The 115,343-nt window shown below is 55.3% G+C and carries 106 protein-coding genes, 1 tRNA gene, 1 other RNA gene and 5 pseudogenes (2 of these 113 running past the window's edge); 53 read left to right on the top strand and 60 right to left on the bottom strand.

Annotation, left to right across the window (positions count from 1 at the left end; translation table 11 throughout):
* From recR to M3A44_08045, 5 genes are all read right to left on the bottom strand, one after another.
* On the bottom strand, positions 1 to 424 hold the 5' portion of the coding sequence (recR, locus tag M3A44_08065; GenBank protein MEQ6341597.1) for a recombination mediator RecR. Its footprint begins 173 nt before the window's first position; the window shows 424 of its 597 coding nt (coding positions 1–424); the start codon lies at positions 422 to 424; its stop codon lies beyond the left edge, outside the window.
* Positions 424 to 750: a YbaB/EbfC family nucleoid-associated protein gene (locus M3A44_08060; GenBank protein MEQ6341596.1), complete on the bottom strand. Its 327-nt coding sequence runs from the start codon at positions 748 to 750 to the stop codon at positions 424 to 426. Before M3A44_08060 ends, recR begins: the two co-directional genes overlap by 1 nt.
* Before the next feature lie 112 nt (positions 751 to 862).
* Positions 863 to 2,554, bottom strand: a complete 1,692-nt coding sequence (gene dnaX / locus M3A44_08055; GenBank protein MEQ6341595.1) for a DNA polymerase III subunit gamma/tau — start codon at positions 2,552 to 2,554, stop codon at positions 863 to 865.
* Between the two features lie 153 nt (positions 2,555 to 2,707).
* An RNA gene (ffs, locus tag M3A44_08050) (signal recognition particle sRNA small type) lies at positions 2,708 to 2,804 on the bottom strand.
* A gap of 145 nt (positions 2,805 to 2,949) precedes the next feature.
* Positions 2,950 to 3,324, bottom strand: a complete 375-nt coding sequence (locus tag M3A44_08045) for a nitrogen fixation protein NifQ (GenBank protein MEQ6341594.1) — start codon at positions 3,322 to 3,324, stop codon at positions 2,950 to 2,952.
* 84 nt (positions 3,325 to 3,408) lie between these two features.
* Here M3A44_08045 and M3A44_08040 point away from each other — a divergent pair.
* From M3A44_08040 to M3A44_08010, 7 genes and pseudogenes are all read left to right on the top strand, one after another.
* Positions 3,409 to 3,522 (top strand): annotated as a pseudogene (locus M3A44_08040) (IS630 family transposase).
* A 23-nt stretch (positions 3,523 to 3,545) separates the two neighbouring features.
* Entirely contained in the window at positions 3,546 to 3,821 is a 276-nt protein-coding gene (tnpB, locus tag M3A44_08035; protein ID MEQ6341593.1) for an IS66 family insertion sequence element accessory protein TnpB, read from the top strand.
* A 21-nt stretch (positions 3,822 to 3,842) separates the two neighbouring features.
* Positions 3,843 to 4,295, top strand: coding sequence for a hypothetical protein (locus M3A44_08030; protein ID MEQ6341592.1), 453 nt, complete (start codon positions 3,843 to 3,845; stop codon positions 4,293 to 4,295).
* A gap of 35 nt (positions 4,296 to 4,330) precedes the next feature.
* Positions 4,331 to 4,759 (top strand): IS66 family transposase zinc-finger binding domain-containing protein, encoded by a 429-nt coding sequence (locus tag M3A44_08025; protein MEQ6341591.1) that lies wholly within the window; start codon positions 4,331 to 4,333, stop codon positions 4,757 to 4,759.
* Entirely contained in the window at positions 4,654 to 5,181 is a 528-nt protein-coding gene (locus tag M3A44_08020) for an IS66 family transposase (GenBank protein MEQ6341590.1), read from the top strand. Before M3A44_08025 ends, M3A44_08020 begins: the two co-directional genes overlap by 106 nt.
* Entirely contained in the window at positions 5,157 to 5,501 is a 345-nt protein-coding gene (locus M3A44_08015; GenBank protein MEQ6341589.1) for a transposase domain-containing protein, read from the top strand. Before M3A44_08020 ends, M3A44_08015 begins: the two co-directional genes overlap by 25 nt.
* Before the next feature lie 30 nt (positions 5,502 to 5,531).
* Positions 5,532 to 5,776 (top strand): annotated as a pseudogene (locus M3A44_08010) (ISNCY family transposase).
* Between the two features lie 98 nt (positions 5,777 to 5,874).
* Here M3A44_08010 and icmH read toward each other — a convergent pair.
* The 3 genes from icmH to tssJ are packed head-to-tail and all read right to left on the bottom strand — an operon-like array spanning position 5,875 to position 8,653.
* Complete coding sequence (icmH, locus tag M3A44_08005) at positions 5,875 to 6,642, bottom strand: type IVB secretion system protein IcmH/DotU (GenBank protein MEQ6341588.1); 768 nt, start codon at positions 6,640 to 6,642, stop codon at positions 5,875 to 5,877.
* Between the two features lie 5 nt (positions 6,643 to 6,647).
* Complete coding sequence (gene tssK / locus M3A44_08000) at positions 6,648 to 7,997, bottom strand: type VI secretion system baseplate subunit TssK (protein ID MEQ6341587.1); 1,350 nt, start codon at positions 7,995 to 7,997, stop codon at positions 6,648 to 6,650.
* Positions 7,998 to 8,035: 38 nt separating this feature from the next.
* A complete protein-coding gene (tssJ, locus tag M3A44_07995; GenBank protein ID MEQ6341586.1) occupies positions 8,036 to 8,653 on the bottom strand; it encodes a type VI secretion system lipoprotein TssJ in 618 nt (205 codons plus the stop codon).
* Positions 8,654 to 9,010: 357 nt separating this feature from the next.
* Here tssJ and M3A44_07990 point away from each other — a divergent pair, with 357 nt between their 5' ends.
* The 6 genes from M3A44_07990 to tssF all read left to right on the top strand — a co-directional run bounded on the left by M3A44_07990 (position 9,011) and on the right by tssF (position 14,555).
* A complete protein-coding gene (locus tag M3A44_07990) occupies positions 9,011 to 9,514 on the top strand; it encodes a hypothetical protein (GenBank protein ID MEQ6341585.1) in 504 nt (167 codons plus the stop codon).
* 95 nt (positions 9,515 to 9,609) lie between these two features.
* Positions 9,610 to 10,119, top strand: coding sequence for a type VI secretion system contractile sheath small subunit (gene tssB, locus M3A44_07985; GenBank protein ID MEQ6341584.1), 510 nt, complete (start codon positions 9,610 to 9,612; stop codon positions 10,117 to 10,119).
* A 3-nt stretch (positions 10,120 to 10,122) separates the two neighbouring features.
* Entirely contained in the window at positions 10,123 to 11,607 is a 1,485-nt protein-coding gene (gene tssC, locus M3A44_07980) for a type VI secretion system contractile sheath large subunit (protein ID MEQ6341583.1), read from the top strand.
* 52 nt (positions 11,608 to 11,659) lie between these two features.
* Positions 11,660 to 12,151, top strand: coding sequence for a type VI secretion system tube protein Hcp (locus M3A44_07975; GenBank protein ID MEQ6341582.1), 492 nt, complete (start codon positions 11,660 to 11,662; stop codon positions 12,149 to 12,151).
* Positions 12,152 to 12,223: 72 nt separating this feature from the next.
* Positions 12,224 to 12,715, top strand: coding sequence for a type VI secretion system baseplate subunit TssE (gene tssE, locus M3A44_07970; GenBank protein ID MEQ6341581.1), 492 nt, complete (start codon positions 12,224 to 12,226; stop codon positions 12,713 to 12,715).
* Between the two features lies 1 nt (position 12,716).
* Positions 12,717 to 14,555, top strand: coding sequence for a type VI secretion system baseplate subunit TssF (gene tssF / locus M3A44_07965; protein ID MEQ6341580.1), 1,839 nt, complete (start codon positions 12,717 to 12,719; stop codon positions 14,553 to 14,555).
* Here the strand turns inward: tssF and M3A44_07960 are convergent.
* Positions 14,536 to 15,822 carry an ISL3 family transposase gene (locus M3A44_07960; GenBank protein MEQ6341579.1) on the bottom strand — a complete coding sequence of 429 codons (1,287 nt, stop codon included), beginning with the start codon at positions 15,820 to 15,822 and terminating at the stop codon, positions 14,536 to 14,538. The genes tssF and M3A44_07960 overlap by 20 nt on opposite strands.
* Before the next feature lie 88 nt (positions 15,823 to 15,910).
* Here M3A44_07960 and tssG point away from each other — a divergent pair, with 88 nt between their 5' ends.
* The 3 genes from tssG to M3A44_07945 all read left to right on the top strand — a co-directional run bounded on the left by tssG (position 15,911) and on the right by M3A44_07945 (position 21,046).
* Positions 15,911 to 16,993 (top strand): type VI secretion system baseplate subunit TssG, encoded by a 1,083-nt coding sequence (gene tssG / locus M3A44_07955; GenBank protein ID MEQ6341578.1) that lies wholly within the window; start codon positions 15,911 to 15,913, stop codon positions 16,991 to 16,993.
* Positions 16,994 to 17,158: 165 nt separating this feature from the next.
* Entirely contained in the window at positions 17,159 to 19,882 is a 2,724-nt protein-coding gene (gene tssH, locus M3A44_07950; GenBank protein MEQ6341577.1) for a type VI secretion system ATPase TssH, read from the top strand.
* Positions 19,883 to 19,963: 81 nt separating this feature from the next.
* On the top strand, positions 19,964 to 21,046 hold the full coding sequence (locus M3A44_07945; protein MEQ6341576.1) for a type VI secretion system Vgr family protein: 1,083 nt from the start codon (positions 19,964 to 19,966) through the stop codon (positions 21,044 to 21,046).
* On the opposite strand, the gene M3A44_07940 is transcribed toward M3A44_07945, so the two are convergent.
* From M3A44_07940 to M3A44_07930, 3 genes are all read right to left on the bottom strand, one after another.
* On the bottom strand, positions 20,991 to 22,499 hold the full coding sequence (locus M3A44_07940) for an IS66 family transposase (protein MEQ6341575.1): 1,509 nt from the start codon (positions 22,497 to 22,499) through the stop codon (positions 20,991 to 20,993). The genes M3A44_07945 and M3A44_07940 overlap by 56 nt on opposite strands.
* A 151-nt stretch (positions 22,500 to 22,650) precedes the next feature.
* Complete coding sequence (gene tnpB / locus M3A44_07935) at positions 22,651 to 22,950, bottom strand: IS66 family insertion sequence element accessory protein TnpB (GenBank protein ID MEQ6341574.1); 300 nt, start codon at positions 22,948 to 22,950, stop codon at positions 22,651 to 22,653.
* The gene (locus M3A44_07930) at positions 22,856 to 23,305 is read right to left on the bottom strand and encodes a hypothetical protein (GenBank protein MEQ6341573.1); all 450 of its coding nucleotides are present in this window, start codon (positions 23,303 to 23,305) and stop codon (positions 22,856 to 22,858) included. Before M3A44_07930 ends, tnpB (M3A44_07935) begins: the two co-directional genes overlap by 95 nt.
* 13 nt (positions 23,306 to 23,318) lie before the next feature.
* Here M3A44_07930 and M3A44_07925 point away from each other — a divergent pair, with 13 nt between their 5' ends.
* The 5 genes from M3A44_07925 to M3A44_07905 all read left to right on the top strand — a co-directional run bounded on the left by M3A44_07925 (position 23,319) and on the right by M3A44_07905 (position 29,593).
* A complete protein-coding gene (locus M3A44_07925) occupies positions 23,319 to 25,700 on the top strand; it encodes a DUF2345 domain-containing protein (protein MEQ6341572.1) in 2,382 nt (793 codons plus the stop codon).
* A 20-nt stretch (positions 25,701 to 25,720) separates the two neighbouring features.
* Positions 25,721 to 27,562: a LysM peptidoglycan-binding domain-containing protein gene (locus M3A44_07920; protein ID MEQ6341571.1), complete on the top strand. Its 1,842-nt coding sequence runs from the start codon at positions 25,721 to 25,723 to the stop codon at positions 27,560 to 27,562.
* Positions 27,563 to 27,564: 2 nt separating this feature from the next.
* Positions 27,565 to 28,038 carry a hypothetical protein gene (locus tag M3A44_07915; protein MEQ6341570.1) on the top strand — a complete coding sequence of 158 codons (474 nt, stop codon included), beginning with the start codon at positions 27,565 to 27,567 and terminating at the stop codon, positions 28,036 to 28,038.
* 182 nt (positions 28,039 to 28,220) lie between these two features.
* Complete coding sequence (locus tag M3A44_07910; GenBank protein ID MEQ6341569.1) at positions 28,221 to 29,036, top strand: hypothetical protein; 816 nt, start codon at positions 28,221 to 28,223, stop codon at positions 29,034 to 29,036.
* A gap of 17 nt (positions 29,037 to 29,053) precedes the next feature.
* A complete protein-coding gene (locus M3A44_07905; GenBank protein MEQ6341568.1) occupies positions 29,054 to 29,593 on the top strand; it encodes a type VI secretion system Vgr family protein in 540 nt (179 codons plus the stop codon).
* 109 nt (positions 29,594 to 29,702) lie between these two features.
* Here M3A44_07905 and M3A44_07900 read toward each other — a convergent pair whose 3' ends face one another.
* The 6 genes and pseudogenes from M3A44_07900 to dnaK form a co-directional block, all read right to left on the bottom strand.
* Positions 29,703 to 31,211: an IS66 family transposase gene (locus tag M3A44_07900; GenBank protein ID MEQ6341567.1), complete on the bottom strand. Its 1,509-nt coding sequence runs from the start codon at positions 31,209 to 31,211 to the stop codon at positions 29,703 to 29,705.
* Positions 31,212 to 31,362: 151 nt separating this feature from the next.
* Complete coding sequence (tnpB, locus tag M3A44_07895) at positions 31,363 to 31,704, bottom strand: IS66 family insertion sequence element accessory protein TnpB (protein MEQ6341566.1); 342 nt, start codon at positions 31,702 to 31,704, stop codon at positions 31,363 to 31,365.
* Positions 31,701 to 32,018, bottom strand: a complete 318-nt coding sequence (locus tag M3A44_07890; protein MEQ6341565.1) for an IS66 family insertion sequence element accessory protein TnpB — start codon at positions 32,016 to 32,018, stop codon at positions 31,701 to 31,703. Before M3A44_07890 ends, tnpB (M3A44_07895) begins: the two co-directional genes overlap by 4 nt.
* A gap of 115 nt (positions 32,019 to 32,133) precedes the next feature.
* Entirely contained in the window at positions 32,134 to 32,436 is a 303-nt protein-coding gene (locus M3A44_07885) for an IS66 family insertion sequence element accessory protein TnpB (protein ID MEQ6341564.1), read from the bottom strand.
* Between the two features lie 49 nt (positions 32,437 to 32,485).
* Positions 32,486 to 32,629 (bottom strand): DUF4372 domain-containing protein, encoded by a 144-nt coding sequence (locus M3A44_07880; protein ID MEQ6341563.1) that lies wholly within the window; start codon positions 32,627 to 32,629, stop codon positions 32,486 to 32,488.
* A gap of 145 nt (positions 32,630 to 32,774) precedes the next feature.
* Positions 32,775 to 34,633 (bottom strand): annotated as a pseudogene (dnaK, locus tag M3A44_07875) (molecular chaperone DnaK).
* Between the two features lie 212 nt (positions 34,634 to 34,845).
* On the opposite strand from dnaK, the gene M3A44_07870 reads away from it, so the two are divergent.
* The 3 genes from M3A44_07870 to M3A44_07860 are packed head-to-tail and all read left to right on the top strand — an operon-like array spanning position 34,846 to position 36,796.
* The gene (locus M3A44_07870; GenBank protein ID MEQ6341562.1) at positions 34,846 to 35,352 is read left to right on the top strand and encodes an Hsp20/alpha crystallin family protein; all 507 of its coding nucleotides are present in this window, start codon (positions 34,846 to 34,848) and stop codon (positions 35,350 to 35,352) included.
* 1 nt (position 35,353) lies between these two features.
* Positions 35,354 to 35,788: a thioredoxin TrxC gene (trxC, locus tag M3A44_07865; protein MEQ6341561.1), complete on the top strand. Its 435-nt coding sequence runs from the start codon at positions 35,354 to 35,356 to the stop codon at positions 35,786 to 35,788.
* A gap of 21 nt (positions 35,789 to 35,809) precedes the next feature.
* Entirely contained in the window at positions 35,810 to 36,796 is a 987-nt protein-coding gene (locus tag M3A44_07860) for a ribose-phosphate pyrophosphokinase (protein ID MEQ6341560.1), read from the top strand.
* 174 nt (positions 36,797 to 36,970) lie between these two features.
* Here M3A44_07860 and M3A44_07855 read toward each other — a convergent pair whose 3' ends face one another.
* The 3 genes from M3A44_07855 to M3A44_07845 form a co-directional block, all read right to left on the bottom strand.
* On the bottom strand, positions 36,971 to 37,897 hold the full coding sequence (locus tag M3A44_07855) for a hypothetical protein (GenBank protein MEQ6341559.1): 927 nt from the start codon (positions 37,895 to 37,897) through the stop codon (positions 36,971 to 36,973).
* Positions 37,898 to 38,061: 164 nt separating this feature from the next.
* Positions 38,062 to 38,511, bottom strand: a complete 450-nt coding sequence (locus tag M3A44_07850) for a CBS domain-containing protein (protein MEQ6341558.1) — start codon at positions 38,509 to 38,511, stop codon at positions 38,062 to 38,064.
* A gap of 38 nt (positions 38,512 to 38,549) precedes the next feature.
* A complete protein-coding gene (locus tag M3A44_07845) occupies positions 38,550 to 38,942 on the bottom strand; it encodes a DUF2934 domain-containing protein (GenBank protein ID MEQ6341557.1) in 393 nt (130 codons plus the stop codon).
* 370 nt (positions 38,943 to 39,312) lie between these two features.
* Between M3A44_07845 and M3A44_07840 the strand changes: the two genes are divergently transcribed.
* The 4 genes from M3A44_07840 (at position 39,313) to M3A44_07825 (ending at position 43,322) form a co-directional block, all read left to right on the top strand.
* Entirely contained in the window at positions 39,313 to 39,708 is a 396-nt protein-coding gene (locus M3A44_07840) for a TraR/DksA family transcriptional regulator (GenBank protein MEQ6341556.1), read from the top strand.
* Between the two features lie 71 nt (positions 39,709 to 39,779).
* Entirely contained in the window at positions 39,780 to 40,349 is a 570-nt protein-coding gene (locus tag M3A44_07835) for an HPF/RaiA family ribosome-associated protein (protein ID MEQ6341555.1), read from the top strand.
* Positions 40,350 to 40,383: 34 nt separating this feature from the next.
* Positions 40,384 to 41,280, top strand: a complete 897-nt coding sequence (locus M3A44_07830) for a diaminopimelate dehydrogenase (GenBank protein MEQ6341554.1) — start codon at positions 40,384 to 40,386, stop codon at positions 41,278 to 41,280.
* A gap of 590 nt (positions 41,281 to 41,870) precedes the next feature.
* Positions 41,871 to 43,322 carry an IS66 family transposase gene (locus M3A44_07825; GenBank protein ID MEQ6341553.1) on the top strand — a complete coding sequence of 484 codons (1,452 nt, stop codon included), beginning with the start codon at positions 41,871 to 41,873 and terminating at the stop codon, positions 43,320 to 43,322.
* Here the strand turns inward: M3A44_07825 and M3A44_07820 are convergent.
* From M3A44_07820 to thiO, 7 genes are all read right to left on the bottom strand, one after another.
* Entirely contained in the window at positions 43,300 to 43,500 is a 201-nt protein-coding gene (locus tag M3A44_07820) for a hypothetical protein (protein MEQ6341552.1), read from the bottom strand. The two genes, M3A44_07825 and M3A44_07820, sit on opposite strands and share 23 nt — an antisense overlap.
* Before the next feature lie 17 nt (positions 43,501 to 43,517).
* On the bottom strand, positions 43,518 to 44,951 hold the full coding sequence (locus M3A44_07815) for a hypothetical protein (GenBank protein MEQ6341551.1): 1,434 nt from the start codon (positions 44,949 to 44,951) through the stop codon (positions 43,518 to 43,520).
* Positions 44,948 to 45,325, bottom strand: coding sequence for a hypothetical protein (locus tag M3A44_07810; GenBank protein MEQ6341550.1), 378 nt, complete (start codon positions 45,323 to 45,325; stop codon positions 44,948 to 44,950). Before M3A44_07810 ends, M3A44_07815 begins: the two co-directional genes overlap by 4 nt.
* Positions 45,262 to 45,813 (bottom strand): ParA family protein, encoded by a 552-nt coding sequence (locus M3A44_07805; protein MEQ6341549.1) that lies wholly within the window; start codon positions 45,811 to 45,813, stop codon positions 45,262 to 45,264. The genes M3A44_07810 and M3A44_07805 overlap by 64 nt, the downstream gene beginning before the upstream one ends.
* Before the next feature lie 74 nt (positions 45,814 to 45,887).
* A tRNA-Thr gene (locus M3A44_07800) sits at positions 45,888 to 45,963 on the bottom strand.
* A gap of 65 nt (positions 45,964 to 46,028) precedes the next feature.
* Entirely contained in the window at positions 46,029 to 46,463 is a 435-nt protein-coding gene (locus M3A44_07795; GenBank protein ID MEQ6341548.1) for a transcriptional repressor, read from the bottom strand.
* A 75-nt stretch (positions 46,464 to 46,538) separates the two neighbouring features.
* Complete coding sequence (thiO, locus tag M3A44_07790) at positions 46,539 to 47,657, bottom strand: glycine oxidase ThiO (GenBank protein ID MEQ6341547.1); 1,119 nt, start codon at positions 47,655 to 47,657, stop codon at positions 46,539 to 46,541.
* Positions 47,658 to 47,950: 293 nt separating this feature from the next.
* Here thiO and M3A44_07785 point away from each other — a divergent pair, with 293 nt between their 5' ends.
* The 7 genes and pseudogenes from M3A44_07785 (at position 47,951) to M3A44_07755 (ending at position 54,569) form a co-directional block, all read left to right on the top strand.
* The gene (locus M3A44_07785; protein MEQ6341546.1) at positions 47,951 to 48,469 is read left to right on the top strand and encodes a GspH/FimT family pseudopilin; all 519 of its coding nucleotides are present in this window, start codon (positions 47,951 to 47,953) and stop codon (positions 48,467 to 48,469) included.
* Positions 48,470 to 48,480: 11 nt separating this feature from the next.
* On the top strand, positions 48,481 to 48,993 hold the full coding sequence (gene pilV, locus M3A44_07780) for a type IV pilus modification protein PilV (protein ID MEQ6341545.1): 513 nt from the start codon (positions 48,481 to 48,483) through the stop codon (positions 48,991 to 48,993).
* Positions 48,990 to 50,036 (top strand): PilW family protein, encoded by a 1,047-nt coding sequence (locus tag M3A44_07775; protein MEQ6341544.1) that lies wholly within the window; start codon positions 48,990 to 48,992, stop codon positions 50,034 to 50,036. The genes pilV and M3A44_07775 overlap by 4 nt, the downstream gene beginning before the upstream one ends.
* Position 50,037: 1 nt before the next feature.
* On the top strand, positions 50,038 to 50,559 hold the full coding sequence (locus tag M3A44_07770) for a PilX N-terminal domain-containing pilus assembly protein (protein ID MEQ6341543.1): 522 nt from the start codon (positions 50,038 to 50,040) through the stop codon (positions 50,557 to 50,559).
* 74 nt (positions 50,560 to 50,633) lie between these two features.
* Positions 50,634 to 54,035: a PilC/PilY family type IV pilus protein gene (locus M3A44_07765; protein ID MEQ6341542.1), complete on the top strand. Its 3,402-nt coding sequence runs from the start codon at positions 50,634 to 50,636 to the stop codon at positions 54,033 to 54,035.
* A 78-nt stretch (positions 54,036 to 54,113) separates the two neighbouring features.
* Positions 54,114 to 54,227 (top strand): annotated as a pseudogene (locus tag M3A44_07760) (prepilin-type N-terminal cleavage/methylation domain-containing protein).
* A gap of 9 nt (positions 54,228 to 54,236) precedes the next feature.
* Positions 54,237 to 54,569, top strand: coding sequence for a type IV pilin protein (locus M3A44_07755; GenBank protein MEQ6341541.1), 333 nt, complete (start codon positions 54,237 to 54,239; stop codon positions 54,567 to 54,569).
* An 87-nt stretch (positions 54,570 to 54,656) separates the two neighbouring features.
* On the opposite strand, the gene M3A44_07750 is transcribed toward M3A44_07755, so the two are convergent.
* The 4 genes and pseudogenes from M3A44_07750 to M3A44_07735 all read right to left on the bottom strand — a co-directional run bounded on the left by M3A44_07750 (position 54,657) and on the right by M3A44_07735 (position 61,201).
* Positions 54,657 to 58,319: an AAA family ATPase gene (locus tag M3A44_07750; GenBank protein MEQ6341540.1), complete on the bottom strand. Its 3,663-nt coding sequence runs from the start codon at positions 58,317 to 58,319 to the stop codon at positions 54,657 to 54,659.
* Positions 58,309 to 58,995: a DUF4194 domain-containing protein gene (locus M3A44_07745; GenBank protein ID MEQ6341539.1), complete on the bottom strand. Its 687-nt coding sequence runs from the start codon at positions 58,993 to 58,995 to the stop codon at positions 58,309 to 58,311. Before M3A44_07745 ends, M3A44_07750 begins: the two co-directional genes overlap by 11 nt.
* Entirely contained in the window at positions 58,985 to 60,439 is a 1,455-nt protein-coding gene (locus tag M3A44_07740) for a DUF5716 family protein (GenBank protein ID MEQ6341538.1), read from the bottom strand. Before M3A44_07740 ends, M3A44_07745 begins: the two co-directional genes overlap by 11 nt.
* A 453-nt stretch (positions 60,440 to 60,892) precedes the next feature.
* Positions 60,893 to 61,201, bottom strand: a pseudogene (locus tag M3A44_07735) (transposase).
* 201 nt (positions 61,202 to 61,402) lie between these two features.
* On the opposite strand from M3A44_07735, the gene M3A44_07730 reads away from it, so the two are divergent.
* From M3A44_07730 to hflD, 6 genes are all read left to right on the top strand, one after another.
* Positions 61,403 to 61,753: a hypothetical protein gene (locus tag M3A44_07730; protein MEQ6341537.1), complete on the top strand. Its 351-nt coding sequence runs from the start codon at positions 61,403 to 61,405 to the stop codon at positions 61,751 to 61,753.
* A gap of 3 nt (positions 61,754 to 61,756) precedes the next feature.
* The gene (locus M3A44_07725) at positions 61,757 to 62,170 is read left to right on the top strand and encodes a hypothetical protein (GenBank protein MEQ6341536.1); all 414 of its coding nucleotides are present in this window, start codon (positions 61,757 to 61,759) and stop codon (positions 62,168 to 62,170) included.
* Positions 62,171 to 62,229: 59 nt separating this feature from the next.
* Positions 62,230 to 63,327 (top strand): formylglycine-generating enzyme family protein, encoded by a 1,098-nt coding sequence (locus tag M3A44_07720; GenBank protein MEQ6341535.1) that lies wholly within the window; start codon positions 62,230 to 62,232, stop codon positions 63,325 to 63,327.
* A 93-nt stretch (positions 63,328 to 63,420) separates the two neighbouring features.
* Positions 63,421 to 64,323, top strand: coding sequence for a formylglycine-generating enzyme family protein (locus M3A44_07715; protein MEQ6341534.1), 903 nt, complete (start codon positions 63,421 to 63,423; stop codon positions 64,321 to 64,323).
* A 161-nt stretch (positions 64,324 to 64,484) separates the two neighbouring features.
* Positions 64,485 to 65,636, top strand: coding sequence for a tRNA 2-thiouridine(34) synthase MnmA (gene mnmA / locus M3A44_07710; GenBank protein ID MEQ6341533.1), 1,152 nt, complete (start codon positions 64,485 to 64,487; stop codon positions 65,634 to 65,636).
* Entirely contained in the window at positions 65,633 to 66,256 is a 624-nt protein-coding gene (hflD, locus tag M3A44_07705; protein MEQ6341532.1) for a high frequency lysogenization protein HflD, read from the top strand. The genes mnmA and hflD overlap by 4 nt, the downstream gene beginning before the upstream one ends.
* A gap of 32 nt (positions 66,257 to 66,288) precedes the next feature.
* Here the strand turns inward: hflD and lpxA are convergent, their stop codons facing one another.
* From lpxA to rpsB, 13 genes are all read right to left on the bottom strand, one after another.
* Positions 66,289 to 67,071 carry an acyl-ACP--UDP-N-acetylglucosamine O-acyltransferase gene (gene lpxA, locus M3A44_07700; GenBank protein MEQ6341531.1) on the bottom strand — a complete coding sequence of 261 codons (783 nt, stop codon included), beginning with the start codon at positions 67,069 to 67,071 and terminating at the stop codon, positions 66,289 to 66,291.
* Complete coding sequence (gene fabZ / locus M3A44_07695; GenBank protein MEQ6341530.1) at positions 67,068 to 67,517, bottom strand: 3-hydroxyacyl-ACP dehydratase FabZ; 450 nt, start codon at positions 67,515 to 67,517, stop codon at positions 67,068 to 67,070. Before fabZ ends, lpxA begins: the two co-directional genes overlap by 4 nt.
* Before the next feature lie 106 nt (positions 67,518 to 67,623).
* Entirely contained in the window at positions 67,624 to 68,685 is a 1,062-nt protein-coding gene (gene lpxD, locus M3A44_07690) for a UDP-3-O-(3-hydroxymyristoyl)glucosamine N-acyltransferase (GenBank protein ID MEQ6341529.1), read from the bottom strand.
* Between the two features lie 16 nt (positions 68,686 to 68,701).
* Positions 68,702 to 69,259 (bottom strand): OmpH family outer membrane protein, encoded by a 558-nt coding sequence (locus tag M3A44_07685; protein ID MEQ6341528.1) that lies wholly within the window; start codon positions 69,257 to 69,259, stop codon positions 68,702 to 68,704.
* A 20-nt stretch (positions 69,260 to 69,279) separates the two neighbouring features.
* Positions 69,280 to 71,496, bottom strand: a complete 2,217-nt coding sequence (bamA, locus tag M3A44_07680) for an outer membrane protein assembly factor BamA (protein ID MEQ6341527.1) — start codon at positions 71,494 to 71,496, stop codon at positions 69,280 to 69,282.
* Between the two features lie 340 nt (positions 71,497 to 71,836).
* The gene (gene rseP / locus M3A44_07675) at positions 71,837 to 73,204 is read right to left on the bottom strand and encodes an RIP metalloprotease RseP (GenBank protein ID MEQ6341526.1); all 1,368 of its coding nucleotides are present in this window, start codon (positions 73,202 to 73,204) and stop codon (positions 71,837 to 71,839) included.
* A complete protein-coding gene (ispC, locus tag M3A44_07670) occupies positions 73,204 to 74,427 on the bottom strand; it encodes a 1-deoxy-D-xylulose-5-phosphate reductoisomerase (GenBank protein ID MEQ6341525.1) in 1,224 nt (407 codons plus the stop codon). The genes rseP and ispC overlap by 1 nt, the downstream gene beginning before the upstream one ends.
* Positions 74,428 to 74,492: 65 nt before the next feature.
* Positions 74,493 to 75,311 carry a phosphatidate cytidylyltransferase gene (locus M3A44_07665; GenBank protein ID MEQ6341524.1) on the bottom strand — a complete coding sequence of 273 codons (819 nt, stop codon included), beginning with the start codon at positions 75,309 to 75,311 and terminating at the stop codon, positions 74,493 to 74,495.
* Complete coding sequence (locus tag M3A44_07660; protein ID MEQ6341523.1) at positions 75,304 to 76,074, bottom strand: isoprenyl transferase; 771 nt, start codon at positions 76,072 to 76,074, stop codon at positions 75,304 to 75,306. The genes M3A44_07665 and M3A44_07660 overlap by 8 nt, the downstream gene beginning before the upstream one ends.
* A 97-nt stretch (positions 76,075 to 76,171) precedes the next feature.
* A complete protein-coding gene (gene frr, locus M3A44_07655) occupies positions 76,172 to 76,729 on the bottom strand; it encodes a ribosome recycling factor (GenBank protein MEQ6341522.1) in 558 nt (185 codons plus the stop codon).
* Positions 76,726 to 77,397, bottom strand: a complete 672-nt coding sequence (gene pyrH / locus M3A44_07650) for a UMP kinase (GenBank protein MEQ6341521.1) — start codon at positions 77,395 to 77,397, stop codon at positions 76,726 to 76,728. Before pyrH ends, frr begins: the two co-directional genes overlap by 4 nt.
* 65 nt (positions 77,398 to 77,462) lie before the next feature.
* Positions 77,463 to 78,350, bottom strand: coding sequence for a translation elongation factor Ts (gene tsf, locus M3A44_07645; GenBank protein MEQ6341520.1), 888 nt, complete (start codon positions 78,348 to 78,350; stop codon positions 77,463 to 77,465).
* Between the two features lie 99 nt (positions 78,351 to 78,449).
* Positions 78,450 to 79,280 (bottom strand): 30S ribosomal protein S2, encoded by an 831-nt coding sequence (rpsB, locus tag M3A44_07640; protein MEQ6341519.1) that lies wholly within the window; start codon positions 79,278 to 79,280, stop codon positions 78,450 to 78,452.
* 311 nt (positions 79,281 to 79,591) lie between these two features.
* Between rpsB and map the strand changes: the two genes are divergently transcribed.
* The 3 genes from map to M3A44_07625 all read left to right on the top strand — a co-directional run bounded on the left by map (position 79,592) and on the right by M3A44_07625 (position 86,201).
* The gene (map, locus tag M3A44_07635; GenBank protein ID MEQ6341518.1) at positions 79,592 to 80,359 is read left to right on the top strand and encodes a type I methionyl aminopeptidase; all 768 of its coding nucleotides are present in this window, start codon (positions 79,592 to 79,594) and stop codon (positions 80,357 to 80,359) included.
* Positions 80,349 to 83,012 (top strand): [protein-PII] uridylyltransferase, encoded by a 2,664-nt coding sequence (glnD, locus tag M3A44_07630; protein ID MEQ6341517.1) that lies wholly within the window; start codon positions 80,349 to 80,351, stop codon positions 83,010 to 83,012. The genes map and glnD overlap by 11 nt, the downstream gene beginning before the upstream one ends.
* Positions 83,013 to 83,204: 192 nt before the next feature.
* Positions 83,205 to 86,201 carry an SBBP repeat-containing protein gene (locus tag M3A44_07625; protein MEQ6341516.1) on the top strand — a complete coding sequence of 999 codons (2,997 nt, stop codon included), beginning with the start codon at positions 83,205 to 83,207 and terminating at the stop codon, positions 86,199 to 86,201.
* A 149-nt stretch (positions 86,202 to 86,350) separates the two neighbouring features.
* Here M3A44_07625 and M3A44_07620 read toward each other — a convergent pair whose 3' ends face one another.
* The 7 genes from M3A44_07620 to ruvB form a co-directional block, all read right to left on the bottom strand.
* A complete protein-coding gene (locus tag M3A44_07620; protein ID MEQ6341515.1) occupies positions 86,351 to 87,967 on the bottom strand; it encodes a DUF1631 family protein in 1,617 nt (538 codons plus the stop codon).
* Positions 87,867 to 89,813: a DUF1631 family protein gene (locus M3A44_07615; GenBank protein ID MEQ6341514.1), complete on the bottom strand. Its 1,947-nt coding sequence runs from the start codon at positions 89,811 to 89,813 to the stop codon at positions 87,867 to 87,869. The genes M3A44_07620 and M3A44_07615 overlap by 101 nt, the downstream gene beginning before the upstream one ends.
* A 318-nt stretch (positions 89,814 to 90,131) precedes the next feature.
* Complete coding sequence (locus M3A44_07610) at positions 90,132 to 90,416, bottom strand: EF-hand domain-containing protein (GenBank protein ID MEQ6341513.1); 285 nt, start codon at positions 90,414 to 90,416, stop codon at positions 90,132 to 90,134.
* 648 nt (positions 90,417 to 91,064) lie between these two features.
* Positions 91,065 to 92,465, bottom strand: a complete 1,401-nt coding sequence (locus M3A44_07605) for a sigma 54-interacting transcriptional regulator (GenBank protein ID MEQ6341512.1) — start codon at positions 92,463 to 92,465, stop codon at positions 91,065 to 91,067.
* 10 nt (positions 92,466 to 92,475) lie between these two features.
* Complete coding sequence (locus M3A44_07600; protein ID MEQ6341511.1) at positions 92,476 to 93,087, bottom strand: hypothetical protein; 612 nt, start codon at positions 93,085 to 93,087, stop codon at positions 92,476 to 92,478.
* Between the two features lie 26 nt (positions 93,088 to 93,113).
* Entirely contained in the window at positions 93,114 to 94,619 is a 1,506-nt protein-coding gene (locus tag M3A44_07595; protein ID MEQ6341510.1) for an ATP-binding protein, read from the bottom strand.
* Positions 94,620 to 94,706: 87 nt separating this feature from the next.
* Positions 94,707 to 95,789 (bottom strand): Holliday junction branch migration DNA helicase RuvB, encoded by a 1,083-nt coding sequence (ruvB, locus tag M3A44_07590; GenBank protein ID MEQ6341509.1) that lies wholly within the window; start codon positions 95,787 to 95,789, stop codon positions 94,707 to 94,709.
* Between the two features lie 218 nt (positions 95,790 to 96,007).
* Here ruvB and M3A44_07585 point away from each other — a divergent pair, with 218 nt between their 5' ends.
* The gene (locus M3A44_07585; protein MEQ6341508.1) at positions 96,008 to 96,424 is read left to right on the top strand and encodes an HU family DNA-binding protein; all 417 of its coding nucleotides are present in this window, start codon (positions 96,008 to 96,010) and stop codon (positions 96,422 to 96,424) included.
* A 93-nt stretch (positions 96,425 to 96,517) separates the two neighbouring features.
* Here the strand turns inward: M3A44_07585 and M3A44_07580 are convergent, their stop codons facing one another.
* The 3 genes from M3A44_07580 to M3A44_07570 form a co-directional block, all read right to left on the bottom strand.
* Complete coding sequence (locus tag M3A44_07580) at positions 96,518 to 96,976, bottom strand: universal stress protein (protein ID MEQ6341507.1); 459 nt, start codon at positions 96,974 to 96,976, stop codon at positions 96,518 to 96,520.
* 358 nt (positions 96,977 to 97,334) lie between these two features.
* A complete protein-coding gene (locus M3A44_07575) occupies positions 97,335 to 97,811 on the bottom strand; it encodes a YbhB/YbcL family Raf kinase inhibitor-like protein (GenBank protein ID MEQ6341506.1) in 477 nt (158 codons plus the stop codon).
* 10 nt (positions 97,812 to 97,821) lie between these two features.
* Positions 97,822 to 98,925, bottom strand: coding sequence for a fructose-1,6-bisphosphatase (locus tag M3A44_07570; GenBank protein MEQ6341505.1), 1,104 nt, complete (start codon positions 98,923 to 98,925; stop codon positions 97,822 to 97,824).
* Positions 98,926 to 99,065: 140 nt separating this feature from the next.
* Between M3A44_07570 and polX the strand changes: the two genes are divergently transcribed.
* From polX to M3A44_07545, 5 genes are all read left to right on the top strand, one after another.
* Complete coding sequence (gene polX, locus M3A44_07565; GenBank protein ID MEQ6341504.1) at positions 99,066 to 100,790, top strand: DNA polymerase/3'-5' exonuclease PolX; 1,725 nt, start codon at positions 99,066 to 99,068, stop codon at positions 100,788 to 100,790.
* 703 nt (positions 100,791 to 101,493) lie between these two features.
* Positions 101,494 to 102,465 (top strand): hypothetical protein, encoded by a 972-nt coding sequence (locus M3A44_07560; protein ID MEQ6341503.1) that lies wholly within the window; start codon positions 101,494 to 101,496, stop codon positions 102,463 to 102,465.
* Positions 102,455 to 105,250 (top strand): EAL domain-containing protein, encoded by a 2,796-nt coding sequence (locus M3A44_07555; protein ID MEQ6341502.1) that lies wholly within the window; start codon positions 102,455 to 102,457, stop codon positions 105,248 to 105,250. Before M3A44_07560 ends, M3A44_07555 begins: the two co-directional genes overlap by 11 nt.
* A 133-nt stretch (positions 105,251 to 105,383) precedes the next feature.
* Positions 105,384 to 106,502, top strand: a complete 1,119-nt coding sequence (locus tag M3A44_07550) for a 3-deoxy-7-phosphoheptulonate synthase (protein ID MEQ6341501.1) — start codon at positions 105,384 to 105,386, stop codon at positions 106,500 to 106,502.
* A gap of 69 nt (positions 106,503 to 106,571) precedes the next feature.
* Complete coding sequence (locus tag M3A44_07545; GenBank protein ID MEQ6341500.1) at positions 106,572 to 106,787, top strand: DUF2892 domain-containing protein; 216 nt, start codon at positions 106,572 to 106,574, stop codon at positions 106,785 to 106,787.
* Between the two features lie 183 nt (positions 106,788 to 106,970).
* Here the strand turns inward: M3A44_07545 and lolA are convergent, their stop codons facing one another.
* Both lolA and M3A44_07535 read right to left on the bottom strand, forming a co-directional pair.
* Entirely contained in the window at positions 106,971 to 107,579 is a 609-nt protein-coding gene (gene lolA / locus M3A44_07540; GenBank protein ID MEQ6341499.1) for an outer membrane lipoprotein chaperone LolA, read from the bottom strand.
* Positions 107,580 to 107,641: 62 nt separating this feature from the next.
* Positions 107,642 to 109,909: a DNA translocase FtsK 4TM domain-containing protein gene (locus M3A44_07535; GenBank protein MEQ6341498.1), complete on the bottom strand. Its 2,268-nt coding sequence runs from the start codon at positions 109,907 to 109,909 to the stop codon at positions 107,642 to 107,644.
* A gap of 276 nt (positions 109,910 to 110,185) precedes the next feature.
* Between M3A44_07535 and trxB the strand changes: the two genes are divergently transcribed.
* A complete protein-coding gene (gene trxB / locus M3A44_07530) occupies positions 110,186 to 111,148 on the top strand; it encodes a thioredoxin-disulfide reductase (GenBank protein ID MEQ6341497.1) in 963 nt (320 codons plus the stop codon).
* Positions 111,149 to 111,199: 51 nt separating this feature from the next.
* Complete coding sequence (locus M3A44_07525; GenBank protein ID MEQ6341496.1) at positions 111,200 to 112,345, top strand: GNAT family N-acetyltransferase; 1,146 nt, start codon at positions 111,200 to 111,202, stop codon at positions 112,343 to 112,345.
* Between the two features lie 299 nt (positions 112,346 to 112,644).
* On the opposite strand, the gene M3A44_07520 is transcribed toward M3A44_07525, so the two are convergent.
* The 3 genes from M3A44_07520 to M3A44_07510 are packed head-to-tail and all read right to left on the bottom strand — an operon-like array spanning position 112,645 to position 113,710.
* Positions 112,645 to 112,830: a hypothetical protein gene (locus M3A44_07520; GenBank protein MEQ6341495.1), complete on the bottom strand. Its 186-nt coding sequence runs from the start codon at positions 112,828 to 112,830 to the stop codon at positions 112,645 to 112,647.
* Between the two features lie 46 nt (positions 112,831 to 112,876).
* A complete protein-coding gene (locus tag M3A44_07515; protein MEQ6341494.1) occupies positions 112,877 to 113,059 on the bottom strand; it encodes a hypothetical protein in 183 nt (60 codons plus the stop codon).
* Between the two features lie 57 nt (positions 113,060 to 113,116).
* Positions 113,117 to 113,710: a hypothetical protein gene (locus M3A44_07510; protein ID MEQ6341493.1), complete on the bottom strand. Its 594-nt coding sequence runs from the start codon at positions 113,708 to 113,710 to the stop codon at positions 113,117 to 113,119.
* 80 nt (positions 113,711 to 113,790) lie between these two features.
* Between M3A44_07510 and M3A44_07505 the strand changes: the two genes are divergently transcribed.
* A protein-coding gene (locus tag M3A44_07505) for an IS3 family transposase (protein ID MEQ6341492.1) occupies positions 113,791 to 115,343 on the top strand; the annotation gives its coding sequence in 2 pieces (ribosomal slippage) (positions 113,791 to 114,244 and positions 114,244 to 115,343; 1,563 coding nt in all) (it continues 9 nt past the right edge of the window).

The following is a 115,343-nucleotide window of genomic DNA, read 5'->3' as shown; positions in this document are numbered from 1 at the left end:
CGAGTATCACCTCTTTGACGCCCCCGCTATCAAGGCGCATGACAAGCTGGTCAAGGCCGATTTCCTTGGGGCCGATACCGTCCAGCGGCGAAAGGTGGCCCATCAGCACAAAGTACAAACCTTTATACGTGCCGGATCGCTCGATGGCCTGCACATCCCCCGGTGACTCGACGATGCATAACTGTGCGCGGTCACGGCTGCTGCCCGCACAGAGCCGGCAGAGATCCGTTTCGCTCAAGGTGCGGCAGCAGGTGCAATGACCCACCTTGTCTGCCGCCGCACTCAATGTGTGAGCAAGCCGACGCGCACCGGCGCGGTCACGCTCCAGCAGGTGGAACGCCATGCGCTGCGCCGACTTGGGGCCGACACCGGGCAGGCAGCGCAGGGCTGTGATCAACTGTCCGATCAGGGAGTCGTCCGTCATTAAAACGGCATCTTGAATCCGGGTGGCAGGCCCATCCCCGCCGTCATGCCGGACATTTTATCCTGCGAACGCTTCTCCACCTGACGCACGGCATCGTTGACGGCGGCTGCGAGCAGGTCTTCCAGCATTTCTTTATCGTCCTTCATCAGGCTGTCGTCAATGCTGACGCGCTTGACATCGTGTCGACCGGTCATCACCACACTGACCATGCCACCACCCGCCTGGCCGGTTACTTCCATGTTGGCGAGCTCTTCCTGGGCCTTTTGCATGTTTTCCTGCATCTTCTGGGCCTGTTTCATCAGGTTGCCAAGACCACCTTTTATCATTGCGATATCCTCTTGATATTGGTTATAAACACGGAAGAAAAACAAAAATCACATTTTTTTGGTTTTCGTCTCTGAAAAATCCAAGGATGGATTTTTCAGAGTTTCCTTAATACTACACAGGTTGTATTGAATCCGGCACTACGCGCGCGTTGAAGGTTTCATGCAGCGCGCGGACATTGGCATCATCATTGATCGCCTGGACGGCAGCCTGCTGACGATCAAGGTCGCGCTGCTCCTTGAGCAGTGCGGGCGTCTCGGCTTGGGACGCGCCGATCTCGACCACCACGTTGACTGGCGCGCCATAATACTGGGCCAACGCCTGCTGCAAGCGATCCTCCAGCTTTTTATTACGCAGCGTGACATGGGTGGGCGCCAGGGCCAGAAAAAAAGTTTGTCCATCCCGGTTGCTGAGCGTGCAGTTGGCTGCGAGTTGCCGCGCCATGCCATCCAGCTTGAGCGCCTCCACGACCGTCGCCCATTCATTGCCGAATGCCGCGACGGATTTCAGGCTCGCCTCGGCGACATCCACGGCTGCCGAGCGCTGCGGGGTAACAGGAATTGCCAGAGCGGGTCTTGCCTGGGGCGCTGGTGATGATGGTGCAGGCGTCGCTGCTTGATGCGACGGAGCGGCGGCCACCGCCGACCGCGCCTGCGGCTCTTGCACACCATTGTGTACCGCAGGTAAAGCAAGGTATGGAACATCCGCCGATTTTTTTACATCCACAGGGCGAAACGCCAGCATGCGCAGCAGCACCATTTCCAGGCCGCTGCGCGGGTCTGGCACGAGCGGAAAATCACGCCGCCCGATCAGGCCAATCTGGTAAAACAACTGCACATCCTCGGAAGACAACGCACCCGCCAGGCGCAGTACGGCATCACGGTCACCCAGGCTGTCGTCCACCGCCGCAGGCACGACCTGGGCCAGTGCGACACGGTGCAGCAACGAAATCAGCTCAGCCAGCACCCCGGCGAAATCGGGGGATTGTTCGGCGAGGCTGTGAATCCGCTCCAGCACCGCTTGGGCATCCCCCCCCACCAACGCTTCCGCCAATTCCAGCACGTGCCCCTGCTCGATAGTGCCGAGCATGGCGCGAACTTCGCTTTCCAGCACACTACCACCACCATAGGCGATGGACTGATCCAGCAGGCTCAATGCGTCGCGCAGACTACCGTCAGCGGCGCGGGCGATCTGCATCAACGCGGGGGTGTCACCGCTGATCCCTTCCTTTTCCAGGATATGTGCAAGGTGTTGCTGAATCATATCGATCGGCAAGCGCTTCAGGTTGAATTGCAAGCAACGGGAAAGGATGGTCGCCGGCAGGCGCTGGGGGTCGGTGGTTGCCAACAGGAACTTGACATGAGGCGGCGGTTCTTCGAGCGTCTTGAGCAGAGCGTTGAAGCTGTGCGTGGAGAGCATGTGCACTTCATCGATGAGGTACACCTTATAACGGCCGCGCGTTGGCGCATACTGGACATTCTCCAGCAGGTCGCGGGTATCCTCCACCTTGGTGCGCGAGGCAGCGTCGACCTCGATCAAATCAACAAATCTCCCTTCATCGATCTCTCGGCAGGCGCCGCAGACTCCGCACGGAGTCGAGCTGACTCCCGCCTCGCAGTTCAGCGATTTGGCAAAAATGCGCGCAATCGTGGTCTTGCCCACACCGCGTGTGCCGGTAAAGAGATAAGCGTGGTGCAGGCGATCATTGTCGAGGGCGTTGATCAACGCGCGCAGGACATGCATCTGCCCCACCATCTCGCGGAACGCGTGGGGACGCCATTTACGTGCCAGGACTTGATAGCTCATAGAGGGACTAAAAATAACACAAAGCGGAGGATGATTCGAGACACTTTCGAGGAGAGTTGCAAGGAGTATTGTTGGGTTAGGTTGGGTCCGCTACGCTTGACCCAACCTACTTTAAGAGCCTATCCGGGATTAAAAACCTAAAAAGGCGGCGGCCCGCGCCCGCCGAACCCCGGCACACGAATCCGCTGCTACCGTTGCTCCCTTCCGGGCCTGGCGGGGTTTGCAGCGTATCATTGCGGGAAGACCGGCGCGAGCCACCATTGAACAGACAAGATGGGGAACAAAAAGAACCCGAACCTACAAAAATCACCATAAAACAATAAGATATATGAATATCCCACCAATTGGTGCAGCGTCTTAATTTATCAGCTTCCATCAAAAAATACAACTCAAATCTACGCCACGAAATTCAACGGCGTGGCGGGACTAGCATCCTCCGGCCCAAAGCACTTCGCATAGTCACGACAGACCCCACAACTTGGCGCCTTGCAGACATGAACGCCGATGCTCTCGCACAGTTGCTTGTAGAAGAATTTTTTCATCTTCATGTTGCCGATATTTTTTTCGAAAAGAGTAGTGAAATTTATTTCAAGAATGTCGGAAAGTGTTTGGCGATTAGGCAGCCCAAGATCCTGCCATAAGTGGTTATTACCCAAACAGGCTGTGGCAATGGCTCGGGCTAACCACTCAGTCTCATTATTAATATCTCTGCGATGCTCTAGTGTAGTGTTGCATTCTTGATGGAACTTATTATATCGCCGATTCTCCAACTCTCTGTTGCTATCCCAGAGAGGAGAACATGAATGAGAGTTGCCCCGCAAATTGAACTGACAGACGAAGAGCGAGCCGAGCTAATGAAGCTTGTTCGCTCCAGGCGCACCAGCGTAAGGTTGGCACAGAGAGCACGTATTGTACTGCTGGCATCACAAGGGTTGCAGAACAAGGATATCGCAATGCAAGTAGGTGTGGGGCGCGTGCAAGTTTCGCGCTGGTGCGGACGTTATGCACAATCACGCCTGGCGGGCTCGGCAGCGCGCTCTATGTGTTCATCAATCGCCAGCGCACCAAGATCAAGGTGTTGTACTGGCATCGCAATGGCTTTTGTCTGTGGCCCAAACGCCCGGAGGCGGAGAAATTCGCCTGGCCGCGCGACAATGAATCGGCTACGCAAATGATCAGTCCGCACGAGTTCGAATGGCTGCTGGAAGGCTTTGATTTATGGGCAAATAAACCGCACAAAACGCTGGATTATGCTTCTGTTTCATAAGGATTTTTGGTAGCATATGGCATGCATTCAGCCATACCAAAATCCTTACTTTACCCCCCTAAACTCACCTTTCCAGAGGTCAGATTACCCGAGGTGTTACCGACCGGGGATGATGCAGCATGGACGGCATTGCTACATGCACAGCAGGCAGCGCACCTTGCCGCGCAGCACGCCGCCATTGATTCGTTCGAGAGCCAGGTGCGTGACTACGTCAACCGCCTCGTCGAACAGATGATTCTGGCGCGTCACCGCCAATTTGGCGTCAGCTCAGAAAAAATATCTGGCCAAGGACGCTGGTTCGATGAGGCCGAAGTCCTGGCGGCAGAGTCGACCCCGAGGCGCAAGACCTCGCGCCGATTCCACCCGAGACTGCGGTTTCAGACGCAGGCAAGAACATGCCCGCAGTTAAGGCGCGCGGCAAGCGGGCGCCGTTGCCGACCGAGTTGCCGCGCGTCGAGATCGTACACGATATAGCTGAAGCCCTGCGCACCTGTCCCTGCGGCACGCCCATGGTGGTGATCGGCCAGGAGGTCAGCGAACAGCTCGACATCGTGCCGATGCAAATACGCGTGCTGCGTCACATACGCCCCCGTTATGGCTGCCCCGACAGTATCCATGCGCCGGTCACCGCGCCATTGCCGCCACAGCCACTGCCCAAGAGCAACGCCAGCCCCGACTTTCTCGCCATGCTGTTGATCGTCAAGTTCATCGATGGCTTGCCGCTGGCGCGCTGGGTGATCGGCGCCAGTCAACTGCTGCAACCGCTGCACAACCTGATGCGCGATACCTTGTTTGAGGGCCCGTTCATGCACATTGTCACCTTCACGGTGATATGGACGAAACCGTGGTGCAGGTGCTCAAAGAAAAAGGCAAGAGTCCGACGTCCAATAGTTACATGTGGGTGCAAACCGGCGGCCCGCCTGGCAAGCCGGTGGTGATCTATGACTACGACCCGAGTCGCAGTAGCGAGGTGCCGCTGCGCCTGCTGCAGGGCTATCAAGGCTATCTGATGACCGATGGCTATGACGGCTACAACCCGTTGGCCAAAACCGAGGGCATTGAGCGTCTGGTGTGCTGGGCGCATGTACGACGGCGCTTTGCCGAGGCTACTCGCGTGCAACCCAAGGGCAAGAAGGGCCGTGCCGATGAGGCGGTCGCCCTGATCGGCAGACTGTACGGCATAGAGCATGAGCACAAAGCATCCGCCGATGACGTGCGCTTCCTGGCACGCCAGAAACACAGTCTGCCGGTACTGGATGAACTGCATGCCTGGCTGGGGAAAACACTGCCAGGGGGTCGCGCCCAAAAGTGCGCTCCGTACGGCACTGTCTTAATATGCGCGACTACTGGAGCATGCTGACGCGCTACACGGAACGCGGCGATCTGCCGATCGAGCGCGCAGCCTACCCTCCGGGGTACAACAACCCCTGCGAAAATGCGATTCGCCAGTTCGTGATCGGTCGCAAAGCATGGCTGTTTAGCGACACGCCTGCCGGTGCCAACGCCAGCGCTATTATTTACTCGCTGCTGCAGACGGCCAAGGCCAATGGCCAGGAGTCCTACGCCTGGTTGCGCCGCGTCATGCGTGACTTGCCCGCCGCCAGGACGGTGGAAGAAATTGAAGCGCTGTTGCCGTGGAATTTGCATGCACTGGATTTAACCAGCGAAATGACAACCTGAATAGGTTGGGGTTTGTGGAGCGTTTACGTAGCACTTTACAGCAATAAACACAGCATTTTCCGCGTCAATGCCAAGGAGGGTGACCCGGAAGCCAAACCTCAGCTCTCACAGGCAGCGATGAAACTCGGAATCGAACGTATCCACGCCCACTGCCCGCAAGCCAAGGGACGTGTGGAACGCGCCAATCAACCTTGCAGGATCGGTTGGTCAAGGAAATGCGTCTGGCAGAAATAAACGAAGTGGACAGCACCAACGCCTGGCTACCGGGCCATATCCAGAACTACAGCGGCGGAAGCTCAAGACCCGTCTGATACGCATCTGACCTTGTTGGCTGGGTCGGTCATGGGCGTGCTCTTTGTGCGAAAATGTTATGTCAGGGGAGCGTAATCGTGATGTTCGCGGCGTGGGGGGCTAATTTCACAATGTCGTTATAACCATTGATACTGGCTTGCGTCGCGCGCGACAAACTCCAGTTCAACATCGCATATCCCGACACGGCAATAAGCGCGAAGACCGAGCAGATGACCCATAGCGGAACGTCATTGCGCAGCTTGTTGATGATCTGATCGGGGCGCGCCCAGTGCGGGGCGAAACCCGCGCTTTTGCCTTTCATGTGGGCAATTTCATCACCCAGACGCGCCGTCAGGTATTTCAGCTTTTCTGTGCCTTCAATGATGTATTTTCCCTCGAAGCCCAGCAACAAGCACATGTGAAACACCTCCAATGCCTGGACATGTGATGCACCTTTGGCGCGAAGCTCATCCAATCTGACGAAGAAATTTTCACCGGCAAGGTGATCGCCGAACAAGACCAGTTGCAGCGGGTAGCGCTCCCATGCCGCCCGAATGCTAAATTGAGAACGTAGAATGGTCTCATCGATCGCCGCGCAAAACGCATATTTGGAAGCATGAATATCATCGGCGGAAGCGCCGAGTTTTTTTGCGTTGCGGTCGAAATTATCGAGAAATTCCACCATCTTGCTCGAAAAGGTGACCTCATCTTGCGGTATGCAAAGATTCTTCAACATGAAAAGTACGTAAAAACCGTCGTACATCAGATCCATCAAAGAGTGCGCAGTCGAAAATGACTCCGCAACCGGGCGCTGACTCGCCGGTGCGTCGAGCAAGGAGGGGGCTGACATTTTAATCATAAGGTAACGGCAAGAAGCTCAAGTTTAAGATCGGGGATACCGGAAGGCACATAGATCGAAATAGATTGTGCCTGCAACATACGCTCGTACATTGGGCCTTTATTTTCAACTGAAAAATAATAAGTATCAGGCCGCACCGGGACTGCCCCAGGCACCTGCGGTGTATGCACCAATTTCACACCAGGCATCGCAGATAACACAAATTTTTCCACATCGTCTGGCGCGCCGATTTTGAAACGTAATGGCACGATGTCAACCAGCTCTATCGCAGGTAAATTTGCACCTATCGCCAAGTAAAAAACAGTTTTATCATTGATTTTTCCGGAATCAAGCATGCCATGGTAGTAAGACGGCTTGATTTCAGACAGTGCAATCGAGAAATATTTCGATGAGATCACCGTGTCAAGTAACCCACGAATAATCGAATCAAGCTTGGCAAAGCAGGGGCCGGGGTCTTGATGCGTGTAAACAGGCAAATCTGTCAAGGCGTAATTTTTTGAATACGTCATCAAGGCCCCCGCCAAGCCAAGCAACTGTTCATACAAGCGCTCGGGATGCAAGGCCGGATGATGAAGGTAATGTGTAAGCGAAGAAAAAGCCGAACTCACCGTGTGCAGCAACAAAAACGAAGAAATGTCGCCCGAGCGAAATTCAATAATATTTTTACTCGGCTCGCGGTGGTAACCGTAAAGTGCATTCACCTTCGCTTGCAGAGCATCCATCAATCGACGCAGTTGCAAAAACAAACCCGGCGCACTACGAATAGAGAGGCTGGGCGGTATAAACGTCGGATCCACTTCAAACCCACCTGTTGAGGCGCGGCGTAACCGGACCAGCGGAAAACTCACATAAGAATCACGCGGCTCCAACTCAGACACTAAACGTACAGTCTTCTTCAAGTAAGATAGCTCAGCCTTTGCAGCCTGCGTGAACAGGTCAGGTGTTTCAAGGCTGGTCTGCGCATAACGAGCCGAGCTATTTACGGGATGCCCTGATGGCGAAAAATTGCCACCAAAACTTTTCAGCGATGGTAACGCCGCATAATAAGTGATCGTCTGCTGCGAAAGCGGAATTCCGCTCAAATTTACCGCATCTGGCAGGTCATCCTCGCCCGGAGCTTTGACTATTTCACTGTCCTGAAAAATGAGCGTCAACTCGGACAGACGTAGCGTGTTATTTGATAATGCGTCACGATCCAACAACAAGGCCGCCACACCCCATAAGTAAGGATGGAGAGCATTTACAGTTTCGTGCAGACGGTTCTCATGATATTGGTCCTGCTGCTGGAAGTGTTGTGGGCGTAAAAACAACCCCTCCCCCCATAGAACCTTGGAGTTTATATTCACATTTTCATCTCAATTGAACATATCTACTAATCATATAATTAGCAGCGCACCAGGGAACGTAAGTTTACATTGTCGGCAATAACAGCGCCCGTTCCTACGGTAAGGGCGCACGCATGTACGCCGACTATGATACCTGACTTTTCTGCTTCTTTGGCAGGGAACGTGACCCGCCAGCGCTGAGCCGCAGGGGAACGGAAAAGCGCCACCACACCTATGTAATATGCCTCTTTCGTTACCTTTTCCGTAACTTCATAATGTTGCCCTGGGATAAGCGTTATTTCTTTGACTTCTAGTAGCTCTGCACCTAAAACTTCTTTCTCTTTTTGTGGATTTAGAAAAGTGTCGTAGGTTGCCTGTTGGAAAGCCCCATTCTGCCTGAGTTTGTAGATGCGCGCGACCAAGGCAAGCGGTCGGCCATTCGCACCGGCATTCAAATTCTCCCCGGCATGTAACTTCAGCACAATTGTCCTGGGTGGTTTTTGCGCATCAGGAATCTCCGGAATTTCAGGGATATTAGGGATGTCAGGAATATCTGGTTTTTTTAGCCCAATTGCCTCCAGCGAACTGCTTGCAAAATTGCCAATAGCTGCGCATCCTCCCAGTGACATTAGCCCAAACAGCAGCAATATGCGACACAGTAAAACGGGGCTAATCATTGGGAAAACTCATTAGTGGGTAGTTAAATGTTTCATCTAAATTACAACTTTAATAGTCGCAACAATTGTTTATAATGATCGCAGAATTTCTTCGCTAAAGCCTCGGCATTGTAACACCCTAAGTTTTATGATAAACAGTAGTTACACTGCTGAAGATAAAAAAGTGGCTGCAACTCATACGCCACACACCTTGGGGGACAAGTTTCAACTATGTATAAAAAACAACATAACCTCCTGTATTTATCCGCATTATGCCTCATTCTAGGGGGGTGCACGAACATACCCAAGGCTGGCGACGGCCTAACACTGCCTGTGTTGGCGACGCCCGCTCCGGCCACAGCGTCATTGGCGGATTTGATGGCGGAAGCAGCCAGTGCCACTAGCGCAGGAAAATCAGATAAGGCGTTAGTAATTCTCAATGATGCAGCCAAGCTCTTCCCGGCAGATAAAAAACCATGGGTACAAATGGCGCAGATCGAATTTGATGGCACAAATTACAGTGAGGCCATTGCTAACGCCCTTGAGGCACTGCAGAGAGATCCAAAAGATCAGACATCCAACAGCATTATTGCGGTTAGCGGTTTGCGACTTTCAACAAAAGCGCTCACGGATTTGAGTAATCAAAACAACCTTTCAGGGTCAGTAAAATCGGAAGCACAGGGCCTGGCAAAGATATTGCGCGAAAGCCTGGGCGAGGCGGCGCTAGCACCCTCCCCTCAAGCCAAGCAAGCTGAGACGCCTTCCCATAAGTCCGCGCCCCGTCCCGCAAGAGGAAAGTCGTCTCGTGGCAGCGCCGTCAAACCTGCCATCACCACCGAGAAGGACAATGGCAGCGGGAGTCCGTTTGGGGCGTTAAGGTAAATTGAAATCAGTATTTGTATGTGTGTCGCTTAGACTCAATGGTTCGGGTTGTGTTGCTAGGTTAAATTTATTTTAGAATTTACGTGGAGTTACCCATGGCTAAAAAAGAGAGTATTCAGAAACGCCTGCAAAAAGTGCGTCCACCCAGGGTGCAAATGACGTATGACGTAGAAATTGGCGACGCCATTGAAAGCAAGGAATTACCTTTCGTCATCGGGGTTGCAAGTGATTTGGGTGGCAATTCTGAAATAGAAAAGCCACGCTTAAAAGATAGAAAATTCGTCGGGATCGACAGTGAAAACTTCGACGAAGTGATGAAAGGCATTGAACCCGCAGCCGTATATCGCGTAGCTAACAAATTAAGCGATAAAGGAGGGGAATTTGCGGTGAATCTCAAATTCAAATCCATGGAAGACTTCCGCCCTGAGTCCGTGGTACAGCAAGTAGAGCCGCTGAAAAAACTGCTTGAAGTCCGCACCAAGCTCGCCGACCTGCGCAATAAATTGGCGGGTAATGACAAGCTTGAAGATCTCTTGAATGAAGTGCTCAATAGCACCGAACAGCTTACCACCCTTAGCCAGCAATCCCCAGACAAAGGAGACTGAACCATGGCAACACAACATTCGGCTACGCCATCAGCTGCTACGGTCACTGAAAACTCTTTGCTTGATCAGATTGTTGAGAAAAGCAAGGTTGCCAAGTCCTCGGCTGAACATGAGCGTGCCAAAGATATTATTTCCGAACTGGTAAACCAGGTCATGCAAGGCACGGTAGTCGTGTCCGACAACCTTGCTGCAACCATAGATGCCCGCGTGGCTGAACTGGATCAACTGATTTCCGGCCAGTTGAGCGCCATCATGCACGCACCCGAGTTTCAAAAATTGGAAGGTAGCTGGACGGGGCTGAATTATCTGGTAAAGAATACGACAACCGGGCAAAACCTCAAGATAAAAGTTCTGAATGTCACCAAAAAAGAGTTGATTAAAGATTTTCAAGCGGCGCTGGAATTTGATCAAAGCGCAATGTTCAAGAAAGTATACGAAGAAGAGTTTGGCACTTTTGGCGGCGCACCCTTTGGTGCATTATTGGGTGATTTTGAAATTACCCGCCAACCCGAAGATATGTATTTTGTCGAACAAATCTCACACGTTGCCGCTGCTGCTCACGCGCCATTTATCTCCTCGGCCTCACCTGAGTTATTTGGCCTGGAAACGTACAGTGATCTTGGCAAACCCCGTGATTTGTCGAAAGTATTCGACACCGTTGAATATGCAAAATGGAAATCGTTCCGTGAGTCGGAAGATGCACGCTATGTTGGCTTGACGTTGCCACGCTTCCTGGGGCGCCTGCCGTTCAACCCAAAGGATGGCGTGACTGTCGAAGGGTTTAACTTTGTAGAAGATGTAGACGGCACTGATCACAGCAAATACCTGTGGTGCAATGCGGCGTATGCCTTTGGTACCAAGCTCACTACCGCGTTTGAAGACTTTGGCTGGTGTGCTGCGATACGTGGCGTGGAAGGCGGTGGCTTGGTAGAGGATTTGCCAACCCACACTTTCAAGACCGATGAAGGCGAAGTGGCGCTTAAGTGCCCGACAGAAATTGCCATTACGGACCGCCGTGAAAAAGAACTCAGCGATCTTGGCTTCATTTCGCTGGTACATTGCAAAAATACTGATTACGCGGCATTTTTTGGTGCGCAGTCGGCACAAAAAGCAAAAAAATACAACACTGATTCTGCCAACGCAAACGCTGTTCTTTCCGCGCAACTGCAATATATTTTTGCAGTCTCACGCATCGCCCATTATATGAAAGCCATGATGCGCGACAAGATCGGAAGCTTTGCCGCGGCGTCGAATGTTGAAGACTTCCTGAATCGCTGGCTCACACAGTATGTACTGCTGGATGACAACGCCAGCCAGGAAGCCAAAGCCCAATTTCCGTTGCGCGAAGCTTCCGTGCAAGTCTCAGAAGTGCCGGGACGTCCTGGGGTATATCGCGCCGTGTCTTTTTTGCGGCCGCATTTCCAGCTTGACGAGCTATCCGTTTCACTCCGTTTGGTCGCGGAGCTACCTCAATCGACCAAATCGTAACATTTCAATATCCAAAAAATAGCTTCAACAACACAATGTGGAAAGGTGAATAATGGCAATTGACGTTTATTTGCAAATTGATGGTATCAAAGGCGAGTCCAGCGATAGTGCTCACAAAGACTGGATTGAATGCCTGTCTGTTGCGTGGGAAGTGTTACAACCAAAATCAGCCACAGCGTCCAGCAGCGGTGGACACACGGCTGAGCGTTGCGAGCATTCGCCTATTGAAATATCCAAGCTGTCTGATCTGGCAACGCCGCTGTTGTTACAGACCTGCTCTTCAGGAAAAACCATTCCCAAGGCCAAGTTTGAGTTCATGCGTGCCGACGGCAACGGGGAGCGTATTAAGTATTTTGAAATTGATCTAGTGAATGTGCTGATCAGCTCAGTGGCGCCTTCTGTAGCCGAAGGCAACATTCTTAATGAAACTGTTGGCTTGAAATTCTCCCAGGTTAAATGGAAATACATACAACAGAAGATCAGCGGCGGTTCGGGTGGTAACACCTCCGGCGGCTGGGATCTGTCAACCAACAAGGTTGTGTAATTTTCACTTTCTTTGTGAAATCCGCGGCACGCATGTGTCGCGGATTTTTTTGCGTGGATGAAGCAGATATAAATGAAGGGCTTCGCGCCAGGTTTGTTCGATAGGCTAATGGGCGTCGGCGCTCACGCGTTGTCCAGCGGGACGGTAACACGCCTTTCGATGGAGGACCTTAAAGATACTGTCGCCCGCGACCTGGAAGCTTTACTGAATACCAGAACCGTTATACCTGAGGAACTGCTGAAACCCTATCCAGAGAGCAGCAACTCTATAGTGACTTATGGACTAAATGACTTTGCAGGAATGAGTTTGGCTAGTACCGATGACAGGGCAACTATCTGCCGCGCATTGGAGCAGGCTATAGCCAGGCATGAACCTCGTTTGAAAAATGTTGTTGCATCGCTGGAAGTCCGTGAAGGGTCTATCAATCGCCTTAACTTTGCAATTTCAGCACTGCTTGTAGTACATCCGGCACAAGAACCCGTCAGCTTCGATGCTGTGTTGCAGCCTTCCTCCCTGCAATATTCGATTAGCAAAACATACCGTTCGACACGCACGGCTGAATAACATGAACGAACTACTCCCCTATTACGAACGCGAACTTGGTTTTTTGAGGCGATATTCGCGCGAGTTCGCCGAGCGTTATCCAAAAATCGCCGGCCGCTTGTTAATGTTCGGCGAGGTTTGTGAAGATCCTCATATTGAGCGCATGATCCAGTCGTTTGCGCTACTTAATTCCAGAATCTCAAAGCGGCTTGACGACGATTATCCCGAGTTTACGGAGGCACTCTTTGAAGTGCTTTACCCGCATTATTTGCGGCCGTTTCCATCTTGCTCAATTGCTCGCATCGACTTCAGCGCCGCTGCCGCGCAACTGACCACTCCAACTCTGATTCCACGTGGCACGGAATTAACCACTCGCCCTGTCAAGGGCGCTCCATGCAAATTCAAGACAGTTTACGACATTAATGTTGCGCCGTTGCGTTTATCGAGCGTCAAGTTCGATTCGATTATTGAACCACCAGAATCGGTGCTGCCGCCATTAAACGCGACATCCAAAATCAGCATTACGGTCGAGTCAACATCAGAACAAGCTGGATTTGCGCAGCTAAATGTAAAAGCGCTGCGTGCTTTTATTGATGGTGAGCCTTCCTTTTGCGCGGGATTAAGAGATACCTTGTTCATGCGTACCGTGTGTGCTTATGTTGAAGCACCTCGCACGGGCCGCTGGGTTTCGCTGAAAAAAACACCAATAAGCGCGGTTGGTTTTGAAGAGGATGAATCACTGATTCCCTTTTCAGCGCGCTCGCACCCAGCCTATCGCTTACTGACAGAGTATTTTTCTTTTTCTGAAAAATTCAATTTTTTTGACATCAATCTTCAGGATATCGCCAAGGCTCTACCAGCAGACTGCAAGACCTTTGTCCTGCATCTAGTACTCAGTGGTGTGCGTGCCGATTCAAATATGGCGCGCATGCTCACCAATTTGTCTACCAATAATGTCCTGTTAGGCTGCACCCCTGTCATCAATTTATTTAAACAGCGCGGTGATCCTATACGCTTAACGCATACTTCGACGCATTATCCAGTAGTAGGTGACTCCCGGCGTGCTTTTGCATATGAGGTCCATAGCATCGATTCAGTAAAGTTGGTGCGGCAGACGCCGCAAGGTGAATCAATCACGGAATTTAGACCATTTTATTCTTTGCGGCACAATGAAACCCCGGAAAAAGAAGGGCATTACTGGGTCATGCGGCGCGATGAGATGGTGGCGGCTAAAAGCCCGGGGTATGAAACTGAAATTTCTATTGTGGATATCGACTTTGATCCTGCCGCAATCGAAACCGATACGCTGAGCATTGAACTTACCTGTTGTAACCGTGATTTACCCGCTTCATTGACCTATGGATTACCCGGCGGAGATTTATTTCTTGAGGGTGGTTCAATTGCACGCTCTATCAGTTTTTTGCGTAAACCGTCTGAGTCGTATCGCTTCGAGCGAGGACGTGGTGCGCACTGGCGCCTCATCTCGCATCTCTCTTTGAATTATCTCTCTCTTTCCAAGGGGGGGCTGGAGGCATTTCAAGAGATGCTGGGGCTGTATGATCTACCAAGGTCAGCCGCATCACAACGCCAGATTAGCGGTATTGTCGGCATTGAGCATAAGGCAGCCAAGGCTTGGTTGCCCGGCAATCCTTTCGCGTGTCTCGTGCGCGGAATAGAAGTGCGTATGACGATTGACGAGGAAGGTTTTGTGGGCAGCGGCGTGCATGTGTTCGCGCATATCGTAGATCGATTTTTAGGTTCATATGTCCACGCCAACAGCTTCACCCAATTAATTATAATTTCGGCTCTTCGCGTGATCGTGTGGGTAAATTTCATGTTTTTTAGAGCCTCGGGAGCATAGACGTGAGTATTTTTAGTCGCAGATATTCTTCATCGCGCAGACCATATGCACGGCGTTGGATGACGCATATCTTATTGTTGAGCCCCTCAACAAAGCCGAGTGAAACTTTATTCTCTGGCTTGCAATAGGCTGCGATCCCATCCCAATGGCGCTCAACCATCTCGGCAAATTTCTCGTAAGGTTTCAGGCGCTGCCACTTCAGGCTGGTTTTCCAATTCTCGAAGAAACACCGCGCCCATGCTTCGCTCCTGTAATCCCACAACTGGCCAAACGACTCTTTCAGCAGGTACGCCGTGTTCAGCCGTTTGTTCGCTGCCAGCAAAGCCTTCAAAGAACGTCTGCCGTCCAGTGTCAGATTTTCGTGATTGGAAAGCAGTACGTATTTCTGCCCCTTAATGTAGCGCCTATCCTTGCCCTGAAGACGTGCATATTCCATCTTTCTGACTTTATCCAGAGCATCGCCGAGATGGCTCATGATGTGGAATTTGTCGAACAGGATGGCCGCCTGCGGGGCGCGTTCGTTGGTTACGTTACGAAAGGGCTTCCACATATCCATCACTGCAAGACAAATGCCTTTGGATTTCTTCTCTCCCAGCCAGTCATAGAACTGTCGCATGCTGTCCTCCGAACGGTCGGCACCGCCAAACCAGATGGGACGACCACGGATCAAGTCGCTGACTACAATGCGATAGGTATGTCCTTTGCGAATCGATATTTCGTCGATGCCAATGGCCTTGGGTGCTGGCGTTCCGGCGCGTTCCAGTTGCGCGGTCATGTATTGCTTGTCCAGTTCCTTGACGGTGTGCCAGTCCAGAAGCAATTCGCGGGCAATGTCCGACACCGTGCTGGCGCGACACCGTCTGCCTACATACCAAGAAAATCGCTTTGTATAGAGTGGGTTGTCGGCGAGAAAGTCGAGTCGTTCGCGTTTCACTTTCCCGCAGTGCCGACAAAGCACCCGTCGAATTTCGATTTCCAGATAGATACGTGTGTCGCCACAGGAGAGGTCGCGAACTCGTCGAAGCCTCTTGTCGTACCAACCAGAGCGCGTTCTGCCGCAACTGTTGCAGGCCGTTTTTTTGAGCGCCGAACGAGCGTGATGATCCGTGCTTTGGAGTCGCCAAAGATGCCGCGTATCTTTTCCAGCGGGCGAAAACAGGGGAATCGATATGCGTCGAGAATGCGTTTGGGTTTGCGTGAAATAGCCATTGAAAAAACCTCCCATTTTCTGCAACAGGTGCAGGATGCATTTTGCCTGATGCCACAAGGCTTGCGGAGGTTTTCATGTTAAATTTCACCCACTCGATTTCACGAAGACCCATAATTTCAAAAAAAACCGGGGAGGAGCTGCTGAGATGCCTACCGCGAAGCGGAGACATGAGCCTAGTGTAATTCAGCGCTTGCTCGACGAGCCTTATCGCTTTGAATTTTTTCAGGCGGTCAGGATGCTTGAGCTATGGCTCAAACGTAATGGCGTGCCACATGACAGTGCAGTGGCGGATTATCTGCGCTTCAAGAACAGCATCTCGTTGAGTTTTCCGGCCAGCGAACTGGATGCGCTGAACCCTGACCCGAAGTCGATTGCCAGAACCGCTCAGGACTTGCTGGCAGCACTACAAAAAGACACGCTGAATCACATTGATCTCACGCCCACATTTATGGGTTTTTTGGGGAGCAGTGGCGTTCTGCCTAGTCATTACACAGAGCGCATAGCTGCGCATGTGATATACGAAAAAGACGAGGGTCCACGCGCTTTCCTGGATAGCTTTTCGAATCGCACCCTAGCGTTATTCTACGAGGCGTGGTGTAAGTATCGGCTTGAATTCAAGTACGAGATTGGCAGGAACGACCGTTTCCTGCCCTTGCTGTTGTCCTTTGCCGGCTTATCCCATCGTTCATTACGTGAAAGATTAAGTGAAGATGGTCAGGGCCTTCTGGATGAGTCGATGGGGTATTATGCGACGGCTCTAAGCCATCGCCCCGCCTCTGCGGCCTATATCCGGCATGTGCTGAGTGAGTACTTTGGCGTGCCCATCGCCATTGAGCAATTTATTGGTCACTGGTATGAAGTGCCGCATGAACAGCAAACAAAACTCGGGGAAATCAATACCACCTTGGGCTCTGAAGCGATGATGGGCGCCCGCGTATGGCAGCGTGACCTACGTTTGCGGCTGATAATTGGTCCGCTCGACAAGAAAAATTTTGATGCGTTTTTACCCGGTGGCATAGCTGCTAAATCCTTGGAAAAAATGCTGTCAATGTTCACCGGCTTATGTCTTGAATATGAAGTTCAGCTTATATTTCACAGGAATGAAGTGCAGGGAACGGCCTTGCTATCCGATAGCGAATGTGGACGTCTCGGATGGGACACTTTTTTGGCGCCAGAGTCAGGATTGACTGACCGTGCTGACGTCCGGTACGAAATTCACGCGCTTTGAATGAAAGAAGCAATGATACACAACGACATAAGCCGTAGCGCACGCTACTTCTGTCGCCATGTATATTTAGCAACCTCTTCAGCGTGATTGAGTGAGAGAACATAAATACCGGCTGTATTGTTACCCCATATTTATATAGGCCATATTTAATAGGAAATTGCAGTAATGAGCATCAATCTTAAAACGCTGATCAGCAAGCTCAACAATACATCACGCATCGCAGCCACACGTGCCGCCAGCCTCTGTGTCGAGCGTGGGCACTACGAGGTCGATATCGAACACCTGTTCCTCGCCCTACTAGAGCAGCCCAAGAGTGACTTCGTTGTCATTGCCCGGAAATGCGGGATCAGCGTGGCGGGGTTGGAGGCGGATTTACACGCCGAAATCGGCCGCTTCAAGGCGGGTAATTCACGCACACCGGTGTTCTCTCCCCATCTGCCCAAGCTGTTCGAGCATGCCTGGCTGATCGCCTCGCTCGACACCGAATCCGGACAGCCCAACACGATACGCAGCGGCCACCTGCTGCTGGCGCTGCTGACCGAACCCGATCTGGTGCAGCTTGCCTACCGTGGCTCCAAGTTGTTCGTCAAGTTCAAGGTGGACGAGCTCAAGCACAATCTCGCCAAACTCACTGACGGCTCGCAAGAGGCCCCTGCCGGTGCGGGGGTTTCGGGCGGCACCCCTGCGGTTCAGCCGGGCGGCGACGATCCCGCAGGTGAGCTGGCGGGCAAGGCGGCCCCCGCCAAAACACCGGCGCTCGATCAGTTCACCACCAACCTCACGCAGCGCGCGCGCGAGGGCAATGTCGACCCGGTGATCGGCCGTGACATGGAGATCCGCCAGGCGATCGACATTCTCATGCGCCGCCGCCAAAACAATCCCATCCTCACCGGCGAGGCGGGCGTGGGCAAAACCGCCGTGGTCGAGGGCCTGGCGCTGCGCATTGCGCTGGGGGATGTCCCCGAGGTGCTGCAGGGTGTCGAGATACATACCCTGGACATGGGCTTGTTGCAGGCCGGTGCCAGCGTCAAAGGCGAGTTTGAAAACCGCCTCAAGAATGTCATCGATGAAGTCAAAAAATCCCCGCATGCCATCGTGCTGTTTATCGACGAAGCGCACACCATGATCGGCGCCGGTGGCCAGGCCGGACAGAACGATGCCGCCAATCTGCTCAAGCCTGCGCTGGCGCGGGGCGAGTTGCGCACCATCGCCGCCACCACCTGGAGCGAATACAAAAAGTACTTTGAGAAAGACGCCGCCCTGGCGCGCCGTTTTCAGGTCATCAAGGTCGAGGAACCCAGCGAAGAGCTGGCCTGCGCCATGCTGCGCGGCATGGCGCCGTTGATGGAAAAACACTTCAATGTACGCATCTATGACATCGCCATCACCGAGGCGGTACGCCTGTCACACCGTTACATCAGCGGCAGGCAATTGCCGGACAAGGCCATTAGTGTGCTCGATACCGCCTGCGCCAAGGTCGCGCTGGGCCAGAATGCAACGCCTGCGCTGCTCGACGACATCGATAAAAACCTGGCGCGCATCGACGCGGAGATGGCCGCGCTGGCGCGGGAAGAACGTACCGGCGAAACACATGCGGCGCGCTTGCAGGATCTGCGCGAACTGCACGCATCGTTGAGCCGCGATCGCACGGCGCATGCCGCGCGCTGGGCGCAGGAAAAAGCCCTGGCGGAAAAAATCATCGCCGCGCGCGGCGCGCTGGAAACACAGCACGCCCCTGACGCGGGGGGCGGCAAAGCCGCACCCGGCAAGGCGGGCAAGAAGTCCACCCCGGATTCGAAAGAGGCCCGCGCGCTGCAGAAGTTCGGCGAGGAACTTAAACTCCTGCAAGGCGAGGCACCGCTGGTACCGGTGCAGGTCGATGGCCATGTGGTGGCCGGGATCGTCTCCGCCTGGACGGGCATCCCGCTGGGCAAGATGGTCAAGGATGAGATCAAGACCGTCCTCAACCTCAAGGATCTGCTGCAGGAGCGCGTGCTCGGGCAGGCGCACGCCATCGAGGCGGTCGCGCAGCGGGTGCGCACCGCGCGCGCCAATCTGGACGACCCCAACAAACCCAAAGGCGTGTTCCTGTTCGTCGGCCCCTCCGGCGTCGGCAAGACCGAGACCGCGCTGGCGCTGGCCGATGTCCTGTTCGGCGGTGAGCGCAAGCTCATCACCATCAATATGAGCGAATACCAGGAGGCGCACAGCGTTTCGGGCCTCAAAGGCTCCCCGCCGGGCTATGTCGGCTATGGCGAGGGCGGCGTGTTGACCGAGGCGGTGCGGCGCGCGCCCTACAGCGTGGTGCTGCTCGACGAGGTGGAAAAGGCCCATCCCGACGTGCTGGAGCTGTTCTTCCAGGTGTTTGATAAAGGCGTGCTGGACGATGCCGAGGGCCGCGAGGTCGATTTCAAGAACACCCTCATCATCCTGACCTCAAATGTCGCCTCCAGCCTGATGATGCAGGCGTGCCTGAACAAGGACGCGGCGGACCTGCCCACGCCCGCCGCGCTTGAGGAAACGATCCGGCCGCAGCTCATGAAGGTTTTTAAGCCCGCGTTTCTGGGGCGTTTGAAGGTGATCCCCTATTACCCGATCTCCGACGACGTGCTGGCGAGCATCATTCATTTAAAACTGGGCCGCATCCAAAAACGCATCGCCGCCAACCACAAGGCGGAGTTCGTCTACGACGAGGCGCTGGTCGAGGCGGTGCTGGCGCGCTGTACCGAGGTGGATTCGGGCGCCCGCAATGTCGATAACATCCTGAATGGCACGGTGCTGCCGGAGATTGCGGAAAGCGTGCTGGCGAAAATGGCCGAGGGCGCGCCCATCGCCAGGATCAAGGTCAGCGCCAACAAGCAGGGCCAGTTCAAATATGCCATCAAGTAGCGGCGCGCCCTCCCCGCTTCCTCGTGAAGTATTGGGGCGCACCCTTACAACGACAAAAAAACACAAGCACACAGGCGTCTTATGACCATCGACATTTCAACACCTTTACAGACAGTCACGGACGCGCTGTCGGCCCTTTTGAACCCGTGGAGCCAGGCCAGCCGCCTGCTCAAATTGACCACTCCGCTCGGTGCGGACACGCTGCTGGTGGAGTGCGTTACCGGCCGTGAGGGCCTGAGCCAGGGCTACAAATTCGAGATCATGGCGCTGTCCACTGACGCGCACCTGGAACTCAAGGCCCTGACCGGCCAGCCGGTGCTGCTGGAGCTGCTGACGGCCACGGCCGCGGGGTCGACGCTGCTTGCTGCCGCGCTGCCGTTGACGGGGACATTGACGGGCGCGGGCGAGCGGCGCCCCTTTCACGGCCACGTCACGCGGGCCGAGGTGGTCGGCGCCAATGGCGGCCTGGCCCGCTATCGCCTAGTCGTCGAGCCCTGGACGGTGTTTCTGGGGGCAAGCCGTGATTCCACGACCTATCAGGACATGAACGTCTTCGAAATCCTCGAATCCGTCTTCCGGGATTACGAAGGACAAGGCGCGCTCGCCCCGGCCTGGCGGCTCGACATCGCCGACCCCGGCCTCTACCTCACGCGCTCGCTCACCACCCAATACCAGGAGACCGACCTGGCCTTCGTCGAACGGCTGATGAATGAAGAGGGCCTGTTCTATTTTTACGAACATGAGGGGGATGCTGTGAGCCCCACACGTGGCCGCCACACCCTGGTGATCGCCGACCACAACGGCGCGTTTACGCCCAATCCCCAGGCCGACATCGACTTCACCCAGCCCGGCGCGACGATGAAGCGCGACAGCATGGACCGCTGGCGCGGCGAGCGGCGTTTACAGACCAACACCGTGGCCCTTAGCGGCTGGGACTACCGCGGCCTCGACACCCGCCCGGTGGTGGCCCACGGCAGCGCGGAAAATGGCGGCGACGGCCTGAGCCTGGTGAGCCGGGACGCGCCGGGCCTTTACCCCTATCCCACCCGCGAACAGGGCGAGCGCCGCGCCAATCATCGTAAGCGTCCAGCCGCCCCATCTATACAACTCAGCCTGATGTCTGTACAGACCGCAATGGCAGCAGATCATCAATGCGGCTGTTAGGCCAGGTCGGCAGTTTCTCCAGCGTATCCTTCAGCCAGGCAGCCGGCTCGATGCCGTTAAGTTTCGCCGTTGCGAACAGGCTCTGGATGGCGGCGGCGCGGCGGCCCGCGCGTTCACTGCCGGTGAACAGCCAATTCTTTTTACCAAGCGCAATAGGACGGATGGTGTTTTCCACCGGGTTGTTGTCGATGGGGTAACGGCCATCCCCGAGGTAGCGCTTGATTGCATCCCAGCGTTTGAGGCTGTAGTCGATGGCCTTGGCGGTGCCGCTACCCGTGGCGGTGGTGAGCCGTGTGCGCTGGAGCCAGGCATGGAATTCGTCCAGCTTCGGCTTGGCGTGTTGCTGGCGTAATGCATGACGATCTTCGATGCCCAGGGTCTTGCCCTGATCTTCGATGGCGTAGAGTCCGGCAATGCGCTTCAATGCCTCGGCCGCAATCGGGCTCTGATGGGCGGCATGCAGATCGTAGAATTTCCGCCGCGCATGGGCCAGGCACGCCAGTTCCACCACGGCGTGGGCGAACAGGCCTTTGTAGCCGGCATAATCATCGACCATAAGGGCACCCTTCCAGCCTTGCAGGAAGTTCCTGGCATGTTTGCCGCGCCGGTCGGCCTGGTAGTCGAAGAGGACGAGGGGGTCTCCCTGTTCGAGATCGCAACTTCGGTAGGCCCAGAGGAAGGCGCGTAGCGTTTTTCCCCGTCCGGGGTCGAGTTGCTGCACCGGGGTCTCGTCGGCGTGCAAGACGGTGCGCTGGCGGAGTCTCTCGGCCAGCCGGTCGGCCAGCGGCTGGAGTGCCACGCCAATGCGACCTACCCATTCGGCCAAGGTGGAGCGTGACAGGGTAACCCCACTGCGGGCCGCGATCTGCTCCAGCCGGTAGAGAGGCAGGTGATCCATGAATTTGCTGACCATCACCCAGGTGAGCAAGCCCGGCGCCGCCATGCCGCCGTCGATGACCGCCGGCGGAATCGGCGCCGCACTGACGGTCTCACAAGCACGGCAAGCATACTGCGGACGAATGTGGCGATGCACGAAGAAGCGGGCGGGCTCGACATCCAGTTGCTCGCTGATGTCTTCGCCGATCTTGACCAGATCCTTGCCGCACTGGCCGCAGGTGCAACCCTCAGGTTCGTGGCGATGCTCGATGCGCGGGAGATGATTCGGCAACGGCTGGCGACCGGCGCGTTCGCGCTTGGGTTGCTGGGTAGATGCCAGCTGTTCCACTTCGGCTTCCAGCGCACTGGTGTCGGTATTCCAGCTTTCCTCGAACAACTCGCGCTGCTCCAAGGAGAATTGTTCGCTCTTGTTGGCAAAGCGAATGCGCTTGTAGTAGGCGAGTTCGAAGGTCAGGGCCTGGATTTTGAGGTCGGCGTGTTTGAGCTGCTGGTCGCGCAGTGACAGTTGATCGCTTAACTGTTGTACTTTGTTACTCTTTTCGTCGAGCTGCTGCATCGCCAGCACAGCCCAGTTTTTGAGAGCGGCAGGAGCGTCTTGCAGGGCTGCTTCGGCAACGTTTTTCATGACAAAATTATACCATGAAACACCGCAGAAAGCCGCATAAATACAGGTTTTTATTCACCATTTTTCATGGCGGCTTCAATCGTCACAAACGCCAGTCGGCCGCCGGTTGGGCCGACATCCGCTGCCAGTCGACACCAGCAATCAGCCACTGCCATTGGGCAAGTTCCAATGACCAGACCGGACTGTCCGCCTGCGGCCAGACGAAGCGCCCCCGATGCAACCGGCGCTGGCACAACCACACGCCATTGCCATCCCACAGCAACACCTTGAGCCGATCACCGCGACGGTTACGAAACACATAGGCCGAGCCATCGCAGGGGGCCTTGCCCAGCGCCTGCTGCACCCGCAGCGACAGACCATCGATGCCCACCCGCATGTCCATCGGCGCGACCGCCACCCAGATCGTATGCGGCTGCGCAATCATGACAAGCCCCGCAGCAAGGTTGCCAGCCAGCTTGCCGAAACACCGGACGGCAGCGTGAGCTGCCACCCCCCGCGTTCTGCAACACCAACCCAGCACCGTTGACCTCCTCGATCTGCACGGGCACCAGCGTGACCGCATCCGTGCCGCTCACGCAAACGTCGTTTCGACGGTCTTTGGCGATCCGGTAGCGAAGCTGCTTCGGCACCAGTCCATGCTGCCTGCAATAATCAATCTGCTTCAGGCCACTACACCGCCAGGCCGCGACGTGCTGCTGCCAGTAGTGGCGACTTGCCTCCAACGATTTCATATTCATGTGCCGCTCTCCTGTGAAAACCACAGGGTGGCGCAAGGGTAACTATAAAAACAGGTGGGACGGCTGGACGCTTACCAATCATCTGCTCCAGGCCTTGGAGGTGCGCAACAAGATCTTCACCGGCGCGGGTACCGTGCGCACCCTGGCGCCCGGCACCACGTTTACGCTGCACGGCCATGCCGGGTACGATCTGATGTCGTTGGCCGGTGCTACCGCCCCCTTGGGGAGTACCGGGACAACGGCGGACACAGACAACACCTTCGTCGTGCTGCGCGTGATCCACCGCGCCCATAACAACCTCAACGCCGATCTGCACGCCCAGGTCGAACGGGCGCTGGGCACGGTGGTGACGAACGGGCCGGACGGGGATGACGCACCCGGCGCCCGTCCCCTGTACCGCAACTGCATCGACGCGATCCGCAGCCACATCCCCTACCGCAGCCCGGCTGCCGACAATCACGGCCGCGCCCTGCACCCCAAGCCCCGCGCCCCCGGCCAGCAGAGCGCCATCGTCGTCGGCAGCGGCGGCCCGGTCCACACCGACCGCGACCACCGCGTCAAGGTGCAGTTTCACTGGCAGCGCGGCGCCAATAGCCACAGCCGCCTGGCGCATCCCAACCCCGACGGCCACACCGGCGCCCCCGCCGATGACCGCGCCGGTACCTGGGTGCGGGTCGCCACCCCGCTGGCACCGATCGCCGGGGCCAATTGGGGCAGCCATGCCCTGCCCCGCGTCGGCCAAGAGGTGCTCATCACTTTTGCAGAAGGCGACATCGACCGCCCCGTGGTCGTCGGCGGCCTCTACAACGGCCGCGGCCAGGACGACGCGCAGAACAACCAGGTCAGCCACGGCACGGGCAGCGCCACCGGCAACGCCCCGGCGTGGTTTCCCGGCGAGAAGGAGGGCCACGCCCACCCCGCCGCCCTGTCCGGCATCAAGAGCCAGGCCCTAGCCGCCAGCCAGGCGGGCAACGGCGCCTACAGCCAACTGGTGTTCGACGACAGCCCCGGCCAGAGCCGCACCGTGCTCCAGCACCATGCCCAGCCGCACCACGGCACCGCAGAACTCAACCTCGGCCACCTGCGCCACCAGACCGACAACCAGCGCCTCGCCCCGGCGGGCTTCGGCGCCGAACTCAAAACCCGGCACAGCGCCGCCCTCAGAGCCGGAGCAGGCCTGCTGATGACCACCGACGCGCGGCGCAACGCCAGCGGCACGCAACTGGACTCACGGGAAGCCCAGGCACAGATCGAACACGGCCACCAACTGCAAACCGCCCTGGCCTCCACCGCGCAAAAGCATAACGCCAAACTCAAGGACGAACCCGCCGCGGAAAAACTCCCTGCGATTGCGCAGATGCAGCACAGCATTGACGTGGTGAAAAGCACGGCCGCGACGGACAACCCCGTCACCGCGTATAGCGAACCGCACCTGCAACTCTCAAGCACAGCGGGCATCGCCGCCGGCACCCCCGCCAATGCCATCCTCACCGCAGGCCACACCAGCAGCCTGACCGCCGGGCACGACATCAACCTCGCCGCCCAGGGCGGCAGCTGCCACCTGGTCAAAGACGGCATCAGCCTGTTCACCTACGGCAAGGCCGGCAACAACAACAAACCCAACCAGGAAACCGGCATCAAACTCCACGCCGCCAGCGGCAAGATCACCTGCCAGAGCCAGTCGGACCAAACCAAACTCACCGCCGACAAGACCATCACCGTCGCGAGCATCACCAAGAGCATCACTATTGCGGCCAGCAAGCACGTGCTCTTGACCGCGGGCGGGGCGTATATCAAGCTGGCGGGCGGGAATATCGAGATCCACGGGCCGGGGGCGATGGCGTTTAAGGCGAGTATGAGGGAGTTGGCGGGGCCTGCTGGCGGGAGTGTGGCGGGGGTGAGTTTGCCAGTGCCTTCCGAGCTTTACCTAAAACCAACCGAGGAACCACACAGCTTGCGTTTTGCCGCGCTCGGTGCCGATGAAATGCTAGGATTATCAGGCTGGGCCGGTCATCCATTTTCAATTGTGGATCGTGATGGAAAAGCCGTGGCTCAAGGTACTGTTGCAGAAGATGGCCGCTTGCCGCGCGTGACAACTCCGCGCACCCAATCGCTCACGCTACGCTTGGGCGATCCCAAAGGTGCGCAATTGGTTCCCGGCCCTTCGAGCGCACACGAGCCAATATCAGCCATGCCTAGTGTGGATGAAGATTCCGGCGAAGAGGAAACATTGCAAAGTGCCTCGACAGAAAATTCCGACGACGCCCACGCCGCATCGCACGTCATCGCCAACCGCTACTTCAAGGAAGTGTTGGGCGCAACATCGCACCACCGCACTGAATTCCTGTCTGAGTCGGCCGTGGCAGAACTCCTCAACAAGGCAAATGCCTCCTGATACTGAACGAGACACTCAACATGATGCGCTTCGTTAAAGCCACTTACCACCCCAACATCAAAGCCGCCGAGTTCATCGCGGACGATGGTCGTCACCTCATTCGCACGGGCGGATCGCTGCAATGGCGCATTTGCAACGCAGGCAATCTTGTTTCGCCCATCGCCAATGGTATACCGTGTCCAAAGAGTACCAAGGGCTACATCGGCTTTGCCAAGACAGCCAACAGTGATCACCACTTCTTCATCTTTCCCAATTACGAGACTGGCCGCGCCGAACTCAAGGCGTCTTTGCTTCGTAAATACAAAGAAAAAACACTGAGTGAAACCATCAAAGTCTATGCGCCCAAGCACGACGGCAATGACACCGACAGCTACATCAAAAATCTCAGCAAGATGTCCGGCATAGAAAAAGACACTAAGATCAAAGACCTCAACGATGCTCAACTCAACGCGCTCATGGATAGCATTGAAAAGCTGGAGGGCTATCACGCCAATGCCGACACCCGCAAGGAAGTCTGGGTCAACGTGAGTCATATCCAAGCTACCGATGGATCAAGGCCGCTGGCCGATGAAGAAATCATCGTGCGAGTGGATGGCAAAGAAACCACGCTCAAATCCAACGCCGTCGGCCAGTTCCCGCCTATAGTGCATGGCACAGGCACAGCGGAGATTCATCACAAAACAATCGATGGTGACTTGAGGAAGGTTGGCGAACTACCAGTCGACAAAGGGCAGCACTGGAATCTATTGACCAAGGTCGCAGAATTCTTCGGAACGACGGCACCCGTTAAGGCACCGGACACGCCCATCACGAAGAAGCAGCCGCTTCAATACACTGTACAACCCGGTGACACGCTGGGTAAAATTGCAAAGCGTTTCAAATTAAGTGTCGAGCAAATTAAAAAGGACAATCGGCTTATAAAGGACATGATACTTCCTAGTCAGGTGCTTGGCATTAACCAACCCGCTCCGGCATTTATTGCGGCGACCTCAGCTAAGAAGGCTGCACCAAAAGCGGCAGCTTCAGCCTCTACACCACAAACAAAAAATACCCCCAAACCAAAACGTTTTCCGACGGCTGAAAACCAGACTGCTGCGGCACGATCTAAAGAAGGCGCGGGCGAGCCACTCGCACTCATCATACCCGAAGATGGTGTTGCGCCTTGGATGAAATATGCGATAGCCGAAGCGAAAAGGTTGAAAGGCGAATCAGAAGCAGAAATTGAGAAGGACATCAACTACCACCAGGAAATAAAGGGCGGCCTTAAAAGCTTGGTGGGCACGAAAAATGCGTGGTGCGCTGCATTTACAAATTGGTGCTTGATGAAAGCGGGTTATCCTATTCAAAACCCAAAAGAGACAGGGTTTGTGGATTGGTCGGCAGCCAAGGTGCGGGCTGATGGGTTCAGGCAACTGCACGGCAAGAAGGAGTCAAAAGAACAAAAATACGACGATATTCCATTTGTGCCAAATCCACTATTTATCAAAATTGCTAAACCTGTATATGGGGCGATTGCAGTTGTCACTACTCCTGGAAAGCATGCTCGTGGACAGCATGTCGGGTTTGTCTATTCCAGCATTGATGAAAATCATGTTTGCCTCCTTGGTGGAAATCAAAATGATAGAGTAAAATTTTCACCTTTCAACATTACTCCAATACCAGACCGAATCGTCATTAAAGACAAAAGTAAAAAAACAGTTAAGGGGCGAAAAGACTATTTAGAATTTTTTCTCCCCTCGATATACAGTAATCCGGACAAAAACAACACCAGTGCACTTCAGGTTTTAGATGTCGAAGAGCTCAATAAATCTATCGGAATTGAAAAGAAAAAAGTAGTTGGTGAACGCGAAACTACGAGGTAACTATGTTTATAAAAAAGTCATTATTGATTATCGCTGCACTTTTTGCATGCTTGAACGCATTTGCTGGCTCTGTTGAGGGTCCCTATATTGTATGGGTAAATCTTTCGAAAGAGCCATCCGAAGTTGATAACAAAATACGAAATTACCTCAATCATGGGGACGATTTGTGCTGGAACAACGACGCATTGATTTTTATGCGTAGCAGACCCCCTGAAATCTCAAAGGAACTGATAAATTCAGCGATCATAAAGCACGAAACAAAAGCAATAGCGAAACTGAATAGAATACTTAAAAAACCATTTGGTGAGGCAAATGACGGATTCGACGGGATCATCGTATATGGCGATCAACCTAAACCAAAAATGTACAGCCTAACTACAGGTCTGCGGCAAGTCAAAAGTGAATCAATAAACAGTAAGAAGGAACTTGAAATATCACTTTGCATCCTCATGCCAGAAATTATTCGAAAACCATAAAAAATTAAATTTAAACGCGGTAAGTTGTGTTTGTAGGTTGGCGCTGAGCCTGCGAAGCCCAACATCTCACCATCGCCTGTCCCTTTCCCTGCCAGAGCAGCCCAAGAGTGATTACACAACCCCATGGACTCGCTCAGCCAACATCTGCGTTGTGCGTGGGTACTACGAGGAGCCAGTAAATCATGGAACATGATACTCCCAAATCGTCTAAACCGAAGCTCATTCTTCCCAATGGAGCGCCCCTATCCAAGAATGAAGACTCTCTCCCCAAGACACCACTACCGACGCAGCACATTGGCGCATGGGCAGGAGCGCTGCTCACACTCTCGACAATCATATTATTCGCTTCAGGCGAAGGCTATCGTGAGGGATACCTAAGTGGCTTTAGTGTAGACATCTCGCAAGTGCCTATTAGTTTTCAAGAAACACTTTACTGGGGATATCTAGCGAATGCCTCTTATGGCGTTATTTTCCTTTGGATCTTAGCCATCTCTGTGATTGTTCTCGGCGGGTTCATGATGTTTGTGGGCGAACTTCAACAGCGCTTTCCAAAACTCAGGCAGAAAAAATCTGCTGAAAAGCCAACCGCTAAAAAACACTCGCCCGGATTAATCGTGACATTTGCTGGACTCGGCATCATGTTGATTGTTTATGTGCTCGCCATCGGCTACTGGATCCCAAAAAGTGCGACCGACCATGGGAGAGCCCAGGCGGAAGCGACGATGGAGGCGTTTATCACAGACGAAACGAAGGCGGCAGAAATCTACAAGCTGCACTGTTTACAAATGAGCTGGGAGAAAGAAGATGGCGGGAAACTGCGCGAAATGTACGTCTACCAGTTTTTTTGCAATGACAAGCTTTGCAAAGTTTTTGAACCCGCCACAAAAACATTCCCGACTGTTTTTCTTGATGGCATTCGATCAATCGTGCCGCGCGGGGTTCCTGCGGATGGGCGGAAATCCTGTGTCGGGAACGAAACAAAGATAGGAAGCAAGTAGTTCACAAAAGGCTACCGATATGTTCCAGCCGCACCGCGTTACGCCCCTTCCACGGCCACATCACAAAGATCGAGGCGGTGGGCGCCAATGGCGGCCTGGCCCGCTATCGCCTGGTCGTCGAGCCCTGGACGGTGTTTCTGGGGGCAAGCCGTGATGCCACGACCTATCAGGACATGAACGTCTTCGAAATCCTCGAATCCGTCTTCCGGGATTACGAAGGACAAGGCGCGCTCGCCCCGGCCTGGCGGCTCGACATCGCCGACCCCGGCCTCTACCCCACGCGCTCGCTCACCACCCAATACCAGGAAACCGACCTGGCCTTCGTCGAACGCCTGATGAATGAAGAGGGCCTGTTCTATTTTTACGAACATGAGGGGGATGCTGTGAGTCCCACACGTGGCCGCCACACCCTGGTCATCGCCGACCACAACGGGGCGTTTACCCCCAACGCGCAGGCCGACATCGACTTCACCCAGCCCGGCGCGGTGATGAAGCGCGACAGCATGGACCGCTGGCGCGTAAGCGTCCAGCCGCTCCACCTGTACAGCTCAGCCTGATGCCTGCACAGACCGCAACGGCAACAGCTCATCAATGCGGCTGTTAGGCCAGGTCGGCAGTTTCTCCAGCGTATCCTTCGTAAGCGTCCAGCCGCCCCATCTATACAACTCAGCCTGATGTCTGTACAGACCGCAATGGCAGCAGATCATCAATGCGGCTGTTAGGCCAGGTCGGCAGTTTCTCCAGCGTATCCTTCAGCCAGGCAGCCGGCTCGATGCCGTTGAGTTTCGCCGTTGCGAACAGGCTCTGGATGGCGGCGGCGCGGCGGCCCGCGCGTTCACTGCCGGTGAACAGCCAATTCTTTTTACCAAGCGCAATAGGACGGATAGCATTTTCCACCGGGTTGTTATCGATGGGGTAACGGCCATCCCCGAGGTAGCGCTTGATTGCATCCCAGCGTTTGAGGCTGTAGTCGATGGCCTTGGCGGTGCCGCTACCCGTGGCGGTGGTGAGCCGTGTGCGCTGGAGCCAGGCATGGAATTCGTCCAGCTTCGGCTTGGCGTGTTGCTGGCGTAATGCATGACGATCTTCGATGCCCAGGGTCTTGCCCTGATCTTCGATGGCGTAGAGTCCGGCAATGCGCTTCAATGCCTCGGCCGCAATCGGGCTCTGATGGGCGGCATGCAGATCGTAGAATTTCCGCCGCGCATGGGCCAGGCACGCCAGTTCCACCACGGCGTGGGCGAACAGGCCTTTGTAGCCGGCATAATCATCGACCATAAGGGCACCCTTCCAGCCTTGCAGGAAGTTCCTGGCATGTTTGCCGCGCCGGTCGGCCTGGTAGTCGAAGAGGACGAGGGGGTCTCCCTGTTCGAGATCGCAACTTCGGTAGGCCCAGAGGAAGGCGCGTAGCGTTTTTCCCCGTCCGGGGTCGAGTTGCTGCACCGGGGTCTCGTCGGCGTGCAGGACGGTGCGCTGGCGGAGTCTCTCGGCCAGCCGGTCGGCCAGCGGCTGGAGTGCCACGCCAATGCGACCTACCCATTCGGCCAAGGTGGAGCGTGACAGGGTAACCCCACTGCGGGCCGCGATCTGCTCCAGCCGGTAGAGAGGCAGGTGATCCATGAATTTGCTGACCATCACCCAGGTGAGCAAGCCCGGCGCCGCCATGCCGCCGTCGATGACCGCCGGCGGAATCGGCGCCGCACTGACGGTCTCACAAGCACGGCAAGCATACTGCGGACGAATGTGGCGATGCACGAAGAAGCGGGCGGGCTCGACATCCAGTTGCTCGCTGATGTCTTCGCCGATCTTGACCAGATCCTTGCCGCACTGGCCGCAGGTGCACGATTCTGGTTCATGGCGATGCTCGATACGCGGGAGATGATTCGGCAACGGCTGGCGACCGGCGCGTTCGCGCTTGGGTTGCCGGGTAGATGCCACCTGTTCCACTTCGGCTTCCAGCGCACTGGTGTCGGTATTCCAGCTTTCCTCGAACAACTCGCGCTGCTCCAAGGAGAATTGTTCACTCTTGTTGGTAAAGCGAATGCGCTTGTAGTAGGCGAGTTCGAAGGTCAGGGCCTGGATTTTGAGGTCGGCGTGTTTGAGCTGCTGGTCGCGCAGTGACAGTTGATCGCTTAACTGTTGTACTTTGTTACTCTTTTCGTCGAGCTGCTGCATCGCCAGCACAGCCCAGTTTTTGAGAGCGACAGGAGCGTCTTGCAGGGCTGCTTCGGCAACGTTTTTCATGACAAAATTATACCATGAAACACCGCAGAAAGCCGCATAAATACAGGTTTTTATTCACCATTTTTCATGGCGGCTTCAATCGTCACAAACGCCAGTCGGCCGCCGGTTGGGCCGACATCCGCTGCCAGTCGACACCAGCAATCAGCCACTGCCATTGGGCAAGTTCCAATGACCAGACCGGACTGTCCGCCTGCGGCCAGACGAAGCGCCCCCGATGCAACCGGCGCTGGCACAACCACACGCCATTGCCATCCCACAGCAACACCTTGAGCCGATCACCGCGACGGTTACGAAACACATAGGCCGAGCCATCGCAGGGGGCCTTGCCCAGCGCCTGCTGCACCCGCAGCGACAGACCATCGATGCCCACCCGCATGTCCATCGGCGCGACCGCCACCCAGATCGTATGCGGCTGCGCAATCATGACAAGCCCCGCAGCAAGGTTGCCAGCCAGCTTGCCGAAACACCGGACGGCAGCGTGAGCTGCCACCCCCCCGCGTTCTGCAACACCAACCCAGCACCGTTGACCTCCTCGATCTGCACGGGCACCAGCGTGACCGCATCCGTGCCGCTCACGCAAACGTCGTTTCGACGGTCTTTGGCGATCCGGTAGCGAAGCTGCTTCGGCACCAGTCCATGCTGCCTGCAATAATCAATCTGCTTCAGGCCACTACACCGCCAGGCCGCGACGTGCTGCTGCCAGTAGTGGCGACTTGCCTCCAACGATTTCATATTCATGTGCCGCTCTCCTGTGAAAACCACAGGGTGGCGCAAGGGTAACTATAAAAACAGGTGGGACGGCTGGACGCTTACATCGGTTCGACCACCAGCCAGACTTGTGCGGGCGTGGGGATCATGGCAGTTGCCGCAACAGGTCGGCCAGCCACGGTGCGCCCTCTGTCGGCAGCTCGATTCTCCAACCGCCCGGACTGTGGAGCCGTACGACGTTCCCCGTTACCGGTGCACCCACGCTGACCGGCACCAAGGTGAGGGATGACTTTGCCGATGCAACGGCTTCCCTCTCCTTGCGCCGCCAGCGATAAAACGCCTTCTCACCCAACCCTTGGTTCGCACAGTATTCCCTCTGCGTCAGATCACTTCGACGCCAGGCTTCAAGATGCTCTCGCCAGAATTCCTGCCCATGCCTCTTCGCCATCTGGAGTCCCTCCGAAAAAGCAGCAAGAGTGCACGGGCTTCGCGGAAAACTACAGGTGGGACGGCTGGCCGCTTACGGTGCAACTCAATACGCGCACACCGGAATCGCCACCATAGCGAGCCACGATGCGCGCAAAGCTCGTCCACGGCACAAACTCCATAAGTTGCGCGAACAGCGTCTTGCCCAGATTCATAGTCCACCTCCAGAGAAATTGATCTCTGGAAATTACTCGAATTGGGATATGCGAAAATTGATTTCAAATCGGCACCAAAATAAATCGCTCTGCAACCCGCGCCAATACTCAATCTTGGCTCGGAAATTTTTAACTTAACCGGACACTAGTGGTATTCTGCACCCACCACTCGCCCGCATGGCCCTGAGCCGCTTGGCCGCGCCTCTCCTGTTGAGGTTGCCGACATCGGGTTGTGGTTGTGGACCCGTGCCGGTGCTGCCGGTTTGTGCGTAGATGACACTCCCGGCCTCCTGCAATGTTTTTTTCAGCGTTTCCGCGCGTTCGGTGGCAAGTGCCGCATCGCGCTTGGTAAGCGCCTCACGGGTATCTCGCAGGTTGGACTCGATACGCTTGCGCAAGTCTTCGCTAAGTTTTGCCCCAAAGTCAGCCAACGTCCTTTCTGCCTGATAGCATACCGAGTCTGCCGCATTGAGCTTATCCGCCTCCTCTCGGCGTTTTTTGTCCTGCTCAGCGTAGTGTGCGGCCTCTTCTATCATGCGCCGCTTCACATCCTCGGGGAGGCGGGTGGAGCTGGTGATGCGCACCGACTGGGATTTGGCTGTGGCGGTGTCCTTGGCAGAGACGCTGAGTATGCCGTTGGAGTCGATGTCGAAAGTGACTTCGATTTTAGGCACACCGCGTGGGGCGGGCGGTAGGCCGTCCAGGTTGAATTCGCCGAGGCTGGTGTTGTCACTAGCCATGGGCCGTTCGCCCTGGAACACATGTATGGTCACCGAGGTCTGCATGTCTGCGGCAGTAGTGAAGGTCTCTGACTTTTTCACCGGGATGGGTGTGTTGCGCGCAATCAGCGGCGTGGCCACCCCGCCCAGGGTTTCTACCCCCAGGGTGAGCGGCGTGACGTCCACCAGCACGATGTCGCCCACTTGGCCGGTGAGCACGCCAGCCTGGATGGCGGCGCCGCTGGCGACACATTCCATCGGATCAACACCCATCTCTGCCGGTCTGCCGAACAGCTCTTCAAAAAAGGCGCGTACCACCGGCATGCGGGTCGGGCCGCCGACAAATACGATACGGTCGATCAGTCGCGGCATGATAGCGACATCGTGTAAGGCTTGCTCCACGGGCGCGCGGCAGCGCTCTATCACTGGGTGCACCACGCGCTCCAATTCGGTGCGGGTGAGGTCCATTTCCAGATGGCGCGGTTCACCTGCTATGGAGGCAAGATAAGGCAGGCTGATATGGGCGGTAGTGCTAGTGGAGAGTTCGATCTTGGCGATTTCTGCCGCCTCCAGCAGCCGCGCGCTAGCTTTTTGGTCGGTGCGGGTGTCTATCCCTGTCTGATCGCGGAAGCGGGCAGAGAGATGTTCGAAGATGGCCTGGTTCATGTCTGTTCCACCAAGCTGAGTGTCCCCACTGGTGGCCTTCACCTCGAACACACCCTTGCCGAACTCCATGATGGTCACATCCAGCGTGCCCCCACCCAGGTCGATCACCACAATACGCAGTTCCTGCCCCAGCCGGTCGAGCCCGTAGGCCAGCGCTGCCGCAGTCGGCTCATTCACTAGACGGGCCACATCGAGTACGGCGATGCGGCAGGCGTCCTTGGTGGCGCTGTGCTGGTTATCGTCGAAGTAGGCCGGAACCGTGACCACTGCCTGTGTGACGGGTTCGCCCAGAAAAGCCTCGGCGTCACGTTTGATTTTTTGCAGCAGAAAGGCGGAGAGCTGTTCTGGAGAGAACTCGTGGTCGCGCAATCGGATCTTCTCACGCCGGCCCATCTGGCGCTTGAAGGCCGTTGCGGTCCCTTCAGGGTTCGACGCCGCCTGGCGCCGCGCAGGTTCGCCCACAATCACCTGGCCATCGGCAGTGATGGCTACATAACTGGGGAAGGGCCTTGCCGCCAAGGCTTATCCCTTCGCCACTAGGAATCAGCACTGGCCGTCCGCCGCGCAACACCGCCGCAGCCGAGTTGGAAGTGCCCAGATCGATGCCAATGATTGCCATATTGCCTCCCTTCGACTTTTAGCAGATATTCATCTTAGCGCAGGAAAGACTGCATGGATTTTGATTTAGATCAAAGTTTGCAGAGAAAACTGGCTATAAAATTCTAGGTGTATTTTTTTGTAGGCCAGGTTGCTGCAGGCGCCCTGACAATGAGGTCTATCTCAAGTGGCCTGCGACTGTTGATAGACCGCTAAAATGGAGGAGCATCCAACATGCTTGAATCATTGAAAAAGGTTGGCGCGGAAATTGGCAAGGAGCTCAACCGGGCATGGGAGAATCTGGCGGAAGGGTGGCGTGAATTATTGAGCCGCAGCGGTGACGCCCTGACCCATTTCACTAAGCGCAAGGAAATTGAAAGCGTCGAGGAGACCACCGCCGGGACACGATTTCCAAGTTGGGCTCTGCTTGCAGGCGAGTTGAAGGAGACCAAGGATTCAATCGTTGTGCGCCTGGAAGTGCCGGGCATGGAAAAGGAGGATTGTGCAATCTCGATTGAAGGCAATACCCTGTATGTCCGGGGTGAAAAACGTTTTCAGCGGGAGGCGGACGACGGTGTTTATCATGTCATGGAACGTGCCTACGGCAGCTTTCAGCGCGCTATCCTGCTGCCGCATAATGTTGACGCTGATAACGCTAATGCAGCATATGAAAATGGGGTGTTGACGGTAACATTACCCAAAACCGGCAGCGCAACGACGACGCGCATAGAGGTCAAATGACATGAGTGATTTTTTGCATATCGTTTGCCCCCACTGCGATGCGACAAATCGGGTGCCCGGCACAAAGCTGGGGGAGGGTGCCAAATGCGGCCAATGCAAGCAACGATTGTTTAGTGGGCATCCCGTAGAACTTACCAGCGTCAATTTTCAGCAGCACATCGGGCGCAATAGCATACCCGTGGTGGTGGATTTCTGGGCGCCCTGGTGCGGTCCGTGCCGGATGATGGCGCCAGCATTTGAACAGGCGGCCAGCCAACTTGAACCCCATGCACGGCTGGCAAAGCTCAATACAGAAACAGGACAGGCCATCGCAGCCCAGTTTGCCATACGCAGTATCCCTACACTGGCGATTTTCAAAGGTGGCCATGAGATCGCCCGCCAGGCCGGCGCGATGGATCACAGTAGCTTGGTGGTGTGGGTGCGTTCACATGTGTAATCCTAAAAGCGGAGACTTTTAGTGGGAGCCGAAGATATCACTCTGTTTGCTCTCCATGCCAGCCGCGAATTTGGCGAAAGAGTCAGCACGCATCTTGGAGTCCCGTTGAGTGATCACGAGGAAAGGGAGTTCGAGGATGGGGAGCATAAATCCCGTCCGTTGGTAAATGTGCGGGGGAGGGATGTATTTGTTATCCAGTCCCTCTACAGCGATTTACAGCAGAGCGTCAATGACAAACTTTGTCGGCTGCTGTTTTTTATAGGCACCCTCAAAGATGCGTCTGCGCAACGTGTTACGGCGATTGTTCCCTATCTTGGTTACGCGCGCAAGGACAGGAAATCACAGTCTCGCGATCCGGTGACAAGCCGCTATGTCGCCAGTCTGTTCGAAGCAGTCGGTACGGACCGTGTTGTGACACTCGATGTGCACAATCTGGCTGCTTATCAAAATGCCTTCCGTTGCCACGTGGACCATTTGGAAGCCAGAAAACTATTCGTGCAATATTTCGCCGGGCTTGTGCAGGACGCCGAGGTTGTTGTGGTGTCGCCGGATATTGGCGGCATAAAGCGTGCGGAGCAGTTCAGGCAGGCGCTGAGCCGGGCGCTGGGCAAGACGATATCCACCGCTTTCCTCGAAAAATACCGCAGCAAAGGGATTGTCACCGGCGAGGCCATTGTGGGGGATGTTAAAAACCGGGTGGTTATTATCATCGATGATTTGATCAGCACCGGAACAACCATGGCGCGCGCAGCGAAAGCGTGCCATGACCTGGGCGCTGTAAAAGTCTATGCCGTGGCATCGCACGGGGTGTTTGTTGGCGCGGCCAGCCAGGTATTAGGGGATCAGTCCTTGGAGAAGATCGTGATTACAGACACTATTCCGCCGTTTCGGCTTGATCCTGTACTTGTAAAAGATAAAGTCGTCATCCTGGATGCTGCAGCGCTATTCGCCGAGGCCATTAAAAGAATCCATTCAGGGGGTTCGCTTGTGGAGTTGCTGGAGATTTAAGGAAACTCTGAAAAATCCATCCTTGGATTTTTCAGAGACGAAAACCAAAAAATGTGATTTTTGTTTTTCTTCATTTCTCGAACACTTGCGTGTTCGAGAAATGGCGGTGCATCCATGCACCGCACGGAACCTCTAATAAATCAGAGGTTCCTTAATTGAAAAAAATGGCTACGATTAAAGACCTGCGCCGGCCTCACGAATATGTGTATCAGCCATGTCAAGATACCGTCTTGCCAGGGTAAGCCATTTTGAGGCATCCTGAATTTTCGGTTCTCGCAGATGCCACACTGCCAGTTTTGCCCGCAGGCCAGCCCGGTAGCTCTTATAAAAGTGCAACAGTTTTCCGGGAGGGGTGTCGCCGGTGATCTGGTTATACGTCTCCATGATGAGGTGATCTACAAAGGCGGGCGCACCGAGCCGTTCGCACTCCATGACCAGAAACGAGAGTTCATCCGCCGGATCAAGGATTCGAAATTCGCGCTTGAATTCCAGGCAATCAATAATCACGGGTTCCGGCTTCAGGCAGACATGCTCAGGCCGTAAATCGCCGTGCGCTTCGATAATCCTTCCCTCGCGGACGCGTTGGTCGAACAGTGCGGATGCGCGCTTGAGAAATTCCAACTGCGCCGCGCAGACGCTGGGCACCCGATCCACTGGCAAGCCGTAGGCCGGAATCGTCAGCTCCCGGAGGTTGGCATGGATATCTGCCTCGAATCGTTGTTTGTATTCGGAAGGCGCTATCTCAATGGGTGGGGAGTCCCTATAGAAATTGGCAAGTACCATTGCGGTATTGGCAATCTCAGCCTCGGTGACAGTGCGATTTTTTATCACATGGTCGAGCATTCGCCCCTGCGGCAAGCGGCGCATCTTGACCAGCCAGTCGACCGCTGTGCCTTCGCCACCCAAGCGCATGCCCCCCATCTCATTAGCTATGAGGGGCACAGTGCCAATATACACATCACGCGCCAAACGGCGGTTTAGTCTTACTTCCTCATCGCAATCGTGATGCCGCGCATCGACGGTGCTGAAGTCCAGGAATTCGTAACGGACGGGTTTCTTGAGCTTATAGGCATAGTTATCGGTCAGAAATACCCATGACATGTGAGTTTCCACGGCTTCTATTTGCCGCGGTTTATCCGGGTAGCTTGCTGGCCTCTTTAAAAATTCAACCTTGGCCTCAATTGCATCCCAGGCATCGTGGCTGCGTTCCAACCCAGGCGACATTCTTGGTTGGAGAAGGGCGGTTATGCCCTTCTTCCGTATCGTCATTTCCGGTTTTTTGCTTCCCTGACCTGTTCGCGCGAAATGAGCTTTGCGAGCTCGTTCATCTCCTCGGCCAGCAGCTCAACCAGGTCATCCACCGAGACGATGCCCACCAGTCCACCGTGGGGATCTACCACCGGCATTCTGCGCACCCCTTTGAGGCGCATCATTTGAATCGTCTCGAATACACCCTCGCCTTCCCTCACTGTGCCCAATTCCGGGCCCATGATGTCACCCGCTGTCAGGATGTTGATGTCGGCCTCCTTGGCGATGACCTCAATGACGATGTCCCGGTCCGTCACTATGCCGACAGGGATGCGTTTGTCATTCTTTTCATCCACCACAACCAGGTCGCCCACATGATGGCGGCGCATGAGTTGTGCGGTTTCCAGGATGCTCGTATCACGCGTGGCAAATACCACTTCGCGGTTACAAATTTCACCGATAGGCATGGTGGTTCTCCTTGTGATTATTGTGGGTGAGCCAGGGTTTACAGCATCTTGTCGATTTCCGCTTCTGCCTCCAACCAGTCCATATGGGGATCGCCGGTAAAGCCGCGCTGTTCTGCCCGGTAATAGGCCGCTTCGGCAATCATTGCATGGCGTTCACTTGGAATAACGGTGAACTTCTTAGTGCGCTTCGGGGCATCCTTGGCAGCTTTTGGGGGCTTGACATCCCCCGCCTTGTTTGGAGCATCACTGGTGGCGAGCGTAAATTTCTTGGGCGCAGCCTTTTTAGGCTCAGCTGCAAGCATATCCTTCTTTTCTAGGCTCTTCGGGGTGTCCTTGGCAATTTTTAACTGCTTGGCATCCCCAATCTTGGCTGATGTTTCACCAATGGTACGTGCCGACTTCTTGGGTGCAGCCTTTTTAATGTCATTCATGAGTACATCCTCCTTCTGCAGTAGATATGGGTACATATTAAGAATTTTACACGATGTTTCTTTGATCTATATCAAGCCCGTATCAATTAGTGGTGATTCATTATATTGACTTGCCGATAATATGCACGGAAATATCGGAATTTCCCGAATAAGGTGGCCTGAATAAAACGGACACTCCCGCGCAATTGCCCTCGCGCCTGAAAGTATCTGCACCTTGTTTGATCTAGATCAAACAAATTGTTTAATCAGCTTTCCTCCTAATGGATTTTGTGATTATAGTGAACCTACCTGGAAAAAAGGGAGTTGTGCAAGGGGGGCAGTGCCGACCGAGGATGGTAAGGCCAAGGATCGATAGAAGAGGAGGGTTAACATGAATTTTTTATCACAACAACAGCTTGCTGACTTCCGGGCGCGGTTGCGCGCGCAAAAGTCCACATTACTGGAGGAAATCCGTCGGGAATTGTTGCAATCGGACAATGAACACTACATCGATCTTGCCACCACCGTCCACGATATTGGAGAAGAATCCGTTGCTGATCTTCTATCGGATCTGGATCTTGCTGTGATCCACCGTCACGTCAACGAAGTTCGTGATATCGAAGATGCACTGCAGCGCATCGCCGAAGGCATGTATGGGATGTGCATGGATTGCGAGGGAGAGGTTGGCTTTGAGCGATTGTCCGTCTATCCGACTGCAAAGCGCTGTTACGATTGCCAGGATCACCATGAAAAGGGTTTCGCGGAGGAGGGGCGCCCCAGGTTATAGAGCATGGATGAAAACAACAAGACAGGGTAGCCATACGATATTTTCATAGAAGAACGGATAAGGAGATGCATATGCAATTACCACTGCAAGTCACATTTCGCAACATGTCCCCCTCGGAGTTGGTTGAGGCTGATGTTCGCAAGAGGGCTGCTAAACTTGATGAGTTTTATGACCGCATCATGAGCTGCCGCATCATGGTCGAGCTACATAACCCGCGTCATCGTCAGGGTAATCTCTATCATGTGCGGGTTGACCTGACCGTGCCCAATGGAGAGATCGTGGCGAGCCGCGCCTCCCCGGAACACCACGCCCATGAAGATGTTTATGTGGCGATCCGGGATGCCTTCGATGCCGTCGAGCGTCAACTGGAAGACTACTCCCGGCGTCAGCGTGCTGACGTCAAAACCCACGAGACGCCCTCTCATGGGCGGGTTGCGCAACTATTTCCTGAAAGAAGTGCCGGCATTATCGAGACCGCAGACGGGCGTGAAATCAATTTTCACCGCAATGCCGTACTGGAGGACGCCTTTGATAAATTGACCATTGGCAGCGAGGTCCGTTTTACCGAGCAACCGGTCGAAGAAGAAGGGCCTTGGGCCAGCACTGTGAGACTGATGGGAAAGCACCATATATCAGGTTGAACGCTCCGCCTGGACTGGGGAGGGGTAGGGAATCATGATGAAACGCCTGCGCTTGGCTATAGTCGGCTTCGGAAGGCTCGGAAGGGCCTGCGCGCAGGTGATGGTCGGTAGCGAAGATGTGGTCTTGGCAGGCATTGTGCGGCGCCCGGAGCAGGTGAACGAGAAACTGCCTCCGCCCTTTTCGGCCATCCCCCGTGCCGCCCATATTGGAGAATTGCCGGAAGTCGATGCGGCGTTGATCTGCGTCCCCGTCAACTTGGTGCAGGGTATATCCCAATCTCTTTTATCCCGCCGCATCCCCATTGTCGAGTGCGCGATATTGCATGGCGAGGCCTTTCAGGAGCACCAGGCGGAAATCTACAGGGTAGCCTTTCATCACAAGGTGGCGGCTATTGTCGGTGCGGGGTGGGATCCTGGGGCGCTGTCCCTGTTTCGCTGCCTGTTCGGCCTACTGATCCCCAAGGGGCACACCGAGACCACCCGACGCCCCGGCCTGAGCCTGCACCATACCCTGGCGGCACAGTCCATTCCCGGCGTGAAAGACGCGCTGTCCACTGAGTTGTCCAACGCTGATGGGAAGGCCCAACGCTACGTATACGTGGAATTGGCGAGCGGGGCGGACCAAGACGAAGTTGTACAAGCCATTCGCAGTGATCCCCAATTTCTCGACGTTGAGACCTTGGTCTTTTCCGTTAACAGCATCGCTTCCCTGGAAGATGAAGGCCATGGTGTCGTGCTGGAGCGCAGAGCGGCATCCGGGCAAGCTGGTCACGCGCGATTCTTATTGGAGGGCCGGTTTGACGAGTCGTTTCTCACGGCCCGAATCATGCTCGCCGCGGCACGTGCCTTGCCTGGTTGCAAGCCGGGCGCATTGTCGCTATTGGAGCTACCACTGGCGGCGTTATGGGGAGAGCTGACAGCCTATCCGTAAATAAATTGTCTTCGGGTTGCGTCCCAAAAACACGCTATGCGCGTTGCTCACCGCGCAGCATTTGTACATTCTTGTATGGGCCTCACTCTCCCGCTTTACACGCTGGCCCTTACTCGATTAGGCCGTCTCACTTATTGTGTAGAGAACAGAAATAATCATTGCCACTATTTATTAAATTTTGTAACTACTCGCCCCCCTCACCCGAAAATAAAGTTGTAAAACCCCTTGACAGGTTTTTTCAGCACAAAAGATCGGTTTCTTATCTCAGCATAAACTCTGCCCGCTGTCGCCACTGATAGATGCCTAGATCTATTTGTCCGATCATCTTGTCGGTGTAACTACTCACTCCCTTCACACGAAAAATAACTTAAAAATCTCTTGACAGGTTTTTTCTATCGAAAAAACCACTTCCTTATCTCGGTGTAAAATCTATTCTCTATTGCCGCTGGCAGGGGCTTTGATCTCTTCAATGAGCCGCCTTGCCATTTCAAGTCGAAAAAACCATTTCAGCCTGATCTGACCGTTATCAGGGGGTCGAAAAATGCCATGTTATCCTTTGGCTATTCCAAACGTATAGCCCCCCATTATTAATGGCAAGCCTAGACAAAACCTCGGTCAGAAACGAAGTCAGCCGGTTGAAAGCGGATTTTGAGCAGCTCAGTTGCGACGGTAAAGTGCCTCGCGAAACTCAGGTGCTTATGAATAGCATGTTCATGATGATGGAGCTGATGCTCTCCATTTTTCTGGAAAGAATAACCAAGAAAGACAGCCGCAACTCCAGCAAGCCCTCCTCCCAAACGGAAAAGGACGACTCCTCGTTGAGTCATCCGGGGAGCCAGGGTAAGGGGAAAAACGAAAACGGCGCCCTGCTGAAAAACACGCGCGTCAAAGAGAGTGTGACTCTTTCTAGAGTCCGCCTCTGCGATGTATGTGGCGAAGATCTGGATAATACGCCCTGTAGTCACCATGAAAGACGGACGAAGATCGATATTGTTTTTGAGAAAGTCGTTGAGCATGTGGATGCCGAGGTCAAGCAGTGCCCGGTCTGCGATGCGACGGTCAAAGGGAAGTTCCCGGCGGATATGCACGGCCCGTTGCAATACGGCGATGGCTTAAAGGCCTTTGTCATCAATTTACTGGTGTCTCAGATGGTCGCGATCAATCGCGCGCAAACGCTGCTGACCTCCATGATCGGTGTTGTGATCTCTGAAGCCACTCTTCTGGCTTTTGTGCTGCGGCTTCATCGTGCCTTGGAGCGGTGGGAGCAGCACGCCACCGCACAGCTGCTGAAAGCACCCTCTATGCATGTGGATGAGACCTCCTTGCGGGTGGATAAGCAAAACCACTGGATACACGTGTACTCCGCAGGGGAGATCACCCTCAAGTTTTTACATCGAAAACGGGGCACGGCAGCGATCACGTCGATCGATATTATTCCGCGCTACGATGGCGTCATCATTCATGACTGCTGGTCATCCTACTTGTCCTATGATCACTGCTCTCACGGCCTGTGCGGCTCGCATCTGCTGCGCGAATTGACGTTCATTGTTGACGCCAATGACTACGCCTGGGCGCGCCACATGAAACGCCTTTTACAGGAGAGCTGCGCCACCGTCTCCAGAAGCACGGAAAAGAGATTGACCGATGAAGCACTGGCGCGGTTGCAAAAGCGCTACCGCACGATTCTCACCCGTGGCGAAAAAGAGCTTCCACCTATTCCCCAAAAGCCCAGCGGGAAACGCGGCAAACTCGCCAAGTCAGATGCACACAATCTGCTGGAGCGATTGCAAAAACATGAGGCATCCGTCCTGCTGTTCGCCAAAAACCCGCATGTCGCCTTCACCAATAACCGGGCCGAGCGTGATTTGAGAATGTCCAAGGTGAAGCAAAAGGTCTCTGGCTGTTTCCGCTCAGAGATTTATGCTCAGGCTTATTGCCGAATATCAAGCTATCTGCAAACTATGGCCAACAAGGGACATAATCCTCTTATTGCGATTCAAATGGCTCTCGCGGGTGAGGTCAACTTAATCGGGGGTGAGTAGTTACGATTTTAGAAAGATTCTTCAACTGCACGGTGGTCAGACCCGTCAGGCGATCCAGGTGTGCCTGGGTGATATTGCGCACCCCGGCGTTGTGGAGGGCCTTCAGGCCACCGGCTGCGCCTATATCAATGATCAGGCAGAACAGCGTGTATATTATTGATGGATGGTCTTCTTTCATGGTTTCATCTCCTATCTTTAGGTCCACAGGGTCGCATCGTCACCCAGTCCACGGAGGCGGCGGGTGTTCTGCATCAACATCATCACATCGTCGAAATCGGCATCCCGCGTATGTGGGCTGCACAAAAAAATGGAGGGCATGACCACCCATTTGGGGCGCTCCACCAAGGCATATATTTCCTCCCACTGGTTCCCCAGGGCCAGGGTTCCAAAGCGGTTTTCCGGCGGGACGCGGGCTTCGCCATCGGCGATGACCATCTGCTCCGAGTAACTGAGCAACAGCCACCAGACCCAGCGTGATTGCTCTGTCTTCAGGCTGTCCCGGGGCAAGTCCATCAGGTAGCCCAGGCCCGTGCGTGGCGAATTGATGACACACTCGGCCAAGCCATGGCGCTGGGCCAGCCGAAGGGCCAGCACATAGCTGCGGTTGCGTAGCGAGCGCACATCCATGGGCCCGGTGTAATCGTGCTGTCTCGTACAGGCGCCCGACTCAGACGGTGCGGCGGGCGGGGGCGTCACCTCATCATCGGTTTCAGGCGGGATATCTGCGCCCAGATCAATACCTGCGCTCAGTGCGGCGATCTCGGCCTGGATACTGCGTAAGGGACGATCCAATAGGGACGCCAGTTGATCCTCCAGCGCGGGGCGTAATTCATCGATCACAAAATCCGGGCTGTCCTGCGTTGATAGCACCGCGCCAAACAGGGCATCGAATTCGGCGGATTGCGCCTCGGGAGATAATCCGGCCGGCCCCCGCTTTTGCCAATAAGCGCGGTACAACGACTCTATTTTCTGGAGGGCTTCGACCGGGCGGGGACCCATACCGGCGCGCAGTGCCTCGGGAAGCAGGGGGTAGAGAAATTGTGCGGCGTACTGGAGGCGGTGCATCTGGGTGACGGAGACTTTCAACCCGATTTTGAATGCCGGATCGGCGAGGCGCCGCACGAACTCCCGCAACCCCAGCGTCTCACCCGTCTCATCTTCCAGCCGCTGGCGTAACGTCTGCAGCGCCAGGGCCTTCTCGATAAAGGTGTTGTCGCCCCGCACTTCATTCTCGGCAATATGGGCCGCCAGCACATCGCTTTCGCGGGTCCAGGGGTAGAACCGGCAGTTGATCACCTGGAAGCGCACATCGCCCGATTTCCATAGCCCGTGCATAATCTCCAACGTGGTGTTGCCGCCCTTGGCAATCATGAAATGCGCATCACCCGGACGCCGGGTGATGGGCGACTCTCCCTCCTGCCCCAAGGTTACGATGCGGTGATGTAAATCGTCATGCTTGGGATTTCGCACCAGCCGGATATTGCCGTCATACGGCTTGATCAAATCGATGGGGACCTGCATCGCTGTTACCGTCACCGGATCGCCGGGCGGGGGCAGGTCTGCGCTGCGCGCGAAATGCCCGACCACCAAACTGGAACGGAACTGTTCATCTGAAAGTGATTTTTTCATCCTACCCTCCCTTCCTGGACAGGCTTGATCACGCTGGCGGTTTGATGGGATGGCAACGTGAGATGTGCCAGATGGGGAAAGATTTCATGGACGAGAGCCATCATGGTATCTCTGGCGCTGGGGGTCGAGCCATTCCGGCGTGGCTCCCAGCGGTGTGCCGGCGCGTGGTGCGTGGCGGCCTCGCGGTAGGCCACGGTATCCGGCACAGTGGTATCGAGGATGGTTATCGTCCCGCGCGAGGGGGCGAAGGTTAGCCCACGCAGCTCCTGGACGATGCGCCGGGCGTCTGCGGTGCGCCCCTGGCGGTAGATCAGGCCGCGCAACGGCGCGACCGGGGCGCCCCAGTGCGCCATCGGGCGCAGACGGTCGAGCATTTCGATCGTGCCCCGGGTAAACTCGCGGGCGGGCAGTATCTCGGGGGGGATGTGGGCGACAACAGCAGGTCGGCGGCGAGCACCGCCGCATCCTGCAATGGCCCGACGGTGCCTTGGGTGTCGATCAGAATGATGTCGTAAAGCGCATCCAGTGCCGTGAGGACATGCTTGAGACGCACCCGGCCATCGGGGGTGCGCAACACCCAGTTCTGCAACTCCCCTTCGGGATCGTCCGACACCACCAGATCCAGACGGGCGATAGCAGTGGAACAGATCACGCCGTCGGTGACGGTGCGGGTGATGAGCGTGGAGAGGCCGTGCGGCGCGCGCACCGCGAGGGGATAGTAACTAGAGAGCGAGGGCTGCACATCGGCATCGATGAGCAGGACTTTTTGGCCCAGGTCGGCGAGCAGGCCGCCGAGATTGGCGGTCAGCGTGGTCTTGCCGACCCCGCCCTTGGTGGATACAACGGTGACTTTGACAGACATGCAGCCTCCTTGTTGGGAGCTACACGCAAGTGGCGTCTAAAAAGCGATCAAAAAGTCTTAACAGAGTCTTGAACTGGTGCCGGCAGGGGGAATCGAACCTCCGACCTACTGATTACGAATCAGTTGCTCTACCAACTGAGCTATGCCGACGAAAGGGTGCGTAGTATAAATAAAACCAGGGGCTTAGGACAACCAGAAATGTAGTGTTAAGCAGATTATTCTGCTGTGGCTCTTCTGCAGTTACGGATGCGCACGACGACGTCCACACCTTCGGCGACCGTGCCATCGGGTAAATCGGGTAGTTTGCTCAGGGCGACGGCATCGGCTGCGATATCCATCAGCGCACCAGTATCGACGTTATAAAAGTGATGGTGAGGAGATGTGGTGGGGTCGTAAAACACCTTGGCAGGATCAATAATAATCTCACGAATCAACCCCTTGCCAACAAACAATCCCAGCGTATTATAAATAGTCGCCTTGGACACCACATGCCGGTCACGGTTAACCAGCGCCAAAACCTGCTCCGCAGAGAGGTGCTGGGGCCGGGAGAAAAGCACCTGCGCGATCTCCACCCGCTGCTGGGTGGGGGTGATGCCATGCTCACGCATGAGATCAACCACGTCGATGTTGCCAAACATTTGCGTATTCATGTCATTCATCATTATCGTCTAATATAGACCAAATCTTTAGTGAAAGTCTATGGTATTGCGCTTTATCCCACAAAATCAAGACGCAACACTCACTCCAGAATTTATGCTTTCACGGTCCTCCAAGGCATATGGCGCAGGATCGAGCATGGGTTTTCGCCGCAGCAGGATGTCGGCCAGCAGGCGCGCCGAAGCCGGGCCAATCACCACGCCGTTGCGGAAATGCCCGGCATTGACAAATAACCCTTGCACGCGCGGGTATTCACCGATATAAGGCACGCCGCAGGGTGAACCGGGGCGTAGTCCGGCCCAGTGGCGCTCGATCTCATAATCAGCCAAGGCCGGCACCATGGCGATGGCGGCGCGGCTTAGCTCGGCATGGGCCTCCTCTGTAGTAAATTTATCGAAGCCTACATACTCCAGCGTGCTGCCAGCCAAAACCCGCCCATCACGGCGCGGCACAAGATAGCGGCCCTGGCTCAGCACGATGCGCGATACCACGCCGGGGCGCGCCCGAAACAGGATCATCTGCCCGCGCACCGGCGCCACATCCAGCGCATAACCCAGCCCCGCCAGCAATTGGCCGCTCCAGGCGCCTGCGGCAACCACCACACTGCCGGCGGTGATCCGCCCGCGATTAGTTTCGACACCCTCAACCCGATCATTTCTCACAACAAATCCGGTTATCTCGGTATGCTCTTCGACAGCCACGCCCATCGCCGGTAAATTAACCTTCAGGGCATTCAACAGGCGCGGGTTACGGATCTGCGCCACATCCGGCATCCATAATGCCTCATCGGGAAGCGCGGCCAGACCGGGTTCACACTGGAGTGTCGCTTCGGCATCAATCAGGCCAAGCCTGGCCCCCACCTCCCCGGCCCAAACCTGCGCTTTCTCCTTTTCACCCGAATCCAGTATCAAAAGCCCATTTTTCGTCCATTCCGGGTCGATGCCCGTCTCGTTTGCTAGTTCACTGGACAATCCCGGATAGGCCTGCTGGCTCCAGCGCGCCAATGCCGTCACCGGGTACTGATAACGCCACGGATAGAGCGGCGACAATATCCCACCGCCCGCCCACGACGACTCCTGCCCTGCCGCGCCACGTTCCACTAATCGTACTTCAGCTCCGGCAAGCCGCAACTCACGCGCTGTGAGCATGCCGATCAGGCCACCACCTATTACCAAGCAATCTGTCATAGCTTAATTATCCCACATCCTCTGCCGATAAACCTATTGAGGATTTGACCGCAGCCTGTCGGACTTAGGGGATCGTCGCGAAAAAGTGAGAGAGCGAGGACAGTTTTTCGGTATTTTGAGGAGAATAGCTGGAACTATTTAACGAAAAATAGCGGAAAAATGGACCGCTCTCTCACTTTTGCAGCAGATTCGACCTAAGTCCGACAGGCTGCTAGCAATCCATTCATCGGGGAAACCGCACAGTTCGTCGGTTTTAGCATGACAGTGAAAAATCGCGGTGATACAACAACGCCATGAACAGAAAACACACAGGATTCACACTGATTGAACTGATGGTCGTGCTCGCCATCGCGGCGATTTTGCTGACGCTTGCCGTGCCGAGCTTCAGATCCACGATACAAAACAATCGCATCGCAACCCAGGCCAATGAGCTGGTTTCGACCCTGCAACTGGCACGCGGCGAGGCCATCAAACGGGGCCTCCGGATCACTGTGTGCATCAGTACCGATCAGGCAACCTGCACTGGAACAAATTGGGCGGGTGGATGGATAGCCTTTGCCGATGTAAACGCCAATGGCAATGTCGACGCAGGAGACGCCCTGCTGAAGGTGGGCGGGGCGCTTAATGGCGGCAGCACGCTGACCAGCGCCGGCTTTGCCAACGCCACACGCATCCAGTACCAGCCCTCCGGCTTCAGCGACTCGGCAGGCACATTTTCTTTGTCGATTCCCGGCTGCACAGGCAACGAAGTCCGCGCCATCAATGTGGCCTCCACCGGCAGGGTGGGTATCAGCCGGTCCGCCTGTCCTTAGGAGTCTCCCACATGAACAGAACACTCAGACAACAAGCGCCGCTCTCAGCAAAGGCGACACACGGCGGCTTCACATTGCTGGAAGTCCTCATAGCAATTGTGGTGCTGTCCATCGGCCTGCTCGGCCTGGCGGGACTGCAGGCCGCAGGGTTGCGCAACAACCAGGGCGCCTATCTGCGGACCATTGCAACCCAGCAGGCTTACGATATGGCCGACCGCATGCGCGCCAATCCCGTTGCGGTGACTGGGGGCTCTTACGACGGCATCTCAGGCGCGGGATCTAATCCCGGCTGCATCGCCGCTGGTTGCACCCCCGCCCAGATGGCGCAATATGACGCCTACGAATGGAATACCACCAACCAAAACGCGTTACCCGCAGGCCAGGGCACTGTAACACGGGTCGCCGCCAATCGATTCACCATCACCGTAATGTGGGACGACGCCCGCACCGGTGCCACGGGCACCGCCTGCGGCAGCGATCCGGCCGTTGACCTGACCTGCTTTTCAGTGAGCCTCCAGCCATGAACCACTCAGCGCCATCCATTACACATCGCATCTCACAACGCGGCCTCACGTTGGTGGAGGTGATGGTCGCCATCACTATCAGCCTGATTTTGCTGGCGGGCGTTATGCAAATTTTCACTAGCAGCCGGCAGACCTACCGTGTCCAGGACGGGCTGGCAAGAATGCAGGAAAACGGGCGGTTTTCGATGCAGTTTCTCACCAACGATATTCGCATGGCGGGATACACCGGCTGCGCCAGCAAGACATCAAGCGTCAACAATATCGCCCAAGATGCCACCACCGCATCATTTACGGGCGGCATCATGGGATACGAATACCCAAGTCTCCCTGTGAGCCTCACAGCCACAAACACGCTGACCAGCGCGGATGTTGTGGCCGGTACAGATGTGCTCGCTATCAAGAGAGCATCACCCACCGGTGTCCGTCTAACCGGCAACATGACCGTAGTAAACGCCAACATCCAGGTTGACCCTGTAACCGCCGCAGGTATGTTCGCTGCGGGCGACATCTTGTTTATTTCCGATTGCGCCAACGCGGATATCTTCGCCGCCACCAATGTTTCCAATGGCGGCGGCGTGATCACCATCGCCCACGCGGCGGCATCAAATACCAGCGTCAATCTAAGCAAAACATATCAAACCGATGCGGAAGTCATGCGGATGGAAAGCGCTGCCTATTACATCGGGACAGACGCGACGAACAACAATGCACCTACACTCTACCGCAGACGTCTCACCAGTGGCTCCACCATGGTGTCTGAACCCCTGGCCGAGGGCGTGGAAAACATGCAAATACTATATGGAGAAGATACGGACACACCGGCAGATGGTTCGGCAAACAGGTATCTTCCCGCCGGCACAGGTGGCCTCAACATGAGCAACGTGGTCAGCGTACGCGTGAGCCTGTTGCTGCGCAGCTCTGAAAACAATATCACGACACAGCCGCAGCCTTATATCTTCAACGGAGCAACCATCACTCCAACGGACCGGCGCCTGCGGCGCGTCTTCACCACAACCATTCGCATACGCAATAAGGGCCTGTGATATGAACATTCCATTCCAGCGCGGATCTGTACTCATCGTCAGCATGCTGATGTTGCTGGTGCTGACCATCATCGGCATCACCGCCATGGGCACCTCAACACTAGAAGAAAAAATGGCGGGCAACAGCCGTGACCAGAACCTCGCTTTCCAGGCTGCCGAAGCGGGTTTGAGAGACGCCGAAGCATACGTCGAGGGCATGGCAGCGGTCGCCGCGTTCAATGGCACGGGTGGGCTCTACAATACCTCCACCGCGCTGGCCCCAGACATCTACAGCAACGCCACCTGGACTGGCGGTGCTTCCATAGCCTATCGCGGCAGCGCCATCCCTGGCGTGAACACTCAACCACGATACATCGTGGAGTTCGTTTCAACGACAGGAAAAACCAACCCGGAGCTTGAGAGCTGCTATGGATGCGCAACCGGGGAAGGCATGGTTACCAATGTTCGCATCACCGCCAGGGGCACGGGAGGATCCGATAATGCCACGGTAATTCTGCAAGAGTACTACGGCAAGAGATTCTGACGCCCTATTAATCGACACACCTATTCACCCATTTCGTTGAACTACGCTGACACCCTTGTGTTAGGAGAACCGTCATGAAACTGCAAATACTGAAGAAACCCGCCGCCTGGAGCACCTTGCTCGCCTACATGCTGGTCTTCGCATCGCCATTCGCACAGGCGGCGCCTGGCACACTGTCCAATGTACCGCTCTTCCTGACTTCGCCTGTGCAACCCAACGTCATGATCCTGATAGATAATTCCGGTAGTATGGACAACATCATCTGGGCAACAGAGTACAACAACGCCACCACCTATAATACCAGTTGGGGTTTTAATCCAGATAACGGAAATATAAGTCTTTCCAGTCTCGGCACATGCTCGTTTGGTGGCTTGTGGAGAAAAGCTGCAAGCAGTACCAAGTGCCTAAAGCTTCCGGATCCGCGCGGCGGCTACAACACCCGCTACGCCGGCAATTACCTCAATTACCTATTCGATAAATACTCGGACAATACCGATCTTACTGTCGCCGGCACTATTCCCAACGACTACCGCATGAATGTTGCCAAAGCGGAAGCGACCAAGCTCATCACAAACACCACAGGCATGCGCTTTGGTATCGCATCATTTAATCCGTCAAACACCGAGGAGGGCGGGATCATCCGGGCAGAATGCAAGAATGTTGATGCCACCCACAAGACGACACTCACCAACGCCATTTCCGGCCTGACGGCCGCCACCTGGACCCCCCTGGCGGAAGCTTATTACGAAATAACGCGCTATTTCAGGGGAATGAGCAGATATTACAGCAGCGGCACATATACCAGCCCTATTCAATACCGCTGCCAGAAAAATTTCACCATTATCATTACCGATGGTTTGCCAACCTATGACAATAATTTCCCAACCAACGACCCTGATGATGTCAGCGATACATCACGCGCATTGCCGAACTGGGACAACCTCGCGCCCGCCACGGTGACAACAGACTACCCCAATTTCCCCCCATATTCGGACGGCTTCAAGTCATCGGGCACAGAGGATAAAGAAGGCTATTCGCTCTACCTTGACGATATAGCCAAGTTCGCGCAAGACATCGACTTGAGAAAGGCCACCAATGATCTTACCGGCACCAGCTTCGATGCCGCTGATTTTCCAAAACAAAACCTCAACACCTACACTATCGGTTTTTCCGTTGCCAACCAGATGCTGCAAGACGCAGCAAGCTATGGCAAGGGTCAGTATTTTACCGCAACCGATGCCGATTCTTTGACAGAGGCTTTGGCAAAAGTTATTTCGAACATCGCCTCCCAGTCTGGGAGCGCCTCGGCCGTGGCATTCAATACTGCAACCCTGGGCACCAGCAGCGCGGTTTATCAGGCCAAATTCAACTCCGGGCTATGGAGCGGCGAGTTGCTTTCATACAAACTGGATTCAGTCACTGGCAACCTCGCCACGTCAGAAACTTGGAACGCGGCAACCAAGCTTGATGCTCGAGACCTCTCAAACAATGACCGCAAGATCCTGACATACAATGCCACCACAAAAAAGGGCATACCCTTCAAGTGGGATACTTCTGCCAGCGGCCTATCCACGGTGCAGCAAAATGATCTGAAGACGGGGCCCAGTGGAACCGCAGACGCATATGGACCTGACCGCCTTGCCTTCCTGCGCGGCGATCGTTCCAAGGAAGGCGACCCCGCCACACCCCCCAGCCTCCGCGTGCGCGGCAGCCGGTTGGGTGACATCGTGCACTCTAACCCGGTGTATGTCGGGAAACCGAGCCTCAACTACCCGGATACGCTACCTTTGCCATCCGGCGCCCCCCCCTACTCCACTTACAAGAATAGCTCAGCAAAAGACCGGGATGGCATCGTCTATGTCGGCGCCAATGACGGGATGCTGCACGGCTTCGACGCAGATACCGGTGAAGAGGTCATGGCCTATATCCCACACAACCTGTTTTCCAGCAGCGCCGGAAAGGGCTTGCACTATCTGACAGATAAAGCCTACAGCCATCTTTTTTACGTCGACCAAGGCCCTACCGTGTCGGATGTCTATATCAAAACCACCACCAGCGGTACTGTGGAGTGGAAAACCATACTCGTCGGCGGCCAAGAAGCCGGCGGCCGTGGCCTGTTTGCCTTGGATATCACCAATCCAAACGCTTTTTCTGAAGATGGCACCGTTGCCGATAACACAGTGATGTGGGAGTTCACGGATGCCGATGACTCCAATCTCGGTTATACCTTCAGCAAGCCGGCGATTGCGCTCATGAACAACGGCAAGTGGGCAGCCATTGTGGGGAACGGCTATAACGACACTAACACCTTAGCCAACGACGGAGGGGAAGCCAAGCTTTTCATTCTTTACCTGGAAGGCGGGCTGGACGGCGTCTGGACCCCAGGCACTGACTATCTCGAAATCACCACCAAAGCGGGATCAACCACCGACCGTAACGGACTAGGCACACCGGCGGCTGTCGATCTCGACGGTAATGGCACAGTCGACCGTGTCTACGCCGGGGACCTGCAAGGCAATATGTGGGCATTTGATCTATCGGATACCGCAGAAAATAATCCAAATTGGAAGGTCGCCTACTCACAGGGCACCACCCCGAAACCGTTGTTTACCGCAAAAAATGCAGCGGGCACCGCCCAGCCGATCACTACCAAACCCTCGGTGGTAAGACACCCCACCATACCCAACAACAGCTCGCCCTCCAACGCACCTAATCTGCTGGTGCTGTTCGGCACGGGCCAATATCTGGTTGATGGTGATAAAACCAACACCAGCACTCAGAGCTTCTATGGGGTGTGGGATAAAGGTGATAAAGCGCTGGTTCGCAGCAATCTCGTGGCGCAAACCTTCCTGACCGGCTTCGCGTCGGATGCCCGTGTGCTCAGCGACAACACCGTGGATTACTCCACAAAGTATGGCTGGTATATCGACCTCGACAGTGCCAGCGCAGCAACCGGCGAGCGAGTGGTCGTCAACCCCAAGGTGCGCGGCGACTATGTATTCTTCAACACCATGACACCCAACAACGCCGCATGCAGCTTTGGTGGATCGTCATGGCTGATGGCCGCCAAGCTCACCAACGGAGGACGCCCCAGCGACTCTGTATTTGACTATACCAATAACAATGAGGTTGATGCCGGTGACAAGTTGCCCGCCACGGTCACTACCACCGTCGTCACCACCGCTACCACCATTACTACCAATACCACCGTTGGGGGTGTCACGACAACTACTGTTACAAGCAACACCACTGGTGCCGCCCCCGGCACCGTCACAACCACATCGACGACCAACATCGCAATTTCCGGCAGGAGGATGCAACAGGATGCCATCGCTGCGGAATCGGCCTTCCTGGGCGATCATCAGTACACCGCAAACAGTGGGGACAAATCCGGCGCCAGTGTGGACGAAGGGCGCGTCAAGACCGGCAAATCAACCACGCAAGGCCGCCTGTCCTGGAAAGAGATCCGTCGATAAGGAGTCGTATGGCACGCTGCCGACATTGCCGGCAGCGTGCCATTAATCAAGTTTTTTCACCTATGGAGCGTATGTGTAATGAAAAATAAATCGTCAGGATTCACCTTGATCGAGCTGATGGTCACCGTGGTCATCATCGGCATCCTTGCCGCCATTGCCTATCCCTCGTACCAGGACAGCGTAAAACAGTCTCGCCGCGCAATGGCGCAGGCGGCGCTGATATCCTTGGGCAATGTGATGGAACGGGTGTTCACACAGAACAATACTTATACACCAGGCGGTGTTACACCAACCCTGGGTACCGGGGCAGGCGCCATTTTTCCCGCGCAAGCCCCGCTGGAAGGCACAACAAAACAATATAATCTGTCCATTACGGCCGCCACAGCGACAACCTACACCGTGCGCGCCACACCGATTTCGGGAACAAGCCAGCAGAGCGATGGAATGCTGGAATTGGATGGAACAGGCGCCAAGCGATGGGATAAAGACAATGGCGGCTCTTTTGGCGCTGCCGAAAACACCTGGGGCAAATAGGGGCGGCATGCAGCCCTCGTGAGCGGATTCTTAGGAAATGTAAGTTGAGTCTCAGCAACCGCTCCTATCGGCTAAAATAGCCCATCCTCATGGTCTATAGGACTTGGAGACTGCCAGAACATCCTCCATGAAATCCAGGTCGGCCTGATGGTATACAGTGCGGCGATGCTGCGCCCACAACTCTTTGATTTTTTCTTGATTGCACTGTTTGCGGTCGACGATCACACGCGTGTTGAGCTGGCCGCGCGGCCTGTCGCTTGGGCATTTGGCAAACACGAATTCGTTGCTGATCAAGTCCATGTAAGGGCCGCATTTGCTGGTGGGCATGATAAAGATGAGCTGCAAGCCCAAGGTGTCGGTCAAGTAACCGATCACTTCGCGTGATCGCGCTTCATCCATCTTGGAAAAGGCCTCATCCACCAGCACCATGCGCAAGTGGTTGGCACCCTCCGCAAAACGAAACGCGGATGTCACGGCGGCGGCGCGGATGATATAGGCCGGGGTTTCCAATTGCCCGCCGCTGCCGGTTCCGTATTCGCTCAAGGCAATCGGCGGCTTGCCCGCCACTTCCTTGTAGATTTCATAACGGCGGTAATTGCGATAATCCGCAATACGCTCCAGCTCGCGCAGTGCTTTGTGCTCGTCTTCATCGAGCAGCATCGCCATCAACTCGTCGCGGACCTTGCGTGACTTATCGGAAAGCTCAGCATCGAACAGGGAAGTATCATCGCCCAACCCCGGCGACTTGATGACCTCATCAAAGAAGCGGGCATAGTCCCTGAATTCCGGCACCCAATCGTAGCCGAAGCGAAAAGATTCCCGGTCGCTGCCGAAGTGGTGATGTTCAAGTTCCTTGTTGAGTAAGTCGATCTGCCGCTTGCCTGTGCTGATGGCCTGATAAATGGCATGGCACAGGTGGGAAACAAAAGCGTTGTTGAAACTTTCCTTGAGTTGGGCAAGCTGTTGGTGTTTTTCCACCAGAATATTGTTCTTGAGGATATTAAAAACGCGATCAATTTCCCGTTGCAAACCGCAAATCGCCTTGAACAGGTTTTCATCGTATTTTCCCTCGAAGCCAATATAGACAACAGCATCGCCAGGGCGGCAACGCTGGTTGTGCGCGTCGACGGCATCGCTCATCCTGCGTTCGCTGGTATGGAGCCGGCTTTCGATATCCTGCTTCACATTGAGCGCAACCTCCCGGTTAAGGTCTTGCGCCTCCTGATCCGCTGCGGTGAGGCGCTCATCGACATTGAAACCGCTCCATACCACAGCGATAGCACGCAGCATCTCCTCGCGGCTTTCGGAATACGCGCGATTTTTATCCTGCAAGTCGTTGAGCTTTTTGCAACGCTCGGTGGACTCGCGCAACTTCTCCTCGAACTCCCCGCTACGTTTGTTGAATTCCGCCTCCTGGGCGCGCAAGGACTGCTCTTCCCCCCTGCCCTCTTCCAGCTTTTTTTCCAGATCGCGGTATTCGCCAAGATCGAGCTGACGCAACAGATTCTCCAGCTTCCGCAAGTCACGATGAGTTTCGAGCATGGCTGCGATGGTATCTGCGTACTCCAGGTGTTTTAAACCATCTACCGCCTTCAATAGTGCGGCTGCGGACTGCATCCTGTCGTTGGCACTCTGCCACTCGCCGAGGATATGTACCAGCTCTGCCTCCTTCGCGCGGAGTGCGCGCTCGCGCGCCGAAACACCGAAGACCAGTTCGCTGTCCGGCACATCGCAGCGCCACATGCTGTAGTTTCCGGCGCCCATGCCGTCGACTGTCAGGCCGCGCCGGGTGTGGCGCAATTGTTCCGTGGACTCCACCCGCATCACCGTTCCATAGCTGGCAACGAGAAAATCGCGCGCGGTGGCATGGGTAAAATCAAGCACATGAATAATCGAATCGGCGTGCAGTGCGATTTTTTCGACATCCTGGCGCGCTTTTTCACCCTGGATGACACGCGCTTTATTGTCGCGCCCCGGCATGCGGCGCACGATGCGAATCGCCTCTGCCTCCCACTGCGGCGCAACAATAATCGAAAATCGTGCGCCACCAAGATAACCCTCTATGGCCGACTGCCAGCGCGCATCCTTCACCTCAACGTGATCGCAGAGCACCCGTGGCTCGGCCTGTGGACATTGCTGGCGGATCGCCGCCAGCGCCTTATCCACATGCGTTGGATAGATGACCTGATGGACCCGCAGACGCTCGATTTCCTGCGCCTTCTGACGACGCTGGCCATCAAGGATTTCATAGCGGCTCTCGCGCCGGTGCGCCAACTTGGACACCTGCTCCCGCAAACTTTCGCCTGCACCATGAACATCCGCATCATGCCAATGCGCCACCCATTGATTGCTCAATTGCTGGGCCTTGCGCGCCGCATCGAGATGATTTTCCAATGCAGCCAAATCACCGGTGAACTCGCGCTGCATGAGAGTACGGAAGTCGATGTCGCCACGTCTCACGTGATCGGCCACTTGCTTGCCTAATGCCAAGGTGCCGAGATCAGCCACGTGCGGCAACTCATCCACCACATCGACCTTGGACACACTGGCAATGATGGCCTGGCTATGGGCTAGGTTAGACTGCAACTGACTGTCCTGCACCAGCAGGTTTTTTGCCTGCTCGACGAGCCGCCTGTCCTGCTCTTCGCGTTGGCGCTCCAGGCGGTCTTTGTCTTGCAGTGCGGCGATGCCCATGCGCTGCGCTTCGAGGCTCACCAGCTCGTCGTGGACCTGGCGGCGGCGCTGCCCCAGCAACCGAAGCTGGCTCTCGTTGGCTGCGATAGCTGCGCGATACTCATCCTGTCCCTTCTTGGCGGCAAGGTATTCACGTTGGCGCAATACATACTCATGCTGCGCCAGCGTGCACTCCAGCGTATTGAGTTCGACCCATTGTTCGATATAGCACTGACTGTGACGCGTGGCTTCATCGAGGATGCGGATGGAATCGACCAATGAGGCAGCATCACGCTCCATGGCATGAATGGTTTTAAGCTGGCTGGACACCGAGCGAACCGCTTCACCCAGATCCTTTTTCTCCAGGATCTCTTCCGCCACGAAGCGGTCGATGCCCTGCACTGGCTTATAGGCCATGAAACGCGAAAAGGCCTTGGCGGCAGCGACCGCCTCGGTTTCGGTTACCGCATCACTGCGTCCGCGCAGCGCACCGTACAAGCGCCGCAAATAGGCTTTTTTAAGGTCGTACTTCTCCACCGCCCGCTTGCCGAAATCACCGATCAAGGCGTTCTGAATCTTGTCCAGCGGCACGACATGCTTACCCCCCTTATCCTGACGTACCAATTGACTCAAGGACAATTGCTCACCCGGCAAAATCAGATAGATCGCCTCATCCTGGCGCGCCACGGCATTGTTGGCGGACAAATCCAGCCAGGCGCGCACGCCGATGATCGCGGTAAAAGGGTCTGCCGTCTCTCCGTGCGTAGGATGAAACACCGCCGCCAGATAGCCATCAGTCGGCTCCAGCCGCGCATAACTGCCATCGTCGCAACCCAACACATACGAAGCCGGTGTACGCACCCGCTTGCCGCCCCGACCGCGCTGCGTGGTTTCATCCTGACCAGGATTATATTGGAACAGATTCTCATGCGCCGCCGTCATAATTGTTTGGATTGCGTCGGCCGCCGTCGTCTTGCCAGAGCCATTGCCACCGGAAAACAGGTTGACTGGGCCAAATTCGAATTCAATATGGGGCACATTCCCCCAGTTGATAAAAACAAAGCGCTTAAGAAACATCGTCCACGTCCATCGCTGCTGTCATTGTCTGTGCTCCGGCGGGCATATTTCCGGCCTGCTCCATGGCCTGCAAGGCCTCATCGCTAACAAAGTTGACGATCATCGGGTGTATCTTCAACCATGCCTCGCCGCTGTCGATATCTTCCTCGCTCCGGTAATCAATAAGCCGCAACTGCCGCAGTCGCTGAAACAGGCGCTTGCGTTCGGTCAGCTTGTCCGGGAGCGCGCGCCCCAACAAATTCCTCATGGCAATCGCCAACGACTCCATGGATTCCGCGACGCCTCCATTTTCATCTATCTGCCCTTCGCGCAGCGCCTTGTCGTATTGAACGCGCAGCACCAGGATCAGCGCCACTTCGTTTTGCGTCAAACGGCTACGCAAGCTGCCGCCGAAGGCGGTGTCCTCGACACCCTCCATGCCGGGCACCTGACTGCCGGGCGGATATAAACGCACATACTCGAAACGCCGGTCGTGAAAGATACGAATCCCGATCAGACCGAGATAGTCTTCAACCAGACCGGCAACGCGCAAATAACGATCATAGAGTTGTTGTTCGACCTGGCTTTCGGCGCGGCACAACACGCCGTAATTCATCAGGCGAACCAGGAGTTCCCGGAACTCGTCCAGATCGATGCGCTCGGATTCCAGCGCCTTTTCAATATAGTCACTCAGCATGGCTATCCGCCTCTATCAGCTCGATAATGAATTCATCGGTCAGCACGAAATAATCGGTGGGTAATCGTTGCCCGGTCGGTTCGACACGGAAAGCGAATTCGCTGGAATTCTGTCCGGCGGACCCCACTTCAATCGCGTGCGCGTTCATCAACAATCCCTTGGCATTTTCCACCGGCAAATGCTGGCTGCGAATGCGATGCCCTTTATTGAGGGCCGCGACGACATAATCGCGCATTTCTTTGTTGTTAACGGCAAACGCCAATTCCAGAGCCTGTTGAATCAACAATTCACGGCGGGCGGCCTTGTCGATCACGCCATGTTCTTCCACCGCCGAATTCACCTCGCGGCGGCTCCGCACCGCATTGATCCGCAAACTGTCCGGATCGACCACGGCGGCAACATTCAGCGCCGCCATGACGCGACCGGCGGCGGCGAGCCGCGCAGCCTGCCCGAGCTCATCCTGCGCCGCCAATTCCTGACAAATCGCCAGCAAGCGGCTGGGATGCCCGCCCCCCGAATAACTCAATTGGCGGATAATAATGTCCGCACGGCGCGTGAAACTGTTCAGCGCATGGCGCAGCGCAGGCAACATCACCTCGCTGGCATTGTGCATGCGGCTTTCGATGCCGTTGAGTATCATAAGATAGAGCGATTGCCTGGAATCGTCGCCCTGCAATTCCGGGGCAATCTTGCGCAGCTCACGCTCTGCGCCAGCCTTGAACTCTTTCTGCTTGCGGCGTGCCTTGTTGAGCAACGCCTGAATCTCATCGCGATACTTTTCCACGCTGTCGGCCGACAGCCGGATAGAGAGATCCGGCATGAAGCGCTTCTCCATGAAATCAAAGAACTCGTCGCTGGCGCGCTGAACTACCTGCTGAGCCTCCACCGCCTGCACCAGGGCGCGTTTGCGCTCGTCCAGCTCGGCAATTACATCGCTAAAATCACTTATGATGCGCTCGGAGTATTCGAAGGCGTCCAACAGGTCATACACTTCCCCCTTCTCGACAAAGGAATGCAGCGCATTGCGGGTGTTGCGGGTATTGCGGTGACGGGTTCTGAAGCGGCCACCCCCTGCCTCCACCATCGGCTGGGTAAACAGACGCCCGAAGCGCGTAAACGCATAGGTGCTCTGCAAGGTTGCCTCATCGGCCAGCCGCTCCAGCCAGCCATACTCGATCAAGAGATTCAACACCCAATTGGCAAGATCCCGCTCACCGCGCGCCGGCGCTGCAAACTCATCATCGGTATCACCATCCAATAGCGGCGTGCGGGTAATCGCCTCCTGGAAAACCTCAATCACCTGTTCACGATTATAGCTGCGGCTATAGTCCGCCATCGAGCTATAGAAGCAGGCGTATAACTGCCGCAAGCACTCCACGGCCTGCTCACGGTATTTGCTGTTGAGGGGGCGAAAAAAATACTTTCTGTCGTTGGCAAAGAACATCGGCACATTCTAACAGCTATCAAACCGAGATGCCTTGAAGGACGTTTCGGGTTCATTTAAACCCAGATTGTCCCACGGCGAATAGAACGTACACCACCGTTCGTGGTGAGCTTGTCGAACCATGAACGGCCCTTCGACAGGCTCAGGGCGAACGGTTTTGGGGCTATGGACAATCCGGGTTAAAGAGTCGCTAACAAAATGACTCTCCATATCGCCTTGAAAATTGCCAGCAAATCAATCGGATCGGCGTCGTAGCCGTGAATCGAGGAGGGATACCCTCGACCAGTGACAGCCGTTATGCGATGTCATTGCGGCTGGTTTCCATCACAATGGCGTCGGGCGAGATGTCTTGCGCGTCCGTGAAGGTCTGGTATTTGCTGTTGGTTTTACGGCGATCAGCCGGTCACGGCCAGCCCCCCTGTTCGCGGCACTTGTGGCGGAAGGGTCAGCGATGGCGCGCGCGAAATCGATCTTACCCGCCTCGCGTAGCTTGACCTGGAGCACCTCGCGCAGCTGGTCCCACACGCCAGCCTTTTGCCAGGCGCGCAGCCGTCGCCAGCAGGTCATACCCGACCCACACCCCATTTCCTGCGGCAGCATTTCCCATGGAATGCCCGACAGCAGCACAAACAGAATACCGGTCAACATCTGGCGATCATCCAGTGGTTTGCGGCCAGGATACCGCTTACGCCGCTGCTTGGGTGGCGGTATTAGGGGTTCTATGGCAGACCACAGCGCATCATCCACCAATTGGCGCGGCATCTTTACTCCTCCGGATAATTTTAAGGTGCAACCAAATTGTAAATGTATTTTTTTCATTTTGTTAGGGGCTTCAAACCGATGCGCAAAACTCATCTTTACAACCGCGCGTCAGTATGCTAAAAACATACAAATATTCTACCGATTTAGTGGGGTTTTTTACCTCTGAATTTTGCAGCCCAACATAACGGAGACGTTCACAAAATGCACAGAAAACTTATCCGCACTTCGCGTGCCACGCTCGCGCTTGGGGTAGTGCTGTGGGGTTCCAGCGTACTGGCCGACGCCAACCTGAAAATCACATCCCCCGCTGATGGGGGCAAGGTCAAAGTCGGCGAACCGGTAAACGTCGTTTATAGCATTACGCCCAATGTCGGTGGCGACCATTCGCACATTTACGTCAATGGCAAAGAGGCCGGGATTTTGCGCAAGCTAAAGAGCAGTTTCAGTCTTGACCCCCTGCCCGTCGGCACTCACACGCTGTGCATAAAGGTGGTCAACAAAGGCCATGCGTCCATCGGCCAAGAGAGCTGCATCAAAGTCACAGCGAATTAGCGCATGCAGCTCGAGAACCTATCCTATGCATTAACCCAGGCCATACATAACTTCGGAGCCGCCGCAGTGGTGGGCGGCTCTTTTATTGCCCTGAAATCCAACCCGGACCAACTCCAGCTCAAAAAACGCATGGCGTGGCTGGTGTTAATCGCGTGGGGCGCCCAAGTCGCCAGCGGTGTCATTTTTGGCACCGTCAGCTTCTATTTTTACGGTGAATTCCCCGACTTGCACGCGGTAGCTATTGGGGCGCTGGTTATCAAGGTGCTCTGTGCTGTCTCCGGGTTTGTGCTTGCGGCACTTTATTTGCGCGGCGCACAGCAGTGGAGCGAGAAAAGCCGTCATCGCGCATGGCATGCCCTGACTGGGATGGGAGCCACAGCGCTGACCGCAGCGGCTTTTTTACGCTGGTTTTCCTAACCAGGCGGCACACGACGGGTTGCGAAAATTTGAATTTTTAATATCAAGAGGATCTAGTCATGCTTCAAGCGCTACATCGCTCACCGCCCCGCACACCCACACTGGCCAGATCCTTCTTGGCCGCGCTGAGCCTGGTAGCCGGGCTAGCACAGGCTGGGGAATTCACCAATTTCGCAGGCCTGAAGTTCGTTGACATACCCAGCGGCCATTTCCAGATGGGCTCATGCAAAATAACATCCGAGATGCAGAAGGAAAACAAAATCCGCGTTTTTCTCGGCCAAGCACCGCTCTCGGCCGACTGCCCCGAGAACAATACCAACGTAAACGACAACGAAACCCCACAGCATACCGTAAGCATATCCGCTTTTCAGATGGGCAAAACCCCGATCACCCTCGGCCAGTTCAAACACTATGTCAGTGCCTCGGGAGGCACTAAAGGATCGTCGGGATGGAATCTTATCAACGACGACTTTATGAGATACAACGCTTTCGGCGATGACGCGCCAGTAGTGCAGGTTTCCTGGCAAGAGGCCAAAGATTTCATCGAATGGCTCAACAAGCACAAACCGGCGAATGACCGTGGCACGTACCGGTTACCTTCCGAAGCAGAGTGGGAATATGCCTGTCGTGCGGGCGGCAACCATGCTTATTGCGGCAGCAATAACGTGAATGAAGTCGCATGGCACGATGGCGATGTCCCCAAGGGCGATGGCCGGCATCAGCAAAATGTTGGACGCAAGACCCCCAACGCCTGGGGACTCTACGACATGAGCGGCAACGTGTGGCAATGGGTAGAGGATGCCTACCATGATAGTTACCGTGGCGCACCGGCTGATGGCCGTCCCTGGACGGAGAACAGCGCGAATGCTTCGCACGGCGCTCCGGAACTCAACCAAGGCAAGCAGGAACACAATAATTCCGCGAATATTGTGCGCGTCAACAACACGGATTTAAGCAGGGAACAACAGGAGTACGACGCCATCATGCGCACCCGCCACGGCTCAGACTGGAAGCGTGACACCACCACCGCGCGGGTTCTTCGTGGTGGCTCCTGGAAGTTCACTTCAGACTTCGCGCGCGCAACTTACCGCCTCGCCGCCTCGCCCGGAAACTGGTACTACGGCAATGGGTTTCGTGTTGTCAGGGATTTACCATAAACAGGCGGGTCGTTAAAACACATTCAAAACATATTGCCAACCATCCAAAGAAGCGGCCAACTTCCGTTTTTAGGTTTAACTTTAGGAACCAGCATGCCCCGAGCGCACCATCGTCTGCCGCGTCACTTGCCAACGCGTCTTGGCAATATTGTTGCCACACTCTGCTTGAGTCTGGTCGCCAGCTTTGCACATGCCGGCGAATTCAGCAGCTTCATCGACCTAAAGTTCACCGACATACCCACTGGCAGCTTCCAGATGGGCTCGTGCCAAGCGGCAACCAGACCGGGAGGGGGAGGCAAGAAGCTCTCCCAGACACCTCCAGCCGGCTGCTCCGCAGTCGACTTGGACGCATTGATCAACGAAGGCCCGCAGCATCGCGTCAGCATACCGGGTTTCCAGATGAGCAAAACCGAAGTCACTCTTGGTCAGTTCAAACGCTTCATCATCGCCACTGGCCGCACCGAGCTGGTCACCGACGAGTTCATGAAATACAACGCCCATGGCGACACTGCGCCCGTGGTTGATGTTTCATGGAACGAGGCCAAAAACTTTATCGAATGGCTAAACAAGAGCAAAGCGGCAACTGACCATGGCGTCTATCGCTTACCTACCGAAGCCGAATGGGAATACGCCTGCCACGCGGGTGGCAACCACCCTTATTGCGGCAGCCGCGACGTGAACGCCGTTGCATGGTTCAACGCAAACAGCGGCAAACACCAGCAACCCGTGGGCAGCAAAAATGCCAACGCCTTTGGTCTTCACGACATGAGCGGCAACGTGTGGGAGTGGATGGAAGACTGCTATCACGATAATTATAGCGGCGCACCCGCTGACGGCAGCGCCTGGACCAGCCTCTGCGCAAGTTCCGGGCGCGTGCTGCGCGGCGGCTCCTGGAGGGGCGACGCCAAAAACGTGCGCGTACAAAATCGCACCAACGCCACAGCCGTAAACCGGAGCAACATCATCGGCTTCCGTCTCGCCAGAACCCCACAGTAACACGGAAATTACATTTTCGGGGCTGGCGAAATTAGCCTCACCCCGCCAATTTCCAACACACGAAACACCTCTCCGGGCTGGGGTTTATTTGTTACAATTACGCCCCAATATAGAACTCATTACTCTCACCCCCGAAAACTCTGTTTTTTGACTCTTTAGAGATGCACAATCCTACCAAAACCCGCGTTATTGTCGGCATGTCCGGCGGCGTCGATTCATCAGTGAGCGCTCTGCTCCTGCAACAGCAGGGCTATGATGTCAGCGGCCTGTTCATGAAAAACTGGGAAGAAAACGATCCCGACGGCCACTGCCCCGCCGCCGAGGACGCGCGCGATGCACTGGGAGTATGCGACCGGCTTGGCATCTCTCTGGATGCGGTTAACTTTGCCAAGGATTACTGGGACCGGGTATTCCGCTACTTTCTCGATGAATACAGCCGCGGGCGCACGCCCAATCCAGACGTATTATGCAACAAAGAGATCAAATTTAAGGCCTTTCTCGACTATGCGATGAATCAGGGGGCGGACTATATCGCCACCGGCCATTACGCGCGGGTAACGCAAAACAATGGGCAATACCGCCTGCTTAAAGGGCTCGATGCCAACAAGGATCAAAGCTACTTCCTCTATACCCTGGGCCAGGAGCAACTGGCAAAGACCCTCTTTCCTGTTGGTGAACTAACTAAGCAGGAGGTGCGTCGGATTGCCACCGAAGCGGGGTTCGGCAACTCAGCAAAAAAAGACAGCACCGGCATCTGTTTTATCGGCGAGCGCGACTTCAAGACCTTTCTCGCCCGCTACCTGCCTGCGCAGCCGGGAGAGATGCGTACCCCCGAAGGCGAACGCGTCGGCCGGCACGACGGGCTAATGTATCATACCCTTGGCCAGCGCCAGGGCCTGGGCATTGGCGGGCGGCAAGGGGGTAATGGCACCCCTTGGTACGTCGTCGGCAAAAACCTGGACAGCAATACACTGCTCGTCGCCCAGAACCATGACCACCCGTTGCTGTATAGCCGCTCGCTCGCAGCGAGCCATCTGCACTGGGTGCGTGGTGTACCACCGGCATTGCCGTTACGCTGCACAGCCAAGACACGTTACCGCCAAGCGGATCAAGCCTGCGCCATCACAACACTGGAAGATGGCATATGCCACGTGACATTCGAGCAGCCCCAATGGGCCGTCACACCCGGCCAATCGGTGGTGTTTTATGCTGATGACGAGTGCCTGGGCGGGGGCGTCATTGAATACACTGAAAACCGCACAGATGCAATTCGCAACCGATCCACATCACCACAAGCACAACACATACAATGAGCCATAGCAGCGAAGAACGAATTATTGCCCTGGCCGGTGCTTTTCAGGCTACCCACCTGGTACAGCAGATTGCGCATACAGGCACCATGGATACCGGTGATTTTGAAGTGTGCATCAACAGCATTTTCAACATTAACCCACCCACGACAGCTGCCGTCTATGGTGGCGTGCGCGGTATCAGCACCGGACTCAAACGGCTGCGCACCCAGCTCGGCGGTGGCAGCGAGCCACGCAACATGGAAATCACGCGCTATATCGTCGCCGTCCTCTACCTTGAACGCCAAATGGCAAAAAACTCTCAGATGCTGCAACAAATCGCCGAAGGCATCGAAAAGGCAAGAGGCCAAGCGCAGCATTTCTCCCAGACTCACAGCAACGTCATCGCCAGCTTGGCCGGATTGTACAGCGACACCATCAGCACCTTGAACCCCCGCATTATCGTCAGCGGCGAACAGGGCTACCTGTCCAACCCCGACAATGCCAACAAAGTACGCGCCCTGCTGCTGGCGGCAATACGCTCTGCGGTATTATGGCGCCAGTGCGGTGGTGGCCGGTGGCAACTTCTGTTTGGCCGTAGCCGGATGGTGCGTGAGGCGGGGGAACTTTTGGGGGAAACATGAGCGGTTGGGGATGGCTGTGATCCCCTCCCTCTTTACCGGATTATCCCGCGTGACGACTTCTGCACAAAATCCGCCAGCAGCTTAATCTCGGCATGGCTCGCCGCCAGCTCACCGAGCTGTTCAAGCGCCTGATCCACGGTGAGATTGGAGCGGTAAAGGATTTTATATGCCCGACGCAGGTCACTTATGACATCAGCGCTAAAACCGCGCCTTTTCAAACCCTCAGTGTTGAGGCCATGGGGCGCGCCCCGGTAACCTGACACCATGAGAAAAGGTGGCACGTCCTTGGATATGCCAGTATTGAACGCGGTAAAACAGTGGGCGCCAAGGCAACAAAACTGGTGTACCAACGTGAAGCCACCCAGGATGACATAATCCTCTATCGTCACATGGCCGGCCAGCGAGGCGTTGTTGGACATGATGATGTTATTGCCCAGCACGCAGTCATGGGCAATATGCACATAGGCCATGATCCAGTTGTCATTGCCGATGCGGGTTATTCCACCACCCTGGACTGTACCGCGATTGATTGTGCACGACTCGCGAATAAGGTTGCGGTCGCCAATTTCGAGCCAGGTATCCTCGCCATGGTATTTTTTATCCTGGGGCGCATCGCCTATCGAGGAAAATTGATAGATTTTGTTGTCGCGGCCTATGCGGGTAGGACCATTAATGACCACATGGGGACCAACCCACGTGCCTTCACCGATCTCAACATTCGGCCCGATGACAGAAAACGGGCCAACACTGACCCCAGCGGCAAGCCGCGCGCTTGGATGAATTATCGCGCTCGATGCAATCAGAGAGTCTGTCAAGGCTCAAGTTCCCTTTCCGCGCACATCAGATCGGCGCTGGCGACAACCTTGTCGCTCACCTTGGCAACAGCATGAAACTTCCAGACCGTCTTTATGACACGCGTCACTTCGACCTCAAGAATCAGCTGATCGCCTGGGATGACCGGCTGTTTGAAGCGGGCATTATCAATGCCGACAAAATAATAAAGTGATCTTTCAGTGGGCCGGGTATTGGTGGTGATGAACGCCAGGATGCCCGTGGCCTGCGCCAAAGCCTCAATAATCAACACACCGGGCATGATGGGGCGATCAGGGAAGTGCCCCTGAAAAAAAGGCTCATTAAAACTTACGTTTTTCAGCGCCACCAGGGACTCGCCGGGGACGCAGTTGAGCACCCGGTCCACCAACATGAAGGGGTAACGGTGGGGTAGGTGTTTGAGCACCTCGCGAATATCGAGCGGTTCCAAGATTCTTATCCTTCTATCTTCTGTTATTACCTAGCAGGGCCTATGGAAAAGGCCTCGCGCTGGCCCACGTTCAGTTTTTATCATACCGCACCAGAAAGGTACGCGGCTACGCTTGTTTTTGCACCTGTTTCAGCAGATTTTCGAGCACCTTCAAACGACGCGCCATCTCATCCAGCTGCCGGAAGCGCACGGTATTCTTATGCCACTGCTGATTGGTATCCGCGGGAATGCCGGAAGAATACACTCCGGGCTGTTTTATGGATTTGGTCACAAACGACATGCCGGTAACATGCACATCATCGGCAATTTCCAGATGACCACTGATACCCACCCCGCCCCCGACGGTGCAGCGCCTGCCGATACGTGCACTGCCCGCAATACCCACGCAGCCTGCAATCGCGGTATGGGCCCCGATATAAACGTTGTGGGCTACCTGAATCTGGTTATCCAGCTTCACACCGTTCTCGATCACTGTATCTTCCAGCGCGCCCCTGTCAATGGTGGTATTGGCGCCAATTTCAACGTCATCGCCAATAGACACGCCACCCAGTTGCGGCACTTTGATCCACACGCCATTATCGTTGGCGATACCAAATCCATCACTGCCGATTACCGCGCCGGGATGAATCATGGCGCGCTTGCCAATATGCACACCGTGACATATTGTGACGTTGGCAAGAAGACGGCTGCCTTCGCCAATCACCGCGCCTTTGCCAATAAAACAACCTGGCCCGATACTGACGTTTGCGGCGATATTCACATCCGCCTCAATAACGCAGTGAGGGCCAATCGAGGCACTTTCGTGCACCCGGCTGTCAGTGCTGACACACGCCGTTGGGTGGGTGCCCACAACGCTCGTCTCTTCACGGCCTGTGTACAACAATGCTGCGGCGCGGGCATATCCAACATAAGGGTTAGCCACAACCACTGCAGCGGTCGCGCAATCTTCCTTATCCTTTGAAGAAAGGATGACGGCGCTGGCCTGCGTTGAGGCCAAATATTTCCGATAACGCGAATTGGCTAAAAATGTGATGTTGCCAGATTGCGCGCTTTGCAGTGTTGCAACCCCGGTGATCACACACGCGGCATCGCCGTATAACTCGCCGCCGATACGTTCCGCGAGCTGGCCCAGCGTGATTCCCGGCGCACTCCCGAGTGGAGGCAACACTTGCTGCCCGCCCGGCTTATTTTTTAGGTTTCGCCGATGCTGACACATCCTTGGGTCTATCCCGCAGACGTTGCAGCACCTTGCCTGTAATGTCTAACTTGGGGTTAACAAAGGCAGCCACGTCGAAGAAAATCATGTCGTAACCTTCTTCCTTGCCGAGAGTATCGATGGTTTCTTTCACAATCTGCTGCAATTTACCAAGCTCTTCGTTGTTGCGAATGTTGACATCATCGCGCAGTTCTTCCTGGATGCGGCCGAGGTCCCGTTTACGGGCGAGCACCTCACGCTCCATTTTGGCGCGTTCGGACTCACTCATGGTCACGCCATCTTTTACCAGTTTTTCTTCGAGCTGCTTGAGCTCCTTCACCTCAGCCTGAAGCTTATTACGCCGTGGGGCAAATTCCTGCTCGAACCTACCACGTGCCGCATCTGCCTGAGGTGCCTTCTCCATCAGCTCGGCACTATTCACATAACCCAGCTTCAAATCAGCCGCATTCGCAGCCGCCATCGAAAACATCAACCCAAACATCAACCCAAACATCAGACCAAAAACAGGATATGCAATTTTTTTCACAACATTTACTCCGAGTTATTTCAGAAAAAAGTACCCAGCGAGAACTGGAACGACTCAGTGATATCTCCCGCCTTCTTGTTAAGCGGTCTCGCCAGATTGAAATTCAGCGGCCCCATGGGGGACAGCCAAATAGCGGCTACTCCGGCAGAGTAGCGCAAATCGCCTGCGCTGAATTGCTGAATGCCAGTATAGACGTTACCTATATCAAAAAAGGCACTCAGGCGGAACGACTTGCTCTCCTCCATAAAGGGTACAGGGAAAATCACCTCTGTGCTCCCCACCAGCTTCAAGGCGCCGCCCAGCGCCCTGTTGTTTTCCCTCAGGCCCAGACTGTTCGCCCTGAACCCGCGCACAGAGTAGACGCCGCCTGCGTAATAGCGCTCCCAGAAAGGCAAGGCGCTAGTCCCGCCATAACTGTCACCATAGGCAACCTCGCCATTCATCACCAGGGTCAGGCTCTTGGTCAACGGGTGGTACACCTGCGTGCGTGAAGACACCTTGTAAAACTGCAAGCCGCTGCCTGGCACCGACATTTCCGCAGAAAGACTCTGCAACATACCGTTATCCGCGAAGATCGCACGGTTGCGTGTGTCGTGGGTCCAGCCGCCGGACATTTTGATTATATCAAAAGTGTCCCCGTTTGCATTGAGAAAGTCCACATAGGACTTAGGTGTGAAACTGGTGGTTTTAATCCTGGTATGTTCATAGTCAAAACTCAAGCGCGCGGTATTGTGTTCGCTAAGCGGAAAACCATAATTCACTCCGGCGCCAAACACATCCGACAGATAGCTTCCGACAAACAACCGGGTAGCGTTGGTCTGCCTGAAAAATCCCCTGAACCCCCGGCTCACGCCATCCGGCGTATGATAAGGATCGGTATAGGAAAAACTGTATATGGTGTTTACTCGGCTGTTATTGACTTCGGCACTGATGCGCTTGCCGCTGCCGAGGAAGTTGTCCTGGCTAATGCTGGCGCTGAGCAGCAAGCCCTGCACCTGCGAAAAGCCCACTGCCGCCGTCAGACTACCCAAGGATCTTTCCGTTACGTTGACATTCACGTCAACCTGATCCGTTGCGCCGGGAACAGCGGGCGTCTCGATGTTGATGTCCTGAAAAAAGCCCAGCCTCTGCAAACGTATCCGCGAGCGATTGATCTTGTCAGTCGCCAGCAATCCCCCCTCCATCTGCCGCATCTCGCGCCGCACCACTTCATCGCGGGTTCTAGCGTTGCCTGCTACATTAATGCGGCGCACATACACCCGCTTGCCGGGATCGACCAAAAACGTCACTGACACCTGTTTGTTTGGCTTGTCCACTTCAGGGTTGGGATTGACGTTGGCAAACGCATACCCGTCCGAACCAAGACGCTCGGCGATTTGCGCGGCGCTTTCGGTGACGGCCTTGCGCGAAAAAACGGCGCCTTCAGCCACGCTGATCAGCTTGCGCAGATCCGCTTCGGGTAAGATGAGATCACCCGCAAGCTTGACCTCCTTGACGGTGAATTTCTCGCCCTCGGTAATATTTATCGTGATATAGACATCACGCTTGTCAGGCGTGATGGAAACCTGGGTGGAATCGATATTAAAATTGATGTAACCGCGATCCAGGTAGTAGGAACGCAGGGTTTCCAGATCCGCGGCCAATTTTTGCTTGGAATACTGATCCGAACTGGTAAAGAAGGAAAACAGTGTTGGCGTAGTAATTTGAAGCTGCTTTAACAACACTTCATCACCAAACGCCGCGTTGCCAACGATGGCGATCTGGTGGATCTTCGCAGATTTACCCTCGACGACGTCGATGACGATATCGACACGATTACGCTCCAGCGATGTAACCTTCGCTTTGATCTTTACACCGTATTTTCCCTGACTGAAGTATTGACGTTGCAGCTCACGCTCCACCTTGTCGAGCAGAGAACGGTCAAAAATCCGGCCTTCCGCAAGACCGCTCTGCTTCATCGCCTTGGTCAGATCCTCGGTCTTGATGTCCTTGTTACCAGCGATCTTGATGCTGGAGATTGAAGGGCGCTCTTTTACCGTGATGATTAGCGTATCCCCGTCCTGGCCAAATCGTACGTCATCGAAAAAACCGGTCTTGAACAAGGCGCGAATAGCCTCCGAGGAGCGGGCGTCATCCAGCGTATCGCCGACGTTAAGGGGCAAATAATTAAAGAGCGTGCCGGGAGAGGTGCGCTGCAAACCTTCCAGCCTGATGTCCTTGACGACAAATGGTGTCATGCCCCACGCATGCGATGCCAGCAGCATACCCAGAAAAATTAGCCACGCCCTTCTTTTCGGAGCTCTCATTAGTAATCCAAGTCGTATAAACCTAGAAACGGCAGTTGACCGCTTCATTTAGCAGCTAAAAGAATGTTTAAAATATGTTTTTCCATAATCTCCAGTCTCACCTGTTTAGCGAGTTCGCTACGGAGTGGATTGCACGATATTCAGTGCACATGGCAGCGTTACAACTCCTTGGAATGGAACAACCATTCCGCGTCGTTGCGCCTTGCCCAGCACCCTGAAAACCGCACACTCTGCCCCCCCCCGGCCAACTGCCGTTTTTAGGTTTAATCGGCTAGCCAAACAGACGTGTCAGATCATTGTAAAAGGCGAAGATCATCAGCGTTCCCAATAGTGCGATACCCACCCGCTGACCGAATATCTGCGCCTCGTCCGACACCGGACTACCCTTTACCCACTCAATCAAATAGTACATGAGATGCCCGCCGTCCAGGAGGGGGACGGGCAGCAGGTTCAACACGCCCAGGCTGATGCTCACAATGGCAAGAAATCCCAGGAACGACACCACTCCCGCGCTGGCGGAATACCCTGCATATTGGGCGATGCTGATGGGGCCGCTAAGGTTGTCCACGGAGAGTACCCCCGTCACCATCTTAAACAGCATGCGTAGCGTCAACGCGGACATATCCCAGGTTTTGACCACGGCCTGCACCACGGCTTCACCTGGCGAATAGCGCAGCACGGCACGCAGCTCTTCCGGCAATTCCCCGGGGATTTTGACGCCCGCGCCGATACGGCCTATTGTGCCTTCTTTGGTTACCGTGGCAACGGGTTGCAGATCAATGGTACTACGCACACCTTCACGTTCGACTTCGACACGAATGACCCGTCCGGCGCGGGGTCTGACATATTCAACCCACGCCTCCCAGTCACCGATGGCTTGGCCATCGGCGGCAATAATTTTATCACCCACCACTATTCCTGCCCGCTCGGCGGCACCACTGGCCTCCAGTTGACCAATGATGGGCGGAATAGCCGGGCGAAAGGGGCGCATACCAAGGCTGTCGAGCAGATTCCCTTTATCCAGATCGCTGCCTGTCACCGCACTCAGACCCAGCGTACGCGTCATCGGGTGGCGGTTTGCATCCTGAACCTGCACCGTCACCACCTGCTGATCCAGCACCTTGTCCAGCATGGAAAATACCACCGTTTCCCATGTCGGCGTCGGCTTGCCATTTAAACTGAGGATGACATCCCCCTGCTGAAAACCGCCGCGCTGGGCGATGGAATTCGGCGCAACCTCCCCAACAATCGGCTTGAGGCCATTCACGCCAATGATGAAGACCGCCCAGTAGGCGATGATGGCCAGCAGAAAATTGAACAGTGGCCCCGCGAAGACGATGGCAAAGCGGCTGGCCAGTGGCTTGCGGTTAAAGGCGCGGTGCACTTCGTGCGGCTCGACCGGTGCTTCACGCTCATCAAGCATTTTGACATAGCCGCCCAGCGGCACCGCCGCGATGACATACTCTGTGTTGTCAGGTCCACGGCGCCATATCCACAGGGGCTTGCCAAAACCAACCGAGAAGCGCAGCACCTTCACGCCCAGCTTGCGCGCCACCCAGAAATGGCCGAATTCATGGACGGTAACCAGTACACCGATGGCGATGATGAAGAAAAAGACTGAGGATAGAATGGTACTCATCATGCGCGCTTGCTCGTAGCCTCTACCACCCTGCGCTCAGCAGCCTCACGCGCCAGCGCGTCATCGGCCAGAATAACCTCAAGGCTAACGGCCTCGCGCACCGGCACATCGGCAAGCACGCGCTCAATCACGGCGGGGATAGCGGTAAACGGCAGTCTGCCGTCGAGGAAAGAGGCTACCGCAATTTCATTGGCCGCATTGAGAATCGCCGTGGCAGTGCCCCCCGCCTGCATCGCCTCGTAGGCAAGGCGCAGACAAGGAAAGCGGGAGAAATCGGGCCGTTCAAAGTCCAGCCGCGCAACATCGAAAAGACTTAAAGGGGCAACCCCGGATTCAATACGCTGCGGCCACGCCAAGGCATGGGCGATGGGGGTACGCATATCCGGACTGCCAAGCTGCGCCAGTATCGAACCGTCGGCGTATTCGACCATGGAGTGAACCACGCTTTGCGGATGCAAGACCACCTGAATCCTGTCCGGGCTGGTATTGAACAGCCAGCAGGCCTCGATCACCTCCAGACCCTTGTTCATCATGGTAGCTGAATCGACGGATATCTTGCGCCCCATCACCCAGTTAGGGTGGGCGCAGGCCTGATCCGGGGTGACATGATGCAGCTCGGAAAGGGGGATATTGCGAAACGGCCCGCCCGAGGCGGTCAGCAGTATGCGCCGTATACCGGCAGCGTCCAGACCGGTGGACAGGTCGGCCGGCAGGCATTGAAAGATCGCGTTATGCTCGCTGTCCACAGGCAGCAGCTCGGCGTTATTCCCACGGACCTCATCCATAAAAATCCGCCCGGCCATGACCAGCGCCTCCTTGTTGGCCAGCAGTACGCGCTTGCCGGCGCGCACTGCGGCAAGCGTGGGCAGCAGACCGGCGGCGCCAACAATAGCGGCCATAACATACGCCACCTGAGGCAGGGCAGCGACGGTTTCCAACCCTTCCAGGCCAGCCAACACCTGGATCTCCGGGGCGGTTGCGCGCAACTGCTCATGCAGGCGCTGCGCCGCATTGGCATCCGCCATTACGGCATATTCGGGCCGATGCACAAGACACTGTTCGTATAAACGGTCCACATCGGAATTCGCTGTCAGGGCAACGACGTGGTAACGTTCCGGGTGCCGCGACAATACGTCGAGCGTGCTGACACCAATAGAGCCAGTGGCGCCAAGCACAGTAACGCCGTACCTGGATGTACAAGTGTCGCCAGAGGGCCGCTCCAGCGCATCGTGCGCTCCCGGCACTTGTCCATCCACGGACAGCGCAGGAGGCTGGGAGTGACCGCCGATCAACCCAGCATCCCCAGCAACAGCAACCCTGTCAAAAATACCGGCGCGGCGGCGGTCAGGCTATCAATCCGGTCGAGCACGCCGCCATGGCCTGGCAGCAGCTTGCCGCTATCCTTGACACCGGCGCGCCGCTTGAACATGCTTTCCAGGAGATCGCCCGCGATTGAAAAAACCACCGTGATCACGCACAGCGACACAAACGCAGGCAGCATGACCGGGTCAACCTCCAGCAGCCTGCCGCCCGCCAGCCCCATCACCATCGTCATCGCCAAAGCGCCCCACACACCCTCCCAGGTCTTGCCGGGGCTGATATTGGCCGCCAGTTTGCGGCTGCCCCACAAGCGTCCGGCAAAGTAGGCGCCCGTATCAGCCAGCCAGATCAACACCATGAGGAACAATACATACTTTGGGCCGTAGGACTCGCTCCCATGTAACACCACCAGCGCCATCCAGGCAGGTATCAGCGTCAGCATCCCCGCACCGCCTCCTGTTATGAGGCTGGGGGGGACGACAACAGGGTGAACATTGAACCTTAACATCCATGCAATCGCCACCAACCACCACACTGCCCCCACCGATGCGCCGACCAGCATGCCTGCCGGCAGCGTGCCGCCAAACCACATAAAAGGTAACGCTATCAGGATATACATCAGCCGATCGAGAGGCTCGGCGATGCCCATCAAGCCAGCCCACTCCCAGAACCCCGCAATGACGATGCCCGCCAGCAACAATGCAAATACGGTGTTTGGCAGCGCGAGAACGCCCCATACAACCAAAGGGATGAGGATGGCAGCGGTAAGCAAACGTTGTTTAAGCACCCTTGTGTCCTTGTTCCTGTTCCACCTGCTCGCTGGTGCGCCCAAAACGACGCTGGCGCCTGGCAAAAGAGGCCAGCGCACCATCGAAGCTCCGCGCGTCGAAATCCGGCCACAATGTTTCGGTAAAATGAAATTCTGTGTAGGCCAGTTGCCACAACAGGAAATTACTGATGCGCTCCTCCCCACCAGTACGTATAAACAAGTCGGGATCAGGCAGGCCGTGCAGCGCCATGTGCTGCTCCAGGACATTTTCCGTGATTTCGGATGCGTGCAACTGCCCAGCCTCGACTTTTTGCGCTACGACACGGGCAGCCTGTGTGATGTCCCAGCGACCGCCATAATTAGCCGCCACAACCAGCGTCAGCCCGGAATTGGCAGCGGTCCGCTGTTCCGCTGCGATAATTTTCTCCTGCAATTTCCCGGAAAAAGCGCTACGCTCGCCGATGACCCTCAAGCGCACATTGTTTTCATGCAGGCGTCGGGTCTCGCGCTCCAGGGCAGTCATAAACAGCTCCATCAACAGCCCGACTTCCGAGGGGGGGCGGCGCCAGTTCTCGCTACTGAATGCAAACAGGGTCAACACCTCGACACCACGCAGAGAGCAGGCCTGAACCACGTTGCGTACTGCTTCCACGCCGGCGCGGTGGCCGGCGATGCGCGGCAGAAAGCGCTTCTTGGCCCAGCGTCCATTGCCATCCATGATGATCGCCACATGACGGGGAAGGTATGCGGCTGGATTAGTGTTATTTGCCGTCGTAGACATGCCTGCACAAAAAATGGTGGGGGAAGCGCGGGATAACAGCACGCAGGTCAGGGGGCTGGGAACAGGCTCTGAATTGCCAGCCCCCAACCCCGCGTTTTTAAATCTCCATCAGATCGGCCTCTTTGGCCGCCAGTATTTTGTCCGCTTCGGTGATGTATTTATCCGTCAACTTTTGAATTTCATCCTGCGCCCGACGCTCCTCATCTTCGGAGATTTCTTTCTTTTTGAGCAACTCTTTCAGCTCGCCATTCGAGTCACGGCGAATGTTACGGATAGCGACCTTGCCGGCCTCCGCCTCGGCGCGCACCACCTTGATCATGTCACGGCGGCGCTCCTCGGTCAGTGCAGGCAAAGGCACGCGGATGGTACCGCTGGCGGTAGAGGGATTGAGACCAAGATTGGAGGTCAGAATCGCCTTTTCAATGACGGGAACCATGTTTTTGTCCCACGGCGTCACGGTAAGCGTGCGTGAATCGCTCACCGTAACGTTGGCGGCTTGCCCCACCGGCACCTCATTTCCGTAAAAAGACACCATCACATGATCAAGCAAGCTGGGATGGGCGCGTCCAGTGCGCACCTTGGTCAGCTCATCTTTAAGCGCATCAATGCTCTTGGTCATGCGGGCGATGGCGCTTTTTTTAATGTCATCTATCATTTTGCCTCTCCTTCTACAAGCGTACCCTCATCTTCGCCCATAACGATGCAGCGCAACGCACCAGCTTTGTTCATATCAAATACCCGCAGCGGCATTTTATGATCCCGGCAAAGCACGATCGCGGTAATGTCCATCACCATCAGTTTGCGCTCCAGCACCTCATCATAAGTCATGCGTTCATAGCGCACGGCATCAGGATGCTTCATCGGATCCGCCGAATAGACACCATCCACCTTGGTGGCCTTGAGCAGAAGCTGCGCGCCAATTTCGATAGCGCGCAGACTAGCTGCCGAGTCCGTGGTGAAAAAGGGATTTCCAGTGCCTGCGGCAAAAATCACCACCCGCCCCTTTTCCAGATGGCGAATGGCACGGCGGCGGATATAGTCCTCACAGATCTGGTTGATCTTGATGGCCGACATGACGCGCGTAAACACACCCTGATGCTCCAGCGCGTCCTGCATCGCCAAGGCATTCATGATGGTAGCCAGCATGCCCATATGGTCGCCGGTGACCCGATCCATGCCCGCGTCCGCCAGGCCGGCGCCACGGAACAGATTTCCGCCGCCGACCACCAGACCAACCTGAACACCCATCTGCACCAGCTCGCTCACTTCGGTGGCAACGCGATTGATAACATCAGGACTGATGCCAAACTCACCATCGCCCATCAGCGCCTCGCCGCTGAGTTTCAGCAGGATGCGCTGGAATGCGGGTTTGGGGGCCACAGTCACCGTCAGCTCCCGCGTACCTGGGCCATCACTTCGGCGGCAAAGTCTTCCTGCTTCTTCTCGATGCCCTCGCCCACTTCAAAACGCTGGAAGCGCACTACTTTTGCGTTGGCATCCTGCAACAGCTTCTCGACTGTCACATCGGGATTTTTGACGAACGGCTGCCCCACCAGGGTGATTTCGGCCAGGAATTTCTGGATGCGCCCGCTGATCATCTTTTCAATGATATTGTCGGGCTTGCCGCTCTCCGCAGCCTGGGCGCGGAAGATTTCCTTTTCCTTCTCGACGATGTCAGTCGGCACTTCATCCGGCGAGACGCACACTGGCTTGCTGGCGGCAACATGCATAGCGATATCCTTGGCCAAAGCGGCATTGCCCCCTTGCAACTCCACCAGCACGCCGATACGACCGCCGTGCAGATAGGAGCCAACCACGCCGCCACTTGCGGTCATTGTTACAAAACGGCGCACACTGATGTTTTCACCGATCTTGGCGACCATTTCCTGGCGCGTCGTGTTAATGCTCTTATCACCACCCGCCTCCAAAGGCAGGTTCATCAAAGCATCCAGATCGGCAGGTTTGTCAGCCAGCGCCTGTTTTGCCACATGCCCGGCAAAACCCACAAAATCGTCACCCTTGCCAACGAAATCGGTTTCACAGTTGACTTCCACCATGGCGCCTTGCGTCGCGTCACCGTTAAGCTGGATCACAACACACCCTTCGGCAGCGACACGCCCAGCTTTCTTGTCCGCTTTGGCGAGGCCAGACTTACGCATTGTTTCAATAGCGGAGTCGATATCGCCGTTGGCCTCAACCAAGGCCTTTTTGCACTCCATCATTCCGGAGCCAGTACGTTCGCGCAGCTCTTTTACCAGCGCAGCTGTAATTTCCATAACCAAATTCCCCACTTAACCTAACAAATACATCAATATAGTCAGAGGGGCGCCATCCATTGCGCCCCTCATCTACCCGAGCCGGATACGGTTCCGGCGTTACTCCGGAGCGTCAGCCTGCTGCGCAGCACCCGGCTTTCTGGCCGGCTTCTTCGCCATAGGGGCTTTCACGGGCCTTTTTGGCGCCCTGGCGGGCTGCCCTTCTTCATCCATTTCGATAAATTCGTCGGCACCGCCGGTCGAGACTATCGTGGCGCGCGCCTCAAGAACTGCGTCCGCCGCAGCCCGCGCATACAGCTGGATGGCGCGGATCGAGTCATCATTACCCGGGATGGGATAATCTATGCCGTTGGGGTCATTATTGGTGTCGACAATACCGATGACCGGAACACCCAGCTTGGTCGCCTCGCTCACGGCATTTTTTTCATGCCCGACATCGATCACAAACAGTGCGTCGGGGACGCCTTTCATATTTTTGATGCCACCCAAACTGCGCTCCAGCTTCTCCAGCTCGCGCGCATACCCCAACGCCTCTCTCTTATTGAAGCGGTTAATGCTGCCGTCCTGGACCATCGCATCCAGTTCTTTAAGGCGCTTGATGGATTGCTTGATGGTCTTGAAGTTGGTCAACATGCCGCCCAGCCAGCGCTGATCGACATAAGGCATGCCGCAACGGGCCGCTTCTTCCTTGACCACTTCTTGGGCCGCACGCTTGGTGCCGACAAACAGGACGGTACCCTTGCGGGCCGCGAGGCTGCTGATAAAATTCATCCCGTCATTAAACAGCGGCAGGGTCTTTTCGAGATTGATGACGTGGATCTTGTTGCGGTCACCGAAGATGTACTGCGCCATCCGGGGGTGCCAATAGCGGGTCTGGTGGCCGAAATGAACACCGGCCTCCAACATGTCACGCATGGATACAATTGCCATGATTTTTATGCTCCAAAGTTAGGGTTAATCCTCCATGCGCCCCATATATCAACCCGCCTGTTTATTGGTTCTGGCGGGCACCCTGACATATGTGACGGCGCATGTGTGATTTAATGCCTCTGAGGCAATGCGCCACAGAGGAACCGGGCCATGAACCACGGCAATTTGCCGGGCTTCATGGCTTAGCTGCGTTTTATACCATAAAACCAAGTCATATCTCAATCAATGCAACTAAAAGAGTGGTTAAACGTGACTGGCAGACCGGCACCAATAACGGTAAGATAAGCCATTGATCTATCGAACCCTATATTATGACCGTCTCCATCAAAACCCCTGAAGAAATTGAGAAAATGCGGATTGCGGGGCGGCTTGCAGCGGATGTGCTGCATATGATTGCCCCCCACGCGCAACCCGGCATCACCACCGGAGAACTGAACAGCCTGTGTCACGAATATATCGTTAATGTGCAGCAGGCGATCCCCGCGCCGCTCAATTATCATGGTTTTCCAAAGTCCATTTGCACCTCGGTCAATCATCAGGTATGCCATGGCATCCCCAGTGACAAGGTGCTGAAAAACGGCGATATCGTCAACATTGACATCACTGTGATCAAAGATGCCTATCACGGCGATACCAGCAAGATGTTTTTTGTCGGGGAGCCATCGGTGGTCGCCAAACGGGTGGCGCGTATCAGCTATGAGTGCATGTGTATCGGTATTGAGATGGTCAGGCCCGGTATACGCCTGGGTGACATTGGGCATGCCATTCAGAGCCACGCCGAGTCCAACAATTGCTCGGTCGTGCGTGAATATTGCGGTCACGGCATTGGCCGCGTGTTTCACGAAGATCCCCAGGTGCTGCACTACGGCACACCGGGCACCGGTTTGGCGCTGGAACCGGGAATGACATTCACCATTGAGCCGATGATCAATGTCGGAAAGCGCCATGTGAAGCTTCTGCCCGATGGGTGGACGGTGGTAACCAAGGATCGCAGCCTGTCGGCGCAATGGGAACACACCGTGCTGGTCACCGATAGCGGTGTTGAAGTTTTGACCAAGCGGCCCGAGGATGACATCTAACAACCTGCCCCTGTTTGACAAGACAGCCTTTGAAGATGCCCTGAACAAGGGCGGCAACTCTCTCCCGCCATTCCGCGCCACCCTGCAATCGGCCCATCAGGCGATTAAAGAGCGCTTCCTCAATGGCACGCCCGCCGCCGAGCTGGTGCGCAGCCGTGCCGAAGCCATTGATTACTTTGTAATCCAGGCGTGGCACCGGCTGGTCATCAATAACGATAGCGATGATCTTGCCCTGGTGGCAGTCGGCGGCTATGGACGCGGCGAACTCCACCCCGGATCGGATATCGATCTGCTGGTGCTGCTGCGCGACAACAATCATCAAATCTACCAGGAACGGCTCGAACGGTTTTTGATACTCCTCTGGGATATCGGCCTGGAGGTGGGACATAGCGTGCGCTCGCTGCAGGAGTGCGTATCCGAGGCCGAGCGCGACATTACAGTGGCGACCAACCTCATGGAAGCGCGCCTGCTGGACGGGCCACAGCCGTTGTTCGAGGCGATGCGCACCGCCACGGGTCCGGGACGGATCTGGCCTAGCCGGCGCTTTTTCGAAGCTAAATGGCAGGAGCAGATTGCCCGGCACGCCAAATATCACGACACCGCCTACAATCTGGAACCGAACGTCAAGGAAGGACCAGGTGGGCTGCGCGACATCCAGATGATCGGCTGGGTGGCTAAGCGCCATTTTGGCGCCACCACCCTGCATGATCTGGTCGATCACGGGTTCCTCACTGAATCCGAATATCAGGCGCTGATCGCAGGCCAGAATTTTCTCTGGCAGGTAAGGTTCGCGCTGCATACCTTGACTGGCCGGCGCGAGGACAGGCTGCTGTTTGATCATCAACACGCCCTGGCTCAGCAGTTCGGTTACCATGACGAGGAGCACCGGCTCGCCGTTGAGCAGTTCATGAAAGAGTATTACCGCACCATCATGGAGCTGAGCCGACTCAATGAAATGCTGCTGCAACTCTTCCAGGAGGCCATCCTCTATGCAGACAGCGAGGCGGTGGCAGCACCCATCAACAACCGCTTTCAGGCGCGCAATGGATTTATCGAGGTAACGCACGACGGCGTGTTCCGGCGTTATCCTTTTGCCTTGCTGGAAATCTTCCTGTTGCTGCAACAGCACCGGGAGTTGAAGGGGGTGCGCGCCACGACCATCCGCCTGATCCGCGACCACCGCTACCTGATCAATGACACATTCCGCGATGACCTGCGCAACCGCAGCCTGTTCATGGAGATCATGCGCCAGCCACACGGCATCACCCACGAACTGCGGCGCATGAACCGCTACGGCGTGCTTGCCGCCTATGCGCCGATGTTCGGCGCTATCGTCGGTCAGATGCAATACGACTTATTCCACGTGTATACCGTGGACGAACATACGCTGATGGTAGTGCGCAACCTGCGCCGTCTCACAGTACCGGAATTCGCCCATGAACTACCACTGTGCAGTGACATTGTACAGCGCATACCCAAACCCGAGATCCTGAACCTGGCCGGTTTTTTCCATGATATCGCCAAGGGCCGGGGAGGAGATCATTCCGAGCTCGGCGCGCATGATGCCATGGAGTTCTGCCTGCATCACGGCATGAGCCAGTATGATGCACGCTTCGTCGGCTGGCTGGTAAAACACCATCTAATCATGTCCAGCACCGCACAACGCAAGGATATCTCGGATCCACAGGTGATCGCCGCCTTCGCCGCGACAGTCGGAGATCAGGTGCACCTGGACTACCTCTACCTGCTCACCGTGGCAGATATCCGCGGCACAAATCCGACGCTGTGGAATAGCTGGAAAGATTCACTGCTGACGGAACTCTACAAGTCAACCAAGCGCGCATTGCGGCGCGGCCTGGAACATATCATCGACAGTACCGAGCGGATCACCGGAGTCAAGCAACAGGCGTCCGCCCTGTTAAAACAACATGCACTCGACGATGCGTCCATTGAGAAGCTATGGCATGAGCTGGGCGACGACTATTTCCTGCGCCACTCCGCCGATGAAATAGCCTGGCACAGCCAAGCCATCAGTCATTGCTCCCCGGCGAGTTTGCCGCTGGTCCTGGTGCGCCAGCAAACCCCGCGCGGAGGCACGGAAATCTTCATCTATACCTATGATCAGGATCATCTCTTTGCCACCACGACCCAGGCGTTTGACCAACTGGGGCTGACCATCGTTGACGCGCGCATCATCACATCGCATAACGGTTTCACGCTGGACACCTATATAGTTCTGGAGGCGTCGGGAGAACCCATTGCCAACGCCTATCGCATCCAGGAGATTCTTGACACCCTCAAACAACATCTTGGACAAGGTGGTGAAAAACGGACCCATGTCAGCCGGCGTCCATCACGGCGGCTTAAATTCTTTCCAACTCCCACCGAAATCACGTTTAGTCTCGACGCGAGCAACCAGCGCACCGTAATGGAGCTAATCACTGCAGATCGGCCCGGGCTGCTCTCGCGCATTGGCCGGGCCTTCATGGAATGCGACGTACGACTGCAAAACGCCAAAATCGCCACCTTCGGTGCGCGCGCCGAAGACGTGTTTTTTGTCACCGATAAAAATAATCAGCCATTGCACTCAGAAGCACAGTTTGATTGCCTGCGCGAAACTCTCGTCAGCTATCTGGACAAAAAAGAGGATTGAGCGGATAGTAAACCACGCAGCAGGTTAAACCTAAAAACGGCACCTCGTAGCGGGCCCCACCAAACAGGCGAACCCGCAGGGTATGCTAAAGTCTGTTAAAAACATATTGCTAGCCATACAGGGAAGCGGTCAACTGCCGTTTTTAGGTTAAATCCCTCCGACGCATTCGCAAGGAAAAGGGGGTAGCGGGATATGCGTAACAACCGGACGGTGCTTCTTGTGTCGGCCATGGGACTACTGGCCGTCACGGCCTTCATCATGCCTGGATTCTCCGGCAACGCCCGCGCCGCGCAGCCTCTCCCCGCACCGAAGGCGCCTGACAAAATCCCGCCTGCCCTCTTTGCTCCCGGCAAAACCGCTCGTGCAATCATCGTGGAAAGTTATGGAAAATCGCCACTCACTTTCGAGGTCAATCAAGGTCAGGCCAACGCCCGTGTAAAATTCCTGTCACGCGGCAACGGCCACACCCTGTTTTTAACTCCCCGCGAGGCCATGCTGGTCTTGCGCAAGACTACCGCAAGCGGAAAAACAGGCAGCGTGCTGCGCATGAAGTTGGCTGGCGCCAATCCCAATCCCAAAATCACCGGGACAGAACCACAGCCCGGCCAGAGCAATTATTTCATCGGCAATGATCCCAATAAATGGCACGCCCAGATACCACGCTATGCGCGGGTCACGTACCAGGATGTCTATCCCGGCGTGGATCTGGTCTACTACGGCAATCAGCGCCAATTGGAATACGATTTTGTTGTCGCTCCCGGCACCGATCCCCGAATGATTACGCTTGCCTTCGAGGGTGCGCCGGGAACGTCACTGAAAATCGACACCCAGGGCGATCTGGTTCTGCCCACCACCAGCGGCGAAATCCGCCAGCACAAGCCACGCATTTATCAGGTCATCAACGGCGTCAAAAAGAGTGTCGCTGGCCACTATGTGCTCAAGAACAAACATGCGGCGGGCTTCCATATCGCCGCCTATGATGCCGGCAAACCCCTTGTCATCGACCCGGTGCTTTCCTGGTCGACCTACCTTGGCGGCAACGGTAGCGATTCAGGCAGCGCGATTGCCGTGGATACCGCAGGCAATGCCTACATTACTGGCAACACCTTCTCCACCAATTTTCCCACAACCGGTACCGCGAGTTTTTCCGGGACAGGTGATGTCTTCGTAATGAAATTGGATAGCAGTGGCGCGCTGATCTATTCCACCTATTTGGGCGGCAGCAACAGTGACGAAGGACGCGGCATCGCCGTGGATACGAGCGGTAACGCCTATGTAACAGGCAATACCTTATCAACCAACTTCACCACCACCAAGTCAGCTTACCAAGCCACCCCCCTTGGGGGCGACAACGTCTTCGTCACGAAATTGGATAACAATGGCACGTTGGTCTACTCCACCTATTTGGGCGGAAATGGCAATGACCTGGGCCACGGTATCGCCGTTGATACCTCCGGCAATACGTACATCACCGGAAGCACCGGATCGGCTGATTTCCCCACAGCAACCCCATTGCAACGCGACAAAGGCGGCAATCCGGCGACTGATTTCGATGCCTTTATAACGAAATTGAATGCTACGGGATCCGCGCTCGTCTATTCCACCTATCTTGGTGGCGGACGCAATGACGAAGGCTCCAGCATAGCTGTGGATAATGCCGCCAATGCCTACGTGACGGGCGTTACCATGTCTGCCACGGGCGACCCCACATCGAAGAGCTTCCCTGTAACTACGCCAGCCTTCCAGGCCAACTTCGCCGGTGGAGGCGATGCCTTCGTCACAAAACTGAATGCCGCAGGATCAGCGCTCGCCTACTCCACCTATCTCGGCGGCAGCAGCGGTGAGCAAGGCACGGCTATCGCCGTGGACGTATCGGGTGGAATCTATGTAACGGGCACCACTCGCTCAACCGACTTTCCGGTCACCTCCTCCGCCTTTCAAACCCGCTTTCGCGGAAATGAAGATGTCTTTGTCACCAAGATAAATACAAGCCGCGCCGCACCTGATTATTCCACCTACCTCGGCGGCAACGACAACGACCTTGGTTACGGCATCGCCGTAGATGGCGATGGCAATGCTTATATGACTGGCGTTACCTGGTCGCCCAACTTCCCCACCGCGAATCCCACCCAGCCTGCCCTTGGCGGCGGACTTTCCGATGCCTTCGTGACTAGGTTGAACGCCACAGGCGCTGCACTCATCTACTCCACGTATCTCGGCGGCACGGGCAATGATGCGGGCTACGGCATCGCTGTGGACACCTCCCGCGCCATCTACCTCACCGGCGCCACCCCAACGACAAACTTTCCCACCACATCAGGCGCCTTCCAGTCTCTGCCCGGTGGCCTGGACGACGCCTTCGCAGTCAAGATCACCGCACCTGGCATTGCCGACCTTTCCGTTACAAAAACCGGCACGCCAAACCCGGTGACGGCGGGAAGCAATCTCACTTATACCATCACCGTAACCAATAACGGCCCCGATGCCGCCACGGGTGTAACGCTTAGAGATGCCCTGCCTGCCGGTGGAACTCTTATATCCGCCACGCCGAGCCAGGGTAGTTGCAGCGGCGCCACCACCTGTGCTTTGGGAACACTCAATAGCGGCGCCAGTGCAACTCTAACTATCGTCATTATCCCCACGGCAGGGGGGACGCTCAGCAATGCCGCCACAGCGACAGAAAACGAAAACGACCCTGACGCGGCGAACAACCGTGCTGCGGCAAACATCACAGTAACTGCCGCGCCCTCCCCCGGTGGCGGCGGCACAACTGCCGGCACCGGCGGCGGCTGTTTCATCGCCACTGCCGCGTATGGATCATATCTCGACCCCCACGTGCAAACGCTTAGGGACTTCAGGGACAGGGTGCTCATGCCCCATCGCGCAGGCAGGGCGTTTGTTGATCTGTATTACAGATATTCACCCCCGATTGCGGATCTAATCGCACATCATGAAAACCTGAAGATCGCCACCAGGGTAGCCCTGACCCCCGTGATATACACCGTAATGCATCCCTTTGCCGCCGGTGTATTTTTACTTGGGATTTTGGGGATGACGGTATATAAACTGCGTAATCGAAGGCGTTTTTTTAACGCTAGCAGCCTGTCGGACTTAGGGGATCGTAGCGAGAAAGTGGGAGAGCGAGGACAGTTTTTCGCTATTTTGAGGAGAATAGCTGGCACTATTTAACGAAAAATAGCGGAAAAATGGACCGCTCTCCCGCTTTCGCAGTAGATTCGACCTAAGTCCGACAGGCTGCTAGGATTCGGAATATTACGGCGGTTCAGTAGCACCCTGGCCCAGCCGCCCCTTGAGGCAGACTTAATATTGGATCGGGATTACTGGATGCCTTTCACTGCAAGAAGACGGTCTAGCGGGCCGGGCTTATCTATGACATAACCCTGCGCATAGTCGACGCCAATCTCGCGAAGCAGGTTCAGAATCGTTTCGTTTTCCACAAATTCCGCCACTACCTTTTTGTTCATGAAGTGACCGACTTCACAAATAGACTTTACCAATGCATAGTCGATTGAATTGCTCTCCATGTTTTTTACGAATATGCCGTCGATTTTAATGAGATCCACAGGCAAATTTTTAAGATACGCATAGCTTGACATGCCACTTCCAAAATCATCCAGCGCAAACGTACAGCCTGTCTTTTTCATCTCCATTATAAATGCCGACGCATCCGAAAGATTGGTGATCCCGACTGTTTCCGTGACTTCGAAGCATACTTTATGCTGTGGAATTTGCGTGTTATTCATCTGCTCAAGGACGAAATCTATAAAGCTATCGTCGGTGACACTTTGCCCTGAAAGATTGATGGTAAAAGCGGCGACATCCTCAAGCGCGTTGCGGTGGTCCGCCATCCATTTAAAAACCTTTGTAATTACCCAACGGTCCACCGCCACCATACGTCCGTACCATTCTGACGCCTGTATGAATTCATGGGGCGACAGGATGTTTCCCTGGTCATCCACGACGCGAAGAAGTATCTCAAAATGGGATTGTACCGAGGGGCCTCCATTAATCGGCTCTATGCGCTGACAGTAAAGCAACAGGCGGTCTTCCTCCAATATCTCATCGATTTTGCCGACCCACTTCATTACCGCGCTGCGCTGCGCCAGCTGGGAATGGCCGGCATGATAGACCTGTAGCCGGTTGCCTCCGATATCTTTAGCAAGATGACAGCTCGATTCTGCTGCCTGCAACAACTCTGTGATGCTATTGTTGCGCGCATTCACCGGAACCAGCCCAATACTAAGTGCTACCGAAAAACGCTTATCTTCCCACTCGAAGCGGTAACTCGTGACGGCATCAATCTGTTGCTCGGCAATAGCCAGAGTATCATCAAGGGAAGAGTTCTCCACAAGCATGCCGAACTCATCACTACCAAATCGCGCCAGCACACCTCGACCATCCAACTCTTTCTGAAGCAAGGCGGCCAATTCCTTGAGCAGTTTGTCACCGCCCGCATACCCGCAGCTGTTGTTGACTGCGCTGAACTTGTCCACGTCGACAAGACATAACACATGTCGCAATCCTGACTGCTGGGAGCTTGCCACTGCCTTGCCAAGCATGGACTCAAACTCCCGTCGGCTGATCAGGCCAGTCAACTGATCATGAGTGGTTTCATAGAGCAATTGCTCGTGCAATTCTTGCAATGCCGCATACTGAGCGCGATCCATCGCCGGGTCATCGGTATTATCCAGCGGTATGGCCGTGCCTCGATGCATCTTTCTGGCAAGGTCCTTGATGTCGACTGCCTTCTCCTTCAAACCCCGAGAATTCACGAACACATATATGCCATTGAGCTCGCTGAGCCATGCAACCCGGAGCCGCTGCGCCTTGTCGTCACTGGTCAAAAACAATACCCAGTCGCCCTCCTTGAGGCGGCGTGCTTGCTTCAACCATTTTTCCCACATTACAACCTGCTTCCTCTCTTTCAGGCTCATCTCCCGATTCCGCAGCCACGATGTTTTGTTCACACGCCGTGATCACATCCTTCAAATTTTCTGCATAGGCCTTATCCTGGATTTCAGTTAGCCTGTCCAGCTGTATAAGGATTTTCTCAAATACATCAGTGGTCCCATCGAACTCATTGTTGATCCGGTCTATCAGGCGATCAATCGTGCTCCTAATGGCGCTTTGGCTGGAGCTCGCAAGTTCGTCGTCATGAATTTCCAGTTGGGCAATCTTGTTTAGTACTTGGCGTGCGACATGAGTCCTGTCAAGAAACACCGCATTGTCCTCAAGCGTAAGCCTGAGAATGGGCAATTCAAGACGCTTGAGCCAAGGCCTAACGCTGTCAGCCACGAGCGAATCACTCTGAACAGCACGAAACAGGTCGCCAGCGACATTCATGATACTGCTGTCGTGTGCACTGATCTCTTTATGGGCGCTTTCTGGATTAATGCCTTCCAGAATGGAGAGGACGCGATCCTTGATATTTGTGGGCTCGTTACTGCCTGCGATACGTACACTGTGATCCGCCTGCAAGCGGGCCAAAGCCGATATTACATCAGAGGCTGTGTACACTTGATCAGGCATCTGCGTTGATCGCGATGCGTCACCCTGTGTTACAGGCGGAGTTTCAGCTTGACGAGAAATCTGTTGAGCGATTTCTTCTCGGAGTTTGCGTATCTCGTGAGCGACCTGGTATAGATTGCGCCCTGCCGTGTCGGCATCTCCACGGGCATTCGGAGACTGCACACCAGCTCGCGATGACGTACTTCCCCAAAGCACCTTGTGCTTTAGCTTTAGATCGGGCAATACGCCGAAATCCACCAGGACAGTGTCGAGACTCGCGTAAAGATCGGATGATTTTTCGATAAACACATCCTTGAAAATCGCGAGACAGGCTGTGTTGACTATAGGATCCAGGTCAAGGCTTTTAATAGCTATCAAGAAAGACTCTGTAAAGAGTCCGGGGGCATAAGGGTTGTTATCTTCACCGATGCGTACATTCAACACTATGGAAATGCGTTGTTCTATCGCAACGAGCAATTTCTTGTGCTTAGATGTAACGCTATAATTAATATCAGAAACAGACAACCATTCGGTCAGCGCTTCATCTCCGATAAGGGACAATTCGGGCGTGGAAAGACCGTTCTTATCAGATTTCGCACTCAGTTTCACCCTCATTTTATCGGGCCCAAGTTTTATCAGTCTCTCATGAACGGCAGCGCGAAAAAGGCCCGCCAAAATTTCGGATGATCGACTCAAAATGTCGCACGCATTAAAATATGCATTCTGTTCCTTATGATTTCTTGTATCACGGGATAGCTCAAACATGCGATTCGACATTTTTGAGTTCACGCTTTTGGTGATGACACCAAGCGTATCTTCAATCACACGATTACATTCCTTTATAATCTCATCAGGCTTCGGTTGTCCGCTCAACACCTCATTGCCTGACTGTAAGGAAAAGTCTTGCATAACCCGCAAAGCAGCCGGGTTAGGATTAATGAACGCTATACCCACGCCACCTTCAAAAACACGGACGACACGTGCCTGGAATTGCAGCCGGTTACTTTGGTTTGTTGTTGGGACAACGCAATGGATGGCAATAACATCGCCGGCAGCAGGAAAACATCCTTGCGACAACGCCTCAATACCAGCCGAGTGCCGATAACTTATAAACATGCCGCCGATGCAGAAATTACGTATGACGCATGGTATACGTAAATCGCCTGAAGCTCTGATAAACGCATGCAGATCTACAGGATAACGCTGAAATGCGCGCTTCCCTGCGGGATCAGTGTAATCATGTGATTGGGTTGAATGGCTATTGTGCGTCATTTCCTTGGCCTGATGTGCTATGTAAGTGAAAGGTGCTCACCAATGATTACAGGTTAGCCGAATACCTTGCGATGTTGATTCAGCATCCAGACGGAGGTTTTACCTCATCGCTAAACATCGGCATTTATTCACAAGTACTTTAGCGTTCAGGGAGAAAACAGGTGCTTTTCCAAGGCTTTTTTCTGTGCAAAAAAAAACGCGGCCTCGCAGCCGCGTTAAGGGGGGTAAAACACTGTTGCCCGCAGGATGTTAGAATCCGTTGAAAGTCCTGCGCTGCTATTCAATTAATGCCGACTGTAATGTCCGGCATCATCTCAATTAACTACCCGAGCTTTGCATTGCCTTGACTGCCGCCTCGAACTCTGAGCCATCAAGTTTTCCATCCGAATTCTTGTCTGCCTGGCCAAAAGCCTCCGGCAGACCTTTCACTTGTTTCGCCTCATTTAGAGTGACAAAACCATCGGCATCCGTATCGACCTTGACAAGATCCGGTGCGGCATTCTCTGCCTCACCAAGCATTCCTTGAGCAAACGCAGCACCCGACAAAGCAAGCAGCCCTGCCAGCGCCACATTCAGCAGCATATTTTCCCTGTTGTACATCATCAACCCCTCCATTACTCATCGACATCTTGGTAACCTTGCTGAAAAAAGCCGCGAAGCAACTTTTTTCCAGCATATTATCAGGCTCCATCCTTGGCCCGTCCCTGGGAATTTTCACCCTGCAATGAAGCTAAAGCAATCGTCATGCCATGTATTATATAAAATATTATTTAATATAAATATCAATGTGTTAATAAATGTCCGCCACGACTTAATCAGGTCCAATCCATGAGGCACTCGCAAAGTCGGGGGTGATGCGTTGTTATACAGCTACAGCATTGTCAGGAATTATATAAAGGCATTTACTTACAATACGTTAGACTGTCTCAGGATAGAGACGGCAAACGTTTTTTGAATAATTGCGGTTTCTCAAAGGGCTGGGATACTGAACCGTCTGGGGAGATCGAAACCATTGCCGAAGGATGCTTTCAGCAACACTTGGGTCGGTATCTAATTCCAATTTGCGTTAAAAACGACAATGATGTTGTAGGGTACGTGGAACGCACCCTACGATACTTCACTTTTTATTGTGAAATATGAGATGGGATAAATCTGTATGACGAGTCAGGAATAGCCTGGGCGCCCCCATCCCCGAGGGAGATAGGGGGTCCACACTATCGAAACGTTGTTCCGGGTATTTCCCGGAACAACTCAAGTATGGAGCTTTTCCGGAAGCTCCGTGGCTGATACAGCGGCGGGCTTAAAAAGGGAGGGGTCAAGATGGTGGCGATGCAGTAGCTTGTAAAATTCCGTGCGATTGCGTTTAGCCAGGCGCGCCGCCTGGGTGACGCTACCGTTAGTGATTTGCAGCAATTGCGCAAGATATTCGCGCTCAAAGCGGCTTTTCGCCTCCACCAGGGAAGGAATATCGGCCGGTTTGTCACGGAGCGCTTTCTGCACGAGCTTTGCCGGGATGATCGGCGTGGCGGACAACGCGACAGTTTGTTCCACGACGTTGTATAGCTGCCTCACATTGCCTGGCCAAGGCGCAGTGACCAGCAGCTCCATCGCATCAGGGGCGAATCCATCCAGTTTTTTCTTGTTTTTTTCAGCAAGCTGCGCCAGAAACCGGGAAGCCAGCAAGGGGATATCCTCACGCCGCAGCGCCAGTGTCGGCAAATCCAGGGTGACCACATTCAAACGGTAGTACAAATCCTCACGGAAATCGCCCTTCGCCATCTGTTCATCCAGATTGCGGTGCGAAGCCGAAATGACCCTGACATCCACCTCCACGCCCTGAGTGGCGCCGACGGGACGCACGACCCTTTCCTGCAACACCCTGAGAAGCTTTGCCTGAAATGCGAGCGGCATGTCCCCTATTTCATCCAGGAACAACGTCCCTTGATGCGCCGCTTCAAACAAGCCCTTGTGATTTTTAACCGCGCCCGAGAATGCGCCCTTGGCGTATCCGAATAGCTCCGACTCCAGCAATGTTTCAGGCATCGCGGCGCAATTGATCGCAACAAAAGGCCTGGTGTTACGGGGGCTGGCCTTATGAATCGCCTTGGCCAGCAGCTCCTTTCCCGTACCACTATCCCCGTGAATAAATACACTGGCATCACTGTTTGCCACCAACCATGCCTGGCTTAACAAGTCTTCCATCAGGGCGCTGCGGGTGATGATCTCCGCCCGCCAGGCGGTATCGCGATTGTAAGAAGGCTCGGCATGGGGGTGATCTCCGCTCAGCCTCGATGCGCGCTCAACATGATCAAGCAGGGTTTTGCTGTCATAGGGCTTGGTGAGAAAACTGTAGGCACCGCTTTTCATCGCATCGACCGCATCCGGGATGGAGCCGTGAGCAGTGAGAATGATAACCGGCAGGGTAGGATCGCGGTCATGGAGTTTTTCAAAAAGCTCCATTCCGCTCATCCCGCCCATACGCAGATCGGTAATGACTACGCCGGGGCGGGACACCGTCATTTTGGCAAGCGCCTGCTCGCCGCTTTCGGCGGTAATCACATCGTAGCCCGCCGTTTTAAGGCGAATATCGATCAGCCGCAGCAAGCCAGGATCGTCATCCACTACCATTACTTTTTTCTTTGCCGTATTCATATGTACCGTGCTATCTCTTCCGTTTAAGGATACTTGATTCAATCGCCTTGAGAGTGTCAAGCTTACCCTGCAAATTGTCCGCGCGCGCGGTTTCCTCGCGCAGTTTATCTTCGAGGGCGTTATAACGTTCTTTCAAACCCTTTTGCTCGGTCTCAAGCACGCTGTTACGCTCCCTAAGCCCCCGCCTCTCTGTCTCAAGCACATTATTACGCTCTCTAAGGCCTTTTTGCTCAATAATAACGCCACGCAGGAAAGCGGCATAATCCTTGAGCGTTTCGCTGCTTGTTGCCGTGTCGTCATTCAGATAACCTTCCAGCAACCGTTGCGCGCGCGCCTCGTCGCGTTTTTCGGTAGGCCCCAGCAAACCGAGCAACATGGTGAGCTTAACCCGCTCGACAACACCCTGGCTCGCTTTAAAAGCGCTTTCCGCCTGGGCGCTCTCTTTATTAAGCGCATCGGAAGGAAGCCCCGCAGCATAACGAAAATATGCCAGCAAAGGCGCGATTTCAAGGCCAGGATCTTTTGGTACAGGAGCTGCTGGCTTTGCAATATGCTCCTGTTTAACCAGTTTCCACCCTATCGCCTCACATCCAGCAAGAATAATGCCAACCGTGAAGGTCATCAACAAGAATAAACCTACCCTACGCATCAGGATACCCCACCCACCGGCAATGTAACCCGGAAGTGCGCCCCGCTAGCAAGCGTGCCATCTTCAACCAGTTCAATACTACCCCCATGTGCCATGACATATTCTTTTGCAATCGACAGCCCCAGCCCGGTGCCCTTGATATAGCCATCATGGGGGATACTGCCGCGATAAAATGTTTCGAAGACCTTGTGTCGCTCACTGGGGTTGATACCGGGACCGCTATCCGCCACGTCTAGCACCGCAACATCGGCGCCCGGCTTTACTGCTCCCTCATGCTGATTGTCTGTCTTGCATTGCTTGCCTGCGCTCTCCATTCTCCTCAGACGTATCATTATTGTTCCCTGGTGCGGAGTATAGTTGACAGCGTTAGACAACAGATTATCGATAATCATCCTCAATCTTTCCCTGTCCCCCGCCACCGCCAACTCAGCACAACTCTTATCCAGGCGGATACTTTTTGCCATGAATGCCGGCCTGTGGTCCTCAATTACTTTATCAATCAGCTCATGCAATTTCACCTGGCTGAATTGAACCTGCGCACTGCGTGCGCTAGCGATATTGAAATTCAACAAGCCCTCGATCAAGATTTGCAGCTGGATGCCGTTTTGCCGCAAGATCCGCGCGATTTCACGCTGCTCATCGGTCAGCTTTCCCACCACCTCATCCACAAGCAATTCACTGCCTTCGCGAATCGCCGCCAGCGGTGTCTTTAGATCATGTGAAATGTTTCTCAAAAATTTGTTTTTCTCCTCCTCCAGTTCAATCAGGCGTAGCCGCAGCCAATCCAGCCTCTCGCCAAGGGACTCCAGATCGCGCGGCCCCGTCACGGCAATTGCAGTAGAAAATTCGGCATTGCCCAGCTGGCGGATTGCCTGATCTATACGATTGATTGGCCTAGTAATAAGCACGGCGAACACGCCAATCAGCCCACCCACCAGAGGCACCAGCGCGATGCCCAGCCAGAACAGGGTGCGCTGAGCGGTGCCCGCCGTCTCCTGCAGAATCTCCACTTCGCGATCCACTAACCGGCTGCTTTCCGTAAAAAACGCCTGCGCCATTTCCGAGAGGGTGACAAACTCCATCACCGCTTCCGTCTTGCTTTGCGTCTTATCGCCAACCTGGATACTTAACTTGGCAAATAAATCTTGCGCTTTTGTCTCCAATTCTTTCAACTTTGCCTTGAGCGCTTGATCGAAAGGCAATTGTGATAATTTAGCAACCGTTAGCAAAAAATCCTGATGGGTGCTGGTATATACGCCAAACATGGCCTCATCATCCAATACCAGGAACTGCCTGGCGCTTCGCTCCATGGTAGTAACCTGTTCAACCAGCATTCTGCTTCCACTAGTGACTTGAGCCGTCTGCTGCACCGCCTGCTGGCTTTGCTTAACCAGCTGGTCAACGTAGGTCCCCGCGATAACAAGAGCAACAACAAGAGGAAGAGAAACGAAGACAAACCCTATAAGGATAAGTTTTAAAATTGATTTTGGACGATAAAAACTCATAATATCATCTGGCAAACATGGTTTCGGCACGAGCGGTCATGGGGGCGGCATAAAACTCCGCCCCTGTGTTCAATGTTATAAGCACACTTATCTCGCTCCACCTTCTTCCGATAGATCAAGCCTGTCCTGTGTCGACCGGTCATCCCCGCACAAAGCGACGATGTCCCGTTGCGGCGGCACCAAGCCGAAATGCAGATATGCGTTGCGGGTTGCCACCCGTCCACGCGGCGTGCGCATCATAAAGCCTTGCTGGATCAGAAAAGGCTCAACAACATCCTCTATCGTGCCACGTTCCTCGCCAATTGCCGCCGCCAGACTGTCAACACCCACTGGCCCGCCATCAAACTTCTGAAGAATGGCCAACAACAATCTGCGATCCATCGCGTCAAAACCATTGGCGTCTACCCCGAGCAAATTCAGCGCCCGATCAGCCACATCGCGGCAAATGGCGCCATTTGCCTTAACCTCGGCAAAATCCCGCACCCGGCGCAGCAAACGGTTGGCGATACGTGGTGTGCCGCGCGCGCGGCGCGCGATTTCATGCCCACCCTCTTCCTCTAACGTCACGCCAAGAATTCGGGCAGAGCGCCCCACAATTGAGGCAAGATCAACCGTGGAGTAAAACTCCAGGCGCTGCACGATGCCAAAACGGTCGCGCAAGGGGGATGTCAGTAAACCCGCGCGTGTCGTCGCCCCCACCAATGTGAAGGGTGGCAGATCAAGCTTGATGGAACGTGCCGCAGGCCCCTCGCCGATCATGATATCGAGCTGGTAATCCTCCATGGCGGGGTACAGTGTCTCTTCGATGAGCGGGCTGAGGCGATGGATTTCATCAATAAACAGCACATCACGCGGCTCAAGGTTGGTCAGTATCGCCGCCAGATCACCTGCGCGTTCCAGCACCGGGCCGGACGTGTGCCGGACATTGACGCCCATCTCATTGGCGATGATATTCGCCAGCGTGGTCTTGCCCAATCCAGGTGGCCCGAAAATCAAGGTATGATCAAGAGCCTCGCCGCGGCGCCTTGCTGCGTCGATAAAGATCTCCATCTGTTCGCGCACGGCGGGCTGGCCGGCATAATCAGCCAGGCGCGCGGGGCGGATGGCGCGGTCAATTACATCGTCTTCACGAAGATTCGCGGGTGTAATCAGACGGTCGGTTTCAATCATTGTGGGACGCTGCCATTGTCCCCTTCATGGGGAGATTCCTTCAGGGTTACTGCAATCCTATCACAATATGGCCGGGACGATTATCTGCGCCACCCTTAAACAGGTTGCAAGCCGCTTGATCTTCCGCAAATGAGTCAGTTACCATGCGATGCGCGCAACTCGCAGCAAAACCGCGCGTTGATTAACGTAAAACTCTACAACATGACTGAGGTTACTACATGGCCGTAAAGAAAAAGAGCATCGCCAAGACAGTGAAAAAAGCCGCACCTGCCGCCAAAGCTCCCGTAAAGACAAAAACCGTAGCAGCATCCCCCAGCCGCACAAGCGCTATCCGCGCGCCTTTGACCAAATCCCAGTTGCTGTTGACGATTTCGGAAAACACCGGATTGACCAAGAAGCAAACCACTGCTGTGCTGGATGAATTGTCCTCCCTGATTGCGCGCCACATCAAAAAAGGTGCTGCCGGGGTGTTCACACTGCCAGGGCTGGTGAAGATCAAAACCGTCACCAAACCGGCCCGCAAGGCACGCAAGGGCGTCAACCCTTTCACCGGCGAAGAGATGGTGTTCAAGGCCAAACCGGCCAGCACTGCGGTCAAGATTCAGCCATTGAAAGCATTGAAGGATATGGTCTGACATTGCCGCGCCATCCGCCTAACGAGGGAGATACAACATCAGGCGGATGGCGTGTTTTCATTCAGCCTGCTTAGGGTCTCTTCCAGTAGGGTTTCACCCTACTTTCTTAGCTCCGCGAATCAACAAAATCGGCATTGGCGCGATACGCACCACGCCTTCCGCCACGCTGCCAAAAATCAGGTGATCAAAACCACGCCGGCCATGGGTACCCATGACGACAACATCGGCGGGCCAGCTTTGGGCCTCCTCCACGATCACCCTGGCGGTCCGTTCACCATCGGCATCAAGCAGCTTTGTTTGAGATGTGACCCCAGCCTGTTGGGCTAGTGTTTCAGCCTTACCCAGTATATTTTTGCCTGCTTCACGCAAGGAAGTCTGGAGGCTGACGATATCACTATACCCTTCTCCGTACCAAAAAACGCGCGCCTCCTCTACTACATGAACAAAGCGTAGTTGAGTTTGTTGCTGATCCTTCGCCAGCTTGATCGCCTCTTGCACGGCAAGATCGGATGTACTGCTGCCATCGACAGGAACCAGGATATGGTTGTACATTTATGCCTCCTTAGTAATGAGAGTTCGTGATCGGTTTAACCTAAAAACGGCAGTTGGACGGGGGGCAGAGTGTGCGGTTTTCGGGGTGCAGAGCAAGGCGCAACGACGCGGAATGGTTGTTCCATTCCAAGGAGTTGCAACGCTGCCATGCACACTGAAAATCGTGCAATCCGCCCCGTAGCGGGCTTCACCAAACAGGTGAACCCACAGGGCATGATAAAGTCTATTGAAAACATATTTCTAGCCGTCCAGAGAAGCGGTCAACTGCCGTTTTTAGGTTTAATGTTGGGGAATCATGCCAGATAGCCACTTGCGCGCCAACCTGACCAACGATATCGCCCTCCTTCATGACAAGCTATTATCTACCCCTCTGATAAGTGCCCACCAATTCCGCCTTGGCTAAAATGTGCCCTTGCATTACCTTTTCCAGAGCCATCTTGCCTGGACTCCCCAAGGCAGGAAGAATCACGTCCAATGCATAAAGCGTATGAAAATAGCGGTGGCGGCCAATGGGTGGGCACGGACCACCGTATCCGGTGCGCTTCCAGTCATTGATACCCTGCAGCGTCCCGGCAGGCAACTCTTTGGGGGGAACCCCTTCAGCAAGCCCCGTAACGGTGGGTGGAATGTTATACAGAACCCAGTGCACCCAAGTCATTTTTGGCGCGGCAGGATCCGGCGCATCGGGATCATCCACTATCAGTGCCAGGCTTTTCGTTTCGCTGGGAATGCCGAACCAGGCAAGGGGTGGCGAGACATCATTGCCATCGCAAGTATATAGCCGCGGGATGGTGCCATTGTGACTGAATGCGGTTGATGTGATTACCATCGCCACCCTCACTGTTTCAATCGCCACGCACCGTAAAGCGCGCATCCAATACCTTGAGTGTTTCCATGATGCCGGTGTATTCCAGTTCGGACATCGGCAGCATGGCCGCGCCGAAGAAACCTTGACGGCGCATCTCTTGCGCCTTGTCGGCGACGCGGTTGCGCACCGTATTCCAGAAGGGATGGGCGAACGCATCCCATGCCTCGGTCAGCTTGCCGTTGTGCTCCGCGAAGGCCGCACAGCTCACCAGTGGTGGGCCGTCGAAATAACTGGTGCCGGTATTGAGTGCGACGGGCATCAGCGGCATCTGGTGTGAGCCGCGCATGCAACCGGCGACGAAATGGCCAATGGAGTACGGAGCCAGCACCTCGCCGGTGGCGGGAAAATTCATTTGCACGCGCACAAGCATCACCGGATCGTCCTTGCCGGTGTATTTGCCGGCGATGTTGTGCAGGCGCGAAGTCGCCACTGCCACCGCCTGTTCGCCACTGGCGCGAGACCAGACGGACTCCACCACATAACGCTCGGCATCACGTAATAAAGCGGCGATATCGTAGAGTTCCTCTGGGGCATTCAGCTCTATGACGCGGTCGCCTTCAGTGTTGTTGACATCCATGATCACGAACCGGAAACCCTTGGACATATTAGGCGAGAGGATCAGGCCTGGCGTGTTCATGACATCGGCGAACGCCAGGTAAAGCGGCAGATTAAAGGCGCCGGGATCGGTCTTGTCAGCGGCGAAAAACAGGAAGGGCTCATTGGGCCGCTCTTCGATCTCCATTTCCGCCACCGCCGGACCCATGCCCTTGACGTTGCCCGAAAACGCATCCTTCAGCAGATCTTGCCCCGCGCCGTACAGACCCTGCTCCTTGGCAACCGCCGTGCCAGTGATGAAGGCATCCCAGGCCAGTTTATGAATCTGTTCATTCCCTGTGCCGTGGGTATGAGTCATTAATATGGCAATGTCATCGCCGGTGTGGCTGACATAATTATCAATTATCAGGCCGCTCCCATGTTCCTGCACATAAGCCCGCACAGTTTCAAGCAAACGCCGCGATGGCGCGATATGCCCGCCGATGGAGCCGATATCCGCTTTGATAACGCTGAGGGTGATTTTCATGGCCGTGTCCTTTGATAAACAATCCTATGGGCTTATTGTTACTGCTTCGCCATACGGTTTCCTTGATATAGATCAAAAGTCATGCAGATTTCTTGTGTTATGTTTTCCCTCAAACCACGCGAAGAACAAACACCCCAGCCATGCCCATTCACAACGCCGATGTCGCCGCGATTTTTGAGGAGATCGCCAATTTATTGGAGATTCAGGGTGCCAACCCCTTCCGCATCCGCGCCTACCGCAATGCCGCCCGCACAGTGGGCGAGCTGGGACGCGACATCAAGACGCTGCTGGAAAAAGGAGAAGATTTAACGCAACTGCCAGGAGTTGGCGATGATCTTGCGGCCAAGATCCGTGAAATTGTCGAAACCGGAAAATGCTCCATGCTCGACAAACTGCACAAGGAGCTGCCACCCGCCATCACTGAACTGTTGAAAGTTTCTGGGCTTGGCCCGAAGCGGGTCAAGGCGCTTTACCACGACCTGGACGTGCAAACACTGGAGCAGCTCTATCGCGCCGCACATGATGGGCGCATTCGGCAACTAGCGGGTTTTGGTGTAAAGACTGAGCAGCGCATCCTTGAGTCAGTGAAAACACACGTAACCCAGGCGCGGCGCTTTAAGCTGGCCGTCGCAAGCCAGTATGCCAATGCGCTGGCGGCCTACCTGAAAAAGGTCAAGGGCGTCGGGCAGGTGGTGGTAGCGGGCAGCTTCAGGCGCATGAAGGAGACGGTGGGAGATCTGGATATCCTGGTCACCGCTGGCCCCGACAGCCCCGTCATGGAGCGATTCGCCGCCTACGATGAAGTAAAAACCGTGCTCTCCAGCGGCACCACCCGCAGTAGCGTCGTGCTGCGCAGCGGTCTCCAGGTGGACCTCCGGCGGGTCGATGAGGGAAGTTACGGCGCCGCATTGCAGTATTTTACCGGATCCAAGGCGCACAACATCGCCATCCGCCGACTGGGGCAGGAACGAGGCCTGAAAGTCAACGAATACGGGGTGTTCAAGGGCGAGGAGCGCATCACCGGGGAAACCGAGGAAGCGGTATATCGGGCGGTAGGGTTACCGTATATCCCACCGGAGCTGCGTGAGGATCGCGGCGAGATCGAGGCAGCCCGCGCAGGACGCCTGCCGCATCTGGTTGAGCTGCGCGATCTGAAAGGCGATCTGCACGCCCACACCAAGGCTACCGATGGCCACAACACGATCAAGGACATGGCGCTGGCGGCCAAGTTACGGGGTTTTGAATACCTTGCCATTACCGAACACTCGCGCCGCCTGACCGTGGCGCACGGCCTCGACCCGCAACGATTATTGAAACAGATCGACGAAATTGACCGCCTAAATTCCGAATTGAAAGGCATCACGGTACTGAAAGGCATCGAGGTGGACATCCTGGAAGACGGCAGCCTGGATCTGCCGGATTCCGTGCTGGAACGGCTGGACCTGGTGATCGGCGCGGTGCACAGCAAGTTCGATCTGCCCCGAGCCAAACAGACCGAGCGCATCCTGCGCGCCATGGATCACCCCCACTTCACCATTTTGGCCCACCCCACCGGACGGCTGCTCGAACAGCGCGAACCTTACGACGTAGACATGCTACGCATCATCCGCAAGACCAAGAGCCGGGGCTGTTATCTGGAGCTGAACGCCCACCCGGAGCGCCTTGATCTGCTGGACACCCAGTGCCAGATGGCCAAGGAGGAAGGCGTGCTGGTAAGCATTAACTCCGACGCCCACAGCACCCTGGACCTGGACAACCTGCGCTTTGGTGTGGGGCAGGCACGGCGTGGTTGGCTGGAGAAAAAGGATGTGCTGAACACGCGCACGCTCAAGGAATTGCGGCCCCTGCTCAGGCGCACAATGTGATGATCCCGCCGGGAAATCTCATCCATGGTGCTCGCCTAGCCTTCGCTTGTCTCTTACGCTGCACAGGTTAGCCGGTGGTGTTTAATATCGAAATTGAAACCTTCCCAACTGCAGAGCCCACTCAAAATCACCTCTCCTGCGCATCCTTGTGACTGGCGATTAGAAAAGTCCTCACCGCCTCGGCCTAGCAGCCTGTCGGACTTAGGTCGAATCTACTGCAAAAGCGGGAGAGCGGTCCATTTTTCCGCTATTTTTCGTTAAATAGTGCCAGCTATTCTCCTCAAAATAGCAAAAAACTGTCCTCGCTCCCCCACTTTTTCGCTACGATCCCCTAAGTCCGACAGGCTGCTAGCAAATTACAATTCCTCCGGGGAAAACTGATATCCACTCAACCTAATTGAACCGATCGGGCCGTTCCAGGGAACCTCCCAAGAGTCATTTCTGGCAGCGGCGCCGAATGGAGGGATTGATGGCTTTTCGATACATTCAATCTCACGGATAAGATACTGTTTATACAATGCCTTTTGTCTTCACCCCATAGAAAAGGGAAACAAGGCCAAGTGGTTAGCTTGTATTGATTAATTGGGTCGCGGTACTTTATCAAAAAGAAATGTGGTATTTATGCCGGGGGAACGTTGCAGGCGCAAGACAGCACTCTCCATATGTGGAATAGGCATCAAGCAAGATTAAGACAAGAGGCTCTATGGTCGGCATTCACCATTCCCGCATCATGCTCATTGCGGCGCTACTGCTGGGCATGGGCAGCATAACATCGGCTCAAGCGGCACGCTGCCTGTTTGTCTCATCCTATCATCAGGGTTATGCCTGGGCCGATGGCATCGAAGCTGGGGTTCGCGATGTTCTCAAGGGCCGGTGTGAGCTGCAACAGCTCAACATGGACACTAAACGCCACAAAAATGAAGCGTACAAGATTGCCAAAGGGCTTGAGGTAAAAAACTACATCGAAGAGTGGCGCCCCGATGTGGTGATCGTTGCTGATGACAACGCCTCAAAATACGTGGTGGTTCCTTACTTCAAAGAGAGCGCCATTCCGTTTGTATTCTGTGGTATCAACTTGACTGTTGCCGAGTATGGCTATCCCTTTCGCAACGTCACCGGCATGATCGAGGTCTCGCCGCTGCACGAGATGTACGAAATGATTCGGCAGATAGTGCCCACCGCCCGCCTAGGCTTCTACATCGGTGCAGATACCGAGACGGAACAGAAGAGCTATGTCCGCTTTCAGGAGGTGGCGCAGCGCTATGATCTGAAACTCTTCAAACGCCTTGCCAACAGCCAGGCAGAGTGGGACAGAGCCTACCTTGAGGCCCAGAAGAGTGACTTCGTCATTCTGGGGACCGATTCAGGTATCGCTGACTGGAATGAAACTCACGCGCATCAGCTAGTTTCACGGCATGGCGTCAAGCTGAGTCTGACCAACTATGACTGGATGATGCGCTATGCCGCCCTCGGCATGACCAAGATTGCCCGTGAGCATGGCGAGTGGGCGGCCAAAAGCGCCCTTGAGATACTGGCAGGCACCCCACCTGTGAAGATCCAGATCATCCCGAGCCAGCGCTGGGATATGTATGTGAATCCCGAGCTTGCAGCCAGGATGGGGGTCAAGCTTCCTGATTTCATCATGTTGAAAAGCAAGAAATTCCGTGCAAAGTAGCCAGCAGACAAAATTCATCCATACCTATCGCATGCGCATGAGTGTGGCGATATTGACCTGCACCTTAATCGCAGCGCTGATGCTGGCGATCGCTTTCAAAATAGATGTGAAGACCGCCGAGAGCAACTTCCGGGATCGTACCGAGGCTGCCTACGCGCAGTTGCAGAACAAAATCAACGACAGCCAGGCCGTTATCTCAGCACTGTCGGGCTGGCATCGCTCGCACATCGAAAAAAGCCACAGTGAGTTCTCCATCTTCACGAGGGCTATGCTGGCCAACCATCCCCATGTCTACTCCATCCAGTATCTGAGGAAGGTTAATGAACAGGAACGCCCCGCCTTTGAGACGCAGATGCGGGAGGAAGGCTATGCCGCCTTCAATATCCTCGACAGAACAGGCGAGGCTGATTTCATCCCAGCCAAAATGCGGCAGCTCTATTTTCCGCTCACCTTTGTCGAGCCGCTCGAGCCGGCAAACTCTCATCTGATCGGGGTCGATTTCTCTTCCGATGCGGAGTTGGCGAAATCCATCCGCGCGGCCATTGAAAGTGGTGAGACGGTGAGCTCAAAACCGGTCACACTCTTTGCCGGAAAACCGATGTTCATCCTCTTCAAGGCCGTCTATAAAGGCAACATCGTTCCTGAAGATATCAAAGAGCGGATTGAGCATGTCGATGGCCTGTTTGCCGTGGTGGTCTCCCCTGAGATGCTGCAATCCTATGTACTGGACTCGTTGGATGCAACAACAACCAGTGTCACGCTCTATCACAGCAGCTTTGACAAGTATGATGTGGCCGGACACCTCCTAAATTACAATGCCCCCTCGCATTCGGACCGATTTGAATGGCTGCTGCCGGAGTTCAGGCAGGTTGTTGACATGAACAGTATCGGCAGGCCGCTTATTATCGAGTTCTGTCGCGACATGAGCCTGAGCGACATCAACCCGGCACTGCCCACCGCGATTTTCCTGGCCTATCTGGCGACTATCCTTTTTATCAGGCATTCACTCAAGGGCGATCTTAAGCACAGTATCGCCACTGAAATCTCCAAGGACGAACTCTTCCGGGAGAAGGAACGGGCCGAGGTGACGCTGTACTCCATCGCCGATGGCGTAATCACGACTGACAACAACAACCGTATTGAGCACATGAATGAGGTTGCCCAGAAGCTGACCGGCTGGAGGAATGGGAGCGCCACCGGAGAGCTGTTGGGCACAGTGTTTCTTACCTACGACCAGGAGAACGGCAGGCCCGAGACTGCCATTCTCGAAGATGAGACGCTGGAGCATGCCGCGGCCGGTATCAGGCGCGAGTTTCTTTTGAGAAGCAATGACGGCCATGAATACGCAATCAAGTGTTCCGTGGCGCGTATCCGCGATCGCAGCGATGAAGTCATGGGCTCGGTCATTGTCTTTCGCGATGTCAGCACCGAGCAGGCCATGGCGATGCAGCTGGCATACCAGGCGCGCCATGACGAACTGACCGGTCTCTACAACCGTCGTGAATTCGAGCTGCAACTCGGACGTTCACTCGAGCGGGTCAGACAGGGAGGTAAAGCTGATGTGCTCTGCTATCTTGATCTCGACCAGTTTAAGGTTGTGAATGACACCTGCGGCCACATTGCGGGAGATGAGCTTTTAAGGCAGGTGACACACCTGTTGCGCGAGAATATCCGTGACTCCGATCTGTTGGCCCGCCTTGGTGGCGATGAGTTTGGCTTGATCATGCTAGGGTGCTCGATCGAAAAGGCTAAGGAAATTGCCGCGGTTCTTCACCAGCTGATTCGTGAGTACCGATTTGTCTGGCAGGGCAAAACCTTTGATATTGGTGCCAGCATGGGGTTAGTGGAGATCACTCCGGAAATCGGCTCGATCCACGAGGTGATGAGCGCGGCGGACTCCGCCTGTTATGTTGCCAAGGACAAGGGACGCAACAGGATCTTTGCTTATACACTGAATGACAGTGAATTGATGAACCGCCAGGGCGAGATGCAGTGGGTGCACAAGATCCATGAAGCATTTGCAAATAGCCGGTTTGTACTCTATCGTCAGCAGGTAGTGCCACTAAATCATGAGCAAGCCCCAATACATTACGAGGTTCTGCTCAGAATGCGTGACGACAACGGCGGGGCGGTGGTCTTGCCGATGGCGTTCATCCCTGCTGCGGAGCGCTACAACATCATGTCGGACGTGGATCGCTGGGTGGTAAAAAATGCGCTAGCCATGATGTCAATGGAGCATGATGGCAGAGTGGTTTACAACCTCAACCTCTCGGGGAAATCACTCAATGACGAGAACTTTCTGGCGTTTGTTGTCAGTGAAATTGAAAGCAGTGGCGTAGATACCCAGCGCATCTGTTTTGAGATAACAGAGACTGCGGCAATCGCCAACCTCTCATCAGCGCGCAGCTTTATGAACAGCCTGCGCAAGATGGGGTGCAGCTTTGCCCTGGATGATTTTGGTAGCGGTCTGAGCTCCTTTGCCTATCTCAAAAACCTGCCGGTCGACTATCTGAAAATCGACGGTAGCTTTGTCAAGGACATGATAGATGATCCAGTCGATCTGGCCATGGTAACCTGCATCGCCCAGGTGGGCCGGGTGATGGGCATCAAGACCATTGCCGAGTCTGTTGAAAACGAGAGCATCAAGAATCAACTCAAGCTGATCGGTGTCGATTATGCCCAGGGGTATGGTGTCGCATTTCCCGAAGAGTGGCTGATCAATGAGCAGCCAGCCAGTTTGGCAGGTTGTCCTGATGCGGTTGCGCCAGCCTGTAAATCAGCGTGATTAGCCACGAAAATTTGGGCCACACGAAGAAGGGAGCACGGACTACACAGTGGCGACATAACCGCAAGACGCGACATGCTGTGATATTTATGCAAAAATTCCATCATCAAATGAACATGCATGGGAAAACCCAATGATCGTCATACTTAAACCGAACATAGACAAATCCGGCGCGGAATATCTCACGCTGATGGAATCCCTCAGCAATCTGCCGAACATCCAGATCCGGCTGCATGAGGAAACAGGCGCGCAGCAGGTGCTGACTGAACTCTACCTGATCGGCAACACCTCGGTGCTCTCAAAGGAAGACATTCAGGCCCTGCCGGGCGTGGAGCGCGTGGTGCGCATTTCCGAAGAATACCGGATTCTGGGAAGACACAAGGACGACGGGCGATCCACGCACTTTGATTACAATGGCGTGCGTTTCGGACAAGACACGCTCAATGTCTTCGCCGGCCTGTGCGCCGTCGATAATCCGCAGCATGTCGAATTAATGCTGAAGGCGCTGCGCGACAACGGCCAGGTCTGCACGCGCATGGGCGCTTACAAGCCGCGCACTAACCCCTACTCCTTCCAGGGCCACGGCAAAGCCTGCCTGCCCTATGTGTTCGAGCTCGCGGGCAAATACGGCATCAAGGTCATCGCGATGGAAGTGACGCACGAATCGCACGTCAATGAAATCCGTGACGCCCTGGAGCAAACCGGCAACCCCACTGGCGTCATGCTGCAAATCGGTACGCGCAACACCCAGAATTTCGAGCTGCTCAAAATCGTCGGGCGGCAACTGGAATTCCCTGTGCTGCTCAAGCGCGGCTTCGGCATTACGCTCGAAGAATCGCTGAATGCCGCCGAGTATCTGGCCAGCGAGGGCAATCGCAAGGTGGTGTTCGGCCTGCGCGGCATGAAGACCAATGCGGGCGACCCGCACCGCAACTTCGTGGACTTCGCCCATGTACCCGTGGTCAAACGCCTGACACGCATGCCGGTATGCATCGACCCCTCACACTCCGTCGGCACGCGCGACCGTGCGCCCGACAAGATACTCGACATCATGCATGCGACGGCACAAGGCGTCATGGCCGGGGCAAACATGATACTGGTGGATTTTCACCCCGCCCCCGCCAAGGCGCTGGTAGATGGCCCTCAGGCGCTTCTGCTGGAGGAGCTGCCTTACTTTCTGGAGGATATCAGCATTGCACGGCAGGCCTACGAGGCACGCGCCGCGCTTGCTGGAAAATTTCAGGCGACGTAAATGCCACTTGACAAATACGGGAATATAATATTAGTATTTAATGTAATTCTTATATAATGGAGGCGCGCCATGAAACACAATGTCGGAAACATTGACCGCATAGCTCGTGTTGTTGCTGGGCTGGGCTTTATCAGCATGGTGTTTGTCGGACCCCAGACACCCTGGGGGTGGCTCGGGATCATCCCAATCGCAACGGCACTGATCGGCTGGTGCCCTGCTTACACGCTGCTGGGAATCAATACATGCCCGGCACATAAAGATGCCGGGCACCCCAAGGCCAGTTAAGTAACTTACCCTTCGAGGGGGCTTGCCAAGGATGGCAAGCCTTGGCCTTTCAGTGCATCAAAGGCGTCAGCCATAGAAGCTAGCGATGGCTGACGCTCAGTTATGTAGGGTGCGTCCCACGCACCAATGATTGTGGTGCGTGGGACGCACCCTACGATTCCACTTTTCAGGATACCCTCTTCCTCAATCGCTCACCACATCGACCCCTTTAGGCGGGACAAACACGAATGTCTTTGCATCGATAGCAGGGTTGCGCTGTAAGTTACTGAATTTCAATCGGGTGCTTTGGCCAAAGCTGTCGGCTATCTCCATCATGCGCAGGTCGCGCTGATCGAATCCTAACCGTACCCGCTCAAACTCCTTTTCCTTTGCCTTCGAAACCAGCTCAACCCACTCAAGGCCGTCGCGCGGCCCCAGGCCGGTGATGACGAAATCCTGTTCCAAGGGCCGGATGCCACTGAGCAGTTGTGCAGGGGTGCCGCCGAGCGCGGAGTCCAGGGGTTTGACTGTCACCTGCTCCAGATCGGTGTCGTAAACCCAGATCTTGCGCCCGTCCGCAACGATCACCTGCTGGTAGGGCGCGCGGTAATCCCAGCGAAATTTTCCGGGGCGCTGCAGGGCAAAGGTGCCTTTTGCCTCCTGTATGACCTTGCCTTTGGCGTCGGTGACTGTCTGCTCGAAGTCGGCGCGCAGGCTTTTCACCTCGGTGAAAAAGCGCTGCAAGCGCTCGCCATTAGCGTCCGCAGCGTACGTCCCGGACGCCGACAACACGCATACTGCAAGGCTAACCATAAGGACAGCCGTCTTGCACAAGGACTGAAATAATGTTTCGTTTCGTAATTGCATGATACCTACTAATCGCTTGAAGGTGGTGGCGGCGCGAGCACTTCGCGCGCGCCATTGGATTGCAGGGGGCCGACGACACCGGAACGCTCCATTTCTTCGATGAGGCGCGCGGCACGGTTGTAGCCAATTTTGAGACGACGCTGCACGCCAGATATCGAGGCGCGGCGTGATTCAGTGACAATACGCAGCGCCTGATCGTAAAGGTGATCGGCCTCGCCACCGGGCGGCTGATCCTCGCCCATATACTCTCCCCCACCGCCCGCATCGTCACCCTGAAGAATCTCATCAAGATACTGGGGCTCGCCAAGACGCTTGAGGTGGTCCACGACTTTATGCACCTCATGGTCGGCGACAAACGCGCCATGCACTCGCACTGGCAAGCCGGTGCCGGGTGCGAGGTACAGCATGTCGCCGTGCCCCAACAGTTGCTCCGCCCCCATCTGATCAAGGATGGTGCGCGAATCAATCTTGGAGGAAACCTGGAAGGCGATGCGCGTCGGGATGTTGGCCTTGATGAGACCGGTGATGACATCCACCGAGGGGCGCTGGGTTGCCAGAATCAAGTGTATGCCCGAGGCACGCGCCTTTTGGGCGAGACGCGCGATCAGCTCCTCAACTTTTTTGCCAACGACCATCATCATGTCGGCCAGCTCATCGACCACCACCACGATGTAGGGCAACGGAGCTAGCTCTTGGGCTACCATGCCCTGCGCTGGCTTAAAGAGAGGGTCAGAAATCGGCTGGCCTGCGTCAATGGCATCCTGCACCTTTTTATTATAGCCGCCGATATTACGCACACCCATGGCGGCCATCAGGCGGTAACGCTTGTCCATTTCTGCCACGCACCAGCGCAGGGCGTGGGCAGCTTCCTTCATGTCTGTCACCACGGGCGTCAGCAGGTGGGGGATGCCCTCGTAGATCGACAGCTCCAGCATCTTGGGGTCGATCATGATCAACCGCACCTCTTTGGGCGTAGCATTGTAAAGCAGGCTGAGGATCATGGCATTAACCGCCACCGATTTACCCGAGCCGGTGGTACCCGCCACCAGCAAGTGCGGCATTTTGGCCAGATCCACCACCACCGGATGTCCGGCGATATTCTTGCCCAGCGCCAGACTCAGCGGCGAGGAGGCGTTGTCGTATTCTTTTGAGCGCAACATTTCACTCAAGCGCACAATCTCGCGGTGCTCATTGGGGATCTCCAAACCAACCACAGATTTGCCGGGAATGATTTCCACCACGCGCACACTGATCACAGAGAGGGAGCGCGCCAAGTCCTTGGCGAGCCCCGTGATCTGGCTGACCTTCACCCCCGCTGCGGGCTGCAACTCGAAGCGGGTGATGACCGGCCCGGGATGCACCTCCACCACGATGGCATCGATACCAAAATCCTTGAGCTTCATTTCAACTTGCCTCGACATGGCCTCAAGCGCAGCAGGGGACACCGACTCCTTGTGCGCATCGGGAGCGTCGAGCAGTGCAAGCGGCGGCAACTCGGTATTTGCGGAATGCTCAAACATCGGGATCGTGATCTGGCGTTCCTTCTCCACCCGTGGGCTGGGCTCGACCTTTTTGATCACAGGTTCGATGCGCGGCGGTGGGCGCTGCTCGCGCATGACTTTATCGGCCACCAGCGCCTCGCCACGCACCTGGCTCGCGCGCCGCCCGGCCAGGTATTCCTTGAATCGCAACAAACTCAGTCGTGCGCTATCCAGCGCCCGCAGGGTCATTCGCCCGGTGGCGTCCATCAGGCGAAACCAGGACAGTCCGGTAAATAGTGTGACACCGGTGAGAAACAGCGCCAGCAGGAACAGCGTGGCCCCGATGGGGCTGAATGCGCCCGCCAGTGTACCCCCCACCACGTCGCCGAGGATGCCACCGGAATTGAGCGGCAGATCGGGTACTTTCGAGCTGAAGCGCAGCGTGGCCAGCCCGCTGCCCGCCATCATCGTCAGCACAAACCCCGCCACCTGCAACCCCAGATGCTGCAGCGCCTCCGCCCTGTCCTCGGCCTGTTCCTTGTACAGAAGCCAGCCGCCAATACCGACCATTACTGGAAAAAGGTAGGCGAAATAGCCGAACAGATAAAGGAAAACATCGGCGAACCACGCGCCCGCCACGCCGCCGCTGTTTTCAATCTTGTCAGTCATGCCGGTATGCGACCAGCCCGGATCAGAGGGGTGATAGGTTACCAGCGATATCAGCAGATATACCGCAATCGCACCAAGCACCAGGAGCGCGCCTTCGCGCAGACCGCGGCTGACGGCTCCGATCAATGGCGATCCGCCGTCTTTTTTACGTGTTGCTTGCGCCAAGAATCGAACCCTTAAAATAAGATTTATTTAGCCATGAAGGCGCAGAGATCACAATGAAATCAAAGAAATACATCTGGTTCATGTCGGTTTGACGTTGCCACATCACAACGCTCTGCGCCACGCACCCAAAAGAAAACTCTGCGCCCTCCGCGGCAAAAAACATGCTAGCCTGTTTACTGATAAATGAAGTGTGCCCTATTATACAGCCCCTCAAGCCATATATGTGATGTGATACCCATGAGCGAAACCAAACACTACCGTCTTTTGATCCTGGGCTCCGGCCCCGCCGGTTACACCGCCGCCGTCTATGCAGCGCGCGCCAACCTTAATCCTGTGATCATCACCGGTCTGGCGCAAGGTGGGCAATTAATGACCACCACCGATGTCGACAACTGGCCCGGTGACGCCCAAGGCGTGCAAGGCCCGGAACTCATGGAGCGCATGCAGAAACACGCCGAGCGCTTCGGCACACAGATCGTCTTTGACCACATTAATAAAGCAGAGTTGCAGCAACGCCCCTTCCGTCTCACAGGCGACAGCGGGGTGTACACCTGTGACGCTCTGATTATCGCCACCGGCGCATCGGCGATGTACCTGGGCTTGCCCTCCGAGGAGACTTACAAAGGCCGCGGCGTATCGGCCTGCGCCACCTGCGATGGCTTTTTTTACCGCAACCAGCCGGTTGCGGTCATCGGCGGCGGCAACACCGCTGTGGAAGAAGCGCTGTACCTCTCCAACATCGCCTCCCACGTCACCGTGGTACACCGCCGCGACAAATTCAAATCTGAAAAGATTCTCGCCGACCACCTGGTCGAGAAAGTGAAAAGTGGCAAGGTCACCATCGAGTGGAACCACACCCTTGATGAAGTGCTAGGTGATGCAAAGGGCGCCAACGCCATGCGCATCAAGAGCATGCAGGATGGCAGTACGAAGGACATTTCTGTACAGGGCGTCTTTGTCGCCATTGGGCATAAACCGAATACCGACCTGTTCGACGGACAACTGGAGATGAACGGCGGCTACCTCAAGGTCAAAAGCGGTGCCGAGGGCAACGCCACCGCCACCAGCATCCCCGGCATATTCGCTGCGGGCGACGTGGCCGACCACATCTACCGGCAAGCCATCACCTCCGCCGGTTCGGGCTGCATGGCGGCGCTGGATGCGGAGCGGTATTTGGATGGCTTGGGGAAGACTGGCTAATTCCACTGCCTCGTCTGTTGCCGCACAGTGGTAACAGACGCTTTCTCTGGTATGCAACTTACCCTCCTCGACAGTCTCAACACCCTCCCCGCCGCCCAATGGAACAGCCTGGCTGGCGATGAAAACCCTTTTCTGCGCCATGAATTCCTCGCCGCACTGGAGCGCCACCACTGTGTCGGTGCGGAAGCGGGCTGGTGGCCCCAGCACCTTATCGTCGAAGATAACGGCCAACTGCTCGGCGCGGTGCCGATGTATCTCAAGAACAACTCCTATGGAGAATTCGTATTTGATTGGGCATGGGCCGAAGCCTATCAGCGCAGCGGGTTACACTACTATCCTAAGTTGGTGGTTTCCATCCCCTACACTCCCGCCACCGGATCACGCCTGCTGCTGGCCGACACGCCCAATCGCGAAGCCGTCGCCGATCTGCTGATCGAAGGTGCGCTGAACCATGCCCGCAATCTAAACCTCTCAAGCATGCACTGGCTGTTCACCGATGATGCCGACACGCAACGACTGGAACGACACGGCCTGATGCGGCGCGTCGGCTGCCAGTACCACTGGACGAACCAGGGATACCGCGATTTTGATGATTTCTTGAGTGATTTTTCCGCAGAGAAGCGCAAAAAGGTCAAGCGCGAGCGCCGCCAGGTGCGGGAATCAGGCGTGGCACTGGAGCTTTTGAATGGCCACCAGATCAGCGATGAACAATGGGACATCTTCCATGCTTTCTACGCATCCACCTTCGATGAAAAAGGCGGTATAGCCTCACTGACACCAGAATTTTTTAAGGAACTAGGGCGGACGATGCCCGATCAGACCCTGCTCATCATGGCCCGCCACGACGGGCGCCATGTAGCCGGGGCCTTTTTTCTGCGCGGTCGGGATACCTTGTATGGCCGCCACTGGGGCTGCACTGAACACTTCCACAGCCTGCATTTCGAGGCCTGTTATTACCGCGCCATCGACTACTGCATCGAACACGGCATCAAGCGTTTCGAGGCCGGCGCGCAGGGCGAACACAAAATCAGTCGCGGTTTTTTACCCACACCTACCTATTCCGCACACTGGATCGCCCACGAAGGCTTCCGTAACGCCATCGAAGATTTTCTGACCCGGGAGAAAATCGTCATGGGAAGATACATGCAGGAACTCGCGGAGCATTCGCCTTATAAATGCGGAGTAAGTTTAGATTAGCGCCACGTACCCCACCCTTTTACTATTACCCGGCACACACGGGGCTTTTTACAGCGCGATGGGGCGCCAAGAGGTAGAGCAACGCACGGAGCAGGTTGCCGAAACCCAGCCTGCATGGCGGTATTGCAACTAAACCAGTGTTAGCAACAAATAGACCTGTCCGGTTTTGTAGCACATCAACCGTCCGCTTTTGGTTTTAAACAACCCCCTGGCTCGGGAGGCCGTTCACGCAGCGGATCGTGGCGTAAACGTGTTGGTTTTTACTCTCATTAACCTCAAAATAGAGCCACTGAGGGGTGTTAAGCCGCTTGCACCCTGGCATCGTGTTGTACTTGCCCATTAGCGGCATAACGGGCTAAACAGCGCGGCCCATGAAATACCCCCAGACGCCCATCCGTATAACGCTGCACCTGGACAGTGGCTTTGACGTAATGCATCCGGTGCTGATCCGGGGGGATCTGTAAGCGCAGGGTTTCAAACTGCACGCAGTTATCCTTGCCCACGGTTCGTTCAAAGTGCTCACACAAAATGTTATCCAGGATAACGCCCACGACCGGCACAAAGGCACGGCCCGTTTCCGCCGCAGGCACCGTAAAGCGCTGATTGAAGGCCGGTTGATAGACCTCCTTTCAGGTAGCGATTGGCGGCCTCCATGGTGGTGATACCGTGGAGCGCCAGCTCCTTCACCAGACGTTCCTGATGGGTGCGGAACATGCGTTCAGATCGCCCCCGCGCTTCCGGCGAATACGCCGCGATCTGCTCGATGCCTAACTACTTGAGGGCACGACCAACCTGGGTCAGATTCACCTTATCAACCTTTCCTCCCGCCGCCGGGGTGGTCCAATAATGGCTGCCCCGATCACTATAAAACGAGCAAAACAGGCCGTTCTGCTCAATCACTTCACGCACCCCCCGAAAACTCGAGGCGGTGCCTTCCTGCTCGACAAAAAACATCGAGTAGTGCACGTTGGTGGCATCATCCATCGTCACGATCAAATCCCAGTACACCCCTGGTACCCACTGATGGGTGCTGCCGTCCTGATGAATCATCATGCCCGGCAGGGCGCGCCGGGCGCGCTGTTTGCGGTGTTTGCCTTTGCCCTGCCCGCGTTTTACAGCGCCTTCTTTTTGCAAGGCACTCTTCACCCAAGTGTAACTGCGCTTACCGCCACCTTGTTGATAGCGCTCATGAAAGTGCCGCGTATTCCAGCCGCTATACCGTGTGGTATACAGGGTGGTCAACGCAATGACTTCGTCTACCGGTGCCCGTCGGTGGGAGACTTGCCCTAAACGATAGTCAATCAAGCCCTCCACGCCGTCGCCCTCAAAGCGCTGCACATAACGCCGAAAGGTGCGGTCACACACGCCGAGTATCTCTGCCGCTTCCCCCCTGTGTCAGGCTAGTTGTCGCCTCTAAATTTTAATTTTCTAAAATAGAGGCGACGATGAAAATAACGTATTCTGAGGCATTTATAGAACAAGCACTGGTCAAGGTATTTTCTCGTGGAGATCGGACAGTCCGGTCGGTGGCGGAAGACCTGAGCGTTAGTTTCCATACTTTAAAGAATTGGATGAAAAGGAAATCGATGGGCAAGCTCAGTGTATCGGTGACAAAAGAGAAACGGCCCCAGGACTGGAGTACGGAGGAGCAACTGGTGGCATTGCATGAAACCCATGGCTTGTCAGGCGAGACCTTGCATGCGTGGTGTCGTGAAAAAGGTTTATTTGCCCATCATCTGACAAGCTGGAAAACGGCTTTTTGTACCGAGGTGAAAGCGGTACCAGGCACCCGTGAATTTCGGACATTGAAAGATGAAAATGAGAAACTCAAGCGTGAGTTAGTGCGAAAAGAGAAGGCATTGGCGGAGGCGGCAGCCTTGCTGATCCTGCAAAAAAAGTTCCGCGCACTCTGGGAGGACGAGGTCAAATGACCTCCCTCGCAGAGCGCGGCCAAGTCATGGCACTGGTGGCGGAAGCAATCGCTGCAGGTGCGCACCAGGATCGCGCCTGTGCGGCGATCTCTCTCAGCGAACGCACTTTGCAACGCTGGCAGCTCGACCCATTACGCGGCGATCAGCGACCCATGCGGTTGCAGGCGCCCAAAAACAAGCTCAGTGTGCTGGAACGCGAACGCCTGCTGGCAGTCGTAAATTCAGACGAATTTGGGGATCTTCCGCTAGGTCAAATCGTTCCACGGCTGGCCGACCGTGGGCAATATATCGCTTCCGAGTCAACCATTTACCGCGCTCTGAGAGAAGAAAATCAGCTCAGGCATCGTGGCGCAGAACGACCCGCGCAACAGCGCCACAAGCCGCGTGCGCTCTGTGCAACGGCGCCCAATGCGTTATTTAGCTGGGACATCACTTATCTGCGAACGCAGGTGAAGGGAATCTATTTTTATCTGTATTTGTTCATGGATATTTTTAGCCGAAAAATCGTTGGCTGGCAGATCTATGATGCAGAAAGTAGTGACTTGGCAAGCGAAGTTATGCGCGATATTTGCAAGCGGGAAAACATCGCACTGAATCAGGTGGTGTTGCATTCTGACAATGGCAGCCCGATGAAAGGCGCCACGATGCTGGCCACCCTGCAAGCGCTGGGCGTGATGCCATCGTTCAGTCGCCCGGCGGTCAGCAACGACAATCCTTTTTCGGAGTCGCTATTCAAGACGTTGAAATACCGGCCAGTCTATCCCCTCCGACCGTTTGAAAGTCTCATTGCCGCCAGGCAGTGGGTCAGCATGTTTGTTCATTGGTACAACCATGAACATCGTCACAGTGCCATCAGATTCGTTACCCCCGCAGAGCGCCATGCGGGCCTGGACACCGCGTTGCTACAGAAGCGCGTCGACGTCTATGAAGCAGCGAAGAAAAGGCATCCAGAGCGTTGGAGTGGCGTTACTCGAAACTGGCGGCCAGTCCGCGTAGTTCACTTGAATCCCGATCAACAAGTCGCCGAAAAAACCGATCCAAAGGAGGAAAATTTAGAACTCAAAAAG

It is taken from the genome of Gammaproteobacteria bacterium (assembly GCA_040183005.1).
Classification (GTDB): Bacteria; Pseudomonadota; Gammaproteobacteria.
Note: the sequence above shows the minus strand (reverse complement) of the source record. Positions and strands in the feature narration are given on the sequence as shown.

What these genes read in the sequence shown, in the direction of transcription:
- M3A44_07900 (MEQ6341567.1), bottom strand. Translation starts at nt 31,211, where the DNA reads ATGCAGCAGCTCGACGAAAAGAGTAACAAAGTACAACAGTTAAGCGAT.
- M3A44_07570 (MEQ6341505.1), bottom strand. Translation starts at nt 98,925, where the DNA reads ATGAAAATCACCCTCAGCGTTATCAAAGCGGATATCGGCTCCATCGGC.
- tssF (MEQ6341580.1), top strand. Translation starts at nt 12,717, where the DNA reads ATGAACGAACTACTCCCCTATTACGAACGCGAACTTGGTTTTTTGAGG.
- M3A44_07945 (MEQ6341576.1), top strand. Translation starts at nt 19,964, where the DNA reads ATGACCATCGACATTTCAACACCTTTACAGACAGTCACGGACGCGCTG.
- M3A44_07605 (MEQ6341512.1), bottom strand. Translation starts at nt 92,465, where the DNA reads ATGAATACGGCAAAGAAAAAAGTAATGGTAGTGGATGACGATCCTGGC.
- map (MEQ6341518.1), top strand. Translation starts at nt 79,592, where the DNA reads ATGACCGTCTCCATCAAAACCCCTGAAGAAATTGAGAAAATGCGGATT.
- M3A44_07785 (MEQ6341546.1), top strand. Translation starts at nt 47,951, where the DNA reads ATGAACAGAAAACACACAGGATTCACACTGATTGAACTGATGGTCGTG.
- M3A44_07725 (MEQ6341536.1), top strand. Translation starts at nt 61,757, where the DNA reads ATGCAGCTCGAGAACCTATCCTATGCATTAACCCAGGCCATACATAAC.
- M3A44_07740 (MEQ6341538.1), bottom strand. Translation starts at nt 60,439, where the DNA reads ATGTTCTTTGCCAACGACAGAAAGTATTTTTTTCGCCCCCTCAACAGC.
- M3A44_07585 (MEQ6341508.1), top strand. Translation starts at nt 96,008, where the DNA reads ATGGCCGTAAAGAAAAAGAGCATCGCCAAGACAGTGAAAAAAGCCGCA.
- mnmA (MEQ6341533.1), top strand. Translation starts at nt 64,485, where the DNA reads ATGCACAATCCTACCAAAACCCGCGTTATTGTCGGCATGTCCGGCGGC.
- M3A44_07850 (MEQ6341558.1), bottom strand. Translation starts at nt 38,511, where the DNA reads ATGCCTATCGGTGAAATTTGTAACCGCGAAGTGGTATTTGCCACGCGT.
- M3A44_07765 (MEQ6341542.1), top strand. Translation starts at nt 50,634, where the DNA reads ATGAAACTGCAAATACTGAAGAAACCCGCCGCCTGGAGCACCTTGCTC.
- M3A44_07755 (MEQ6341541.1), top strand. Translation starts at nt 54,237, where the DNA reads ATGGCGCAGGCGGCGCTGATATCCTTGGGCAATGTGATGGAACGGGTG.
- ruvB (MEQ6341509.1), bottom strand. Translation starts at nt 95,789, where the DNA reads ATGATTGAAACCGACCGTCTGATTACACCCGCGAATCTTCGTGAAGAC.
- M3A44_07820 (MEQ6341552.1), bottom strand. Translation starts at nt 43,500, where the DNA reads ATGAAAGAAGACCATCCATCAATAATATACACGCTGTTCTGCCTGATC.
- M3A44_07720 (MEQ6341535.1), top strand. Translation starts at nt 62,230, where the DNA reads ATGCTTCAAGCGCTACATCGCTCACCGCCCCGCACACCCACACTGGCC.
- rpsB (MEQ6341519.1), bottom strand. Translation starts at nt 79,280, where the DNA reads ATGGCAATTGTATCCATGCGTGACATGTTGGAGGCCGGTGTTCATTTC.
- M3A44_07580 (MEQ6341507.1), bottom strand. Translation starts at nt 96,976, where the DNA reads ATGTACAACCATATCCTGGTTCCTGTCGATGGCAGCAGTACATCCGAT.
- rseP (MEQ6341526.1), bottom strand. Translation starts at nt 73,204, where the DNA reads ATGAGTACCATTCTATCCTCAGTCTTTTTCTTCATCATCGCCATCGGT.
- M3A44_07885 (MEQ6341564.1), bottom strand. Translation starts at nt 32,436, where the DNA reads ATGGCGAAGAGGCATGGGCAGGAATTCTGGCGAGAGCATCTTGAAGCC.
- M3A44_07920 (MEQ6341571.1), top strand. Translation starts at nt 25,721, where the DNA reads ATGATGCGCTTCGTTAAAGCCACTTACCACCCCAACATCAAAGCCGCC.
- glnD (MEQ6341517.1), top strand. Translation starts at nt 80,349, where the DNA reads ATGACATCTAACAACCTGCCCCTGTTTGACAAGACAGCCTTTGAAGAT.
- M3A44_07880 (MEQ6341563.1), bottom strand. Translation starts at nt 32,629, where the DNA reads ATGAATCTGGGCAAGACGCTGTTCGCGCAACTTATGGAGTTTGTGCCG.
- M3A44_07830 (MEQ6341554.1), top strand. Translation starts at nt 40,384, where the DNA reads ATGATGAAACGCCTGCGCTTGGCTATAGTCGGCTTCGGAAGGCTCGGA.
- M3A44_07620 (MEQ6341515.1), bottom strand. Translation starts at nt 87,967, where the DNA reads ATGAGCCTGAAAGAGAGGAAGCAGGTTGTAATGTGGGAAAAATGGTTG.
- polX (MEQ6341504.1), top strand. Translation starts at nt 99,066, where the DNA reads ATGCCCATTCACAACGCCGATGTCGCCGCGATTTTTGAGGAGATCGCC.
- lolA (MEQ6341499.1), bottom strand. Translation starts at nt 107,579, where the DNA reads ATGGTTAGCCTTGCAGTATGCGTGTTGTCGGCGTCCGGGACGTACGCT.
- M3A44_07730 (MEQ6341537.1), top strand. Translation starts at nt 61,403, where the DNA reads ATGCACAGAAAACTTATCCGCACTTCGCGTGCCACGCTCGCGCTTGGG.
- tssE (MEQ6341581.1), top strand. Translation starts at nt 12,224, where the DNA reads ATGAAGGGCTTCGCGCCAGGTTTGTTCGATAGGCTAATGGGCGTCGGC.
- pilV (MEQ6341545.1), top strand. Translation starts at nt 48,481, where the DNA reads ATGAACAGAACACTCAGACAACAAGCGCCGCTCTCAGCAAAGGCGACA.
- M3A44_08025 (MEQ6341591.1), top strand. Translation starts at nt 4,331, where the DNA reads ATGGTGGTGATCGGCCAGGAGGTCAGCGAACAGCTCGACATCGTGCCG.
- frr (MEQ6341522.1), bottom strand. Translation starts at nt 76,729, where the DNA reads ATGATAGATGACATTAAAAAAAGCGCCATCGCCCGCATGACCAAGAGC.
- M3A44_07835 (MEQ6341555.1), top strand. Translation starts at nt 39,780, where the DNA reads ATGCAATTACCACTGCAAGTCACATTTCGCAACATGTCCCCCTCGGAG.
- M3A44_07890 (MEQ6341565.1), bottom strand. Translation starts at nt 32,018, where the DNA reads ATGAATATGAAATCGTTGGAGGCAAGTCGCCACTACTGGCAGCAGCAC.
- M3A44_07915 (MEQ6341570.1), top strand. Translation starts at nt 27,565, where the DNA reads ATGTTTATAAAAAAGTCATTATTGATTATCGCTGCACTTTTTGCATGC.
- trxB (MEQ6341497.1), top strand. Translation starts at nt 110,186, where the DNA reads ATGAGCGAAACCAAACACTACCGTCTTTTGATCCTGGGCTCCGGCCCC.
- M3A44_07825 (MEQ6341553.1), top strand. Translation starts at nt 41,871, where the DNA reads ATGGCAAGCCTAGACAAAACCTCGGTCAGAAACGAAGTCAGCCGGTTG.
- M3A44_07840 (MEQ6341556.1), top strand. Translation starts at nt 39,313, where the DNA reads ATGAATTTTTTATCACAACAACAGCTTGCTGACTTCCGGGCGCGGTTG.
- M3A44_07515 (MEQ6341494.1), bottom strand. Translation starts at nt 113,059, where the DNA reads ATGTTCCGCACCCATCAGGAACGTCTGGTGAAGGAGCTGGCGCTCCAC.
- M3A44_07990 (MEQ6341585.1), top strand. Translation starts at nt 9,011, where the DNA reads ATGGCGGAAGCAGCCAGTGCCACTAGCGCAGGAAAATCAGATAAGGCG.
- M3A44_07750 (MEQ6341540.1), bottom strand. Translation starts at nt 58,319, where the DNA reads ATGTTTCTTAAGCGCTTTGTTTTTATCAACTGGGGGAATGTGCCCCAT.
- tssG (MEQ6341578.1), top strand. Translation starts at nt 15,911, where the DNA reads ATGCCTACCGCGAAGCGGAGACATGAGCCTAGTGTAATTCAGCGCTTG.
- M3A44_07525 (MEQ6341496.1), top strand. Translation starts at nt 111,200, where the DNA reads ATGCAACTTACCCTCCTCGACAGTCTCAACACCCTCCCCGCCGCCCAA.
- M3A44_07815 (MEQ6341551.1), bottom strand. Translation starts at nt 44,951, where the DNA reads ATGAAAAAATCACTTTCAGATGAACAGTTCCGTTCCAGTTTGGTGGTC.
- trxC (MEQ6341561.1), top strand. Translation starts at nt 35,354, where the DNA reads ATGAGTGATTTTTTGCATATCGTTTGCCCCCACTGCGATGCGACAAAT.
- M3A44_07600 (MEQ6341511.1), bottom strand. Translation starts at nt 93,087, where the DNA reads ATGACCTTCACGGTTGGCATTATTCTTGCTGGATGTGAGGCGATAGGG.
- M3A44_08060 (MEQ6341596.1), bottom strand. Translation starts at nt 750, where the DNA reads ATGATAAAAGGTGGTCTTGGCAACCTGATGAAACAGGCCCAGAAGATG.
- M3A44_07610 (MEQ6341513.1), bottom strand. Translation starts at nt 90,416, where the DNA reads ATGATGTACAACAGGGAAAATATGCTGCTGAATGTGGCGCTGGCAGGG.
- M3A44_07910 (MEQ6341569.1), top strand. Translation starts at nt 28,221, where the DNA reads ATGGAACATGATACTCCCAAATCGTCTAAACCGAAGCTCATTCTTCCC.
- dnaX (MEQ6341595.1), bottom strand. Translation starts at nt 2,554, where the DNA reads ATGAGCTATCAAGTCCTGGCACGTAAATGGCGTCCCCACGCGTTCCGC.
- tnpB (MEQ6341574.1), bottom strand. Translation starts at nt 22,950, where the DNA reads ATGGACATGCGGGTGGGCATCGATGGTCTGTCGCTGCGGGTGCAGCAG.
- M3A44_08020 (MEQ6341590.1), top strand. Translation starts at nt 4,654, where the DNA reads ATGGACGAAACCGTGGTGCAGGTGCTCAAAGAAAAAGGCAAGAGTCCG.
- hflD (MEQ6341532.1), top strand. Translation starts at nt 65,633, where the DNA reads ATGAGCCATAGCAGCGAAGAACGAATTATTGCCCTGGCCGGTGCTTTT.
- tssJ (MEQ6341586.1), bottom strand. Translation starts at nt 8,653, where the DNA reads ATGATTAGCCCCGTTTTACTGTGTCGCATATTGCTGCTGTTTGGGCTA.
- M3A44_07625 (MEQ6341516.1), top strand. Translation starts at nt 83,205, where the DNA reads ATGCGTAACAACCGGACGGTGCTTCTTGTGTCGGCCATGGGACTACTG.
- pyrH (MEQ6341521.1), bottom strand. Translation starts at nt 77,397, where the DNA reads ATGGGCGATGGTGAGTTTGGCATCAGTCCTGATGTTATCAATCGCGTT.
- M3A44_07940 (MEQ6341575.1), bottom strand. Translation starts at nt 22,499, where the DNA reads ATGCAGCAGCTCGACGAAAAGAGTAACAAAGTACAACAGTTAAGCGAT.
- M3A44_07545 (MEQ6341500.1), top strand. Translation starts at nt 106,572, where the DNA reads ATGAAACACAATGTCGGAAACATTGACCGCATAGCTCGTGTTGTTGCT.
- M3A44_07615 (MEQ6341514.1), bottom strand. Translation starts at nt 89,813, where the DNA reads ATGACGCACAATAGCCATTCAACCCAATCACATGATTACACTGATCCC.
- tsf (MEQ6341520.1), bottom strand. Translation starts at nt 78,350, where the DNA reads ATGGAAATTACAGCTGCGCTGGTAAAAGAGCTGCGCGAACGTACTGGC.
- tnpB (MEQ6341566.1), bottom strand. Translation starts at nt 31,704, where the DNA reads ATGATTGCGCAGCCGCATACGATCTGGGTGGCGGTCGCGCCGATGGAC.
- M3A44_07870 (MEQ6341562.1), top strand. Translation starts at nt 34,846, where the DNA reads ATGCTTGAATCATTGAAAAAGGTTGGCGCGGAAATTGGCAAGGAGCTC.
- M3A44_07805 (MEQ6341549.1), bottom strand. Translation starts at nt 45,813, where the DNA reads ATGTCTGTCAAAGTCACCGTTGTATCCACCAAGGGCGGGGTCGGCAAG.
- M3A44_07745 (MEQ6341539.1), bottom strand. Translation starts at nt 58,995, where the DNA reads ATGCTGAGTGACTATATTGAAAAGGCGCTGGAATCCGAGCGCATCGAT.
- bamA (MEQ6341527.1), bottom strand. Translation starts at nt 71,496, where the DNA reads ATGACACCATTTGTCGTCAAGGACATCAGGCTGGAAGGTTTGCAGCGC.
- M3A44_07560 (MEQ6341503.1), top strand. Translation starts at nt 101,494, where the DNA reads ATGGTCGGCATTCACCATTCCCGCATCATGCTCATTGCGGCGCTACTG.
- M3A44_07595 (MEQ6341510.1), bottom strand. Translation starts at nt 94,619, where the DNA reads ATGAGTTTTTATCGTCCAAAATCAATTTTAAAACTTATCCTTATAGGG.
- M3A44_07775 (MEQ6341544.1), top strand. Translation starts at nt 48,990, where the DNA reads ATGAACCACTCAGCGCCATCCATTACACATCGCATCTCACAACGCGGC.
- M3A44_08015 (MEQ6341589.1), top strand. Translation starts at nt 5,157, where the DNA reads ATGCGCGACTACTGGAGCATGCTGACGCGCTACACGGAACGCGGCGAT.
- M3A44_07770 (MEQ6341543.1), top strand. Translation starts at nt 50,038, where the DNA reads ATGAACATTCCATTCCAGCGCGGATCTGTACTCATCGTCAGCATGCTG.
- M3A44_08030 (MEQ6341592.1), top strand. Translation starts at nt 3,843, where the DNA reads ATGCATTCAGCCATACCAAAATCCTTACTTTACCCCCCTAAACTCACC.
- icmH (MEQ6341588.1), bottom strand. Translation starts at nt 6,642, where the DNA reads ATGTCAGCCCCCTCCTTGCTCGACGCACCGGCGAGTCAGCGCCCGGTT.
- thiO (MEQ6341547.1), bottom strand. Translation starts at nt 47,657, where the DNA reads ATGACAGATTGCTTGGTAATAGGTGGTGGCCTGATCGGCATGCTCACA.
- M3A44_07930 (MEQ6341573.1), bottom strand. Translation starts at nt 23,305, where the DNA reads ATGAATATGAAATCGTTGGAGGCAAGTCGCCACTACTGGCAGCAGCAC.
- M3A44_07975 (MEQ6341582.1), top strand. Translation starts at nt 11,660, where the DNA reads ATGGCAATTGACGTTTATTTGCAAATTGATGGTATCAAAGGCGAGTCC.
- M3A44_07660 (MEQ6341523.1), bottom strand. Translation starts at nt 76,074, where the DNA reads ATGTCTACGACGGCAAATAACACTAATCCAGCCGCATACCTTCCCCGT.
- tssC (MEQ6341583.1), top strand. Translation starts at nt 10,123, where the DNA reads ATGGCAACACAACATTCGGCTACGCCATCAGCTGCTACGGTCACTGAA.
- M3A44_07845 (MEQ6341557.1), bottom strand. Translation starts at nt 38,942, where the DNA reads ATGAATGACATTAAAAAGGCTGCACCCAAGAAGTCGGCACGTACCATT.
- M3A44_07795 (MEQ6341548.1), bottom strand. Translation starts at nt 46,463, where the DNA reads ATGAATACGCAAATGTTTGGCAACATCGACGTGGTTGATCTCATGCGT.
- M3A44_07855 (MEQ6341559.1), bottom strand. Translation starts at nt 37,897, where the DNA reads ATGTCATGGGTATTTCTGACCGATAACTATGCCTATAAGCTCAAGAAA.
- tssB (MEQ6341584.1), top strand. Translation starts at nt 9,610, where the DNA reads ATGGCTAAAAAAGAGAGTATTCAGAAACGCCTGCAAAAAGTGCGTCCA.
- M3A44_07550 (MEQ6341501.1), top strand. Translation starts at nt 105,384, where the DNA reads ATGATCGTCATACTTAAACCGAACATAGACAAATCCGGCGCGGAATAT.
- M3A44_07715 (MEQ6341534.1), top strand. Translation starts at nt 63,421, where the DNA reads ATGCCCCGAGCGCACCATCGTCTGCCGCGTCACTTGCCAACGCGTCTT.
- M3A44_07810 (MEQ6341550.1), bottom strand. Translation starts at nt 45,325, where the DNA reads ATGCTCGACCGTCTGCGCCCGATGGCGCACTGGGGCGCCCCGGTCGCG.
- tssH (MEQ6341577.1), top strand. Translation starts at nt 17,159, where the DNA reads ATGAGCATCAATCTTAAAACGCTGATCAGCAAGCTCAACAATACATCA.